Source organism: Streptomyces sp. NPDC044984, from assembly GCF_040646935.1.
Taxonomy (GTDB): Bacteria; Actinomycetota; Actinomycetes; order Streptomycetales; family Streptomycetaceae; genus Streptomyces.
The window spans coordinates 1-112,221 of record NZ_JBEZBE010000027.1 but is presented as its reverse complement, the minus strand read 5'-3'; the positions used below and the strand labels follow the sequence as shown (position 1 = coordinate 112,221).

101 protein-coding genes and 9 pseudogenes (1 of these 110 only partly in view) are annotated in these 112,221 nt (G+C 73.0%); 53 read left to right on the top strand and 57 right to left on the bottom strand.

The annotated features are described in order from the left end of the window. Positions 1-864, top strand: the 3' portion of a protein-coding gene (locus tag AB0A94_RS27045) for a SpoIIE family protein phosphatase (protein ID WP_361748454.1). It extends 1,200 nt beyond the left edge of the window; only the last 864 of its 2,064 coding nucleotides appear in the window; its start codon lies beyond the left edge, outside the window; the stop codon is at positions 862-864. Between the two features lie 91 nt (positions 865-955). Here the strand turns inward: AB0A94_RS27045 and AB0A94_RS27040 are convergent, their stop codons facing one another. The 7 genes from AB0A94_RS27040 to AB0A94_RS27010 form a co-directional block, all read right to left on the bottom strand. Beyond that, positions 956-2,059 carry a P1 family peptidase gene (locus AB0A94_RS27040; protein ID WP_361748452.1) on the bottom strand — a complete coding sequence of 368 codons (1,104 nt, stop codon included), beginning with the start codon at positions 2,057-2,059 and terminating at the stop codon, positions 956-958. A 79-nt stretch (positions 2,060-2,138) separates the two neighbouring features. Then, positions 2,139-2,504 (bottom strand): transglycosylase family protein, encoded by a 366-nt coding sequence (locus AB0A94_RS27035; protein ID WP_361748450.1) that lies wholly within the window; start codon positions 2,502-2,504, stop codon positions 2,139-2,141. A gap of 113 nt (positions 2,505-2,617) precedes the next feature. Further along, on the bottom strand, positions 2,618-3,073 hold the full coding sequence (locus AB0A94_RS27030) for a DoxX family protein (protein ID WP_361748490.1): 456 nt from the start codon (positions 3,071-3,073) through the stop codon (positions 2,618-2,620). A 192-nt stretch (positions 3,074-3,265) separates the two neighbouring features. Further along, on the bottom strand, positions 3,266-6,514 hold the full coding sequence (locus tag AB0A94_RS27025; RefSeq protein WP_361748448.1) for a family 78 glycoside hydrolase catalytic domain: 3,249 nt from the start codon (positions 6,512-6,514) through the stop codon (positions 3,266-3,268). Between the two features lie 89 nt (positions 6,515-6,603). Continuing rightward, positions 6,604-9,966 (bottom strand): glycosylhydrolase-like jelly roll fold domain-containing protein, encoded by a 3,363-nt coding sequence (locus tag AB0A94_RS27020; protein ID WP_361748446.1) that lies wholly within the window; start codon positions 9,964-9,966, stop codon positions 6,604-6,606. 133 nt (positions 9,967-10,099) lie between these two features. Next, a complete protein-coding gene (locus AB0A94_RS27015; RefSeq protein ID WP_361748443.1) occupies positions 10,100-12,691 on the bottom strand; it encodes a beta-L-arabinofuranosidase domain-containing protein in 2,592 nt (863 codons plus the stop codon). Positions 12,692-12,976: 285 nt separating this feature from the next. Continuing rightward, entirely contained in the window at positions 12,977-16,000 is a 3,024-nt protein-coding gene (locus AB0A94_RS27010) for a glycosyl hydrolase (RefSeq protein WP_361748441.1), read from the bottom strand. A gap of 574 nt (positions 16,001-16,574) precedes the next feature. On the opposite strand from AB0A94_RS27010, the gene AB0A94_RS27005 reads away from it, so the two are divergent. The 4 genes from AB0A94_RS27005 (at position 16,575) to AB0A94_RS26990 (ending at position 19,008) form a co-directional block, all read left to right on the top strand. Beyond that, positions 16,575-16,790 (top strand): hypothetical protein, encoded by a 216-nt coding sequence (locus AB0A94_RS27005; protein WP_361748439.1) that lies wholly within the window; start codon positions 16,575-16,577, stop codon positions 16,788-16,790. Positions 16,791-16,904: 114 nt separating this feature from the next. Beyond that, the gene (locus tag AB0A94_RS27000) at positions 16,905-17,531 is read left to right on the top strand and encodes a class I SAM-dependent methyltransferase (RefSeq protein ID WP_361748437.1); all 627 of its coding nucleotides are present in this window, start codon (positions 16,905-16,907) and stop codon (positions 17,529-17,531) included. 29 nt (positions 17,532-17,560) lie between these two features. Next, complete coding sequence (locus AB0A94_RS26995; RefSeq protein WP_361748435.1) at positions 17,561-18,049, top strand: DinB family protein; 489 nt, start codon at positions 17,561-17,563, stop codon at positions 18,047-18,049. Between the two features lie 59 nt (positions 18,050-18,108). Then, complete coding sequence (locus tag AB0A94_RS26990; RefSeq protein ID WP_361748433.1) at positions 18,109-19,008, top strand: NAD-dependent protein deacetylase; 900 nt, start codon at positions 18,109-18,111, stop codon at positions 19,006-19,008. A 48-nt stretch (positions 19,009-19,056) separates the two neighbouring features. Here the strand turns inward: AB0A94_RS26990 and AB0A94_RS26985 are convergent, their stop codons facing one another. The 10 genes from AB0A94_RS26985 to AB0A94_RS26940 all read right to left on the bottom strand — a co-directional run bounded on the left by AB0A94_RS26985 (position 19,057) and on the right by AB0A94_RS26940 (position 28,414). Beyond that, positions 19,057-22,008: a hypothetical protein gene (locus AB0A94_RS26985; protein WP_361748431.1), complete on the bottom strand. Its 2,952-nt coding sequence runs from the start codon at positions 22,006-22,008 to the stop codon at positions 19,057-19,059. 2 nt (positions 22,009-22,010) lie between these two features. Then, positions 22,011-23,858 (bottom strand): HSP90 family protein, encoded by a 1,848-nt coding sequence (locus tag AB0A94_RS26980; RefSeq protein ID WP_361748430.1) that lies wholly within the window; start codon positions 23,856-23,858, stop codon positions 22,011-22,013. Positions 23,859-23,944: 86 nt separating this feature from the next. After that, on the bottom strand, positions 23,945-24,928 hold the full coding sequence (locus tag AB0A94_RS26975; RefSeq protein ID WP_361748428.1) for a hypothetical protein: 984 nt from the start codon (positions 24,926-24,928) through the stop codon (positions 23,945-23,947). A 189-nt stretch (positions 24,929-25,117) separates the two neighbouring features. Continuing rightward, positions 25,118-25,408 (bottom strand): hypothetical protein, encoded by a 291-nt coding sequence (locus AB0A94_RS26970; protein WP_361748427.1) that lies wholly within the window; start codon positions 25,406-25,408, stop codon positions 25,118-25,120. Between the two features lie 11 nt (positions 25,409-25,419). Beyond that, positions 25,420-25,683 (bottom strand): hypothetical protein, encoded by a 264-nt coding sequence (locus tag AB0A94_RS26965; RefSeq protein WP_361748425.1) that lies wholly within the window; start codon positions 25,681-25,683, stop codon positions 25,420-25,422. 229 nt (positions 25,684-25,912) lie between these two features. Continuing rightward, a complete protein-coding gene (locus AB0A94_RS26960) occupies positions 25,913-26,308 on the bottom strand; it encodes a hypothetical protein (RefSeq protein ID WP_361748423.1) in 396 nt (131 codons plus the stop codon). Continuing rightward, entirely contained in the window at positions 26,292-26,783 is a 492-nt protein-coding gene (locus AB0A94_RS26955) for an RNA polymerase sigma factor (protein ID WP_217132289.1), read from the bottom strand. Before AB0A94_RS26955 ends, AB0A94_RS26960 begins: the two co-directional genes overlap by 17 nt. A 96-nt stretch (positions 26,784-26,879) precedes the next feature. Next, positions 26,880-27,497 (bottom strand): class F sortase, encoded by a 618-nt coding sequence (locus AB0A94_RS26950; RefSeq protein WP_361748421.1) that lies wholly within the window; start codon positions 27,495-27,497, stop codon positions 26,880-26,882. Continuing rightward, entirely contained in the window at positions 27,494-27,859 is a 366-nt protein-coding gene (locus tag AB0A94_RS26945) for a sortase-dependent protein (protein ID WP_361748419.1), read from the bottom strand. The genes AB0A94_RS26950 and AB0A94_RS26945 overlap by 4 nt, the downstream gene beginning before the upstream one ends. A 114-nt stretch (positions 27,860-27,973) precedes the next feature. After that, positions 27,974-28,414, bottom strand: coding sequence for an OsmC family protein (locus tag AB0A94_RS26940; protein ID WP_361748417.1), 441 nt, complete (start codon positions 28,412-28,414; stop codon positions 27,974-27,976). A gap of 273 nt (positions 28,415-28,687) precedes the next feature. On the opposite strand from AB0A94_RS26940, the gene AB0A94_RS26935 reads away from it, so the two are divergent. After that, positions 28,688-28,930 (top strand): DUF6411 family protein, encoded by a 243-nt coding sequence (locus AB0A94_RS26935; protein WP_217132299.1) that lies wholly within the window; start codon positions 28,688-28,690, stop codon positions 28,928-28,930. Positions 28,931-29,022: 92 nt separating this feature from the next. On the opposite strand, the gene AB0A94_RS26930 is transcribed toward AB0A94_RS26935, so the two are convergent. Next, complete coding sequence (locus tag AB0A94_RS26930) at positions 29,023-29,634, bottom strand: TetR/AcrR family transcriptional regulator (RefSeq protein ID WP_361748415.1); 612 nt, start codon at positions 29,632-29,634, stop codon at positions 29,023-29,025. A gap of 161 nt (positions 29,635-29,795) precedes the next feature. Between AB0A94_RS26930 and AB0A94_RS26925 the strand changes: the two genes are divergently transcribed. Next, entirely contained in the window at positions 29,796-30,815 is a 1,020-nt protein-coding gene (locus AB0A94_RS26925) for an aldo/keto reductase (RefSeq protein WP_361748413.1), read from the top strand. Between the two features lie 127 nt (positions 30,816-30,942). Beyond that, entirely contained in the window at positions 30,943-31,392 is a 450-nt protein-coding gene (locus AB0A94_RS26920) for a spore-associated protein (protein ID WP_361748411.1), read from the top strand. Between the two features lie 79 nt (positions 31,393-31,471). Here AB0A94_RS26920 and AB0A94_RS26915 read toward each other — a convergent pair whose 3' ends face one another. Beyond that, entirely contained in the window at positions 31,472-32,503 is a 1,032-nt protein-coding gene (locus tag AB0A94_RS26915; RefSeq protein WP_361748488.1) for a saccharopine dehydrogenase NADP-binding domain-containing protein, read from the bottom strand. Between the two features lie 111 nt (positions 32,504-32,614). Between AB0A94_RS26915 and AB0A94_RS26910 the strand changes: the two genes are divergently transcribed. Next, the gene (locus tag AB0A94_RS26910) at positions 32,615-33,574 is read left to right on the top strand and encodes a helix-turn-helix domain-containing protein (RefSeq protein ID WP_361748409.1); all 960 of its coding nucleotides are present in this window, start codon (positions 32,615-32,617) and stop codon (positions 33,572-33,574) included. A gap of 290 nt (positions 33,575-33,864) precedes the next feature. Here the strand turns inward: AB0A94_RS26910 and AB0A94_RS26905 are convergent, their stop codons facing one another. The 3 genes from AB0A94_RS26905 to AB0A94_RS26895 form a co-directional block, all read right to left on the bottom strand. After that, positions 33,865-34,086, bottom strand: a complete 222-nt coding sequence (locus AB0A94_RS26905) for a hypothetical protein (protein WP_361748406.1) — start codon at positions 34,084-34,086, stop codon at positions 33,865-33,867. Positions 34,087-34,157: 71 nt separating this feature from the next. Then, positions 34,158-34,400 carry an acyl carrier protein gene (locus tag AB0A94_RS26900; RefSeq protein WP_361748404.1) on the bottom strand — a complete coding sequence of 81 codons (243 nt, stop codon included), beginning with the start codon at positions 34,398-34,400 and terminating at the stop codon, positions 34,158-34,160. A 75-nt stretch (positions 34,401-34,475) separates the two neighbouring features. Continuing rightward, positions 34,476-34,901, bottom strand: a complete 426-nt coding sequence (locus tag AB0A94_RS26895; RefSeq protein WP_361748402.1) for a DUF2809 domain-containing protein — start codon at positions 34,899-34,901, stop codon at positions 34,476-34,478. A 232-nt stretch (positions 34,902-35,133) separates the two neighbouring features. Here AB0A94_RS26895 and AB0A94_RS26890 point away from each other — a divergent pair, with 232 nt between their 5' ends. From AB0A94_RS26890 to AB0A94_RS26865, 6 genes are all read left to right on the top strand, one after another. Further along, complete coding sequence (locus AB0A94_RS26890; protein ID WP_361748400.1) at positions 35,134-36,783, top strand: ATP-binding cassette domain-containing protein; 1,650 nt, start codon at positions 35,134-35,136, stop codon at positions 36,781-36,783. Between the two features lie 418 nt (positions 36,784-37,201). Next, positions 37,202-37,645 (top strand): glutaredoxin domain-containing protein, encoded by a 444-nt coding sequence (locus tag AB0A94_RS26885; protein WP_361748398.1) that lies wholly within the window; start codon positions 37,202-37,204, stop codon positions 37,643-37,645. A 182-nt stretch (positions 37,646-37,827) separates the two neighbouring features. After that, the gene (locus AB0A94_RS26880; protein ID WP_361748396.1) at positions 37,828-38,850 is read left to right on the top strand and encodes a LacI family DNA-binding transcriptional regulator; all 1,023 of its coding nucleotides are present in this window, start codon (positions 37,828-37,830) and stop codon (positions 38,848-38,850) included. A 269-nt stretch (positions 38,851-39,119) separates the two neighbouring features. Further along, positions 39,120-40,250, top strand: a complete 1,131-nt coding sequence (locus tag AB0A94_RS26875) for a cellulose binding domain-containing protein (RefSeq protein ID WP_361748394.1) — start codon at positions 39,120-39,122, stop codon at positions 40,248-40,250. Between the two features lie 188 nt (positions 40,251-40,438). Then, positions 40,439-41,521 carry a lytic polysaccharide monooxygenase gene (locus tag AB0A94_RS26870; RefSeq protein ID WP_361748391.1) on the top strand — a complete coding sequence of 361 codons (1,083 nt, stop codon included), beginning with the start codon at positions 40,439-40,441 and terminating at the stop codon, positions 41,519-41,521. A 70-nt stretch (positions 41,522-41,591) separates the two neighbouring features. Continuing rightward, positions 41,592-42,209, top strand: coding sequence for a TOPRIM nucleotidyl transferase/hydrolase domain-containing protein (locus AB0A94_RS26865; protein ID WP_361748389.1), 618 nt, complete (start codon positions 41,592-41,594; stop codon positions 42,207-42,209). Here the strand turns inward: AB0A94_RS26865 and AB0A94_RS26860 are convergent. Beyond that, on the bottom strand, positions 42,131-43,360 hold the full coding sequence (locus tag AB0A94_RS26860) for an NAD(P)/FAD-dependent oxidoreductase (protein WP_361748387.1): 1,230 nt from the start codon (positions 43,358-43,360) through the stop codon (positions 42,131-42,133). The genes AB0A94_RS26865 and AB0A94_RS26860 overlap by 79 nt on opposite strands. A 258-nt stretch (positions 43,361-43,618) precedes the next feature. On the opposite strand from AB0A94_RS26860, the gene AB0A94_RS26855 reads away from it, so the two are divergent. Further along, the gene (locus tag AB0A94_RS26855) at positions 43,619-44,668 is read left to right on the top strand and encodes an LLM class flavin-dependent oxidoreductase (protein ID WP_361748384.1); all 1,050 of its coding nucleotides are present in this window, start codon (positions 43,619-43,621) and stop codon (positions 44,666-44,668) included. A 442-nt stretch (positions 44,669-45,110) separates the two neighbouring features. On the opposite strand, the gene AB0A94_RS26850 is transcribed toward AB0A94_RS26855, so the two are convergent. Beyond that, complete coding sequence (locus AB0A94_RS26850; protein ID WP_361748382.1) at positions 45,111-45,473, bottom strand: metalloregulator ArsR/SmtB family transcription factor; 363 nt, start codon at positions 45,471-45,473, stop codon at positions 45,111-45,113. Next, a complete protein-coding gene (locus AB0A94_RS26845; protein ID WP_361748380.1) occupies positions 45,470-45,916 on the bottom strand; it encodes an SRPBCC domain-containing protein in 447 nt (148 codons plus the stop codon). Before AB0A94_RS26845 ends, AB0A94_RS26850 begins: the two co-directional genes overlap by 4 nt. A 228-nt stretch (positions 45,917-46,144) precedes the next feature. On the opposite strand from AB0A94_RS26845, the gene AB0A94_RS26840 reads away from it, so the two are divergent. Continuing rightward, positions 46,145-47,683 carry an MFS transporter gene (locus AB0A94_RS26840; RefSeq protein WP_361748378.1) on the top strand — a complete coding sequence of 513 codons (1,539 nt, stop codon included), beginning with the start codon at positions 46,145-46,147 and terminating at the stop codon, positions 47,681-47,683. Positions 47,684-47,704: 21 nt separating this feature from the next. Here AB0A94_RS26840 and AB0A94_RS26835 read toward each other — a convergent pair whose 3' ends face one another. Beyond that, a complete protein-coding gene (locus AB0A94_RS26835) occupies positions 47,705-48,586 on the bottom strand; it encodes an endonuclease/exonuclease/phosphatase family protein (protein ID WP_361748376.1) in 882 nt (293 codons plus the stop codon). A 212-nt stretch (positions 48,587-48,798) separates the two neighbouring features. Here AB0A94_RS26835 and AB0A94_RS26830 point away from each other — a divergent pair, with 212 nt between their 5' ends. Continuing rightward, complete coding sequence (locus tag AB0A94_RS26830; RefSeq protein WP_361748374.1) at positions 48,799-49,236, top strand: hypothetical protein; 438 nt, start codon at positions 48,799-48,801, stop codon at positions 49,234-49,236. Between the two features lie 552 nt (positions 49,237-49,788). Further along, positions 49,789-50,685: an RNA polymerase sigma-70 factor gene (locus AB0A94_RS26825; RefSeq protein WP_361748372.1), complete on the top strand. Its 897-nt coding sequence runs from the start codon at positions 49,789-49,791 to the stop codon at positions 50,683-50,685. Between the two features lie 242 nt (positions 50,686-50,927). Here the strand turns inward: AB0A94_RS26825 and AB0A94_RS26820 are convergent, their stop codons facing one another. Further along, positions 50,928-51,548, bottom strand: coding sequence for a TetR/AcrR family transcriptional regulator (locus AB0A94_RS26820; RefSeq protein WP_361748369.1), 621 nt, complete (start codon positions 51,546-51,548; stop codon positions 50,928-50,930). 105 nt (positions 51,549-51,653) lie between these two features. Here AB0A94_RS26820 and AB0A94_RS26815 point away from each other — a divergent pair, with 105 nt between their 5' ends. Both AB0A94_RS26815 and AB0A94_RS26810 read left to right on the top strand, forming a co-directional pair. Next, entirely contained in the window at positions 51,654-52,547 is an 894-nt protein-coding gene (locus AB0A94_RS26815) for an SDR family NAD(P)-dependent oxidoreductase (RefSeq protein WP_361748367.1), read from the top strand. A 129-nt stretch (positions 52,548-52,676) separates the two neighbouring features. Then, a pseudogene (locus tag AB0A94_RS26810) lies at positions 52,677-53,096 on the top strand (integrase core domain-containing protein); the annotation flags it as partial. A gap of 14 nt (positions 53,097-53,110) precedes the next feature. Here AB0A94_RS26810 and AB0A94_RS26805 read toward each other — a convergent pair. Continuing rightward, a complete protein-coding gene (locus AB0A94_RS26805; RefSeq protein WP_361748486.1) occupies positions 53,111-54,271 on the bottom strand; it encodes a pentapeptide repeat-containing protein in 1,161 nt (386 codons plus the stop codon). A 98-nt stretch (positions 54,272-54,369) separates the two neighbouring features. On the opposite strand from AB0A94_RS26805, the pseudogene AB0A94_RS26800 reads away from it, so the two are divergent. Together AB0A94_RS26800 and AB0A94_RS26795 are read left to right on the top strand one after the other, a co-directional pair. Continuing rightward, positions 54,370-54,912: pseudogene (locus AB0A94_RS26800) on the top strand (FAD-binding protein); the annotation flags it as partial. A 105-nt stretch (positions 54,913-55,017) separates the two neighbouring features. Then, positions 55,018-55,764: an SDR family oxidoreductase gene (locus tag AB0A94_RS26795; protein WP_361748365.1), complete on the top strand. Its 747-nt coding sequence runs from the start codon at positions 55,018-55,020 to the stop codon at positions 55,762-55,764. Positions 55,765-56,009: 245 nt separating this feature from the next. Here AB0A94_RS26795 and AB0A94_RS26790 read toward each other — a convergent pair whose 3' ends face one another. Further along, entirely contained in the window at positions 56,010-57,518 is a 1,509-nt protein-coding gene (locus tag AB0A94_RS26790) for a PTS transporter subunit EIIC (RefSeq protein WP_361748363.1), read from the bottom strand. Positions 57,519-57,794: 276 nt separating this feature from the next. Between AB0A94_RS26790 and AB0A94_RS26785 the strand changes: the two genes are divergently transcribed. Next, positions 57,795-58,268, top strand: a complete 474-nt coding sequence (locus AB0A94_RS26785; RefSeq protein WP_361748361.1) for a carboxymuconolactone decarboxylase family protein — start codon at positions 57,795-57,797, stop codon at positions 58,266-58,268. 229 nt (positions 58,269-58,497) lie between these two features. On the opposite strand, the gene AB0A94_RS26780 is transcribed toward AB0A94_RS26785, so the two are convergent. Then, the gene (locus AB0A94_RS26780) at positions 58,498-58,947 is read right to left on the bottom strand and encodes a cupin domain-containing protein (protein ID WP_361748359.1); all 450 of its coding nucleotides are present in this window, start codon (positions 58,945-58,947) and stop codon (positions 58,498-58,500) included. Between the two features lie 134 nt (positions 58,948-59,081). Continuing rightward, a complete protein-coding gene (locus AB0A94_RS26775; protein ID WP_361748357.1) occupies positions 59,082-59,345 on the bottom strand; it encodes a WhiB family transcriptional regulator in 264 nt (87 codons plus the stop codon). 210 nt (positions 59,346-59,555) lie between these two features. On the opposite strand from AB0A94_RS26775, the gene AB0A94_RS26770 reads away from it, so the two are divergent. From AB0A94_RS26770 to AB0A94_RS26750, 5 genes are all read left to right on the top strand, one after another. Further along, positions 59,556-60,758, top strand: coding sequence for a globin domain-containing protein (locus AB0A94_RS26770; RefSeq protein ID WP_361748355.1), 1,203 nt, complete (start codon positions 59,556-59,558; stop codon positions 60,756-60,758). A gap of 146 nt (positions 60,759-60,904) precedes the next feature. Beyond that, positions 60,905-61,657 (top strand): NAD(P)H-binding protein, encoded by a 753-nt coding sequence (locus tag AB0A94_RS26765; RefSeq protein ID WP_361748353.1) that lies wholly within the window; start codon positions 60,905-60,907, stop codon positions 61,655-61,657. Between the two features lie 95 nt (positions 61,658-61,752). Beyond that, entirely contained in the window at positions 61,753-62,289 is a 537-nt protein-coding gene (locus AB0A94_RS26760; RefSeq protein ID WP_361748350.1) for a hypothetical protein, read from the top strand. 147 nt (positions 62,290-62,436) lie between these two features. Continuing rightward, positions 62,437-62,757, top strand: a complete 321-nt coding sequence (locus AB0A94_RS26755) for a hypothetical protein (protein WP_361748348.1) — start codon at positions 62,437-62,439, stop codon at positions 62,755-62,757. Between the two features lie 192 nt (positions 62,758-62,949). Then, entirely contained in the window at positions 62,950-64,161 is a 1,212-nt protein-coding gene (locus AB0A94_RS26750) for a serine hydrolase domain-containing protein (protein WP_361748346.1), read from the top strand. A gap of 201 nt (positions 64,162-64,362) precedes the next feature. On the opposite strand, the pseudogene AB0A94_RS26745 reads toward AB0A94_RS26750, so the two are convergent. Next, positions 64,363-64,686 (bottom strand): annotated as a pseudogene (locus tag AB0A94_RS26745) (MFS transporter); the annotation flags it as partial. Position 64,687: 1 nt separating this feature from the next. Here AB0A94_RS26745 and narI point away from each other — a divergent pair. The 9 genes and pseudogenes from narI to AB0A94_RS26700 all read left to right on the top strand — a co-directional run. Further along, positions 64,688-65,116 (top strand): annotated as a pseudogene (narI, locus tag AB0A94_RS26740) (respiratory nitrate reductase subunit gamma); the annotation flags it as partial. Positions 65,117-65,425: 309 nt separating this feature from the next. Further along, complete coding sequence (locus tag AB0A94_RS26735) at positions 65,426-66,706, top strand: low temperature requirement protein A (protein WP_361748344.1); 1,281 nt, start codon at positions 65,426-65,428, stop codon at positions 66,704-66,706. Between the two features lie 421 nt (positions 66,707-67,127). Then, complete coding sequence (locus AB0A94_RS26730; RefSeq protein WP_361748342.1) at positions 67,128-68,336, top strand: ATP-binding protein; 1,209 nt, start codon at positions 67,128-67,130, stop codon at positions 68,334-68,336. Then, positions 68,333-68,734 (top strand): roadblock/LC7 domain-containing protein, encoded by a 402-nt coding sequence (locus AB0A94_RS26725; RefSeq protein WP_030861626.1) that lies wholly within the window; start codon positions 68,333-68,335, stop codon positions 68,732-68,734. The genes AB0A94_RS26730 and AB0A94_RS26725 overlap by 4 nt, the downstream gene beginning before the upstream one ends. Then, a complete protein-coding gene (locus AB0A94_RS26720) occupies positions 68,731-69,105 on the top strand; it encodes a DUF742 domain-containing protein (RefSeq protein ID WP_030827099.1) in 375 nt (124 codons plus the stop codon). Before AB0A94_RS26725 ends, AB0A94_RS26720 begins: the two co-directional genes overlap by 4 nt. After that, the gene (locus AB0A94_RS26715) at positions 69,080-69,682 is read left to right on the top strand and encodes an ATP/GTP-binding protein (RefSeq protein WP_361748339.1); all 603 of its coding nucleotides are present in this window, start codon (positions 69,080-69,082) and stop codon (positions 69,680-69,682) included. The genes AB0A94_RS26720 and AB0A94_RS26715 overlap by 26 nt, the downstream gene beginning before the upstream one ends. A 103-nt stretch (positions 69,683-69,785) precedes the next feature. Next, on the top strand, positions 69,786-71,081 hold the full coding sequence (locus AB0A94_RS26710; protein ID WP_361748484.1) for a cytochrome P450: 1,296 nt from the start codon (positions 69,786-69,788) through the stop codon (positions 71,079-71,081). A 106-nt stretch (positions 71,082-71,187) separates the two neighbouring features. After that, positions 71,188-72,453, top strand: coding sequence for a cytochrome P450 (locus AB0A94_RS26705; RefSeq protein ID WP_361748337.1), 1,266 nt, complete (start codon positions 71,188-71,190; stop codon positions 72,451-72,453). Then, positions 72,450-73,232 carry an enoyl-CoA hydratase/isomerase family protein gene (locus tag AB0A94_RS26700; protein WP_361748335.1) on the top strand — a complete coding sequence of 261 codons (783 nt, stop codon included), beginning with the start codon at positions 72,450-72,452 and terminating at the stop codon, positions 73,230-73,232. The genes AB0A94_RS26705 and AB0A94_RS26700 overlap by 4 nt, the downstream gene beginning before the upstream one ends. A gap of 45 nt (positions 73,233-73,277) precedes the next feature. Here the strand turns inward: AB0A94_RS26700 and AB0A94_RS26695 are convergent. Continuing rightward, positions 73,278-73,502 (bottom strand): annotated as a pseudogene (locus AB0A94_RS26695) (DUF664 domain-containing protein); the annotation flags it as partial. A 69-nt stretch (positions 73,503-73,571) separates the two neighbouring features. Here AB0A94_RS26695 and AB0A94_RS26690 point away from each other — a divergent pair. Next, the gene (locus tag AB0A94_RS26690) at positions 73,572-74,555 is read left to right on the top strand and encodes a WYL domain-containing protein (RefSeq protein WP_361748333.1); all 984 of its coding nucleotides are present in this window, start codon (positions 73,572-73,574) and stop codon (positions 74,553-74,555) included. Positions 74,556-74,705: 150 nt separating this feature from the next. On the opposite strand, the gene AB0A94_RS26685 is transcribed toward AB0A94_RS26690, so the two are convergent. The 3 genes from AB0A94_RS26685 to AB0A94_RS26675 are packed head-to-tail and all read right to left on the bottom strand — an operon-like array spanning position 74,706 to position 76,734. Beyond that, positions 74,706-75,437: a DJ-1/PfpI family protein gene (locus AB0A94_RS26685; RefSeq protein ID WP_361748331.1), complete on the bottom strand. Its 732-nt coding sequence runs from the start codon at positions 75,435-75,437 to the stop codon at positions 74,706-74,708. Continuing rightward, positions 75,434-76,078 (bottom strand): DJ-1/PfpI family protein, encoded by a 645-nt coding sequence (locus AB0A94_RS26680; RefSeq protein WP_361748329.1) that lies wholly within the window; start codon positions 76,076-76,078, stop codon positions 75,434-75,436. The genes AB0A94_RS26685 and AB0A94_RS26680 overlap by 4 nt, the downstream gene beginning before the upstream one ends. Before the next feature lie 2 nt (positions 76,079-76,080). Continuing rightward, entirely contained in the window at positions 76,081-76,734 is a 654-nt protein-coding gene (locus AB0A94_RS26675; protein ID WP_361748327.1) for an HD domain-containing protein, read from the bottom strand. A gap of 53 nt (positions 76,735-76,787) precedes the next feature. Between AB0A94_RS26675 and AB0A94_RS26670 the strand changes: the two genes are divergently transcribed. Continuing rightward, the gene (locus AB0A94_RS26670) at positions 76,788-77,885 is read left to right on the top strand and encodes a helix-turn-helix domain-containing protein (protein WP_361748325.1); all 1,098 of its coding nucleotides are present in this window, start codon (positions 76,788-76,790) and stop codon (positions 77,883-77,885) included. A gap of 294 nt (positions 77,886-78,179) precedes the next feature. Here the strand turns inward: AB0A94_RS26670 and AB0A94_RS26665 are convergent, their stop codons facing one another. The 3 genes from AB0A94_RS26665 to AB0A94_RS26655 all read right to left on the bottom strand — a co-directional run bounded on the left by AB0A94_RS26665 (position 78,180) and on the right by AB0A94_RS26655 (position 81,743). Then, positions 78,180-79,376, bottom strand: a complete 1,197-nt coding sequence (locus AB0A94_RS26665) for an MFS transporter (RefSeq protein ID WP_361748482.1) — start codon at positions 79,374-79,376, stop codon at positions 78,180-78,182. Between the two features lie 815 nt (positions 79,377-80,191). Continuing rightward, the gene (locus AB0A94_RS26660) at positions 80,192-81,121 is read right to left on the bottom strand and encodes an alpha/beta hydrolase (RefSeq protein WP_361748323.1); all 930 of its coding nucleotides are present in this window, start codon (positions 81,119-81,121) and stop codon (positions 80,192-80,194) included. Between the two features lie 4 nt (positions 81,122-81,125). After that, the gene (locus tag AB0A94_RS26655; protein ID WP_361748321.1) at positions 81,126-81,743 is read right to left on the bottom strand and encodes a dihydrofolate reductase family protein; all 618 of its coding nucleotides are present in this window, start codon (positions 81,741-81,743) and stop codon (positions 81,126-81,128) included. A gap of 255 nt (positions 81,744-81,998) precedes the next feature. Here AB0A94_RS26655 and AB0A94_RS26650 point away from each other — a divergent pair. Together AB0A94_RS26650 and AB0A94_RS26645 are read left to right on the top strand one after the other, a co-directional pair. Then, positions 81,999-82,217, top strand: a pseudogene (locus AB0A94_RS26650) (EamA family transporter); the annotation flags it as partial. Between the two features lie 560 nt (positions 82,218-82,777). Beyond that, a complete protein-coding gene (locus AB0A94_RS26645; protein ID WP_361748318.1) occupies positions 82,778-83,983 on the top strand; it encodes a S8 family peptidase in 1,206 nt (401 codons plus the stop codon). A gap of 99 nt (positions 83,984-84,082) precedes the next feature. On the opposite strand, the pseudogene AB0A94_RS26640 reads toward AB0A94_RS26645, so the two are convergent. Then, positions 84,083-84,256 (bottom strand): annotated as a pseudogene (locus AB0A94_RS26640) (cupin); the annotation flags it as partial. Positions 84,257-84,402: 146 nt separating this feature from the next. Then, positions 84,403-85,083, bottom strand: coding sequence for an NAD(P)H oxidoreductase (locus tag AB0A94_RS26635; RefSeq protein WP_361748316.1), 681 nt, complete (start codon positions 85,081-85,083; stop codon positions 84,403-84,405). 104 nt (positions 85,084-85,187) lie between these two features. Between AB0A94_RS26635 and AB0A94_RS26630 the strand changes: the two genes are divergently transcribed. Further along, positions 85,188-86,126, top strand: coding sequence for an AraC family transcriptional regulator (locus AB0A94_RS26630; protein ID WP_361748314.1), 939 nt, complete (start codon positions 85,188-85,190; stop codon positions 86,124-86,126). A 258-nt stretch (positions 86,127-86,384) separates the two neighbouring features. On the opposite strand, the pseudogene AB0A94_RS26625 reads toward AB0A94_RS26630, so the two are convergent. Both AB0A94_RS26625 and AB0A94_RS26620 read right to left on the bottom strand, forming a co-directional pair. Next, positions 86,385-88,013, bottom strand: a pseudogene (locus tag AB0A94_RS26625) (glycoside hydrolase family 43 protein); the annotation flags it as partial. Between the two features lie 308 nt (positions 88,014-88,321). Further along, complete coding sequence (locus tag AB0A94_RS26620) at positions 88,322-88,525, bottom strand: hypothetical protein (protein WP_361748312.1); 204 nt, start codon at positions 88,523-88,525, stop codon at positions 88,322-88,324. A 146-nt stretch (positions 88,526-88,671) separates the two neighbouring features. On the opposite strand from AB0A94_RS26620, the gene AB0A94_RS26615 reads away from it, so the two are divergent. The 5 genes from AB0A94_RS26615 (at position 88,672) to AB0A94_RS26595 (ending at position 92,167) form a co-directional block, all read left to right on the top strand. Continuing rightward, positions 88,672-89,325, top strand: coding sequence for a YceI family protein (locus AB0A94_RS26615; RefSeq protein WP_361748310.1), 654 nt, complete (start codon positions 88,672-88,674; stop codon positions 89,323-89,325). A 451-nt stretch (positions 89,326-89,776) separates the two neighbouring features. Then, a complete protein-coding gene (locus tag AB0A94_RS26610) occupies positions 89,777-90,286 on the top strand; it encodes a DinB family protein (RefSeq protein WP_361748308.1) in 510 nt (169 codons plus the stop codon). 373 nt (positions 90,287-90,659) lie between these two features. Continuing rightward, positions 90,660-91,088 (top strand): phage holin family protein, encoded by a 429-nt coding sequence (locus tag AB0A94_RS26605; RefSeq protein WP_361748479.1) that lies wholly within the window; start codon positions 90,660-90,662, stop codon positions 91,086-91,088. Further along, positions 91,085-91,567, top strand: a complete 483-nt coding sequence (locus AB0A94_RS26600) for a DUF3618 domain-containing protein (RefSeq protein ID WP_361748306.1) — start codon at positions 91,085-91,087, stop codon at positions 91,565-91,567. Before AB0A94_RS26605 ends, AB0A94_RS26600 begins: the two co-directional genes overlap by 4 nt. Before the next feature lie 318 nt (positions 91,568-91,885). Then, on the top strand, positions 91,886-92,167 hold the full coding sequence (locus tag AB0A94_RS26595; protein ID WP_361748304.1) for a hypothetical protein: 282 nt from the start codon (positions 91,886-91,888) through the stop codon (positions 92,165-92,167). 548 nt (positions 92,168-92,715) lie between these two features. Here the strand turns inward: AB0A94_RS26595 and AB0A94_RS26590 are convergent. The 3 genes from AB0A94_RS26590 to AB0A94_RS26580 all read right to left on the bottom strand — a co-directional run bounded on the left by AB0A94_RS26590 (position 92,716) and on the right by AB0A94_RS26580 (position 95,495). Continuing rightward, positions 92,716-94,203, bottom strand: coding sequence for a protein kinase (locus tag AB0A94_RS26590; protein ID WP_361748301.1), 1,488 nt, complete (start codon positions 94,201-94,203; stop codon positions 92,716-92,718). A 256-nt stretch (positions 94,204-94,459) separates the two neighbouring features. Next, entirely contained in the window at positions 94,460-94,888 is a 429-nt protein-coding gene (locus AB0A94_RS26585) for a hypothetical protein (RefSeq protein WP_361748299.1), read from the bottom strand. A gap of 277 nt (positions 94,889-95,165) precedes the next feature. After that, positions 95,166-95,495, bottom strand: coding sequence for a substrate-binding domain-containing protein (locus AB0A94_RS26580; RefSeq protein ID WP_361748297.1), 330 nt, complete (start codon positions 95,493-95,495; stop codon positions 95,166-95,168). Between the two features lie 211 nt (positions 95,496-95,706). Here AB0A94_RS26580 and AB0A94_RS26575 point away from each other — a divergent pair, with 211 nt between their 5' ends. The 4 genes from AB0A94_RS26575 to AB0A94_RS26560 all read left to right on the top strand — a co-directional run bounded on the left by AB0A94_RS26575 (position 95,707) and on the right by AB0A94_RS26560 (position 99,926). Then, positions 95,707-97,077, top strand: coding sequence for a DUF3500 domain-containing protein (locus tag AB0A94_RS26575; protein WP_361748295.1), 1,371 nt, complete (start codon positions 95,707-95,709; stop codon positions 97,075-97,077). 571 nt (positions 97,078-97,648) lie between these two features. Beyond that, positions 97,649-98,518, top strand: a complete 870-nt coding sequence (locus AB0A94_RS26570) for a site-specific integrase (RefSeq protein ID WP_361748290.1) — start codon at positions 97,649-97,651, stop codon at positions 98,516-98,518. Positions 98,519-98,527: 9 nt separating this feature from the next. Beyond that, positions 98,528-98,713, top strand: a complete 186-nt coding sequence (locus tag AB0A94_RS26565) for a hypothetical protein (protein ID WP_361748288.1) — start codon at positions 98,528-98,530, stop codon at positions 98,711-98,713. A 565-nt stretch (positions 98,714-99,278) separates the two neighbouring features. Continuing rightward, on the top strand, positions 99,279-99,926 hold the full coding sequence (locus AB0A94_RS26560; protein WP_361748286.1) for a hypothetical protein: 648 nt from the start codon (positions 99,279-99,281) through the stop codon (positions 99,924-99,926). 113 nt (positions 99,927-100,039) lie between these two features. Here AB0A94_RS26560 and AB0A94_RS26555 read toward each other — a convergent pair whose 3' ends face one another. Continuing rightward, the gene (locus AB0A94_RS26555; RefSeq protein ID WP_361748284.1) at positions 100,040-100,174 is read right to left on the bottom strand and encodes a hypothetical protein; all 135 of its coding nucleotides are present in this window, start codon (positions 100,172-100,174) and stop codon (positions 100,040-100,042) included. Between the two features lie 498 nt (positions 100,175-100,672). Here AB0A94_RS26555 and AB0A94_RS26550 point away from each other — a divergent pair. After that, positions 100,673-101,021, top strand: a pseudogene (locus tag AB0A94_RS26550) (heavy metal translocating P-type ATPase); the annotation flags it as partial. A 31-nt stretch (positions 101,022-101,052) separates the two neighbouring features. On the opposite strand, the gene AB0A94_RS26545 reads toward AB0A94_RS26550, so the two are convergent. From AB0A94_RS26545 to AB0A94_RS26500, 10 genes are all read right to left on the bottom strand, one after another. After that, on the bottom strand, positions 101,053-101,934 hold the full coding sequence (locus AB0A94_RS26545; protein ID WP_361748281.1) for a universal stress protein: 882 nt from the start codon (positions 101,932-101,934) through the stop codon (positions 101,053-101,055). Between the two features lie 627 nt (positions 101,935-102,561). Beyond that, complete coding sequence (locus AB0A94_RS26540; protein ID WP_361748279.1) at positions 102,562-103,206, bottom strand: CBS domain-containing protein; 645 nt, start codon at positions 103,204-103,206, stop codon at positions 102,562-102,564. A 239-nt stretch (positions 103,207-103,445) separates the two neighbouring features. Beyond that, positions 103,446-103,868: a pyridoxamine 5'-phosphate oxidase family protein gene (locus AB0A94_RS26535; protein WP_361748277.1), complete on the bottom strand. Its 423-nt coding sequence runs from the start codon at positions 103,866-103,868 to the stop codon at positions 103,446-103,448. Between the two features lie 338 nt (positions 103,869-104,206). After that, entirely contained in the window at positions 104,207-104,647 is a 441-nt protein-coding gene (locus AB0A94_RS26530) for a pyridoxamine 5'-phosphate oxidase family protein (protein ID WP_161175215.1), read from the bottom strand. Between the two features lie 339 nt (positions 104,648-104,986). Then, a complete protein-coding gene (locus AB0A94_RS26525; RefSeq protein ID WP_361748275.1) occupies positions 104,987-105,493 on the bottom strand; it encodes a flavodoxin domain-containing protein in 507 nt (168 codons plus the stop codon). Between the two features lie 16 nt (positions 105,494-105,509). Then, positions 105,510-106,241 (bottom strand): CBS domain-containing protein, encoded by a 732-nt coding sequence (locus AB0A94_RS26520; protein WP_361748274.1) that lies wholly within the window; start codon positions 106,239-106,241, stop codon positions 105,510-105,512. Between the two features lie 12 nt (positions 106,242-106,253). Further along, positions 106,254-108,950 (bottom strand): GNAT family N-acetyltransferase, encoded by a 2,697-nt coding sequence (locus AB0A94_RS26515; protein WP_361748271.1) that lies wholly within the window; start codon positions 108,948-108,950, stop codon positions 106,254-106,256. A gap of 151 nt (positions 108,951-109,101) precedes the next feature. Then, on the bottom strand, positions 109,102-109,965 hold the full coding sequence (locus AB0A94_RS26510; RefSeq protein ID WP_361748269.1) for a universal stress protein: 864 nt from the start codon (positions 109,963-109,965) through the stop codon (positions 109,102-109,104). 5 nt (positions 109,966-109,970) lie between these two features. Continuing rightward, on the bottom strand, positions 109,971-110,993 hold the full coding sequence (gene adhP / locus AB0A94_RS26505; RefSeq protein ID WP_361748267.1) for an alcohol dehydrogenase AdhP: 1,023 nt from the start codon (positions 110,991-110,993) through the stop codon (positions 109,971-109,973). Positions 110,994-111,029: 36 nt separating this feature from the next. Next, on the bottom strand, positions 111,030-111,935 hold the full coding sequence (locus AB0A94_RS26500) for a universal stress protein (RefSeq protein ID WP_361748265.1): 906 nt from the start codon (positions 111,933-111,935) through the stop codon (positions 111,030-111,032). Positions 111,936-112,221 lie beyond the last annotated feature (286 nt).

The window sequence follows — 112,221 nt, the reverse complement described above, 5'->3', positions numbered from 1 at the left end:
TGGGCCTTCCTGCCGATGATCGCCTCCGGCCGCCCCATCGGCTCCGTCCTCCTCGCCTACCGGAGGCCCCGCGTCTTCCCGCCCGGCGAACGCTCCGTCCTCACCTCCCTGGCCGGCCTGGTCGGGCAGGCCCTGGACCGCGCCCGCCTCTACGACAGCAAACACGACCTCGCCCACCGCCTGCAGTCCGCCCTGCTGCCGCACACTCTTCCCCGCGTCCCCGGCCTGGAGGTCGCCGCACGCTACCTCCCGGCAGCCCGGGGCCTGGGCATCGGCGGCGACTTCTACGACCTCATCCGCCTCGACGAGCACACCGCCGGCGCCGCCATCGGTGACGTGCAGGGCCACAACGTGGACGCCGCGGCGCTCATGGGGCAGGTCCGCACCGCCGTCCACGCCCACGCCACCGTGGGCTCGGCCCCCGATCAGGTCCTGGCCGGCACCAACCGCCTGCTCACCGACCTCGAGCCGGGCCTGTTCACCAGCTGCCTCTACGTCCACCTCGGCCTCGCCACCCACCGCGCGTGCGTGGCCACCGCCGGCCACCCACCGCCCCTGCTCCGTCATGCCGACGGGCACACCGAACTCGTCCCGGTCCCGCCCGGCCTCCTCCTCGGCATCGAACCGGACTCCCGCTACCCGGCCCTGGAGGTCCCCCTGCCGCCCGGCTGCGTGCTCGCCCTCTACACCGACGGGCTCGTCGAAGCCCCCGGAGTGGACCCCGACGACGCCACCGCGGCCCTCGCCGGGCTCCTCGAACGCGCGGACCCGGCCGATCTCGACGCCATGGCCGACACCCTCATCCGCCACGCCCCCACTCCCGGCGACGACATCGCCCTGCTCCTCATCAGTCCCCGTGGCTGACGGGGCGGAGAGGTGGCCGGACTCACGCGGGTGGCGGGGTGCCCGGCCGGGCGTGACACGGCGACGGGCCGGGCCCGGCGACCCGGCGTCCTCAAGGACGTGGCGCCCCACGGGTTCCCGGCTCGTCGAGCCCGGACCGGCCGTCCGTGAGGACGGAGAGGAGCCGGTCCGCCGGCAGGGCCCGGGCCGTGTGGCCGTTGAAGCCGGTGGTCGTCCGCGCGGCGAGCAGGGAGTTGAGCACCGCCTCCTCGACGCCGTCGAGGACCGCCTCGAACAGCGGCCCCAGTTCGGCGTCGGCCACGGGCCCGCCGGATCCCGGTCGCGTGCCGAAGGCCACGGCGTAGTCGCCGCTGCCGTGGCTGTAGGCCGCGCCCGAGCGGGCGAGGGCGAACACCGCACGGCGGGCCACGCGGGTGAGCTGCCGGGCGTCGAGAGGGGCGTCCGTGGCCACCACGATCATGCAGGAGCCGGTCTCCCCTTCCGACGCCGGACCGTCGGCTCCGAGGCCCACGGACCCGGGTGTGACGGTGCGGCCCAGGACGCGCAGGGTGCCGCCGAAGTTCGTCTGCACCAGGACGCCCGCCGTGAAACGCCGTCCGCCCAGGTCCAACGTGCGTGAGGCGGTCCCGATGCCGGCCTTGAAACCCAGGGCGACCGTGCCGGTTCCCGCGCCGACGCAGCCCTCGGCGACCGGCCCGCCGGACGCCGCGTCGAGGGCGGCCCGGACGTGCTCCTCGTGGACGGGCCGTGCGCGGATGTCGGACAGGAGGCCGTCGTTGCACTCCCCCACGACGGGATTGAGGCTCCGCGCCTGCTCGCACCCGGGCCGTTCGAGCATCCAGCCGACGAGGGCGTCGGCGACGCGGAAGGCCGACAGTGTGGAGGTGAGCAGCACCGGCGTCTCCAGCGTGCCGAGTTCGGCGAGTTGGGTGGTGCCGACGAGTTTGCCGTAACCGTTGCCGGTGAACACCCCCGCGGGCAGCGGTGTGCGGGGGCCGACGGCATCGGGCACGACGGCGGTGACCCCGCTGTGCACGCCGGGGGGTTGACGGACGGTGGTGTGGCCCACGCGGACGCCCGGCACGTCGGTGATCGCGTTCAGGGGCCCGGTGGCGGCGCGTCCGATGACGATGCCGAGGTCGCGGGCCCGACGCCGGGCGCCCGGCGCGGACTGTGGATGAGCCAGGTGTTCCATGGGGGTGGACGTTACGCGGCCCGCCCCGCCCGGGGGACGTCCCCGGCCCGGTCGTCGCTCGCCGCCGCGGGGCGGGGAGTCAGGCGCAGGACCAGGCCGACATTCCCTGGAGCCGGGCCAGGCGTCTGGCCACGGCGATCTGTTCCTCACGGGTCGCCAGGTCCGCACGCGGGGCGTACCGGAGTCCGCCGGCCGCGACCCAGCTCGACTGCGCGAACTGCAGGCCGCCGTAGTGGCCGTTGCCGGTGTTCGCCTGCCAGTCGCCGCTGGACTCGCACGCGGCGATGGCGTCCCAGTCGGTCCCCCGGGGAGCCGACGGGGACGCCGTCGCCTCGGCGGTCGTACCGAGGGCGATCGCGGCGGTCATGACGAGCACGGCGGTCCTGATGTGGCTCGTACGCGCGTTCCGCACCGGGCCCGTGGGGGTGTTTCGTCTACAGATCATAAAGAACTGTTACACCGTGCCACCGCGCGGTGGCACGCCGACGATCCCCTCCTTGCCCCGGACGGGGTACGTGGTCGTCCGCCTCGACCACGTCGGTCCGGCCGGGTCGCGCACTACCTCGACGCGGGTTGCACCGCCGTGTCCCCGGGCGGGGCGGGTGTGGTGCCGCCGGGGCGGAGCAGGCCCGTCAGGGACAGGGCGCCCGGCCCGGAGAAGACCAGGAGCAGAAAGCCCCAGCAGAACAACGCCGGTGACAGGCCGCCGTTCTGGAGAGGGAGCAGACCGTCCCCCTGGTGTTCGGTGAAGTAGGCGAAGGCCATGGCTCCCGAGCTGAGGAACGCCGCGCTGCGGGTCGCGGCTCCGAGGAGGACGAGGGCACCGCAGACGAGCTCGATCACGCCCGCGTACCAGAACGGCCAGTCACCCGTCGGGGCGGCCTTCCTGTCCAGTACGCCGAACACCGTGGCGACGCCCTCGCTGGTGAACAGCAGGCCGAGGACGATGCGGAACAGGCCCAGCACGAGCGGTTGGTGACCGGCCAGCCGGTCGCTCAGGCGGGTGGTGCTCATCATCGCGTACTCCTTGCGTCGGCCGGTGGAACGTAGAGGGCCGGCGCCGGGGGTCACGCGCGCGAGGCCGTCTGCCCTTCTCCAACGTGCGCGCCGGTCCGCCCGTTCAGCCGAACCGCCGTGCGTGCGCGGCCGGCCGGCCCGCCGGGCGGCGACGACAGCGCGTCGCCGCCCGGCGGGAGGAGCCGTCGCTCAGGACCGCGGCGGGGCCGAGCGGAAGGTCCAGTGTCCCGAACCCACCTGGTACACGGCCTCCTCCCCGGACGTGCGCAGCAGGCGCGCTCCCTTCGGTGCCTCGGCCCGTCCGCCGGCCGCGGGGACGCGCACCTCGGCGGTGCTGCCGGCGGGGACGTCCACGGTCAGCCGGAAGCGGCCGTCCGTCCGCGCCCAGTCGCTGCGGGCGATGCCGTACGGCGTCCGGTAGGAGCCCGACGCCGAGGTCATGTCGCCCTCGACGGCCGGGTCGATCAGCAGCTCGGCGTAGCCGACGGAGTCGGCGGTCTGGGCGATGCCGGCGACCCGGGTGGTGAACCAGGAGTCGATGGCGCCGAGCATGAAGTGGTTCTGCGACTGGCCGGGGCCGCCGTCCCAGGACTCGCCCAGGGTGGTGTTGCCGGCGCGTACCTGGTAGCCGTAGCTGGGGCTGGTGGTCTGCGTGGCGACGGCGTGCACGATGTCGTCGCGCCCCGCCCCGCTGAGGACCCGGAAGGCGGCGGGCAGGGAGATCTCGCCCAGGACCAGGTGGTGGCCCGCGTCCTCGACCGCGGTGGTGAAGTGGGTGAGCAGGCGGTCCCGCTCCCCCGCCGGGTGGGCGCCCATGTCGAGGGCGAGCGCCTCGGCCCCGTGACCGCCGCCGCCGAAGGTGCCGGTGGTGGTGTCGTAGTACTTCGCGGACAGGGCCTTCGCGCTCGCGTCGGCCTTGGCGCGGTACTCGTCGGCGGCGTCCGCGTCGCCGAGGACGCCGGCGATGCGGCTGAGGGCGTCGGCGACCCGCCAGTAGCCGTAGGTGCCGGCCACGGCGCGCGGGAAGGTCCGGTCGGGGGTGAACCAGTCGCCGAGGCCGTAGTCGAGGATGCCGTCCTTGACCTGGGTCTCCAGGAAGGCCGCGTACTGCCGCATGCGCGGGTAGTACGTCTCGAGGGTCTGCTGGTCGCCGTAGGTGGTGTAGAGCTGCCAGGGGACGAGGACGAAGGCGCCGCCCCAGTTGGAGTCGTTGCGGTAGCCGCCGGGCAGGCTGGTGTACTCCGGCACGGTGCTCGGGATCAGGCCCTCGGTGGTCTGCGCGTCCGCCATGTCGCGGACGATCTTGCGCAGGTACGCCTGCATGTCGTAGTTGCCGGCGAGGGCGGGGAAGACCAGCTGGTTCTGTTCCAGCCAGCCCAGCTTCTCGCGGCTCGGGCAGTCGGTGAGGACGCTCATCATGTTGCCCTCGATGGAGCGGCGGATCAGCGCGTGGATGTCGTTGATCAGCGGGTCGGAGCTGGTGAAGTCACCGGCGGAGGTGTTGTCGGTGTGCAGGACGTGTCCGCGCACGCTCACCGTCGCGCCCTCGGGCACACCCCTCAGGTCGAGGTAGCGGAAGCCGTGGTAGCTGAAGCGCGGGTGCCAGGTCTCGTCGCCGCGGCCCCGGGCGGTGTAGGAGTCCCACAGCGGGGCGCCGACGTTGCTGAGGGACTGGAAGGCGCGGCCGTCCTTCAGGCTCTCCGCGGGGTAGACGCGGATCGCGGTGCCCTCGGGGGCGCTCACGGTGATCTCCGGCCAGCCGGCGATGTTGCGGCCGAGGTCGAAGACGCGGCTGCCGTCGGCGCCGTCGACCTCCCGGCCCTGGAGCGTCTCGATCACCCGGATGGGCTCGGTCTCGCGGGCGCTGAGCACGGCGGGCCGCTCGGCGGTGCCGGGACCCGGGACCTCGGTGGCGTGCCGCCAGCCGGCGCGGTCGCCGACGGGCTCGTCCCAGTGGGGGATCTCCCGGCGGGCGTCGTAGTCCTCGCCGCCGTACCAGTTCGAGGAGGTGGTGGGCCCCAGGGTGGTGCGCCAGTCGTCCCCGCTGGTCAGGGTGCGGACCCGGCCGTCGGCCAGGGTGACCTCCAGCCTGGCGATCAGCTTGGGGTCGCTGAGGTTGCCGTAGAGCTTGCGGTAGCGGTCGGCGGTGCTGACGACGTTGGACATGCCGTTGCCCAGGGCCACGCCGATGGTGTTGGCGCCGGGCCGCAGGCGTTCGGTGACGTCGTAGGTGGCGTACTGGACGCGCTCGGCGTAGTCGGTGTTGGCGGGTTCGAGGACCGCGTCGCCCACGGGCTCGCCGTTGATGCTCGCGTCGTGGATGCCGAGTCCGGCGATGTAGAGGCGGGCGCTGCGCACCGCCTCGGGGAGGGTGAAGTCGTCGGCGAGCAGGGGCAGTCCGGCCGGCAGGTACGGGGTGGGCGGCCGCTGCCCGGTGACCCGGGTGAGCTCGGTGAACGGGCCGGTCGCGCCGTCGGCGGAGGAGACCGCGTAGTCGACGGGGAAGTTGGGGACGCGTCCGTCGTCGGTGAGGACGTCGGCGCGCGGGTACAGGGCCAGCTCGTCGAAGGTCTTCACCGACTTCAGGTCGAGGGTGAGGGTGACCGGGGTGGCGGAGACGTCCGGGCCGGTGTGCGCGGCGCTGCGGTAGCCGGCCGCGGTCTGCAGGGCGCTGTTGGGCAGGCCGTCCACCGTCAGCGCGGGTTCCCAGGTCTTGCGCAGCGTTTCGGTCTCGGACGCGGTCACCGCGGCGCCGCGGGCGAGGCCGGTGGCGGAGGTGGTGGAGTCGCGGAGGTCGATCTCACCGAGCTGGAGCCGCCAGGTGCGGTCGGGGAAGGACTCGGCGAGCGGCAGGCCGAGCCGGGTGACGTCCAGGCGGACGTAACGGGCGGTGGTCCTGGGGAGCCGTACGACGACGGGTTCGGCCGTGCGCCTGCTCAACCGCCAGTCGGGGTGGGTGATCCAGTCGGCTCCCCAGTCGGATCGCTTCGTCAGGCCGGTCTCGAAGACGGCGGTGCGGCTCCAGCCGCCGTCCCGGTGCCCGGGCCCGGACCAGAGCATGACGCGCCAGTGGACGCGGGTGCGGGACCCCAGTTCCTTCCCGTCGTACGTGGTCGAGGGCACGGCCGAGTCGACGCGGCCGGAGTCCCACAGGTCGGGGCGGGAGGAGTGGAGCAGCCGGGGCGAGGTGGCGGCCTGCACCCGGTAGGCGGACTGCCGGGCGCCGGGGCGGTCGGCGTCGATCTCCCAGCTGAGTTCGGGGGTGGTGTCGTCGATGCCGAGGGCCTGGGTGAGGTGCTGGGTGCGCAGCCTGGTCGGGGAGACGTCGCCGGTGGCGGCGTCGGCGGTGACCGCGCCGGCCAGCACGGTCACGAAGGCGGTGGCCGCGGCCAGGGCGGCGGACCACCCGGGTCTGCGGTGCGGGTGCGGTGTGGACATGTGGCTTCCTGCCGGGTGTGGGAGGGACCGGGGGCGGGGGTCGGTACGCGGTGATGGGACCGGTGGACTTCGTAGTCCCGGAACGGTGTTCAGACGCGCCGGAGTTCGACCGTGGCGCGGCGCCGGAACCGGAGGGTCACGGGGCCGAGCAGGCCGGACGGCAGCGGCTTTTTGCGTTCGTTGGACAGCGTGTTGGAGACGCGCACGCTCAGGGTGTTGCGGCCGGGGCGCAGCCGCTCGGTGACGTCGGCGACGAACGGCGCCCACAGCAGCGGCGGCAGCACGGTGCCGTTGACGGTGACCTCCGCGACGTCGCGCACGTCGCCGAGGTCCAGCAGGACGCGGCGTCCGCGCAGCCGGTCGGTGTCGACGTCGACGGTGGTGGTGTAGGTGCCACTGCCGGAGAACAGCGGGTCGTGCGCGGTCCAGCTGCCCAGCGGAGCGGTGACCGGGGTGGCGCCGTCGCGGGCGAAGGCGAACGTCCAGTCGCCGGTCACCGGGACGGGGTCGAGCGGGTCGTCGACGCGTACGGTGCCGCGGTACGGGTGGTCGCCGTCGGTGCCGGTGAGGGTGTGGGTGCCGGGCGCGGCGGCCTCCACGGTGGCCCTGAGCACCGTTCCGCGGCGTTCCACGGCCAGGACCGGCAGGGGCGAGTCCGTGAGGTGGGGTGCGTGCCGGACGCCGGGGCGCACCACGACGACGAGGCTCTGGTAGGGCTCGAGGTCCAGCGGGAGCCGTACGCCGTCCTTGGTGCCGCGGTGCAGCGGCGCCGGGCCGCCGGTGCCGGTCTCCGGGTCCCAGACCTCGGGGACGCCGGCCGCGGGCAGGCCGGCGACGGTCGTGGTCCGCTCGCCGCTCTCGTTGTTGAACAGGAGGACGGTGTCCGCGCCCTGCCGCACGCGCAGCACCCGGACGGCGTCCCGGGGCGGGTCGAGGACGGCGGCGGCCGTGCCGGCGTCGATCGCGGCGGCCCCCAGCGCGCCGGTGTCCGCGACGCGTACGGCGTGTCCGCGCCCGAGGGTGCGGCTGCCGGGTACGCGGTCGCCGAAGAGGTCGGCGAGACCGTGCGCGAGGCTGCGGTCGCTGCCGTCCGCCTCGTCGGTGTCCAGGGCGCCCACCGCGATCACGGTGCCGCCCGCGCGGACGAACTCGCGCAGCACCCGCAGGCCGGCCACGTCCAGGGTCGGCGTCTCGGGAACGACCACCAGGTCGTAGGCGGCGTGACCGACCACGAGCCGGCCTCCCCGGACTCCGGCGTGGGCGCGCAGCGCCGGGTCGCCGGTGAGGGCTCCCTCGTGCAGCAGGTCGAAGTCGACCTGGGAGCGTTCCAGGGCGTAGGCGGCGTCGGCGAGCGGGCCGTCGACGTCGCCCTGCCGGTCGGTGCCCGTCGCCTGCTCGGCGGCGCGCTGCGGTTGCAGCAGCGCGGTGCGGGCGGCGGAGGTGCCGCGGCCGGCCTCCATGAGCCGTCCGATCCACTCGGCGAGCGGGCGCATCGCCCACCACCAGGGGGCGCGCGGGCCGAACGGCGGCGGGAAGTACACGCGGGTCTCGTCGGTCCACAGCGCGTGCAGCACCGTCAGGTTGACGCCGCGGGCCGCCTGCGCGCCCACGGTCGCGCGCACGAAGGCGGGGGTGACCTGCCAGCCCATGTTGCCGAACATCTCCAGCAGGGCCCGTTCGCGGCCCATCTGGTGGGCGACGGAGACCGGGTTGCGGGGGATCATGGTGGGCTCGCCGGCCACGTACTCGGCGGTGATGATGTCGCCGCCGGGCACCTGCGCCCACTGGTTGACCTTGTGCAGGTCGCCGGTGGTGACGATGCGCTTGGCGGGGGCGGTCTCGTCGTAGAGCGGGTTGGTGATGAGGGCGACGCCCCACTCGTCGTACAGCCGCGCCTGCTTCTCGAAGGCCTTGGCGAAGCGGTCGGAGACGGCCTGCCAGTAGCGGCCGCGGACGGTGCGGCCCGTGCGGCCGAGGTCGTCGAAGGCGGCGGCGTAGGCGGCGCCGGGGGTGACTCCGACGGCGCGCAGGGCCCCTTCGAGGGAGGGTGACCACGGCAGGCGCTTGAAGTGGGCCTCGGCGGAGGCGAAGAAGGGCTCGTCGTCCCAGAAGCCGGGGACGACCGTGCCGAAGTACCGTCCGAAGCGGCGGTGGTACTCGGCGGGGACGATGTCCAGGAACAGCTCGACCGGTTCGTCGTCGAGCAGGTCGACGTAACTGCGGCTGTATCCCTGGGAGTCGTCGACCAGGAGGACCCCGCCGAAGAGGTCCACCTGCCACTCCCCCGCCGGCACCTGCCAGGTGTGGTCGCCGGTCAGCCGGCCCGTGAGGTCGGTGACGTCGGCCGGGTCGGCCGCGCCCAGGGGGCGTGCCGCCGCGGCGGCGAGCGTGAAGTGCTCGGCGGACAGGTCCTTTTCGGGGAAGGCGCGGGCGGCGGAGGGCTCGTCGAAGGCCGAGTCGTACAGGACGGCGCCGTCGGCGTCCTCGACGGTGAGGTTCTCCCAGAGGGCGCGCTGGTCGTCGACGGCGCGCACGCCGGCGCCGCCCGTGGCGTGGGCGGAGTCCTGGACGGTGCCCTTGTCCCGGCCGTCGAGCGTGACGTGCACGCTGTCGGCGCGGACGGTGACCCGCAGGGTGTGGTACTTGGTCCTGTTGAAGCCGTCGGTGCGGGTGCTGCGCAGCAGTTCGGCCGGTTCGGCGCCGGGGGTGAGGCGGTGGACGGTGACCACGCCGGTCTGGTCGAAGGTGACGGCGTACCCGGCGCGCGCGTCGGCCGAGCCGCGCACGACGAGGCCGGCCGCGCCGTGTTCGGCCTTGGCGCTGCCGGTGACGGTGTAGTCGGCCCAGCCCGCGCTGTCGCGCAGGACGGTGGCGCCGTGGAGCACGGCGGCGTCGGCCACCAGGCGTCCCGCCTCGACGCCGACTCCGGTGCTGCGGCGCAGGTCGACGGCGGCCGGGCCGCGCACCACGGTGGTCGAGCGGGCCAGTGCCTTCAGGCGCAGGTCGGGCCGGGGGGAGTAGGTGCGGCCGCCGACCTGTCCGCCCTTGACGATGAACTCCCCGGCGCGTCCGCTGGGGAAGTGGTCGTCGTTGAACAACCACACGCGCATGCCGGTGCGTTCGGCGGTGCGCAGGACGTGGCTCACGATGTCGAACCACTCCTCGGTGAAGAACACCGGGCGCATCTCGGCGTTGTCGAAGGAGAAGAGGACGACCTCGTACATGCCCTTGTCCCGGAGGTCCGCCATCTGGCGGTCGACCAGGTCGGGGGTGACGGGGCCGTTCCAGTACCAGTAGACGGTGGGGCGGCTGTCGCGGCGCGGGTCGGCGAAGTGCCGGGGCGAGAAGGCGTGCCGGTCGGCTCCCGCGGAAGTGGTGGACGCCTCGGTGGCGTGGGCGGCCTCGGGCAGGCCCACGGCGACCAGGGCGCCGGCGGCACCGGCGGCGGCCACGAACCGGCGTCTGGAAAGGGCGCCTTCGGTGCTTTCGGTGCTTTCGGTGCTTTCGGTGGGTCGGGGTGTCGCCTCTTCGGGCATGGCGCGGCTCCAGGAGTGGGTGGTGGTGGGGCGGGCGGGCCGGCGTCGCTCAGCCCTGGGCGAGCTGGCGTACCTCGTCGGCGGTGAGGGCCCGGTTGCGCAGCCGGAAGTCGCGGAACGCCCCCCGCAGGTGGGGGTGGGTGCCGTTCTGCGAGCGGCCGAGGAAGTTGCGGCTGGTGCGGCCGAGGAGGAGGGGGCCGGCCACCATGGCCGGGTTGCGGCCCGCTTCGGCTCCGTCGACGTAGAGCACGCCGGTGCCGCCGCCGAGGGTGAGGGCCACGTGGACCCAGCGGCCGGTGGGCAGCGGGCCGGTGGCGTCGACGACGTCCTCCCGCTCCATGCCGGAGATCTTCAGGGCCGCGCGGGCGCGGCCGGCGCCCGTGGTCGCGGCGAGGAAGAGGTAGGTGTCCTTGTGGTAGCCGAGGTCGAAGACGCGCGCGGACGGGACGAGGGCGTCCACCCGGACGCGTACGGACACGGTCAGCTCGTCCAGTCCGCTGGGCAGTCCGGCGGGAAGCGCGATGTGGCCGTCGCGTCCGTCGAGGGCCACGGCGGTCACGCCGCCGTCGGTGCTCCAGGCGGCGCCGCCCGCGAGGGAGGCGTCGGCGAAGGTTCCGGTGCGGTCGGCGGCCGAGGTGCCGCTGCCCTCGTCGAGGGGGTAGCGGGCCACGTCCCGTGCGGGCGCGGGCCGCGGCGGGACGGCCCAGTACACGTTGTAGTGCTGGTGGTGGACCTCGTGGAAGGGGCGCAGGGAGACGCGGGCGCCGTCCGCGACCGCGCTGAACGCGGTGCGCTCGCCGGGCGTCCGGCGCAGGGTGCCCGGGTGGATGACGGGCAGGGTCGCCAGGCCGGTGCCGCCGTAGGTCCCGGCCAGCACCAGCGGACCGTATGACAACGATGCCACCTGCGGGTTGTCGGGCGCGGGGCGCCAGACCGGGACGCGTGGCAGGACGAGTTCCACGGTGTCCCCGGTGCGCCAGTGGCGGGTGACGGTGGCGTAGGTGCCCGGTTCGAGCGGTGCCCCGGCGGTGCGGCCGTTGACCTTCAGCACGGCCCGCCGCCCGTCGCCGTCGGCGACCCACGCGGGGACGCGGATCCGCAGGGTGAAACGCGCCTGTCCGGCGGTGACGGTGAGGCGGGTGCGGTCGCCGGCGGGGTACTCCGTCTCCTGACGCAGCGTCACCCCCGTCTGCGTCCAGCGCACTTCGGAGGGGATGAACAGGTTGACGTACAGCTCGGGCCGGCGGGTGCCGCGGGAGCGGAAGTAGACGGTGTCGGCGAACTTGGTGTGCGTCTCCAGGCCGGTGCCGTGGTCGCAGGAGAAGTTGTCGTAGTCCCCGCTGTAGCTGCCGGGGGCGGCGCCCAGTCCGCCCTTGGGCTCGCGCTGCGACCCGGCCCACAGCCCCGTGTAGTAGGTGACGAAGCCGTGCTCGGAGTCGGGGTCCTGCTCGGCGAGCATCTGGTTGTAGAGGGTCCACTCGTAGTGGTCCAGGTAGTCGGCGCGCTCGGGGCGGTGGCGGAAGAGGTGGCGGCCGAGCTTGAGCATGTTGTAGCTGTTGCAGTTCTCGCAGGTGACCGTCGAGAGCCGGCTGACGATCTCGCCGGGAGGACCGAAGAGTTCCTTGTCGGAGTTGCCTCCGATGGCGTACGAGTGGTCGCGTACGACGGTGGTCCAGAAGGTGTCGGCGATGTCCAGGTACCGCCGCTCGCCGGTGGCCTCGTAGCCCGGCACGGCGCCGACCACCTTGGCGATCTCCGTGTTGGCGTGGCGGCCGGCGAGTTCGTCGCGGCCGGCGGCCAGCGGCGCGTACAGCTCGTCGTGGTCGAAGCGCCGCGCGGTGCGCAGGTGCACCGGGTCGCCGGTCACCAGGTACAGCCGGGTGAGGACGTCGTTCATGCCGCCGAACTCGACCTTCAGCACGCTCTGCATCCGCTCGCGGGACAGCGGCGCGGTGCGGGCCTCGGCCCAGGCGGCCATCTCCAGCAGGACGTCCAGGGCCTGTGCGTCACCGGCCAGCCGGTACTGGTCCAGCAGGCCGGCCATGATCTTGTGCAGCGTGTAGTAGGGCGCCCACGGCTTCCCGCCGGCCTCCAGCTGGTCGAAGACCGTCTCCGGGAACGCGGAGAGGTAGCCCCGGTGGAAGCCGGCCGACGGTGCCGCCCGCTGGCACTCGGCCAGCGCCGAGACGAGCGTGCGGGCCTTGTCCGCGTAGGCGCGGTCGCCGGTGCCGGCGTGGGCCTGGGCCAGGGCGCTGAGCAGGTGCCCGGTGGTGTGGCCGCGCAGCTGGACGGTGGGGGCCTCCCAGCCGCCGCAGGGTTGTGCCGACGACGGCAGGCCGACGTTCAGCCGGAAGGTGTGCAGCAGCCGGTCGGTGTCGACGAAGAGCAGATAGGCGCAGGTGCGGCGCATGTTGGCGAGGAACGGGCCCTCGAGCAGCCGGACTTCGGAGAGCGCGAACTCGTCCAGCGCCGGCTCCGGGCCGGTCGCGCCGGACCGTCCGGCGGGCACGGACGCCGGTGCGGGTGCGGGTGCCGCGGCGGCCGGGGACGGGGGTGTCGTCACCGCCGCGGCGGCCGCGGCGGATGCGGTGAACAGGACCTGGCGTCTGGACGGGGCGGGCCTGCCGGAGAATGCGGGCATGGCACAGGGCTCCCTTCACTGGCAACGACGGCGGGTGGGTCAGGAACGGGGAGACCGACGGGAGTTGAATCGTTTTACTCGACTGGGCGCAGACGCTAAGCGCCGCCATGGCGAGCGTCAAGAGTTCTCACAGGATGCACGTGGGGCGACAATTACCCCTGTGACGTGCGGGAGTTGGACGCACGCGGGCATGCCGCCGCGCGGACGGGCGTGGGCACCGTCCGCGCGGCGGCTGTCTCACGGCCGGGTGACCCCGGCGGGAATCGAGAGGATTGAAACGTTCAATCAGAGGGTGGTCTGGGCGTACGGCACCAGGCGGACCGGGCCCACGAGTCCGTGGTCCTGGCGGGCGACTCCGCCGAAGACCTCCGGACGGGTCGTCCTCAGGCGGTTCACCAGCGGTGTCGCCACCTCGATCTCGAGGGTGTTCTCGCCCCGCCGCAGCAGCGGACCGACGTCGATGACGGGGCACAGGCGGTCGGCGGGGCCCGAGGACCGTCCGTTGACCGTCACCCGGAAGGTGTCGCTGACCTGTCCCAGGTCCAGCACGGCGCCGTGGGAGGAGGTCCAGTCGTCCGGGAGCACGACGGTGGTGCGGTACGTGCCGACGCCGGCCGAGTCCGCCAGTTCGGGGATGCGCGACCAGGGCAGCAGGGTGTCGAGGACGACGCTGCGGCGCACGGTCTCGGTCCGGGTCGCGTCGGCGCCGGGGAACCAGTCGTCCACGTCGAGGTGCCACCGGTCCGGCTCGATCGCGGCGGGCACGGCCGGGAGGGTGGTGGTGACCGTGCGGCCCTGCGACAGCCGGGTCCGGTACGTGCCCCCGGCGCCGGCCCGCACGGTGAGCCCGCCACGGGTGAACAGCACCTCGTCGGCGTCCGAGGAGACGGCGTGCGGACGGTCGCCGTTCCGGTCCCCGAAGAGCCCCGGCCGTCCCAGCGCCACGATCGTGGTCTGGCCGGGCCGCAGCGCGACGCGCAGGGTGACCTCGTCGCCCTGCCGCGTGTACCGCGCGGCGCGTTCGGCCCTGCCCGTCCAGGGGTCGAGGAGGTAGGGCACGAACGCGCGGCCGCGGGTGCAGCGCAGGGTGACGTCGTGGTCGATCGCGGCGACGGGCGGCTTGACTGTCTCGGCGTGCTTGCCGTTGCACAGGTAGTAGAAGTCCGCCCGGTCCGTCACCCGGTGGGCGTTGAGGAGCGTGGAGGCGGTGGAGTAGCGGGCGTCGGGGGTGACGCCGAGGGACGTGAGCGCGTCGCCGACCGCCGTCTTGTCGGTGACCCGGACCACGTTGGGCAGGGCGAGCAGGCGGGCCAGCACGTCCCGCAGCCGCTCCGTCTCGCCCGGCTCCGGCACGCCCGGCGTGAGCGCCTGGTCGAAGGCGCCGAGGAACACCGTGGGCAGCCCGGCCTCGGCGAAGCGGAGCAGCTTGCGGGCGTCGGCCAGGGCGAGGGTCGGGGTGGAGCCGTGGAAGAAGTCGCCCTCGACGAACAGGGCCTTGTAGGCCGGACCGTCCGGGGCGAGCCGGCCGCCGGACACCCTGGCGTTCGGCAGGTCGAGCAGCGGGCCGCTGAGGAACTGGTGGGTCCATCCGAGCGGGACGCCGGTCGAGGTGAACCAGGACGCGCCGATGCCGGTGGCGGAGTAGCCGGTCTGCCGGAAGACGGCGACGTCCGCGCGGACCGTGCCGGCCTGGAGGACCTGGTGGACGCGGCCGAGGTAGCCGGAGACGTCCTCGGCGTGCCGCCAGGTGGGCTGGCGGGGACCCCAGGACTCGCTGTAGCCGGCGGTGCCGTTGTAAGGGCTGAAGGCGGCGAAGCCCGGCCACTGCGACTCCGGGGCCTTCGCGTAGGAGAAGCCGTGCAGGACGGTCTGGTTGACGCCGGCCGCGTAGGCGCCGCCCATGGTGCGCAGCACGCGGTCCCAGGTGGTGCTGTAGGCGGAGCCGTTGTAGGCGCCCGACTCGCAGGAGAGCACGGTGTGCCCAGCCATGTCCCGGCCGCCGGCCAGGCAGCGGTAGTCGTCGAGGTTCTTGAAGCCCAGGGACTCGCCCTCGGCGATGTCGAGGATCGCGGCGGAGGCGATGGAGTCGGTCTGCAGGCCGTAGGGCTGGGCGCGCAGGGACATGCCGAAGCCGTGCGCCCAGTCCCTGAGGGCGCGCACGTGGTGGCGGTTGAACAGGTCGGACACGGTGGCCCAGAAGTCGTGCCGGATCTGCCGGGTCAGCTGGGCGTCGAAGGCGAACACCTGGTTGCTGTTGTCGAGGACGACGGCGGGCAGGTGGGGCAGCAGGGGGCGGCCCGTGCGCTTCTCGAACTCCTCCGGCAGCCGCCGCGTCCAGACCAGTCCGTCGGTCTCCAGTTCCACGGAGTCCTCGAAGAAGGCACCGCCCGCGGCTTCGAGCAGGCGCCGCAGGGAGCCGGTCAGGATGTGGCGGTCCCAGAAGTCGGTGACGGCGGCGGTGCCGGCCTCGCCGAGGTGGTCGACCACGTAGGCGGCGGGGGCGGTGTGGGGTCCGGATTCGGGCTGCTGTCCCGAGCCGCGCCGCCAGTACGAGATCAGCACCCAGTCGCCCTCGGCGGGCGCCGTCCACGTCAGGGTGCCGTCGGTGACGGTGCCGGTCAGGTCGCGGACGCTGTCGGGGGCGAGCCCGGTCTCCTTGCGGGTGGAGTTGGCGGTGTCCACCCGGGCCGCCTGGACGGCGACGAGGTGCTCACGGGTGACGCCGGGGGCGGCCTTGTGCGCGGGCGGGGGCACCGGTCCGCGGTAGGTGGCGCCGCCGGTCAGCGGGACCCGGCCGTGGACGAGTTCCTGGGTCGCGGCCTCGTCGTCGGGGGTGATACCGGGGACGGCCGCGGGCCAGCTCGGGCCGAGGGTGAGGTCCACGGTGAGGCCGCGTCTCGCCGCCCGGCGCAGGGCCGCCTCGACGCCGTCCCGCCAGGGTCTGCCGCCCCAGCCGTGACGGGCGGTGTCGAGCAGCGACTTGTCCTTGATGCTGTGGTGCACGGCAGCGATCTCGGCTCCGCCGAAGCCCGCGTCCGCGATCTGGTCGATCTCGCGGGCTATCTCGTCCGGGTCCACCAGACCGTCCGGCCACCACCACCGGAACTTCGGACGCACCGACCGGGCGGGGGCGGCGAACCAGTCGGCGGTCGGTCCGGCGCCTCCGGCGGCGGGAGTCGCGACGGCGCCGTCGGCGGAGGTCGCGGCGGCGGTGGAGGCGGGAGTCGCGGCGGCGCCGGGTGAGGCCGCGCCGAGGGCGGCCGCGGTCCCCGCGGTCACCGCCGCGGTCAGGACCGTGCGCCTGGACATCCCGCCACGCTGCGGGACGGATTCGTCGTACATGAGTGCACCCCAGAGAAGTTCACAAGCATTGAATCGTTTCAATCGCTACCGAACGCGGGAACGCTAAACCGCGCGGTTCGAAGGGGTCAAGGTGTGGGACGCGAGGTGTTCTCCGGAACCGGTGACGCACGCGGACGAGATCGACGGGGTCCGCGGCTCAGGAGCGTGACCGTCGGCGCCTCCTGCCGGCCGGACTCCACGCACCCCGTTCGCGGGTGCACAGGAGCGAGGGCGATTCCGGCGCGTCCGCGTCGGGGCGGAGGGTCTCGGCCCGGTCGGCGGCCGCCCCCACTGCGGGCTCCACGACCAGAAGTGGTCCGGCCCCACCGGCGGACCCCCCGTGACGATCGGCTCGAACGGGGGTGTCCCCTTCGCTTCCGCGATCAACTCCACACGGGAAAGGGGCGCGTTCACGCCACCGGCGGGACGGCGGCCCGGCGTCGGGCCGCCACCCGGGTGAGCACGCCCCTGGGGTTTCGGCCATGACATGGAGCGAGGCGGAGTACCTGGACCACTTGCACGCCGAACGGCGTGCCTACGCATGGGTGATGCGGCATTACGGCGGCCTGACGCCCGCACAAGCCACGGAGCGGCCCTGGAGTGCTACCCGTACGAGCCGGCGGACCGTGCCCACCGCGGCCTGGTCCTCCACGACGAGGCCTGGCACTGGGCGATGCCGGCGATCCACGGTGGCCGGTACCCGGTGGAGCACCCCGAACTCGTCCATCCGCCGTCCGCCTACCAGGCCCTCGAATGAGGGACTCCACCGGCGGACTCCACCGGTGTCTTGCCGGAACGGCAACATCTCTTGGCGGTCCGCCGTGGACCGGGCGAGGCTCGGACGCGTTCCCCCCAGCAGAAGGAGCCCTGCATGAGTACCGACGACGCGGTCAGGTTCTGGGACGACGTCTACGCGGCCCGGCCGGCGGCCACCGATCCGCGGCCGAACGCACGCCTCACCGAGACCCTCGCGGATCTGCCGCCCGGCGACGTGCTGGACCTCGGATGCGGTGCCGGTGGCGACGCACTGTGGCTGGCCCGCCAGGGGTGGCGCGTCACCGCCGTCGACGTCTCGGCCGTGGCGGTCGAGCGCCTCGCCTCGCTCGCCGTCTCGCACGGCCTGGCCGACCGGATCACCGCCCGGCGGCACGACCTGCGGGAGTCGTTCCCGGACGGTGCGTTCGACGTCGTCTGCGCCCACTATCTGCACACTCCCCTCGACCTGGACCGGGCGGCCGTGCTGCGGAGGGCCGCGCACGCCCTGCGGCCCGGCGGGCGGCTGTTGGTCGTCGACCACGGGTCGACCGCTCCGTGGTCGTGGAACCAGGACCCCGACGTCCGGTACCCGGCCCCGCGGGAGGTCGCCGCGGACATCGGCCTGGACCCGGCGGTCTGGACGGTCGAGCGGGCCGACTCGCCCCGCCGGGTCGCGACCGGACCGGACGGGCGGACCGCCGAGGTCACCGACCACGTCCTGATCGTCCGCCGCACGGCCTGACCGGGGCCCGCCCCGCACGAGGAGGAACCATGCGCCGCGGAAGCCGGGGCGCCACCCCGCCGCCCCGCGCCGGAAGCAGCGAGACCGAGGTGCTGCGCGGCTTCCTCGACCACCTGCGGAACTCCGTCGCAGCGAAGGTCGAGGACGCCCCCGAACCGCAGGTCCGGACCGCCTCGGTGCCCTCGGGCACCAACCTGCTCGGGCTGCTCCACCACCTCACGTCCGTCGAGCGGGCCACGTTCCTCGGGGACCGGGTCGGCGACCGGCAGGCCACCTTCCACGCCGCACCCACCGACAGCGTGGCCGATGTCGTCACCCGCTACCGGGAGGCGGTCGCCCGGGCGAACGACGTGCTCGACGCGTGCGCCGACCTCGGCGCACCCCTCCCCCGTCCCCGGTCGAACGGCCCCGCTCCGAGCGTCCGCTGGGCGCTCACCCACATGATCGAGGAGACCGGCCGCCACGCAGGCCACGCGGACATCCTCCGTGAACTGATCGACGGGGCGACCGGACGCTGACCCGCCCCCGGGTGCCGCCGCACCGGCACGGCGCGGGCCGTGTTCCGTACCCTGGCGGCATGCGCATGCGCCCCACTCTGAGCTGGACCCCCGAAGAAGACCTGCCGCCGGGCTCCACGGACCCGGGGCCGGTCGCCGCCGCGCTGGGCACCGGCGGTGTGGTGGTGCTCAGCGGGGCGGGCCTCTCCACCGAGTCGGGCATCCCCGACTACCGGGGCGAGGGCGGGAGTCTGAGCCGCCACACGCCGATGACCTACCAGGACTTCACCGGCAGCGAGCGGGCACGGCGCCGGTACTGGGCGCGCAGCCACCTCGGCTGGCGCACCTTCCGCCGCGCCCTGCCCAACGCCGGGCACCGGGCCGTGGCCGCGTTCGGGCGGCACGGCCTGCTCTCGGGTGTGATCACGCAGAACGTCGACGGCCTGCACCAGGCCTCCGGCAGCGAGGGCGTCGTGGAGCTCCACGGCGGCCTGGACCGGGTCGTCTGCCTCTCCTGCGGCGCCCGCAGCCCGCGCCGCGCACTCGCCCGGCGGCTGGAGGAGGCCAACCCGGGCTTCGCGCCGGTGGCCGCGGGGATCAACCCCGACGGTGACGCCGACCTCACCGACGAACAGGTCGGGGACTTCCGCGTGGTGCCCTGCGCGGTCTGCGGCGGCGTCCTCAAGCCGGACGTGGTGTTCTTCGGTGAGAACGTGCCGCCGCAGCGGGTCGAGCACTGCCGCGCGCTGGTCCGTGAGGCGGCCTCGCTGCTCGTCCTGGGATCGTCGCTGACGGTGATGTCCGGGCTGCGGTTCGTCCGCCAGGCCGCCCAGGCCGGCACACCGGTACTGATCGTCAACCGGGACCCGACCCGGGGCGACCGGCACGCCGTCACCCGGGTCGCGCTCCCCCTGGGAACGGTCCTCACCACCGTGGCCGACCGGCTGGGCATCCCGGTGGACGGGCGGACGGCGGCCTGAGCGGCTGCCTCCGTCTCCGTCCGCAGCCCCCAGGCCCCGCCCGTCGTGTCACTCCTCGTCGCGCAGCCGGGCCGCCAGGGAGGCCAGCGGCTCGGCCGCCTCGGTGTGCCCCAGTGCGGTGAGACGGGAGACCGCGGCGTCGAGGCGGGTGAGGGCCGGGGCGGGGCGTTCCAGGTAGATGCCCTCCATGGCACCCGCGAGGCGGACGCACTCGGCCCATTCGCCGGCGTGCTCCTGGTCCTGCCCCGGCTCGCCGAGCAGGGCGAGGGCCTTCTCCAGGGCGGTCAGGGCCTCCTCGTGCTCACCGGCGTACGCGTTGACGCGCCCGTGTTCGTAGGCCAGGGCGGCGTCCAGGGGGCGGCCGTGGGCCTCGTACCCGGCGGCGCGGGCCTCGTCGGCGATCCGGCCGGCGTCGGCGAGGAAGGCGCGGGCACCGGCCAGGCCGTCCGGTCCTTCCTGCTGGGCCTGGAGGCGGGCGAGTTCGCGCAGGCAGTTGCTGAGCTGCTCGTGGCGCGGTTCCCGGGCGTGGGCGGCGAGCGCCTGGTCCGCGGCCTCGCGGGCGCGGCCGAACTCGCCGGACTCGCCGAGGAGCACGGCGGTCTCGGCGGCGATCATGGCGTGGCTGCCCGGGTCGTCGTCCCAGCCGGCCGACTCGGCCGCGAGGGCGACGAACTCCGCCGTGGCGGCCTTGAGGTCGTCCCCCGCGTGCAGCGCGCGGGCGCGGGTCAGACGCAGTTGGGCGACGAGCCGGTCGTCCAGTTCCCCGGCGGTGACGTCCGGTTCGGCGAGCACGGAGTCGAGCAGTGCGATGCAGTCCTCGACGCGTCCGAGGTCGAGACTGAGCTGGGCGGCGTTGCTGTAGGTGCAGTACGCGTCGAACCGGCTGCCGTGGCGCAGGTCCAGCTCCGCGGAGCGGGTCAGGTGCCGCAGCGCCTCGTCGGGGCGGCCCAGGTGCAGGCAGGCCCCGGCCAGATCGCTGTGGAGGCGGGAGGTGTCGACCGTGTCGGCCGGCCAGTCGGCGGCCAGCCGCAGGCCCTCGGTCAGGTCCGTGTACGCGGCCTGCGCGTTCCGCAGGCCGAGCTGGAGCCGGCCGCGCAGGGCGAGGGCGCGGGGCAGGTGCCAGGCCGGGCCGTGCGCCCTGAGCCGGTCGAGGGCACCGTCGGTGCCGGCGAGCGCGGCGGGCAGGTCACCGGTCATGGCGTGCGTGGTGGCCCGCAGCAGCAGGGCCCCGGCGATCTGCGCGTCGACGCCGTGCCGGGTGGCGAAGGTGTGCAGCAGGTCCACCTCGGCGAGGAGCGGCGCGATGTGCTCCTCGCTTCCCGACGTCTGCAGGCGCATGCCGAGCACGGTGGCCCGCAGCCGCAGCAGGCGCGCCTCCTGGTGCGGGGTGAGGCCGGGCGTCTCCTCGTGCAGGCGGACCATGGACGCGTGGGCGGCGGTCAGCGCGGCGATCCGCGCCTCGCTTCCGCCTGCGTCCTCCGCGGGGGGCTCCGCGGGAGTCTCCGCGGCGGCGAGCAGGGCGCAGGCGCGGGCGAGGGCCGCGTGGCCCGGCTGTCCGGCGTCGTCGTACAGGCCGGCGGCCTCCTCGTGGAGGGCGGCGGCGTCGGCGAACTCGTCCTTCTCGCGGGCCCGGCCCGCCTCGTCGTCCAGCAGGTCCGCGTGCAGGTGGACGAGCGACCCCACGGCCGGGTCGTCCGGGTGGGTGTAGGCGCGGGCGGCGACGAGCGTGCGCAGCCGTGCCCAGCAGGCCCGCGCGTCCGGGTGCCCCTGCTCGTCCAGTTCCCGTGCCCGGAGGATGAGTTCGGGCAGCGACTCGGGGACGGCGGGGGCCGTACGGGTGGTGGGCGCGGCGGCCGGGGCCGCCGGGACCGCGTCGTCGAGGGTGCGGGTGCGCAGGGTCAGTTCCAGCGCGTCCAGGAGGGGGGCGCGTCCGAGGCGGGCCGCGCGGCGGTCGGTGTGGGCGGTGGTGCCGTTGCGGGCGTCGAAGCGGGCGGCGAGGTCGTCGGCGCGTTCGCGGACCTCGGCGCGCAGGCCGGTCACCGTCCAGGTGCGGCCCGCGAATCCGGCGGCGGGCAGTTCGCCGTGGCCGAGGTGCTCGACGCGCTGGAGGAGGACCTCCACGCCGGTGAGGAAGTCGAACTGCTCCCGCGGCGAGTCCACCTCGTCGAACAGGCTCCGGTTCTCGGCGAGGAGTTCCAGGCCGCGTGCCTCGTTGCCGGTCAGCGCGCAGAACTCCAGGTGCCGCCCGACCTCCCCGGACATCGAGGGGTTGCGGCGGCAGCCGCGGTAGCCGGCGAGGTGCAGTTCGCGGGCCTGGTCGGTGCGGCCGGACCGCAGCAGGGGGAGCAGCGCGTACGAGAAGGAGCGGGCCGGCTCCTCCTGGCAGGACTCCTTCCCGGCCAGGACGGGCTCCCAGGCGCGCAGTGCCCGTTCGTCGTCGCCCGCCGCCAGGTGGTACAGGGCGCGCTCGCAGATCTCGCAGGCCTCGCAGTCGCTGAGCCGGGTGCGGGTGCGGCCGGCCCACAGCTCGTAGGCGAGGGCGGTGTCCTCGCCGGTGTGGGCGGCGAGCTGGTACGCCTGTCCGTAGTAGGGCTGGAGGCCGAGGCCGGCCTTCTCGTACCGGTCGCGCATCTCCGTCAGCCACTGGCGCAGGCTGGCCAGCGGGATCTCGGGCAGCGCGCGCAGGGCGTTCGCCACCCACTTGAACCGCCAGAACAGCGTGTGGCGCAGGCGGTCGTCGAAGACGTCGGGCTGCTCGTCGAAGAGGGTGAGCAGACGGGCGAAGACGACGGGCGACTTCCGGGGTTCGGAGCCGTAGGTGTACGCCTCCTGGAGTTCGAGGAGCGCGCGGACGAGCGGGACGGGCTCCGCGAACCGCTCGGCGGCGTCGACGAGTTCCTCGGCGGTGACGGTGCGGGGGCGGCCGTAGGGGCGCCGGCGGTTCTCCTGGAGCGCCTGGTACAGCTCGTCGGTGCTCTGGGGGTGGGGTGCGGTGGGCATCGTCAGCTGTCCTTGCGGAGGGCGTGGGCGAGGAGGTCGAGGAAGGAGCGGTTGATGAGGCTCGACTCGGCGGGTCTGAGCGGTCGCCGGGACAGCAGCGCGGCCTGTCCGTAGAGGGCTTCGGCGCTGGTGCGGGCCAGCTCGGGCTCGTCGATGGCGACGGCGGTGCGCACCAGCGGGTTGAGCTGGTTGAGGATCAGCTGGGCCCGCGGTGCCTCCTGGCGCAGGGCGCCGAGGATGTCGCCCCACAGGCCGCCCTCCTGTTCGCGGGCGAGCTGGGAGCGGGTGCGTTCGTGCCGGGCCTCGCGGCTGTCGACGAGGAGGGCGGGGGCGGAAGCGGGCTGGAAGGTGCGCAGCGCGACGTCGCAGTCGAAGACGGCGAGGGCGTCGCGGGCCTGCGCGAGGTAGGCCGCGGCGGCGAGTTCCGTCTCCCGGTCGACGGGGTCGAGGTGGGCGGTGAGGGTCGCCGGGTCGAGGTCGGCGACGGTGGCCTCGGGCCTGATCTCGGGCAGCCGGTGGACCAGTTCGCGGTCGTAGGTGTAGCCGCCGTTGACGACGCCGAGCCCGGCGGCCGAGGCGATCGCCGCGACCTGCCGGAACTCCTCCACGCTCGAGGTCACGAGCACGGTGCGGTGGGTGCGCGCGAACTCGTCGAGGGTGGTGTGCCCGTCGGTGGTCTCGAACGGCAGCCAGGGCAGCAGCATCCGCAGGATCTCGTCGTCGTGCACCGCGAGCGACTTCACGGCCAGGTGGTGGGCCTGGAGGAAGCGGTCGAGCAGGTCCGGGTCGCCGGCGGCGGCCCGGGCGATCCACGCGCGCAGCCGCTCGGCGAGGGCGTCGCGGACGGCGGCGAGGGTGTCGTCCTCGTACAGGGACTCGCGGGACGCGGTCGGGCGCAGGCTCTCGGCGTCGACGACGCAGCGGACGAAGAACGCCCACTCGGGCAGGATCTCCTCGGCCTGCTCGGACAGGAGCATGCCCTTGACGTGCACGCGGTGGCCGTGGCTGCGGCCGGCCGGCACCGACTCGGGCAGCACGCACGCGATGCCCTTGAGACCCACGGCGGGCAGGTCCAGCTCGATGGTGTCCAGCGGCCGGAAGCCGAAGACCTCCTCGCCGTACGCGGCCAGCGCGCGGGAGCGGGCTCCCGGGGTGGGGTACGTGCGGGCCCAGGGCGCGGCCTCCGGGTTGACCGGCGCGCCCGGACCGCCGGTGCCGTCGTCGAAGGTGACCGGGTGGCGCAGCAGGGAGCCGAAGTGCCGGGCCAGCGCGTGCACCTGGGCCGGGCGGGTCCACTCGCCCGCGTCGGCGCGGGGCGTCAGGGTGACGGTGGTGCCGGGCCGGGGGCGGGCGGAGGCGGGCAGGACGTGGACGGTGTAGCTGCCGTCGCCGCGTCCGCGCCACTCCACGGCGGGCGCGTCGGGGGTGCGGGCGGAGCGGCTCAGGACGTGGATCTCGTCCGCGACCAGGAAGCAGGAGAGCAGTCCGATGCCGAACTGGCCGATGAAGTCGCCGCGTTGCTCGACGATCTTCTCGGCGCGCTTGCTGCTGCGGCCGATCGTGGCGAGGAAGGTGTGCACGTCGGCCTCGGTGAGGCCGACGCCGTCGTCCTCGACGCGCACCACCGCGCCGTCGGCGTACAGGCGGATGCCGAAGGCGCCGGCGGGGGCGGCCGGTTCGAGGGCGTGCCGGGCGGTCAGCGCGTCCACCGCGTTCTGCAGGAGTTCGCGCAGGTAGACGCGGGGGCTGGAGTAGAGGTGGTGGGAGAGGAGGTCGACGAGGCCGCGCAGGTCCACCTGGAAGGTGCGGTCGGCGCCGGCCGGGTTCGCGGCGGGGTCGGGCAGAGTCATCGGGCAGTCCGGGGTGGGAGGGGGACGACGGATGGCGGGCGGTCCGGAAGCGGCGGGCGCCCGGGCGCGGCGGTGGCGGCGGGCGCTCAGGCGCGGCGGTGGCGGCGGGCGAACTCCTTCTCGGGGTCCGCGAAGAAGGTCCAGGGCCACTCGGTGTAGGCGCCGTCGAGCGTCCGGAAGACGCGCCGGACCGTGTGGCGCTCATCGGCCAGTGACAGGGCCATGGCGAACATGTTGAAGTCGTGCTGCCAGCCCGGGCGCCACACGTAGGCGGGATGGAGGATGCTGTGGTCGGCCGCCTCCCGCAACTCCGCCTGGATCTCGGGGGTTTCGAGGCAGTCCCCGCGGTCCGACTCGACCCATTCCTCGATGTGCGCCATGGCGATCACGCAGCCCAGGCTGTGCCCCTGCGGGGCGCGGGCGAGGGCGTCCCGGGCGAACGCCAGGGCCTGACCGGGCTCGCCGCCCCAACGGGGCTGCAGCTGCGCCAGCCGCTCGGTGTGGATCTCCAGGTCCAGCGGGTCACGGCGCAGGCCGGCGTCGAACCGGGTCTCGTTGACGGCGGGGCCCAGCGACATGCCACGGCCGGAGGTGAGGAGCTGACGCCACGGTGTCACCCATTCCGGCCGCAGTTCGGCGGCCTCCAGCAACTGCTCCTCGGCGATGTGGAGCCGCTCGTGGAAGACCCGCCACTGCTCCTGCGTGACGTGCACGGCGCGGGCGGCGGTGCGCGCCTCCCAGCCCCAGCTGATGTGGCGCGCCCCGGATATCAGCAGGGCCGTCGCCCGGTGCTCCTCGTCCTCCTCGACGGCCCGGCCGATCCAGTCCTGCACACCGTCCAGGACGGCCAGTTCGCCGAGGACCTGGTGGTCGCGGCCGAGGTCGAAGGGGGCCAGCGCCGCCTTGACCGCCTCCCACTCACCCGCGTCGGCCGCCTCCACCAGCGCGAGCACCCGGGTGTCCCCGAGCGCGCGCAGCGGGTACACCCCGTTCTTCCTGCGCGGGACGGCAAGCGCGTGCGGATCCGCCGCCGGTCTCTCCGCGTCCCTGCCGAACAACTTGCCGAACATCCCGCGCCCTCCCCTGGTCCCGCATGATCATCCGGTGCAGCATAAGCGACCCCGCGGACACCGCTTCCACAGGGTTTTTACCGGCGCTTCACGTTCCGGCCGACGCGGGCGCGTACCGCCGTCGCGGGCGGGCCGGCTGCCGGCGGAGCCCGGTGTCCGTTCCTCGTGGGAGCCGCACCGGGCGATGGATCAACGGACCCGGTGGGCCACCCGTTCGTCGGCCGGGACGCAGTCGGACGCGGTATCGGCGCAGGAGTTGGGCCTGCCGAACACCGCGCGTGTCAGAAGGACATCGCCCGCCCGCTGGGCGCGCGGCAGCATCCCCCGGTCCTCGGAGCTGATCTCGCCCTCGGGGGTGATGGAGATCGTCCTGCCGAGTCCTTCCAGATGTGCGCTGATCTCGCCGGCGAGTTCGGACGGCCTCCGCCCGATCAGCCGAATGCCGTCCAGTACCGCTTGGGGGCCCGTCCGGGCGTCCACGACGACACGGGTCAGACCGATGAATCGACGAAGTAGGCCACGACGTCCGCCTGGCGGCCGGATGCGTCCGCCTTGCGGAACCGAACGCGCGTCTGCTCGAACGGACCGAAGTCCTCGATCGGTGCGGCGTCGGAGGTGAAGGCCCGTGCGTCCATCACGGTGGTCGCCTCCCGCAGGCCTGCGCCGAACCGGAGAGGACCCACGCGTTCGAGCGGCTCGCAGTCCCACCGGTCCCGGTCCGATTCGGCGGTGACGGCCCACTGGCCCGGCCACATGTCCGACGCCTCCCCTCCGGCATCCTCTGATCGTCGAGGCGCCCGGCGGCCTCTACCGCCTCCGTCCGCCCGGCAGCCGGGCCGGTTCGGACGGGCCGGTGGCGTGTGGGGAGTTCGGGACTCCGGGCCGCGAAGGCCGCGGGATCGGCGCGGAACACCGCGTCGAGGAGGCCCGCTTCCTCTACACCCGGGGCGCGGACGGTCTCCCCCGGTTCCGGACCGTACGGGCTCACCGCGGGCCGGGGGCGGGGGCGACCTCGCTCACCGGGGTTTCGGGGCCGTCGGTCGGGGCCAGCGGGGTGGGACGGGCTTCGGTGGGCTCCGGTGACGCCGACGGAGCGGGCGTGACGGAAGGGCTGCTCACGGGAGGCGGGGCGAGAGGGACCGTCGGGGACACCGGGCGGTCGGGGGCCGACGACTGCAGCGGCAGTACGACGAGGGCGGCGACGGCGCACGTCAGTCCGGCCCCGACGGCGGTGCGGACCAGCCGGCGCCGCGCCGCGCCGCGGCGGATCTCCTCGAACCGGCCGGGGGGCGGGCCGAGGTGGTCGGAGACGGGCCGCAGGATGACGGCGAGGGGGTCGTCGGGTTCGAACTCCGGACCGTCGTCAGAGTGTGTGATCAAGGCTTCTCCTCAGATGGGCGCGGAGCAGTTCGCGGGCCGCGTGGAGGTCGGCCTTGATGGTTCCTTCCTTGCGTCCGGTCACCGCGGACACCTCCCGGATCGGCATGTCAGCGTAGTAGTGCAGCAGGATCGGGACGCGCAGCCGTTCCGGCAGCGACTGCACGAGCAGACGTACGGACGGGTCGGACTGTTCGGTGTGCGGGCGGACGGCGGTCTCGGTGGTGACGCGGTGCACGGCCTTGCGCTCGCGTTCGAGCGTGCGCCAGTGGTCCCGGACGAGGTTGGCCGCGGTGACGTAGAGGAAGCCCCGGGGCTCCGCCACCGACGTCCAGCGGGCCCACAGCCGGGTGAACGCCTCCGAGGCGATCTCGTGGGCCGTCCCGTCGTCGTCGACCAGCCGGCGGCACCAGCCGGCGAGGCGTGGGTAGAGGGCGGCGAAGAGCTCGGACGCTGCCTGCTCTCGGGACCGTTTCAACGCTCTCCATGGTCGTGGCGGTACTGGTGTCGTGGGGCCCGCCGCGTTCCCGGGCCGCGGGCGCACGGCCCGCCGGCCCGGGAACGCGGCGGCGGATCAAGGGCCGGCGGAGGTCAGGGCGGCGAACACGATCACGTTGTCGCGGTACTCGTCGCCGGTGCGCGGGCCGCCGCAGGTGATGAGCCGCAGCTCCGGCCGGCCGACGTCGCCGTAGACCGCGTCCGTCGGGAAGTCCGCCTTGGCGACCGTGCGGACCGAGTCGACGGCGAACACCGCCGCCGTGCCGTTCTCCAGGCGTGCCACGATCCCGTCCCCCCGGCGCAGGCGCGCGAGGTGGCGGAAGACGCCGTCCCCGTGGGCGCCGACCGTGACGTGGCCGAGGATCACCGACGGGCCGGTCTGGCCCGGCGTCGGCGAGTGCCGGTACCAGCCCGCGCGGTCGTCGGCGGTGACCGGAGGCACCTGGACGGTGTGGTCCGGGGCCAGCCCCAGCCGGATGACCGGGGTGTCGACCCCGATGGCCGGTATCTCCAGTCCGACCGGGACCGAACGCCCGAGGGGGCGCGCCGGTTCCGCGGAGGGCCGCGCGGACGGTGTCGTCCGCGCGGGGTGCCCGGCCGTGGACCGGCCGGTCCGGTGACCGCCGCCGGCGCAGCCGCCGAGGAGCGCGGCCGTCGCCGCGGTGGCGAAGGCACGCCTGGAGAGCGGCGTCATGCCGTGGTCGCCCGCCGGCGGCGTACGAGGAGGACCGCCGCGCCGCCGGTGGCGAGCACCGCGGCGGCGCTCCCGCCGATCAGCGCGCCGTCGGTCCCGGACTCCGCGGACGCGGACCCGACGCCGGTGTCGGGCGCACCGCTCGGTACGACGGCGACCCCGCCGGGGGCCGCCGACCGGTCCGGTGCGTCGCTCTCGGCCGGTACGGGGCTCGGGTCCGTGGCGTCGGCCGGGGCCGGCGACTCGCTGGGGGTCACGGTGGCCGCGGGGACCGGGGACGGCCCGTCGGCGAACGCGGGTACCGGGCTCGCCAGCACGGCGGTGCAGGCGAGTGCCGCGGCACTGAGGGCAGTTCGGCGCATGGATCGCTCTCTTTCGTCGCTCCGCCCGCACGATGGTCCGGCGGGCTGGGTCATGGATCGTGCGGAGAGACGGGACAGCGGCGGCACGGGTTGTAAAGAGAAGGCAAAGTCCCGTCAGGTGTGCTCGACGGCGGTGGTGACGGGCGTGCCGGTCTCGATGGTGCGGCTGACCGTGCAGAGACGGTCGTGCGACGTTCTGACCGCGCGGGGAAGGATCGCTCGGGCGCGATCGGCGCCCGCGCCGTCCGGGAAGGCGACCCGGAAGGTGACCACGAGGTCGGTCATGCGGTTGCCCAGCTCGTCGCTGATCTTGTCACCTGTCACCGTGACCGAGAACTCGTCGGGCTCGGCGTGGCGGCTGGTGGCGACGTCGACGTCCGCGGCCGTGCAGCCCCCGATCGCGGCGAGCAGCAGTTCGACCGGGGTGAAATCGGTGTTCCGGCGGTCATCGGAGGCGGTGCCGAACCGGATCGTGCCGCCACGGGAGTTGGTGGCCACGAAGTGGCCCGTGCCGGTCCGCTCGACGACGACGGAACGCGTGGAGTCTTCGCTCATGCGTCGACGGTAAGGCCACGGAGCGGCGTGCTCGCGGATCCGGCGGCACCGCGCTCCGCCACGCCACGGCCACGCCGCCCGGGGGTCGCGGCGCGCCGCCCTCCGCCGTGTCGTCCGACCTCAGCGGCGGCTCGGTGCCGGGACGCCTCCCCCGCTCGGACGCCACGACGGCGGACCGTGCCGGTTCCGGGGCGTGTTCGCGCGGGAACGGGGCACGCGGTCCTCGCGGACCGACCGGTCCGGCGTCCACGTTCCCGACTCCGGAGGCCTCCCATGATGGTCGTCGGCATCGTTGCCGTTTGCGTGGTGATCGCCGTCCTCGCCTTCCTCGTCCCGCGTCTCTCCCGGCACCCGCAGAACGGAGCCCAACGCGCCCTCGGCGTCGGCTCCCGGGCCGGGGCCAAGGCTCCGGGCCGGCTCGGGCGCCTCCTCGGCAAGCCCTTCCGTTCGAGCTCCCGCGCGGTCGGCCGCAGCGGTTCCGCGGGGCGGCGTGCCCGCGGGCGGCTGCCGTTCTGACGAGGGCCGGTTCCCTTCGGCGGCCACCGTGCGCCGCCCTCCCGCCCGTACGACAGGAAACCGGTCAACGGTGTGACACGGTGTGCCCCATGTCACTCACCGTCCGGGAGGGCGGGCCGAGGTGACCGCAGTCCCGCGACGAGGAACCCGACCAGCCGGCGCGCGTCGTAGCGGGGGTCGCTCTCCGCGCCGATGCACAGGTTCCCGACGCCGCGCATGAGCGTGTAGGCGTCGACGCCGGAGCGGATCTCCCCGGCCGCCGCGGCGGCCTCGAGCAACCGGGTGCAGGCCGGCACGAGACGGTCGAGGAAGTAGGCGTGCAGGGCGTCGAAACCGGCCTCGTCGGAGTGCAGCACGGCGGCGAGACCGTGCTTGGTGACCAGGAAGTCGACGAAGAGGCCGATCCACTCCCCCAGGGCCGCGTGCGGAGTCGCAGAGGTGGCCAGCAGGGCCGGGGCGGCCTCGGCGCAGGCGTCGACCTGGTGCCGGTAGACGGCGATGATGAGGTCCGCCCGCGTCGGGAAGTGGCGGTAGATCGTACCCACCCCGACTCCGGCCCTGGCCGCGATGTCGCGGACCGGAGCGTCCACGCCCGACGCGACGAAGGCCGCGGCGGCGGCGTCGAGCAGGGCCTCCTTGTTGCGCCGGGCGTCCTTGCGCCGGGACTCGGCCGCGCGCCCGGCGCCCCCGTCACTGTCGCTCACCGCGCCGCTCCTTCCGCTCATCACCGCTTGCCAAAACGGAACAGCGTTCCGTATCGTTCCGGAACACGGTTCCGTTTACTCATGATGCCAGAGCGGCGCCCGGCCACCAAGCCGTGCCCCGTCATGCCCTCACACACTTCCCGCACCGAGGAGACACCACCATGCAGTACCGCACCCTGGGCCGCACCGGCGTCCAGGTCAGCACCCTCGCGCTCGGCGCGATGAACTTCGGCAGGATCGGACGCACCACCCAGGAGGAGGCCACCGCCATCGTCGACGCCGCCCTGGAGGCCGGCGTCAACCTCATCGACACCGCCGACATGTACGGCAACGGCGAGTCGGAGGAGATGGTCGGCAAGGCCGTCGCCGGCCGCCGCGACGACATCGTGCTGGCCACCAAGGCCGCCATGCCCATGGGCGACGAGCGGAACCACCGGGGGAGCTCGCGCCGCTGGCTGGTCACCGCGCTGGACGACAGCCTGCGCCGGCTCGGCGTCGACCATGTCGATCTCTACCAGATCCACCGGTGGGACCCGGCCACCAGCGACGAGGAGACCCTGTCCGCCCTGACCGATCTGCAACGCGCGGGGAAGATCCGCTACTTCGGCTCCTCGACGTTCCCCGCGTACCGCGTCGTGCAGGCGCAGTGGGCCGCCCGCGAGCACCGGCTGGGCCGCTACGTCACCGAACAGCCCAGCTACTCCGTGCTGCAGCGCGGGATCGAGTCCGACGTCCTGCCCGTGGCGGAGGAGTACGGGATGGGGGTGCTGGTGTGGAGCCCGCTGGCCTCGGGCTGGCTGTCCGGCGCCGTCCGCAGGGGCCAGGACGTCACCACCCACCGCTCGGCGTTCATGCCGGAACGCTTCGACACCGCCCTCCCCGCCAACCGGGCCCGGCTCGACGCCGTCGAGCAACTGGCCGGGATCGCCGACGCGGCCGGCCTGACGATGATCCAGCTCGCGCTCGGCTTCGCCACCGCGCACCCGGCCGTGACCAGTGCCCTCGTCGGACCGCGCACCCTGGACCACCTGCACTCCCAGCTCGCCGCCGCCGACACCGTCCTCCCCGCCGACGTGCTCGACGCGATCGACTCCGTCGTCGCCCCGGGCACCGACCTGGCCGCACACGAGAAGTTCGACACCCCGCCCGCGCTGCTCGACGCGTCGCTGCGGCGCCGCTGACGGATCCCCCGCCGTGAACCCGGGGACAGAGCGCCGGAGTTCGCCGTCGAACACGGCACAACCCTTCGCCCGGTCCGCGGGTCACACCAGACAGGAGCAACCGCTCCAAGAGCCGCAAGGGGGAAATATGAGATTCACCCGTTCCGTCCTGGCCGCCTCCGCGGTGGCCGCCCTGTCGGCGGGAGCCACGACCGCCCTGGCGTCACCGGCCTCGGCCGCACCCGACACCACACCGCAGAAGGTCTGCGGAAGCGGCTACAAGACCGTGAACTCGGCAGCCGTCGGCTCACTGGGCACCGTCTATCTGACGTACAACTCGGCCAACGGCCGGAACTGCGTCGCGACCATCCGCACCAACCCCGGGACCGCCCTGGACATGTCCGCGTGGATCTACGTCCCCGACACCGAGGAGGGTGACCAGGACGACGGGCGGTTCACGTCGTACGCGGGGCCGACCTACGTCTACGGCAAGGGCCACTGCGTGGACTGGGGCGGCGGCATCAACAACGTGTACGTGCAGGTGTACGGCTCCAACTGCGGCGCCCTGAAGGAGCACCGGGTCACCTTCACCCGCTGACCCCCGCCCGTCGGCGGACCGCTTCGCCCTGCCGGGGCCGCAAGGCCCCGGCAGGGCTCCGGCGCGTCACCCGGCGTCTTCAGCGGCGCAGTTCCAGGGACAGGTGCGAGGACAGGGCCCCGAGGAAGCCGGGCGCGTCGAAGATCGCGCCGGCGGAGGCGACACCGGTCGTCCTGGTCCGTCCCGTGAGGATGCGGTCCACCGCTTCCACCACGAGGGGTGCGGTGACGGCGTAGATGTCCCGGCCCCGGGCCACGGCGCGGCGTTCGACGCCGCCGGAGCGCACGACGACGTCGACGAGGAAGGTCTGCGCGGACCGCCCCTGTTCGTCGGCCGCGGCCGGTGCCGGGGTGTCCGGGTCCGACAGGTCCCTGGCCGCCTCGACCGTCATGTAGGTGCGCACCTCCGGGACGGACAGGTGGCTGGGCACGGTGACGGCGTCCGCCATCGTGAACTCCCCGATGACGGTCCGGGGGCCCATCGGGTGGGGGAAGGGCCACTCCAGCGTCGACGCGTCCTCACGGTGGTACTCCAGCCGTCCGCCGGTGTACCGGACGCGCCGGCCGTCCCGCCTCTGCTGGGACACCGCGCCCGCCGCACGTGTTCCGGCGGTGGGGTGCCAGTCGCTGAGCCCGTAGGCGACGTGCACCTCGTCGGCCGCCGTCCAGTCGCCCATGGCGGCGGTGGCCAGCAGGTCACCGAGACCGCCGTAGAAGGCCATCGCGGGGACGATCACCGCTCCCGCCGCGCGGGCGCGGTCGCCGAAGTGCGTGAACGTGTCGGCGTTGGCCTCGATCTCGGCCGCCACGTCCACGTACGGGATTCCGGCGCGCAGCGCCGCCTCGATCACCGGTGCCGCCGTCGTGGCGAAGGGCCCGGCACAGTTGACCACGGCCGCCGCGCCGGCCAGTGCGCGGTCGAGCGAGACCGGGTCGTCGACCGACGCCGGGCGGACGTCCGTGCCGGGGTGGGACACCGCCAGCGCCTTCAGCTTTCCGGCGTCGCGGCCGGAGAGGACCGGGACGAACCCGCGCTCCCGCAACCGCGCCACCACGAACCGCCCGGTGTGCCCGTACGCGCCGAACACCACCACCGTGCGCTGCGACTCCATGAACTCTTCCCCGCCCTCGAACGATCCGTCGTGCTCCGTCGTGGACATCCTGTCGGGCGCGGGCACTCCCGCACGAGTGTCCGGAACGCCACGGCCCGTACAATTCCGGACGTGACCACTGTCGCGCTGGCCGTCACCGACGGGATGCTGCACTTCGAACTGTCCATCGCCCACGAGGTGTTCGGCACCGCCCCGGCGGGGGTGCCGGGCCCCTGGTACGACCTCGCCGTCTGCGGGCCGGGCGCGGTGCGGGCCGGACGGTTCCTGCTGGAGCCCGACCACGGCCTCGACCGGCTCCCGCACGCCGACACCGTGATCGTCCCCGGTTGGGCCGACGTCGACGAGGCCCCGCCCGCCGACCTGCTCGACGCGGTGCGCGCCGCCCACGCGGCCGGGGCCCGCGTGGCCTCCCTCTGCACGGGCGCGTTCGTGCTGGCCGCGGCGGGCCTGCTCGACGGGCGGCGCGCGACCACGCACTGGGCGCACACCCGGGTCCTGGCCGAGCGCCATCCCCGGGTGACGGTGGACCCGGACGTCCTGTACGTGGACGACGGCAGCGTGCTGACCTCCGCCGGGAAGGCCGCCGCGCTGGACCTGTGCCTGCACCTCGTACGCCTCGACCACGGCGCGTCGGTCACCAACACCCTCGCGCGCCGCCTGGTCGTGCCGCCGCACCGCCACGGCGGCCAGGCGCAGTTCGTCGCGACCCCGGTGCCGGCTCCGGGCAACCACCCCCTCGCCGAGTTGCTGCCCTGGGTGCTCGAAAGGCTGGACCAGCCCCTCACCGTCCAGGATCTGGCCCGCCGGGCGCGCATGAGCTCGCGCAACCTGGGCCGCCACTTCCGGTCGGTCACCGGCACCACCCCGCTGCAGTGGCTGCTGACCCAACGGATCCGCCACGCGCAGGAGTTGCTGGAGACCACCGACGACGGCATCGACAGCATCGCGGCGGCCACCGGCATGGGCACCGCCACGACGCTGCGCCGGCACTTCAACCGCACCGTCGGCGTGCCTCCCGACACCTACCGCCGCACCTTCCGCTCACGGACCCACCGGCACGCCCCGGCCTGACGGGCGAACTCACCCGGCTGTGCCGTCGGCCCGGAGGACGAGGGCTGCCGGAGGCACCCGTGCGATCAGCCGGACCGTGGAGCCGAGCGGGGCCGTCCTGTCGCCGGTGGACCGAAGCGGCGACGCCTCGGGCGGGCGCGGCGAGCCCCGCGGTGCGCGACGGCCTCCTCCGCCGGGGCGGTGTCGCCCCGGCGGGGACGGCCGTACGGGCGAGGCCGACGGACTCGGGGCCGACTCGGACCGCGTCGTCGCGACGCCCGTTCCGGACCGCGCCGTCCCCGGCCCGCCGGTCAGCCGTGAGCACTCCACACGTCCGGACCGCCGCCGCGCCACTCCACCGTCGCGGACCGGCGCAGCCAGTCGTCGTCGACGCCCTCCAGCCCCGCGAGGCGCAGGAACTCCACCACGTCCAGCAGCCCGTACGCCATCCCGAGGAACCGCGCGCCACCGCGGACACGGCGGCCGCCGTCCTCGCCGGGCGGATAGATCACGATGGGTCGGTCGCTCGCCATGGCACCAGCGTGCGGTGCGCGGCGTCCGCCCGCATGCCGGGCCGAGCCGCGACGTGGCCGTCCCCGTGCGGTCAGTCGACGGCGGGGCCGGCCTGCTCGGTGCCGGACAGCCGGACGAGGTACCGGTGGCAGCGGGCCGCGCGCTCCGAGTCCTGTGCCATGACCTCCCTGAAGAAGTCGGCGATCTCCTCCTGGCCCGCGTTCTCCGCGTCGCGGACGTACTGGCCGTAGTCGTGGCCCGCCTTCAGCGAGTGGTACTGCACGGAGATCAGGTCGTACACGACATCGCTGAAGCCCGTCTCGCCGGTCGCCATGAGTCCTCCCGCGTTGTGGGAACAGGTCGGAGGGCCGGGTTTCACCGTGCCGCCCGGTGAAACCGGTACCGCGTGCTACGGCTTCCCGGCCGGCGCCGCACGCCCCCGTGCGACGAGCAGGCCCGCGCTCGCGCCGACCGCGTACCAGAACAGGTCCGGCGCGTTGAAGGTGGACCCGAGGACCAGACGGGCCACGGTGCTGTGCCGGGAGAGTTCCGCAGGCACCCCGGTGAGCTGCAGGAACTCGACCCCCCAGCTGACGGCGAGCGCGACCGCGGCGGCCCTCGGCGGTGCCAGCCGCGGCGCCGCCAGGACCACCAGGGCGAAGATCAGGAGGGTGTAGAGGGCGTCCCCGCCGTACTTGGCCACGTCCCCCGTCGCCAGGGCCCGCAGGCCCAGTCCGGCGCCGACGGTCACCAGCGCGGCCACGGCCGCCGCGATACGGGTCCGTGCTGTGTCACCGCCGGGGCGGGTTCCGAGGAAGAGTGCCACGGTCGTCATGATCCCTCAGCCGCGGTCCGGGCACGGCCCGGCCCCGCTCGTCGAAAACCGGAGGAACCGGGGGCGCCGCCCTTGTTAGGCTGCCGGGTATGGCACGAGGCATCTGGTCGCAGAAGGTTCGATCCGCCCACTGACGGCGGCGCCTTCTCCCTGAATCAGCGCACGCCGTTCCGGTCCCCGCCGGGCGGCTGTTTCGTGCTGCCCGGCTCCACTGCGAGCTGCGGAGCATCCGTTGAACCCCACCCCGACCCCCGAAGCCATGTCCCTGCCCGTCGAGGCGGGCGGCAGTGCCCATGTCCGCGCCGACGGCGTCACCGTCACCCGTGGGTCCCGGCGCGTCCTGTACGACGTCTCGGTCACCGTCTCCGCCCGGTCGCGGATCGCCGTCGTCGGCGAGAACGGCCGTGGCAAGACGACCCTGCTGCACGTCCTCGCCGGACTGGTCGCGCCCGACGAGGGCGCCGTGCACCGGACGGGCACGCTCGGTCTGGCCCGCCAGGAGCTGTCCGCGCGTGACGGTGAGACCGTCGGCACCCTCACGTCCGCGGCGCTGGCCCCGTCCCTGGCGGCCCTCGCCGCGCTGGACGAGGCGTCCCTCGCCATGGCCGGGGGCGAGCCCGCCGCCGGCGACCGCTACGCCACCGCGCTCGACGCCGCCACCCGCCTCGACGCCTGGGACGCCGAGCGCCGCGTCGACGTCGCCCTGGAGGCCCTCGGTGCCTGCGCCGACCGGGAGCGGCCGCTGTCGGCCCTGTCGGTCGGGCAGCGCTACCGCGTCCGGCTGGCATGCCTGCTCGGTGCGCGGCACGACGTCCTGCTGCTCGACGAGCCGACCAACCACCTCGACGCCGACGGCCTGGACTTCCTGACCCGCAGGCTCCGCGAACACGACGGCGGTCTCGCCGTCGTCAGCCACGACCGGGCGCTGCTGCGGGACGTCGCGGACCGGTTCCTCGACCTCGACCCGGCCCGCGACGGGAAGCCGCGCCTGTACGCCGGCGGCTACGACGCATGGGAGGAGGCCCGGCGCCGTGAGCGCGAACGCTGGGAGCAGGACTACGAGCAGCAGCGGAGCGAGCACCGGCGGCTGCAGGACGCGGTGTCGCGGGCCCGCGACCGGCTCTCCACCGGCTGGCGGCCGGAGAAGGGGACCGGCAAGCACCGGCGCCAGTCCCGTGCGCCGGGCGTCGTACAGGCCCTGAACCGGCAGCAGGAGGCACTGGACGCGCACCGGATCGACCTGCCGGAGCCGCCGTCCGCCCTGCGGTGGCCCCGGCTGGGTGTCCGGCCGGGCGCTCCGCAGCTGCGGGCGCACGGTGTCGCCGTCGACGGGCGGCTGGCCGGTCCGGTCGACCTCGTCCTCGACGGCGGCGAACGGCTGCTCGTCACCGGGCCCAACGGCGCCGGCAAGTCCACGCTGCTCGCGGTGCTGGCCGGCGCCCTCCGGCCCACCGAAGGGCACGTGTGGACGGCGAGCGGGGCGCGGGTGGTCCGGGTCACCCAGGAGACCGCCGGACAGGATCCCCGGCTCACCGCCCGCGAGGTGTACGACCGGCACGTCGGACGGCTGGTGGCAGGCGGGGTGCTCCGGGACGGCGACGCCGTCGCGCTGGAGTCCCTCGGGCTGCTGGACTCCGGCACGACGGGGACGCCGGTCGGGCGGATGTCCCTCGGGCAGCAGCGGCGTCTCGACCTGGCGCTGGCGCTGTCCGGGCGGCCCACGCTGATCCTGCTCGACGAGCCGACCAACCACCTGTCGGCGCCGCTGGTCGACGAGCTGACCGGGGCGCTCCGCGGCACCGGTGCCGGCGTCGTCGTCGCGACCCACGACCGCCAGCTCCTGCGGGACCTCGCGGACTGGCCGCTCCTGCGGGTGGGCTGACCGCCGGCGCCGGACGCCCGGCCCGGCGTGCCGCGCCCGGCCGCACGGGAGGAACCGGCGCCGGGGACGCGCCGTACGCCTTCCTGACGTACCGCCTCCGCGGGCGAGGGCTGCTCCGGGCCGGGCCCGGGGCGGCCCGCCCGTGCCGGCGCCGTGGTGGGCGGCCGGCCGGGGAGCGCGATGCGCGGCTGCCGGCGGGAGGCGATGCCGGGCCCGGCGGGCACCGTCCGCGGGTGCCGTCCCACCGTGTGCGGGCTGACGCGGCCGGGCCGGCTCCGGCCTCGTCCGGGTCCGGCCGGACCGGCGCGGCGACGGCCCGGCAGGCGGTTCCGTGACCGGCGCACGGGGCGCGGCCGGGACTCGGCGGTGGTGTCCGCGGACGCCTCGGTAAGCGGACACCTCGGTAACCTGCGTCCTCATGATGCGTGTCTGGATCCTGCCGATGCTGTTGCTGCTCTGCGGCTCGGCCGTCGCGACCGGGCTGGTCCTCACCGGCAGCCCCGGTGCGGCCGCGGCACTTCTGTCGGCGCTGCTGCTGTTCGCGGGCACGAACTCGCCTCTTGTCTTCCCGCGATCCATCGGCGCGCTGGAGGCACGACGCCGCAGCGCGGCCGACGGCCGGCCGGTCGTCTTCTGGCGGCCCGGCTGCGCGTACTGTCTGCGCCTGCGCGTCCGACTGGGCCGCGACGCCGGGCGGTTGCACTGGGTCGACATCCGGCGTGACCCGGACGGGGCGGCGGTGGTGAGGGCGGCCAACGACGGCGACGAGACCGTGCCGACGGTCGTCGTCGGGGGCCGGCCACACGTCAACCCGGATCCCGCATGGGTCCGCGCACAGCTCTCCCCTCCACCCGCGCCGTAGGGAGGACGGAGCGGCACCGGGAACACCGGGCCCGGTGGCGCCCGTTCCTCTTCCCCGGCCGGTCGGGAGGCAGCTGCCGCCGTCCGGAGCCGGTCGGCCGTCCAGGTGCGAAGCGTGTGCCGAGAACGGCCGTTCCGGCCCTCCCGGTGGCCGTAGGATCTAGTGATCTCGTGGGGGTGGTCATGGGCAGGCAGCGTCCCGGCACACCGACGCTGGAGGAGGTGGCCGCGCTCGCCGGTGTGGGGCGGGGCACCGTCTCCCGCGTCATCAACGACGCGGCGGGCGTGAAGGACTCGACGCGCCGCGCCGTGCAGCGCGCCATCGCCGAGCTGGGGTACGTCCCCAATCTGGCGGCCCGTTCGCTGGCGGGCCGGCGTGCCGACGCCGTCGCGCTGGTCATGACGGAGCCGGACTGGCGGCAGTTCGGTGAACCGTTCTTCTCGGAGATCGTCCGGTCCGTCGGCGACGCGCTGACCGACACCAAGGTGCAGCTGCTGCTCACCCTGGTGCGCACGGATGCCGAACGGCAGCGCCTCGTGGAGTACGCGCGCGGCGGCCGGGTCGACGGCGTGATGCTGATGTCCGTGCACGCCGAGGACACGCTGCCCGACATGCTGGCCGAAGTGGGGCTGCCCACCGTCCTGCTGGGGCGGCGCTCGGGCGAGGAGAGCGTGACCTACGTCGACGCGGACAACGCCGGCGGTGCCCGCGGCGCGGTGGCGCACCTGCTGGGCCTCGGACGCCGCTCGATCACGACCATCACCGGGCCGCTCGACATGTACGTGGCCCAGTGCCGGTTGCGCGGTTACCGCGAGGCGCTGGAACGGGCGGGCGCCGAGAGCAGGCCGACCTGGACGGTCGAGGGGGACTTCTCGGCCGACAGCGGTCGCCGGGCGATGGCCGAACTCCTCGAGCGGGCCCCGGAGACCGACGCCGTGTTCGCCGCGTCGGACACCATGGCCGCGGGCGCGCTCGACGCCCTGCGCGCGGCGGGACGCCGGGTGCCGGAGGACGTCGCGGTGATCGGGTTCGACGACTTCCCGCTCGCCCAGCACACCGACCCGAAGCTGACGACGGTGCGCCAGCCGCTGGAGGAGATCGGCCGGACGATGGTGCGGCTGCTCCTGGAGGAGATGGAGGAGCCGGAGGTGGCCTGGCGGCACGTCATCCTCCGTACGGAACTGGTGCTGCGCGGCTCCGCCTGACCCGTCTTCCCCGCCTCCTCGACCGTCTCACGAGCCACAGCCGCATCGAATGTTTCGGGAGCGCTCCCGAGGCGGACGGCCCTTCAGGACCACCTCGCTGAGCTGCGACTTCGAAATGAATTCGACAGTTTCCCGCGCACAGTCTTGTCAGGGACATGTGTAGCTCCTACAGTCCCGTCCCGAAACACCAATGGGAGCGCTCCCATCAATGGGGAGGCGGGAGCGCTCCCGCCCGGTCGTCCCCCGCACCCTCTTGGAGAGGTCCCCGCATGCGACGGTTACCGCACCACACCCGGGCCCTGCGCGGCCTGTTCGCGACGCTCCTCACCGCTCTCGCCGTGGTCGCGGCGCTGGTGACCGGGACGGCGCCGGCCCAGGCCGACACCACGATCTGCGAACAGTACGGATCGACCACCATCCAGGGGCGCTACGTCGTCCAGAACAACCGCTGGGGCACCAGCGCCACCCAGTGCGTCACCGCCACGGACACCGGTTTCCGCGTCACCCAGGCCGACGGCTCGGTGCCGACCAACGGGGCCCCGAAGTCGTACCCGTCGGTCTTCAACGGCTGCCACTACACCAACTGCTCGCCGGGGACCGCCCTCCCCGCGCGGATCAGCGGCATCTCCAGCGCGCCGAGCAGCATCTCGTACAGCTACGTCAGCAATGCCGTGTACAACGCCTCGTACGACATCTGGCTGGACCCGACGCCCCGGACCGACGGCGTGAACCGGACCGAGATCATGATCTGGTTCAACCGGGTGGGCCCGATCCAGCCGATCGGATCGCAGGTCGGCACGGCCGGCGTCGGCGGGCGCACCTGGGAGGTGTGGTCGGGCAGCAACGGCTCCAACGACGTGCTGTCGTTCGTCGCACCGTCGGCGATCAGCAGCTGGAGCTTCGACGTCATGGACTTCGTCCGGGCGACCGTCGCGCGCGGCATGGCGCAGAACGACTGGTACCTGACGAGCGTTCAGGCGGGCTTCGAGCCCTGGCAGAACGGGGCGGGGCTCGCGGTGAACTCCTTCTCCTCCACGGTCCACACCGGCTCGGGGGGTCCCGGGGAGGAGCCCGGTGGCCCGGCGGCGTGCACGGTGTCGTACGCCACGAACGTCTGGCCGGGCGGCTTCACCGCGAACGTCACCGTGAAGAACACCGGTACGTCCGCCGTCGAGGGCTGGAGGCTCGCCTTCACCCTGCCCTCCGGGCAGCGCGTCACCAACGCCTGGAACGCGTCCGTCACTCCCTCCTCGGGCGCGGTCACGGCGAGCGGGCTCGACGGCAACACGCGGATCGCGCCCGGCGGCAGCCAGAGCTTCGGCTTCCAGGGAACCTACGACGGCACCTTCGCCCAGCCGAACGGCTTCAGTCTGAACGGCACCGCCTGCGCGGCCGCCTGACGCGACCGGCGGACCGCGCACCCGCCGTGTCCCCCGACCCGGGGCCCGTTCTTCCTCCCTGCCCGACAGGGCGGGCCCCGGGTCCCTCCGAGCCCCCCGCCCGTCCGGTCGACGCCCCTCCCGGGACGGGCGGGGTCTCCACTCCCCCGCACCTGTCCGCCCCATCCACCACCGGCACAGGAGATCCCATGGCCCTACGACGGAGATTCGTCTCCTTGGCAGCAGTACTGGCCACCCTCCTCGGAGGGCTCGGCCTGAGCTTCCTCTGGCAGAACGACGCACAGGCGCACGGCGTGGCGATGATGCCCGGATCACGCACCTACCTCTGCCAGCTGGACGCCGTCACCGGCACCGGCGGGCTGGACCCGACCAACCCGGCGTGCCGGAACGCGCTGAACCAGAGCGGCGCGTCGGCGCTGTACAACTGGTTCGCCGTCCTCGACTCCAAGGCGGCGGGACGGGGCGCCGGCTACGTCCCGGACGGCACGCTCTGCAGCGCCGGTGACCGCTCCCCGTACGACTTCTCCGCCTACAACGCGGCCCGCGCGGACTGGCCCCGGACGCATCTGACGTCCGGAGCGACGGTCAAGGTGAAGTACAGCAACTGGGCCGCGCACCCCGGTGACTTCCGGGTCTACCTCACCAAGCCCGGCTGGTCGCCCACCTCGCAGCTGGGCTGGGACGACCTGGATCTCATCCAGACCGTCACCAATCCGCCCCAGCAGGGCTCACCGGGCACCAACGGCGGCCACTACCACTGGGACCTGAAGCTTCCCTCCGGGCGCTCCGGCGACGCGCTGATCTTCATGCAGTGGGTGCGTTCGGACAGCCAGGAGAACTTCTTCTCCTGCTCCGACGTCGTCTTCGACGGCGGCAACGGCGAGGTGACCGGCATCCGGGGCTCGGGCGGCACGCCGACCCCGGACCCGACCCCGGACCCGACGGACCCCCCGACGCACACCGGCTCCTGCATGGCCGTCTACAACGTGGTGAACTCCTGGGACGGCGGCTTCCAGGGCTCGGTCCAGGTGATGAACCACGGGACGTCGCCGCTCAACGGCTGGGCCGTGCAGTGGAAGCCCGGTTCCGGGACCACGATCGGCAGTGCGTGGAACGGCTCCCTGACCAGAGGTTCCGACGGCACGGTGACGGTGCGGAACGTCGATCACAACCGTGTGATCAACCCCGACGGGAGTGTGACGTTCGGCTTCACCGCCACGTCGTCGGGCAACGACTTCCCGGTGGGAACGATCGGCTGCGTGGCACCGTAGCCGGCCCCGACGGGCGGCACCGGCGGAAAATCCCTACCGGTGCCGCCCGGAAAGGGCCGAGACTTCCCCCATGACTGACATGGAGTCGTTCCGGGACGCGGTCACCACGTGGGCGGCCGGTGGTCCCGGCGACCCCGCGCGCGAGCTGGCCGCGCGGCTCGGCGTCCGGACGGTGGTGCTGCTCGAAGGACTGAGCGACGCCGCGGCGGTGGGCGCGCTGGCCGCGGGCCGCGGCCGGGACCTGGCGGCCGAGGGTGTCTGCGTGCTGCCGATGGGCGGCGCGATGAACGTCGGGCGCTTCGCCCGCCTTCTCGGACCGCCCGGCCTGGGTCTGCGCCTCACGGGACTGTGCGACGAGGGCGAACGCGGCTACTACGCCCGCGGGTGGGAGCGGGCCGGTGCGGCACGGCAGGAGTTCTTCGTCTGCGCCGCGGACCTGGAGGACGAACTCATCCGCGCGCTGGGGGTGACGCGGGTGGAAGAGCTCATACGGGCGGAGGGCGATCTGCGCCCCCTGCGGACCTTCCTGAGCCAGCCCGCCCAGCGGGAACGCACCGCACAGCAGCGGTTGCGGCGCTTCCTCGGCACGAAGAAGGGCCGCAAGATCCACTACGGTCGCGTCCTCGTCGAGGCGCTCCACCCCGAGCGTGTGCCCGCCCCGCTCGACGACCTGCTCACCAGCCTCTGACCGACGGGCGACGGGTCGGGGAAGGACCGGTCGCCGAACAGGACGCGGGCGGCCGCGGCCCGGCCGAGCGGCGTGCGCAGCACGGCGAACGCCGCTGTGGCCGCGGCCGGTGTCCGGAGGTGCGCCAGGCCTCTGCGCAGGGTGAGGCGGCCCCGGAACTGTGCGCGCAGGGTGGCTCCGCTGTAGTGGGCGAGGGGGTCCGCCCCGCCCGACCGCAGTGCGGCGTCGAGGACGGAGGCGGCCAGCTCCGACAGTCGCAGGCACGGGTCCAGACCGCCGGCGGTGAGCGGGGAGACCGCGCCGGCCGCGTCGCCCACGAGCAGCCCGTCGGCACAGGCGATGCGGCGCAGGACTCCGCCGACGGGTATCGGGCCCCCGCGCCGCTCCACCGACTCGGGCCGGTCCACGCCGGCCAGTCCGGGGGCCGAGGTGCCGAACTCCTCCATGGCGCGGCGCAGTCCCCGGGGGAAGCGGTCGGCGTAGCCCGCGACCCCGACATGGGCGTGCCGCCCGTCGTTGACCACCCAGGCCAGGTACCCGGGGGCGAGCGAGGGGTCGAGGACGCAGTGGAAGGTCGGCGGTTCGCCGTTCGCGGGCACCTCGAAGACCTCTTCGGCACCGACCAGCAGCCGGCGGTTGCGGTCGAGGCCGAGGTCGCGGGCGACGCTCGAGCGGGCCCCGTCCGCTCCGACGACGAAGCGCGCCCGGACCGCGGCCGGGCCGTCGCGGCCCACCAGGCGGAAGGTGCCGCCTTCCCGGCCGGCGTAGCGCGTGCCCAGCGCCAGCCGCACGCCGGCCTCGACCGCCGCCGTGGCCGCCGCCTCGTACAGCGGCGCCATGTCGCCCACCCGGAACTCGTCGCGGTCACTGACCAGGCTGACGGGGAGGCGCAGGCCGGGAGGGTAGAGCACCACGCGCCGGATCGGCGGCCCGAGGTGTTCGTCAGGCAGCGGGAAGTCGTCCAGCGTCTTCCGTACGAAGATTCCCGTGGTGCGGATCGCACCGGCGAGGTTGGTCCGCCGCTCGGCCAGGAGCACGTCGTGACCCCGCCGGGCGAGAAGTGTGGCGACGTGGAGGCCGGCCAGTCCCGCACCGACCACCAGCACATCCGTTTCGGCCGTGTCTTCGCGGGTGCGGGCTGCTGTGGGCATGGCTGTGCTCCTTCGGGCCGTCGAAGGCGGACGCTTCGATCGAATCACGATGGAAAATTATCGAAATTCGATAGGTGCGGCAAGCGGGGGAACACGTCTCGCTCCTGCGTGGCACCTCACCGGCACCGGGTGTGAAGCGGGTGTGGACCTTGTTCGCCGGAAGAACGCAAGGGCGCGCGCACCCTGGCCAGGTACCGGACCGGCCTGGACACTGGGCGGGTCGGTGACCGATCGGCCGAGGCCGGAGAGGACGCGCCCATGAGGTTCAGCTACGCCCTGTTACCCGACTACCCGCTGCAGGACTCGCTGGCGTCCATCAGACTCGCCGACGAGCTGGGCTTCTACGCCTGTTACGCCGCGGACGAGACCTGGCACAAGGACCTGTGGCTGCTGTTCGCCGCGGCCGCCGGCCAGACCCGCACCATCCGCCTGGGGCCCAGCGTCTCCCCCGTCACCCTGCGCGAGCCGACGCTGATCGCACAGGCCCTGGCCACGCTCGACGAACTCTCCGGCGGTCGCGCCGAGGCCGTGCTGTCCAGCGGCAACTTCGGCCTCCTGGCGCAGTACGGCATCGACTGGACCCGGACCCGGCCCCTGTCCCGCGTCAAGGAGGCGCTGCACGTGGTGCGGACGCTGCTGGACGAGGGCACCATCACCCACCGGGGCGAGTTCTACTCCTACGACGGGCTGTTCACCTTCGCCCGCCCGGTCCAGCGGCGCGTGCCCCTGAAGCTCGGGGCGATGCGGGGGCCCAGGTCCTTCGAGGCGGCCGGCGAACTGTCCGACGGATGCCACCACGCACTGAGCTACACCGCGGAGGCCTACGCGTACGCGGTCCGTCACATCAAGGCCGGCGCGGAACGGGCAGGCAAGGACTGGCGCTCCCTCGACATCGGCGCCTGGGTGGTGTTCGCCACCGGGCCCGACTCCCGGGCGGCGAAGGAGGCGGCCCGCAGCATGGTGGGCATCTACGCCTCCTCCATGCCCGAGGAGCAACTGCGCCGCAACGGTGTGGAACCCGCCGAGCTGAAACCGGTGATCGAGGCGATCGGCGCCGGCGATCTGGCACGGGGCATCGAACTCACCACGCCGGAGGTCGCCGAGCGGCTGTCCGTCGCGGGCACGCCGGCCGAGTGCGCGGAGAAGATCCGCACCCAGATCGCGCCCAGCGGCGTGAACCACGTCATCTGCGCCCTCACCGACCGGCGGCTGGTGCGGGCCTTCACCGGCCGGGAGCTGGCCGGCGTGGCGGACGCCGACGACCAACTGCGCCTGATACACGACGAGATCATGCCGGTGCTGGCTTGAGGTGGGCACCGGGACCGCACCCCGACAGTGAGCCGCACCACCGCCGGGGTTCCCCGATCGGCCCCGACGTGGAACGCCCCGGCCGAGCCGGCCACCCGGGCCGTGGCGCGCTCGATGGTCCCACGGTGCCGTCCAAGTCGCCCCGAGGTCTCGACGTCCTTGCGGAGTGACGGCACGGGCACGAGCGCGCCCCTTCCTACTCGTCGTGCTGCCGGCGCACCATCTCGGTGATCCAGACGGGCGCGAACGGAGAGGGTTGCGCGGTTGCGCGCAGGCGGCGTGAACGGCCGGTGCCGGCCGGGTGGGTCGGCCGGCACCGTGCCCGGCAGGTGATCGCGCACCTGGGTCCGGGTGGCAGGAGTACGCCGCTGCGACCCGATGCGCCTCGTCATCGCCGCGTCCGCGCACCGGGGCGCGGACGCGGCGGTCCGGTGTGCGCGTGCTAACGCGGATCCCGCTCCGCCGCCTCGGCCGCCTCGGCGACGCGCTTGATGTCCGCCAGCCGACGGTCCCAGTCGGCGGCGAGCGCGCCCATCCACCGCGCCGTCGCGTCCAGCGCCGCGGAGCGCACGGTGTAGCGCACCTCACGACCGGTCCGGCGGCCGGTGACCAGCCCGGCGGCGTCCAGTACCGAGAGGTGCTTGACCACCGCCTGTCGTGACACGGGCAGCCGCTCGGCCAGCCGTGTCGCGGTGGCTTCGCCCTGTGCGGCGAGCACGTCCAGCAGCTGCCGTCGCGTGGGGTCGGACAGCGCGCCGAGGACGCTGTCGACGTCCGCGACGCCGCCGCGGTCCTCGCCCGTCACATCGACGGCTCTTCGGCGCGCGACTTGAGCGCGTCGAGCTCCAAGGGCCAGCCCTCGCTGTGGTCCTTGTGGTTGCGGCTGCGCAGTTCCTCGGACCCGGCCAGCACCGTGAAGCCGCTCTCGACGACGCGCAGACGGGTCCGGTCGCCCTCCCGCGTCAGCGTGAACTCCACCAGGGTGCTGTTGTCCTCGCGCAGTTCCTCTCCCGGGAAGGCGCTGGTCCAGCGGTACGCCAGATACGTCGGCGGCTCGACCTTCTCCACCCGCACGGGGAAATCGCCGTGCTCGGGGTTCTTCGCCACCAGCACCTCGCCCTCCCTGGCCACGGTGCCCGGCAGGCTCGCCTTGTCCGCCACCCAGAATCCGGGCTGGGCCACCAGCGACCAGACCCTCTCCATCGAGGCCTCGATCAGGGTTTCGCGTTCGATCCGGTCCTCACTCATCGGAAACTCCTTCAGTGCGCCATTGAGTGCAACTCCACGGTTGCACATCGACCCCTCAGGCGCAACCCGAGGGTTGCGCCACGGTGGGCGGGCCGAGTGGTCCCGCCCGTCGTCCACGGCACCCGGCGAACCGGCCGGACCGGGTCCTGACCCTTGGTGTGATCGAGTGGTAGGCGTCCGGACGCGCGCGTACGGTCGAACGGTGGACTCCCGAAAGGGCGACCCGGCATGACCAGAAGCAATCCGCGAACGGTCTCCGCAGCGCAGCGCGCCGCCCGGGACACCGGCGGCGGGGGAAACGCGATGGCGCTGCTGGTCATCGCGTCGTGTCAGCTGATGGTGGTGCTGGACATCACCATCGTGAACATCGCGCTGCCGCAGATCCAGCGCTCCCTGGACTTCTCCACCACCAGCCTGTCGTGGGTGGTCAACGCCTACACCCTCACCTTCGGCGGTCTACTGCTGCTCGGCGGCCGGGCCGGCGACATCCTCGGCAGACGGCGTGTCTTCATCGCCGGCGTGCTGCTCTTCGTGCTGGCCTCGCTGCTCGGCGGACTGGCCCAGAACTCCGGTCAACTCCTCGGCGCCCGCGCCCTCCAGGGCGTCGGAGGGGCCATCGCGTCACCGACGTCCCTCGCCCTGATCAGCACGACCTTCCGCGAAGGACCGGAACGCAACCGGGCGTTCGGGGTCTTCGCCGCGGTGTCGGCGGGCGGCGGCGCCATCGGGCTGCTCGCCGGCGGGGTGCTCGTCGAGTGGCTGAACTGGCGGTGGGTGCTCTTCGTCAACGTCCCGATCGGCCTGCTCATCGCCCTCGCCGCACCGCGCTGGATCAGGGAGTCCGAGCGCCACCCGGGCCGCTTCGACGTCACCGGCGCGCTGACCTCCACGGCGGGCATGGTGCTGCTGGTCTACGGGTTCATCAGGGCCGCGCAGGACGGCTGGCGGGACGCGCTCACGCTGGCGTCGTTCGCCGCGGCCGTCGTCGTCCTCGCGGGGTTCGTCCTGGTCGAGCGGAGATCCCGGCAGCCGATCACCCCGCTGCACATGTTCGCCGACCGCAACCGCGCGGGCACGTACGGCATCATGCTGTGCCTGGCCGCGGCGATGTTCGGCATGTTCTTCTTCCTGACGCTCTTCGTGCAGAACGTGCTGGACTTCAGCCCCCTCCAGGCCGGACTCGCCTTCCTGCCGGTCAGCGCGGTCATCGCGATCGGTGCCGGGGCGGCCTCGCGGTTCCTGCCCGTGTACGGCCCCAAACCCTTCATGGTCGTGGGCGGTGTGCTGGCGGCGGCCGGCCTGGCCTGGCTGACCCTGACCGACGTCCACTCCACCTACGCGGGCAGCGTCCTCGGTCCGATGCTGGTCTTCAGCCTCGGCATGGGCATGGAGTTCGTGTCGTTGACGCTCATGGCGCTGTCCGACGTGCCCGTCCAGGAGACCGGCGCGGCCTCCGGCCTGCTCAACGCCACCCAGCAGGTCGGCGGTTCGCTCGGTCTGTCCATCCTGGTCACGGTGTTCGGTACGGCGAGCGCCGACGAGGCGGCGAAGCAGATCCCGCGCTTCCTGCGGCAGGCGGCCCCCGCCGAGCGCGTGCGCTTCCGGCGCACCGGGGAACTGCCGCCGCCCTGGGCCGACGAGGTCCTCACCTCCGGTGTCTCGGCGGCCTTCGTCACGGCGGCGGTCTTCGCCGTGCTCGCCGCGCTGATCGCCGCCGTGGCCGTCCAGGTCCGCCCCTCCGACCTGCGGCGCCTCCAGGGCGGATGAGCGAGTCCGCCGGTGGCCGGTTCAGTGGCCGCGTCGGGGGACCCTCAGGTCCGCGACCACGGGCCGGTGGTCGGACGCCTCCGTCGCCACCGTGCGGGCGCCGGTCACCCGGATGTCCGGGGAGACGGTCACCAGATCGATGCGCTTGACCGGGACGGCCGCCGGGTACGTCCCGCCGCCGTCGGGGGCGGCGTCCCGCAACCGCTCCCACAGCGGCGCCAATTCGGGGGCCGTCGCCTCGGCGTTGAAGTCGCCGACGAGGATCTTCGGTCCGCGGTCGGCGGCCAGTACGCCGAGCATGTCCGCCACCTGGGCCGCACGGACGGAGGGGTCCGCCCGGTAGTCCAGGTGCGTAGTGTAGACGTGCACGCGCGCGCCCCGCACACCGACCACGACTTCGGCGAAGCCGGGAGCCGGGACCGGCACCGGATCGGGTGTCTGCGTGGAGAGCCGGGTGATCTCGTGGTTCTCGGCGTCGAGCACCGGGTGGCGGCTGAGCACGGCGACGCCGTACTGCCGGCGCTCGCCGCCCTCGCCGGCCGGGTCCAGGTCGTAGATCGGTGCGAAGAACACCCGCATGTCCAGCTTCTCGGCCAGTGCGCGCGCCTCGTCGGTGAAGTCGCTGCGGGCGCCCCAGTGGACGTCGACCTCCTGGAGGCCGATGACGTCTGCGCGCAGGTCCCGTATGGCCGCCGCGGTGCGGTCGAGGTCGAAGACCTGGTCCTCGCCGGCCCCGGCGTGGATGTTGTACGTCGCCACCCGCAGCGGCACCGCGGGGGCGTCCGGCCCGGGGGCGCCGGCGGCCGTGGCCGGTGCGGCCGTGGCCAGCAGGGCGGCGGCGAGCACGGCGGCGGCACGGACGGGGCGGACTGGGCGGACTGAACACCGGAATCCGGGCTTCATGCCTTCTCCAGGTCGGGTGGGAGGGGAGGACCGGCACAGTGCGTTCCGCCGGGGCTCCCGCCGGTCGCCGCAGCACCGTACCGCCGCCGTCGGTGACGGGGTGACGGAACCGGCGGACACGTCGGGAACCGGGTGCTCGCCGGCGCCGCCGGACCGACGGTCTGTCAGAATCCCTCCGTGCACCGCCGTGAAACGCCCGCCCGCGTACGTCTGTGTCGGGCTGGAACGGCTGGGACTGCTACGACACCGCGGTGACCGAGGAGGAGGTCCTCGCCCTGATGACGGGCGGCGACCTGCCCACCAGCCCGCGGGAGACGGTCGAACCGCTCACCGGCGACGAGGCGTCGGACGTCCTGTGGCACAGCCGGGACGACCGCGAGGTCCTGCGGGAGGACGACCTCGTCCTGTGGACCGCCCGGGACACCGACGGACGCACCCGCTACGCCACCGTGTTCTCCCTGGCCGACGTCCCCCGGCGGACCGCCGTCCCGCTCGGCTCCGTCGGCGTCCGCCCGGACGACCGCGTGCGGGAACTGCGGACCCGTACCGGCGTCCCGCACGACGGCCGTCACCTGTGCGTCGAACTGCCCACCCACGGCGCGGCCCTGTACCGGCTCAACGGGGCCCGGCCGGGTACGTCGCGCGGATGAGCGCGAGCACGGTGACGGTGCTCATCGGCGGGCCCCGATACCGGAACGGTCCGGGGAAGTCCCCGCAGGTCCGAGCCGCTCATCGTCCGCCCTCTCTCCTCACGGTGCCGAGTCGTTGTGCGTTGCCTCCCTATGGACCGGACGGGCACGCCGTCTGTGACACGGCACGCCAGAGGCGTACGGCGGCGCCCCGTCGTACGTCACGTGCGCTGCGGTCGGTGCGGTCGGTGTGACCGGTGCGTTCGTGCCGTCTCACGCAGGCTCGGCATGCAGCGCGTCAATGACGGAGCTCCCGCGGACGGCCGCGGCCGCAGCCGCGAACAGGGCTGTCAGCAGGCCGTACACGACATCGGCGGCGTTCACGACCGCTCTCTGCGGATCCCGGAACCGTTCACCGGTGAGGGACCGGGTGCGGCACGCATGTGTGACATGGGTGCCGGGACACGGTGTGTCGTCGCGGGCCCGTGGCGGTGCGCGGGCTCACACGTTCCCCGGGCGCACCCCGCTGAACCGGCTTGTAGCATGGCCGCGCAGGAGCCGGAAGGGGCGACCATGCACACTGGGGACGGCACCGATTCCCTCGAGCGGGCCACGAGGGATTTCATCGCGGCGCGTCCGCGACTGTTCGGGATCGCGTACCGCGTGCTCGGCAGCTCCGCGGAAGCCGAGGACGTCCTCCAGGAGACATGGGTGCGGTGGCAGAACACCGACCGCGCCGGCATCCACGAGCCCACGGCCTTCCTGACCACGATCACCACGCGACTGGCCGTCAACGTCGCGCAGTCCGCGCGGGTGCGGCGGGAGTCCTACGTCGGGCCGTGGCTCCCCGAGCCGGTCGACACCAGCCAGGACCCGCAGATGGGTGCGGAGCGCGCCGAGGCGCTGGAACTGGCGGTCCTCCTCCTGCTCGAGAGGCTGAACCCGCTGGAGCGGGGCGCCTACGTACTGCGGGAAGCCTTCGGCTACCCGTACAAGCAGGTCGCGGACATCCTGGAGACCAGCGAGGCCAACACCCGGCAGCTGGTGAGCCGTGCGCGCAAGCACCTCGCCGCCGAACGCAAGGAACCCGTCAGCCCCGCCGATCACCGGCGCCTGCTGGAGGTGTTCCTCGCCGCCGCGCAGACGGGCGATCTGGCGGTGCTGGAGAAGCTCCTCGCCGCCGACGTCGTCAGCTACACGGACGGCGGAGGCATCCGGGGCGCCTCGAGGATCCCGGTCGTGGGACGTGACCACGTGTCCAAGTACCTCACCGCCTTCGCGCCGCGGTTCTGGCCGCCGGCGCGGACGCGCTGGGTCGAGGCCAACGGACGGCCGGCCGTGCTCGTCTCCGTCGGTGAGGACGCCGTGGCCCTGCTGTCCGTCGACGTGTCGGCGGACGGCATCGACCGGATCATGTGGGTGATGAACCCGGAGAAGTTGTCTCCCTATGTGGCATCCCTGAGCGGCTGAACCGCTCCCCGGTACGGGCTCCGGGCGACGGCTTCATCGACCACAAGCGTTGCCGACAAGGGCGACGAGGCCTGCGGTCAAGGCGCTGCTCCTCCCCTGTCGTCCCTGCGCCTGGGGATGGATCGTGCCGTCCCTCCTGCGGCGGACGCTCAGCGTCCTGTCTGCGCGCCGGCCTGGTGGACGACACCGTCACACGCGCGTCATGGCCGGCCCGATGGCGCGGGAGTGGTGGCCGACAGACTTCACTGACAGTCGGGGAGGGGACGGGCGCCTCGCAGGAACTGGGACACCGCGGTGTCGACGAGTCCGTCGAGCTGCTCCGTGCTGATCGCGCCGCTGTTGACCATGGCGGTGATGCCTTGAACGGTGGCGTAGAGGATGAGCCCGACCTGTTCGGGATCGCCCTGTTCGAGTTCACCGCGCGCTTGCCCCTCTTCGATCAGGTTGATCATCTGCCCGAACGCGGTCGCGGCAGCCTGGGTGACCGCAGTCGCTCCCGGATGGTGCTTGCTGGTGTTCATCAGCTCGCAGAGCGCGGCGTTCTCGGTCGCGAAGTGGGCATAGGCCGATACGGCGTCCCGCACACGTGTGGGGAAGTCGTGCGCGCTTTCACTCGCGGTCAGTGCGGCGCGCAGGGCAGCGCCCAGGCGAACGAATCCGGCCTCCGCGAGGGCGTCGAGCACCGCCTGGCGATCCGCGAAGTGCCGGCGCGGCGCAGCGTGACTGACGCCGACTTCCCTGGCCAGGTCCCGGAGTGAGAGGTGGTCGGCTCCGTGTGCTCTCAGGCTGCGTTCGGCCGCGTCAAGGAGTGCAACCCGGAGGTTTCCGTGATGGTAGGACCGATGTCCAGCAGGTTCAGGCATGGAGCCAGCATATCGAGCCAATGTTGCCGTTGACAGCATTGTTGCCAGTGTCTACATTGAGGCCGTGCCTGATTCCTCCCTCCCTTCCCGAAGAGGCCTCCTGTCATGACGCAGTCGCACAACAAAGAGCTCATGGTCGTCTCCGGGGCCGCAACGGGCATCGGGGCCGCGACAGCGCACGAACTCGCCTCGATGGGATTCCACGTCCTCGCCGGTGTGCGCACCGGCGAGGAGGCCGACGCCATCCGCGCCGACGGCGTGGAGCCCGTCACGCTGGACATCACCGTTCCCCAGCACATCGAAGCCCTCGCGCAGCGCATCGCCGACGACCCCGAGCAGCGCCCGCTGCGCACCCTCGTCAACAACGCCGGGATCGAGATCAACGCACCCGTCGAGGTACTGCCGCTCGAGCTGTGGCGTGAACAGTTCGAGGTCAACCTGTTCGGACACATCGCCGTCATCAAGCAGCTCCTGCCGTTCCTGCGGCACAGCCGAGGCAGGATCGTGAACATCAGCTCAGTGGGCGGGATCGCCGCACTCCCGATCTTCGGCGCCTACGCGGGAACGAAGTTCGCACTCGAAGCGGCCAGCGACGCCCTGCGCCGCGAGGTCAAAGCGCAGGGCATCCAGGTAGTCGTGGTCCAACCGGGCGGCGTCAAGACCGAGATGGCAGCCCACAGCGGCGACATCTCCCTGGAATTCGTCGACAGGATGAGCCCCGAGCACCAGCGCCTGTACGGCAACCTCGTCAGGTCGACCGTTGCCTCGAACGCCGCCTTCCTCAAGCGGGCGGTGCCCGCCGAGAAAGCCGGAGCCAAGATCGCCAAAGTGGCGACGAAAACCCGGCCGCGCACGCGGTACACGCTCGGCCTGGACGCCGCCTTCATCATCCCCCTCGCCCGCCACCTGCCCGACCGCCTGATGGACAGGACACTCTCGGCGAGTCAACGTTCTCGGCGAAACACGCCCGCTCCCCAGCGCGGGACGGGCAGAAGCTGAGCCCGTGCCCCACCTCAACGCGCGGTTGACCGTCCACGGCGGACGCCTCCTCGTCGACCGGGTCCGCGCCGGCAGACCCGTGGCAATCGGCAGGCCGCCGCCTGCGCCCGCACGGGCGGCAATCCCGTGATCGGCTACAGCCTCGTCCACACGGCCGTCGCCGATCACTCCCGACTCGCCCGCGACGAGATCCTGACCGACGAACGCAGGGAAACCGCGGCCTCGTTCCGGGAGCGTGCGAACGCCTTCTTCGCCGCGCACGGCTTCACCGTCGAGCGCGTCCTGACCGACGACGGCTCCTGCTACCGATCACGGCTGTTCGCCCAGACGCTCAGTGCCTCCGGCATCATTCGCAGACGCCCCCGGCCCCACCGCCCGCAGACCAACGGCGAGGTCGAACGCTTCGACCGCACCCTGCTCGGCGAGTGGGCCTACGCCCGCCCCTACCCGTCGGAAGCCGGGCGCCGCGAAGCGTTCCCGCAGTGGCTGCACACCTACGATCACCACCGCGGACACACCGCGCTGAAGGGCCAGCCACCCGACAGCCGCCCGGCGCGTCCTGGTCAGGGAGTGGACCGCAGCGGCGGTGCCTGCCACGTCATCCCGGGCGGCTGGAGCAGGGGCGAGGGTTCGGGCCCGGGGTCCTCGGTGTCGACGACCCCGGCGGCCGTGTGGTCGAAGCCGGCGGGCCAGCGGGTGTGCTCACTGGCCAGGGCGCCGGTCAGGCGTGCTTCGGCGAGGTCGGCGGTGCTCAAGTCGGTGCCGCGCAAGTCGGCCATGCGGAGGTCGGCGCGGTGGAAGACCGCGCCGTGGGCGTCGGCCTTGCGCAGGTTCGCCTCGCGCAGGTCGGTCTCGGTGAAGTCGGCGTCACGCAAGTCGGTTTCGACCAGCTTCGCGGCCCGTAGGTCGGCCAGGACGCAGCGAGCCCGGCGGAGAATCGCAGTCGTGAGGTCGGCGTGCCGCAGGTTGACCGAGACCAGGGACGCCTGGGTCAGATTGGCGTGGTACAGGCCCGCCGCCTCCATGCAGGCGCGGTCGAAGTTGACCTCGGGGAACCACAGTCCGTCGCAGTCGGCCCGGCGCAAGTCGGTGATGCTGAGATTGACCCAGGACTGCTCCCGGTGCCGGCACAGCACGCCGAGCGCGGTCAGCGCCACCTGGGCGTCGGCGGCGCGAGTCTCCAGGGGCGCGATGTCGTTGATGGGCACGTCCGCCGCCGGTGCTTCCGGCCCGGCGGGCGGCCAGGGCAGGTGTGTGCGCAGGTACGCGGCCTGGATGGAGATGATGGCCTCCCGGTCGCGGGCGGACTGCTCCGCGATCCGCCACAGCGCGTGCAATCCGCCGATGCGCACATCCAGCTTGTCGCTGCCGAGCTGGTCGACGGCCCGGCTGAATCGGTCGGTGACGTAGCCCTCCTGGGTGGCGCGCAACCCGTCCTGGCTCACCCGCAGTTGCCGCCAGGTGGCGTACGCGCCGAAAAGCACGACCAGGCCGCCGACCACCTGCAGAAGCGTCGTACGGACATCGTTCACCGCCTTCAGCCGATCCTGCGCGGCGACGTTCGCCCCGGCGAGATCGTGGTCGACCACCACCCCCGGCAGTACGGCGAACACCGTGCCCAGGACGACCAGCCCCGCCCCGACCAGCAGACCTGCGGCTATCCGACGTCCGACCAGCCCCTCGTGCCGTGTGCGCCGCCCGCGGTCCGGTTCCCCCGTCTCCATGGGCATGGGAGCCTAGGCTCCGCTCAGAAGACGATCAAGAGTGCTGTGCCACCGGCCCGTGACATGGGAAGAGCCGTACGGGTTGGACGAGTCTCGTCGTCTCCCACCTGCCCCGGCGGACGATCATGAACCGGCTGCCCCGGGTCCACCGGACGCTGCTGGACCCGCAGATGCTGGACATCACCCGGGACCCCATCGAGGTCGCCCCCACGGCGCACTGCTCGATGGGCGGCGTCTGGGTCCGGCCGGAGGAGCACAGCACCGACGTCCACGGCCTGTACGCCATCGGTGAGGCGGCGAGCGGGCTGCACGGCGCCAACCGTCTGGGCGGCAACAGTCTCGTCGAGCTGCTGGTGTACGGCCGTATCACCGGGCAGGCGGCCACCGCCCGCTCGGAGTCGCCGACGGCGCAGCCGCGGTCGGCGGCGGCGGTGGCACAGGCCCGCGCGGAGGTCGACGGGCTCCTCGCCGCCGACGGTCCGGAGAACATCCGGGCGCTGCAGCGCGCCCTCCGCAACGCCATGACCGAGCATGCGGGCGTCGTGCGGGACGAGGAGGGTCTGCGGACCGGACTGGCGGACCTCGCCTCCATCGAGAAGCGGATGGAGGACGTCTCGACCGACGGCAAGCTCGCCGAGTGACGCGGGGAAAGAAATTCCGGGATTCGCACGGGATCCCGTCACAGAAAGAGCACCCACCCGGTCCTTCCAAGTGCAGACAGCAGAACTTCCGAGAGGATCCCCCTCATGAAGGTCGTAGTCATCGGCGGTACCGGGCTCATCGGCTCGAAGCTGGTGGAGAAGCTCAACGCACATGGGCACGAGGCGGTGCCGGCCGCGCCGAGCACCGGCGTCGACACGCTGACCGGTGAGGGTCTGGCCGAGGTCCTGCGGGGTGCCTCCGTCGTGGTCGACGTGTCGAACTCGCCGTCGTTCGCGGACGACGCCGTCATGGAGTTCTTCCGCACCTCGACCACCAACCTCCTCAAGGCGGAGTCGGAGGCCGGTGTGACCCACCACGTCGCGCTCTCCGTGGTCGGCACCGAGCGGCTCCAGGAGAGCGGCTACTTCCGTGCCAAGCAGGCGCAGGAGGAGCTGATCAAGGAGTCCGGGATTCCCTACTCCATCGTTCACGCCACGCAGTTCTTCGAGTTCGTGAAGGGCATCGCGGAGGCGGCGACCGAGGGTGACACGGTGCGTCTCGCCCCGGTCGGGATCCGGCCCGTCCACTCCGACGACGTGGCCGCCGCCGTGGGCCGTACAGCCGTCGGCACGCCCGTCGACGGCGTGGTGGAGGTCGCCGGCCCCGACACGTTCCAGCTGGACGAGCTCATCCGCGAGGGCCTCGCCGCCAGGAACGACCCGCGCACGGTCGTGACGGACCCGCACGCGAGGTACTTCGGCGCCGAACTGCGGGAGACCACCCTCCTGCCCGGCCCCGACGCGCACATCGCCGAGACCGGTTTCTCCGACTGGCTCGCGCGACAGAAGTGAGTCCTCCGGGGGGGCGGCTCCCGGCCCTCCCGGTCCGAGGCCCACGTGAGCGTCCGGACCCGGAGTCCGGACCCGGAGTCCGGACACGGGAATCCGAGAACGGGACGCCCACGGGCAGCACCGGGTCGGTTTCGAGGGTCCGGTGGCCCTGCGGCGCCGGGCACCGGCCCGGCCGCCGGGGAAGGGAACTCCCCCGCCGTGCCGGCCCTGACCGGGCGGCGTTTCCGGCCTTCGCGGCCGTCGGGTCAGACCTTCTCGGCGGCGCGCTCCGCGGGAACGGTCCGGCCCTCCGGCGGAGCGGCGGGCGCCGCGTCGAGTTCCGCGAGCATGGTCTTCGTGAAGCCGAAGCAGTAGGTGGCGAGGAAGCCCGTCGCATAACCGACGAGCAGACCTGCGGCGTAGACGGCGACCGTCCGCGCCGGACCGTGGCCGCCGTCGAGGAGGGGGAACAGCGCCCACCCGGAGGGACCGATCGCGGTCGAACCGACGTCCGTGCCCAGCTGGTTGAAGAGACCGACGAACGCGCCGCCGAAGGCTCCGCCCGCGCAGGCGGTGACGAACGGACGTCCCAGGGGGAGGGACACGCCGTAGATGAGGGGCTCGCCGACGCCGAGGAGGCCGGGCCAGAGCGCGGACTTGACGGTCGTCCGGATCGAGGTGTTGTGCGGCAGCCGGTAGTAGACCGCGATCGCCGCACCGACCTGTCCCGCGCCCGCCATCGCGAGGATCGGCAGCAGGACGGTGAAGCCGGCGCCCTCGATGAGGGTCGTGTGGATGGGGATCAGGGCCTGGTGCAGGCCCAGCATGACCAGCGGCAGGAAGAGGCCCCCGAGGAGGAACCCGGCGCCCGCGCCACCGTGGGACAGCAGCCAGTCGGCGGCGTCGCCGATCCAGGCGGACACCGCACCGGCGAGGAACATCAGTCCGAACAGGGTCGCCAGTCCGGCCACGAGCACGGTGACGGTCGGCGTCACCAGGACGTCGACCGCCTCGGGCACCCGGCGCCGGCACCACTTCTCCACGTACACGCCGAGCCACGCGGCACCCAGGGCACCGAGCACGCCACCCTGCCCCGGTGCGAGGTGCCGTCCGAACGCCTCGACGTCCGCCACTCCCGCGTAGACGACGACCGACGCGACGGCACCGCCCAGGATCGGCGTACCGCCGAACTCCTTGGCCGTGTTGTGGCCGACGAAGACAGCGATCAGCGCCATGAACCCGGACGCGATGGCGGCCAGGGCCGGGGTGACTCCCGGCAGCCAGTGCAGGTTGACCAGCAGGCCGTTCAGACCGGCGATGATGCCGCAGCCGATGAGCGCGGGGATCAGCGGCACGAAAATGTTCGCGATCCGGCGCAGGAACAGCTTGAACGGCGTCGCGTTCCTCGCCTTCCGTTCCGTCCTGAGCGCCGCTCCCCGTGCGGCGAGCGCCTCGGCCGTCACGGGGCCGTCCCCGCGGTCCGGGGCGGAGGACGCCGTCGCGGTCCCGGTCCTCTCCGCCTCGACCAGAGCCTCGAACTCCGGGGTGACACGCGCCACCGCTCCCGGCCCCAGCACGATCTGGTAGGTGTCGTCCTCGACGACGCCCATGACCGCGGGAAGTGCCTTGAGCCGCTCGTCCTGCACGAGGGAGCGGTCGTGCAGCCCCAACCTGAGACGGGTCATGCAGTGGGCCACCGACGTCACGTTCTGCGCGCCTCCGACCAGGGGGAGGAGGGCGGCGGCGATGGCGTGGTGCTTGTTCTCTTCGCTCATGGTGCGGTCATGCCTTGCTGTGAGGGGGCCGGCACGTCTTCGAAATTTTCTTTCTCGCGTCCCGCTGGAAGCTGAAAGATATTTTCAGCACCCCGGGGCGTCAAGCGTCCGAAAGCGGCGGGCCGCACAGAGGCCGTCCACGCACCGTGTGCCACCGTGTCGATCGGACCACATGGACGCCGACGGCGTGACGTACGTCACGTCGGACTGCTGTCACGGGTGCCGCGCCGTCCCGGTCATGAGGGTGTAACCGCACTACGGAGGACGGATTCCCTCATGGACGCTCGCATCAACCTCTTCGGCAACGCGCTCGCCGGCAAGGTGCTCAAGCACATCAACTCGGCGAACAAGGTGGTGCACGACTCGATCCTGCTGGTCACGACCCAGGAACTGGTGAAGATCCGCGCCAGCCAGATCAACGGCTGCGGCTTCTGCACCGACATGCACACCAAGGACGCCACCGCCGCGGGCGAGACCCAGCAGCGCCTCAACCTGGTCGCCACGTGGCGCGAGGCCAAGGTCTTCACCGAGGCCGAGCGCGCGGCCCTGGAGCTGGCCGAGCAGGGCACCCGCATCGCGGACGCCGCCGGTGGCGTCACGGACGAGGCCTGGGCGAACGCCGCGAAGCACTTCGACGAGGACGGGCTCGCCGCGCTGGTCTCCCTGATCGCGATCATCAACGCCTACAACCGCATCAATGTCATCGTCCAGCAGCCCGCCGGCGACTACCAGCCGGGCCAGTTCGGCTGAGGCACCCGCCTCAGCCGCCGGCGCATCCCGCCGAGCCAGGACAGCGGCGGCCGCCCCACCCACTGGCGGCGCCGGGTGTGCCGCACGACGGCTTCCTGCCGGACTCCCTGATGCGCGGCGCGGCCGCCGTCGGCGCGGTGCGCGCGCTGCGGACCGCCGTCCGGCCCCCGTCCCCTCCGCTGCCGGAGGGGACGGGGGCCGGACGTTTCCCGGGTGGGCGGGCGGCGGCTCAGGCGGCGGGCCGCGGGGCGCGCAGGTGGGCCCGCCGTGCCAGTTCCTCCTCGTCGACCAGCTCGAGCATGGGCCTGCCCGGCGCGCACATCATGGTCACCACGAACCGGGTGCGCGCGTCGGTCAGCGCGTTGCCGTCCTGATAGTGGATGACGTCGCCGCCGGGCTCCCAGAACGTCCCGCCGGCCTCGACGACGCGCTCGGGCTCACCCTCGAGTTCGAAACGGACGGCGCCCTCGACGACGTAACCGAACGCCGGGCCCGAGTGACGGTGGGGAGGGGTTCCGGGGTCGCCGGGCTCCCACTCGACCTCGACGGTCATCGCCGACGCACCCTCCGGGACGGTGATCGGCGAGGCGTCCTGGATCATCCGGGCCGCCTTCGTCCAGCTCGCCCCCTCGCCGTGCCCGTCGGCCCCGTGCACGTGTCCTGCGTGGTTGTCCGACACCGTGTCGCACCTTTCGTGGGTGTTCCGTGTCGGGGAGCGGGAACACCGCCCGCGCCCCACGACTGTTCCCCGGTGTTGACCGAGCGGGGTGCCCGTCTGTGACACGGGTGGCCCCGCGGGCCGCGGTGCGCCGGTCACACGGGGGCGGCCGCGGTCCCCCCGGAAGGGCCGGCCGGGCGGCGTCCCATCGCACGGCGCTCGCCCTCGGTGGTACCGCCCCATATCCCCTCCACGGGATCGGCCGTGAGGGCCTGGGCCAGGCATTCCCCCATGACGGGGCAGCGGTGGCAGACGGCCTTCGCCTCGTCGATCTGCAGCAGCGTCGGGCCGCTGTCGCCGATGGGGAAGAACAGGTCCGGGTCCACGTCCCGGCAACTCGCCTTCTCGCACCAGTCCATGGCCGGGCCTCCTCGTCCGCACGCGTCACGGTCCTCCTCAGGAGAGACCGGGCGCGCCGCGCGGATGTGACACGGGCGAGGTCGGAGCGGTGCGCGCGGGAGAGTCGCACAGATCACACCCCCGTAAATAGGAATCCCAGATACCAATTAACTAGCATGCCGTTGCGCGCGATCCACGAAGCACACCAGTGCCGACCAAGGAGCCAGAAGATGCTCTCCACCCAGTCGATCCCGGTCGTCCGGGCCACGCTGCCCGCCGTCGGGGCCTCCCTCGGCAGCATCACCGAGCTGTTCTACCGCCGGCTGTTCGAGGAGCGCCCGGATCTGCCGCGCAGCCTGTTCAACCGCGCGAACCAGGCCAACGGCGCCCAGCGCGAGGCCCTCGCCGGCGCCGTCGCGGCCTTCGCCACCACGCTGGTGGAGCGGCCCGGCGAACGTCCCGACGCCGTCCTCGGGCGCATCGCCCACAAGCACGCCTCGCTCGGCATCACCTCCGACCAGTACACGCTCGTGGGACGGCATCTGATGGGGGCCGTCGGCGAGGTCCTCGGGGACGCCGTGACCCCCGAGGTCGCGGCCGCCTGGGACGAGGTGTACTGGCTCATGGCCAACGCGCTGATCGCCGCGGAGGCACGGCTGTACGCCGGCGCGGGGATCGAGAACGGCGCCGTCTGGCAGGACCTGGAGATCGCCGGACGCACCGAGGAGTCGGTCGACGCGGCCTCCTTCGAGCTGCGCCGCCCCGACGGCGCTCCCACCGGGCCGTTCACCCCCGGCCAGTACGTCAGTGTCCAGGTCGGACTCCCCGACGGGGCGAAGCAGATACGCCAGTACAGCCTCTCCACCGCCCCCGGCCGCAAGACCTGGCGGATCACCGTGAAGCGCGAGCGCTCCGCCGACGGCCGGGCCCCCGAGGGAGAGGTGTCCTCCTGGCTCCACGCCCACGCCCGCCCGGGCGACATCGTGAAGGTCTCCCTGCCCTTCGGCGACCTCGTGCTCCCCGAGGGCGACAGCCCGCTGCTGCTCGCCTCCGCCGGCATCGGTATCACGCCCATGCTGTCGATGCTCGACCACCTGGCCGACACCTCGGCCGAGCGCCACGTCACCGTCCTGCACGCCGACCGCTCTCCCGCCCACCACGCACACCGTCTGGAGATGGAGGAACTCGTCGGCCGGCTCCCGAACGCCGCGCTGCACGTGTGGTACGAGACGCCCGGGGAGCCGGTGGCGCCCCACGTGCACGAGGGCCGGGCCGACGTGACCCGGCTGTCGCTGCGGGAGGGCGTCAGCGCGTTCCTGTGCGGCCCGCTGCCCTTCATGCAGGCCCTCCGCGGTGACCTGCTCGCCCGGGGGATCGGCCCGAAGGACGTCCACTACGAGGTGTTCGGTCCCGACCTCTGGCTCAGCAAGTAGCACCGGACGGGAGGCGGACCGCCGCTCGGGCGGTCCGCCTGCCGTCGTCACGTTCACACGCTTCGTCTTGCCGACCGCAACAGTGGCACTAACATGTTGCCGGACAAGCCGTGAACACCATGTCGCTCCTTCGTGAAGGGCACGTCATGAAGATCGCAGTCCTCGGCGGTACCGGCCTGATCGGGTCGAAGGTCGTCGAGAAGCTGAACGCCGCCGGTCACGAAGCGGTGCCCCACGCGCGGTCGACCGGGGTGGACGTGCTCACCGGTGAAGGGCTGGAGAAGGCGGTCGAGGGCGCCGAGGTGATCGTCGACCTGACGAACTCCCCCACCTTCGACGAGGCCTCGCCTTCTTTCTTCCGGACCTCGACGGAGAAGCTGCTGGCCGCCGCGGAGAAGGCCGGAGCGGGTCACTTCGTCATCCTCTCCATCGTCGGTGTGGACCGGGTGCCGGAGCTGGACTACTACCGGGCGAAGGCCCTCCAGGAGGAGCTCCTGACCGCCGGACCGGTCCCGTACTCCATCGTGCGTGCCACCCAGTTCATGGAGTTCGTGGACGCGATCCTGTCCTGGACCACCGAAGGGGACACCATCCGTCTGCCCGGGACCCCGGTGCAGGTCATCGCCGCCGAGGACGTGGCCGACGCCGTCGCCTCGGTGGCCGCGGGGGCCCCGCTGGGGGGAATCCGCAACGTCGCCGGCCCCGAGGTCCTCCCCCTCGACGAGCTGGGCCGGGTCACCCTGGCGGCCCGTGCCGACACCCGTCACACCGTCGTCAGGGACGACGACGCGGGAATGTTCGGTGTCGTCCGCGGGGACGTCCTCACCGCCGAGGAGGACGCCCGTCTCGCCCCCACCCGTTACACCGACTGGATGGCCGCCCACCGGGGCACGCGCTGACCACACGGTCCCCGGGGCCGTTCCGTCCGTGCCACAACGGTGCCGATGCCGTCGGCGATACGATGTGGTGGGAAGGTTGAGGACGAGGGGAACACGTGGTCTCTGGAACCGACGCGGCGCACAACATCGAGGTCACCGCCGAGAGCCTCCAGGAGGACCTGGCCCGCCTGGAGTTGCAGAAGCAGGCCCTGGAGAGGGAACTGGCCGCCGTCGTGGCACACCTGGGCTCCGTCCGGCGGGCCCTCGGCGCCCTCCAGGTCCTGATGCGTGAACCCGCCCCGGCGGACCCGGCCCGGGCCGGCGCGGCGGAGCCTCGGCAGGCGCCGGCGCCCAGGGGGGACGTGCCCTCCGCGGACGTCGCGGCGAAGACCCCGGCGCAGGTCCGCCGCACCTCCGGCCCCTCCGCCGACGCGGACGGGCGGAAGAAGTACGGCCGGCTCACCGAGCAGATCCTCGACTACTTCGCCACGGTGGGGGACGTGGACGTACGGGCCCGCGACGTGGCGGCGGCCCTCGGCCGGGACACCGACAGCGGCACCATCAACGCGGTCCGCAGCACCCTCGACCGCCTCGTCGGCACGTCCCGCATCCGGCGCAGCGGCCGGGGCCTGTACCGGGCCAAGTGCCCCTGACGTCTCTCCCCGCGGTTCCGGGCTCGGCCTGACGAGAATCAGGACAGGGGCCCGGAACCACCCCGTTCCGGGCGCCCTTCACGGGGGACCGTGTCGCAGGGTTCCGGAACGTTGTGTTCAACGTAGCAAGGCCTCTTTCCACAACGTGTGACGGCACCGGTGGCGGGCACCGCCCTACGGTCGGCCGCGGTCGCCCTCATGGAGCGCTTCGTGCAGCGGCACATCGCCGGGCACCCCGGGACGGCCGGCTGCACGACCGCGCCGCACCGGGGCGGGGGATCTCCCTTCGACGTCCGCGGTCCGCTGTCCTCCCGCACCGCTCCCCCACCGGTTCCGGCCGGTGCGGACGACTTCGTCCGCACCGGCCGGAACCGGGCGCGGACGCTCCATGACGGCATCCCCGGCGCACGGCTGGTGAGCCTCGACGGGGCGGGCCACTCCGGGCGTCCGTGTGTCCGAGGCGTCTGAGGCGTCCGGCGGGATTCCACGCCGCGGCGACCGGGCTCCGGGTGCCCGGCGGGCGACCGGCGGTGCACTACGATGCCCCCGGTACCGCCCCGGCCGCCGGTGACCTCTCCGACTTCCCGACGGCAAAGGGAAGTTGAGCCGATCCGTAGCCGCGGGCGTCCTCCGATTCCCCCACCATCAAGAAAGATGCGGATGCGGATCAAAGACGTGAGTCTGGTACTCGCCGGCTCCACCCTGATCGTCACTCTGGGGGCCTCTCCGGCCCTCGCGGACAGTTCCTCCCTGCCCGCCCCCGACCTCACCGCCGTGCGCACCGTGCACGACACGGCCCTCTCGCAGGGCGCTCCGGGAGCGCTCACCCGGATCGACGAGGGCTTCACCACCTACCGCGTCGCCACCGGGGAGGCCGACACCGGCGCCCACACGGCGATGGACACCGACCGCCGGTTCCGCGTGGGCAGCGTCAGCAAGACCTTCACCGCGGTGGTGCTGCTGCAACTCGCCGCCGAGGGGCGCGTCGAACTCGACGCCCCGGCCAACGACTACCTGCCCGAACCGCTGCCCGACGACCGCATCACCGTGCGGCACCTGCTCAGCCACCGCAGCGGCCTGTACGACTACACCAACGACATGTTCTACAACACCGTCCCGGGTTTCGAGGCGGTCCGGAACAAGGTCTTCAGCTACCAGGAGCTCATCGGCCTGTCCACCGCGCGCCCCCTGAACAACACGCCGGGCGCCGCCTACAGTTACTCCAACACCAACTTCGTGGTGCTGGGGCAGATGATCGAGCACCTCACCGGCACCCCGGTCGCCACCCAGTACCAGCGGCGCATCTTCGCTCCCCTGCGGCTGCGGAACACCTCGTACGTCCATCCGAGGACGACCCTCTCCGGCTCCTACGCCCGCGGTTACCTCCGCCAGGACGACACCACGCTGCCGCTGGTCGACTCCACCGAACAGACCGTCTCCTGGGCCCAGTCCGCGGGCGCGGTCATCTCCAACGGGAAGGACCTCAACCGCTTCTTCTCCGCGCTGCTGTCCGGCCGGCTCCTGCCCGCCGAGCAGCTGGAGGAGATGACCGCCACGGTCCCGGTCACCGCGGACGGGAAGCAGTCCTACGGACTGGGCCTCAGGGCACGGAAGCTCTCCTGCGGCACCACCGTCTACGGCCACACCGGAACCGTCCAGGGCTACTACACCTACGCCTTCACCACCAGTGACGGCGCCCGCAGCATGACCTCCCTGGCGAACACCTCCAACAACGGGACCGTGAACGCCACCCTCGGCGCCACGCTGGACGCCTCCTTCTGCGGCTCCGGTACGGCCGCCGCCACGGCCAAGTCCGCCGCCCCGGCCCGCGGTTACACCGAGGACATCGCTCCCCAGGTCGCCCGCGACTGACCCGGCCGCCGGCCCCCGCACCCGTGCCCCGGCCGGACGACCGTCCGGCCGGGGCACGGGCCCGTCCCGGCCCGCCGGCTGTTCCACGCGCGAACCGACGCGGGCGCGCACCGCGTCGTGTTCGCGGGTGAGGTCGCCGATCGCCGTCAGGGACCGGCAGCCGCGGTACTCGCACATGGTGTGGTTCCTCGGAGGTGCCGGTCAGTTCGGCCGGCCGGCGGGGACGCGGGCGGTGACCCCGCCGCGTACACCGGTCGCGGTGTGGGCCAGGGCCGCCGCGGCCACCAGGGCCAGCAGCACCAGGCCCACGGCGTAGGAGCCGTACGCGCCGTACAGGGCGCCCATGACCAGCGGCGGCAGGAAACCGCCGAGGCCGCCGGCCGCACCGACGACACCGGTGACCGAGCCGACCTTGCCCGCCGGGGCCAGCAGCGCCACGAGGGCGAAGACGGCGCCGCTTCCGGCGCCGGGCGCCGCGGCCAGGGAGAGGAACGCGACGGTGCCGACGGGCGCCAGGGCGGGGGTGAACACGTACCACACCACCGCCGTGTGGGCGGGTTCGGCCGCCGGGGTCGCCATGGTCGCCGGCCTCGGCATACTGTGCGCCCGCCGGCTGCCGAGCCGCCGGGTCCGGCTCGGCACCGACCGCAGCGACAAGGTCCTCTTCCCGCTGCTGTCGGCCACCGCGCTGCTCGGCATCGCCGCCACCGCCGCCCACAACGTCCTCGGCGCCGGCTACGACTACCGCTCCACCGTCTCGGTGTGGTTCCGCGGGCTGGTCGCCCTCTCCCCCGAGCCGGGGTCGATCGCCGGGGCCCCGCTGCTGTTCCGGCTCCACGCCCTCACCGCCTGTCTGCTCTTCGCGGCCCGGCCGTTCACCCGGCTCGTCCACGTGTGGAGCGCGCCGGTCGGCTACCTCGTACGCCCCTACGTGGTCTACCGGCGGCGCGCGGCCGCGGGGGCGCCCCGGCAGCGGGGCGCCGGCACCGCGCCGGGCGGGCGGGCGGCGGGCCGTATGAGCGGACCGGCCGGCACGGCGACGGCACCGGGCAGGCGCATCGGCCGGCTCATGACGCCGACCGGGGACGTCGGCCGGCTCGCCTCCCTGCGCCTCGCGCTCGACGACCGGCTGCTGCCGACCGGCTGGTACGGCGTGGTCGCGCTGCTCGTCCTGACCCGCTTCCGGACGTACTGGAGCGGCCTGCCGTAGCCGGGTCCGCCGATGGCGGCGGCGCTCCCGTGCGCATGCGTCATCATGCTGCTCATGAGTGACCCCGAGCACATCAGTCCGGCCGGCGGTGGCAGGCTGGCGCACAGCCGGAGGCCGATGACCGGCCGTGACCCGGCGGAACCGGGCCGGTCCGCCACGCCCCTGGAGCTGCTGTTCGACCTGACGTTCGTGGTGGCGGTGGGCACCGCGGCCTCCCACTTCGCCGAGATGCTCGCCGAGGACCACGCCCTGGAGGCCGTCGGCGCCTTCACCCTGGCGATGTTCGCGATCAGCGTCGCCTGGATCAGCTTCAGCTGGTTCTCCTCCGCGTTCGCCACCGACGACTGGCACTACCGGGTCCTGACCATGGTGCAGATGGTCGGTGTCGTGGTGTTCTCCCTCGGCCTGCCGGCGATGTTCCACTCGGTCGAGGAGGGCGAGCACCTGGAGCTGCGCGCCATGGTGATCGGGTACGTCGTGATAAGGATCGCCATGGTGCTGCAGTGGTGGCGCGCGGCCCGTGAGTCCCCGCCGTTCCACGACGTGGGGATGCGGAACCTCCGCGGGACCGTGCTGGTCCAGATCGCCTGGGTCGTGGTCGGGTTCACGCATCCGACGCTCGCGGTGGCGTTCGTCGCCTTCGCCGTGCTGGGGGTCGCGGAGCTGCTGCTGCCGCTGCTCGCCCAGGGCCGGGCCGACGGCACTCCGTGGCACCCGCACCACGTCGCGGAACGGTACGGCCTGTTCGCGATCATCACGCTCGGCGAGGGGGTGGTCGGCACCGTCGCCTCGTCCGGTGACCTCCTGGGCGGCGCGGCCGGGACGGGCTGGAGCGCCGACGCGGTCGCCGTGGTCGTCGCCGGTGTGGGGCTGACCTTCGGCATGTGGTGGGTGTACTTCACCACCCCGTTCGGTGCCGTCCTGGTCCACCGGCGGCGCCGCGGGTACCTCTTCGGCTACGGCCACATCCCGCTGTTCGTCGGCATCGCCGGCGCGGGCGCGGGGCTGCACGTGGCGGGGCTGCACCTGGAGCACCACGCGAGGATCGGCGACGTCGCCGTGGTGCTGTCGCTGGCCGTGCCGGTCGGCCTCTTCCTCCTGATGGTCTATCTGCTGCACACCCTGCTGCTGTCCGCGGGAGACAGGTTCCACCTGCTGCTGATCTCGCTGACCCTCGCGGTGCTGGCCGCCGCGGTGCTCCTCGCCGCCGCCGGGGCGGGGACGGCGGTGTGCCTGCTGGTGGTGATGCTCGCCCCGTTCGTCACCGTGGTCGGCTACGAGACGATCGGTCACCGTCACCAGCGGCGGATGCTGCGCGACCTCGGTACGGGGTGAGGTCCCGCGCGACGCCCCGTTTCCGTGGTGTCCACGCGGCCGTCGGACGCCGTTGGCACTGCGCGGATTCCGCCGCCGCCGGAGCCCGTTCCACCGGTTCACCGGGGCACGCACGGGACATCTCGCAACGGCGGCACCGGCTTCCCGGGGCCGTGCGGCGGTGTGGTGTGCGGGTCTCGTGAGGGTTGTCAAGTGACCCCCCGGTAAGGTGGGTTGCCACCGTCCGCCTGATACGATCATCGAACTTTCAGCAGGCTGGCGGCGCGTCGTGAACGCGTACGGGGGACAGTCTCTAAGGCCCCATCGCTGAGGAGTTGAGGCTTGGTCCGCCGCAGGCCCGTGCCGTCCGACGGCCCGGACCCGTACCACGCATGCGCGGATCTGCCGAACTCCCGGCGCGATGCGACTTGAAGAGAGTCTCATGACGTCATTGACCGGGGATCCGCTGCTATGGATCCTGCTTGTGGTGCTCGTCGCTGCGGTGTTCGCAGTGCAGCGGGCCCGGAGAACCAATCTGGCGCTCCGAAAAACGAAAAAGGACCTGGAGGACGGACTGGGCCAGGCCCAGGGCCGGATCGACCAGCTCCAGGGACACATCGCCGCCCTGGACACCCAGCACCGCGGTGACCTCGCGGACGTCCGGGCGGACGCGGAGTCGTCGACCAAGGCGGTGCTGAAGTCGGCGATGGGCACGCTCCAGTCGCTCGCCGAGGAGCAGCAACTGCTGCTGGACGGGCTGCTGCAGAAGTACGGCAACGACACCGAGGTGCTGGCGGACCTGATGTCGGTGGACCACACCGGCAGTCAGTTCAGCCGCCGGGCCAAGGGCATCTCGGTGCTGTGCGGCGGATGGCTGGGCCGGCGCGAGGGTGTGGCGACCGTCTACGACGTGGCCCGCAGCGCGCAGGGCCGCATCAAGGACTTCAACCGGGTGAGCATCCACGCGCAGGCCAGCGTCGCCGTCACCAGCAAGGCCGTCGAGCCGGTGGCGGTGGTCCTCGCCGAGCTGCTGGACAACGCGACCACGTACAGCGCTCCGGGCACACCGGTCGAGGTCAACATCCAGGCCGTGCCGACGGGTGTGTGCTTCATCGTCGACGACGCCGGTCTGGGCATGGACCAGGAGACCAAGGACCGGGCGGCGGCGCTGCTGTCCGCCGACGGCCCCGTCGACATCACCGGTCTCGGCGACCCGCCCCGGTTCGGGTTCGCGGTGTGCGGCATGCTCGCCGCGCGCTACGGCTTCGCCGTCTCCGTCGGTTCGGTGTCCCCCTACGGCGGAGTGCGCGCAGTGATCCGAGTGCCGGAAAGCCTTCTGGCGGCCGAGGCCGTCACCCCCGCCGAACCCGTCCGTGAGCCCTCGGACCAGGGCGGGGAGAGCGCCCCGCAGCGGCTGGCGCCCGTCCCGGTCGGCCCCTCCCATGTGGTGGGCACGACGACCGGCGGACTGCCCAAGCGCCGCCGGCGCCAGGGGCCCATCTCGGTGGTGCCGGCGCCGGAGGACACGGCCGCCATCGACCAGCAGACGTCCGAGTCGGCCGGCGAGGTGACCGCGTCACGCCTGGGGGCGTTCGCGCGCGGTACCCAGCTCGGGCGGACCAACACCACGGAAGGACCTGACCACCAGTGAACACCGACCTGTCGTGGGTGCTGAACGACGTGCTCGAGGTGCGTGGAGCCCGCCACGCGGTCCTCGTCTCGGGTGACGGCCTGCTGCTGCAGCGTTCGGACGAGATCTCACGCGACGACGCCGAGACGAACGCCGCCGCGATGAGCTCCATGCAGTCCCTGAGCCGGGCGGTCGCCGGTTTCGTCGGAGCGGGGCACGGCATCTGGAAGCAGACGCTGCTGGAGTACGACGGCGGCTGGATCTTCCTCATCGCGGCCGGGCAGGGCGCCTACCTGGCCGTCTCGGCGGCGCTGGACGTCGACATGGAGGCCATGTCGTTCCGCATGCAGAAGACGGTGGCGGCGCTGAGCAAGGCGATGAGCGTGGCCCCGCGCTCGGACAACGGTGTCGGCGTATGACGACGCCCGGCGAGGAAGCACCCGTCACCAGTGACTTCGTCCGCTCGTACGTCATCACAGGCGGCCGGAGCCTGCCGTCCTCGGACGAACTGGCGCTGCACACCTTGGTCACCCTGGCTCCCGAGCGGACGCTTCCGCTGGGGGCCGGCCCCGAGGTCAGGGCGATCTGGGAACTGTGCGCGGGTGGCTACCTGTCGGTCGCCGAGGTGGCGGGCCACCTCGGCCTGCCCGTCGGGGTGGCCCGGCTGCTGCTCACCGATTTAGCGGAGCAGGGGCACCTGCTCCGCCGGGCCGAGCCGCCCCGGGCCCAGAACGTTGACAGAGCGACCCTCGAGAAGGTTCTGAATGGACTCCAATCCCTCATCGGCTGAGACGGCGCAGAGGTCCATCTACGTCTCCAGCGCGGTGACCAACGCCGCCAAGATCCTCGTCGTCGGGCACTTCGCCGTGGGCAAGACGACCTTCATCGGTTCGCTGTCGGAGATCACTCCGCTGCGCACCGAGGAGAAGATGACCCAGGCGTCCGTCCACGTCGACGACCTGCGGGGCGTGGCGGACAAGACCACCACCACGGTCGCCCTGGACTTCGGCCGTCTCACCCTGAGCGACGACCTGGTGCTGTACCTGTTCGGCACCCCGGGGCAGCAGCGCTTCATGCAGCTGTGGGAGGACATGGCCCGCGGCGCGCTCGGGGCGCTGCTCCTGGTCGACCCGGGACGTCTGGAGGAGACCTTCCCGGTCATCGACCTCATCGAGCGGTACGGCCTGGAGTACGCCATCGCCGTCAACTGCTTCGACCCCGGCACCACTTACGGCGAGGCCGAGGTGCGCGAGGCGCTCGACCTGCTCCCGGACACCCCTGTCGTCTACTGCGACGCCCGCGACCAGCAGTCGTCCGCCAAGGCGCTGATCGCCCTGGTGAGGCACCTGCTCGACCGCGCGGCCTGACCGCTCCGCGCCCGCCCGGACCGGGAACAGCGGTTCTCCGACCCCTAAGGAAGACTTCATGGACCCCCAAGCACCGCCTGCTGCCACCGTCAGCAGATGCCCCATGCACGACGCCGCGTTCGCCGCCGATCCCCAGCAGGTCTACGACCGGCTGCGCGCCCACGCCCCGGCCGGCCCCGTCGAGCTCGCCCCCGGCGTGGACGCCACGCTGGTCGTCGGCCACGAGACGGCGCTGCGCGTGCTGCAGAACACCGAGCTGTTCGCCCGCGACGCCCGCCGCTGGAAGGCACTCAACGAGGGTCGCATCGGCATGGACAGCCCGGTGCTGCCGATGATGGCGTACCGGCCCAACTGCCTGTTCACCGACGGGGCGGTGCACCTGCGGCTGCGCAAGGCCGTGGTGGACAGCCTGGCCCGGCTCAACATCACCCGGATCCGGCGTGACGTCGAGCCGATCGCCGACTACCTGCTCGACCGGTTCAGCGAACGGGGCCGGGCCGACCTGCTCAACGACTACGCCAAGCTGCTGCCGCTGCTGTTGTTCAACAAGCTGTTCGGCTGCCCCGCGGACATCGGTGACACCCTCACCACCGCCATGTCGGCGATCTTCGACGGCAAGGACGCGCTGCGCGCCAACGAGGACCTCACCGCCTGCCTGATGGAGCTGATCGCGCTCAAGCGGCGCCAGCCCGGTGACGACGTCACCTCCTGGCTGATCCAGCACCCGGCCGGGCTGACCGACGAGGAGCTCAAGGACCAGCTGGTGCTGCTGATGGGCGCCGGCATCGAACCCGAGCGCAACCTCATCGGCAACGCCCTGGTGCTGCTGCTGTCCGGGGCGGGCGGCCGGCAGAGCGGCATGCTGATCGAGGAGGCGCTCGACCACGTGCTGTGGAACCAGACGCCCATCGCCAACTACGCCACCCACTACCCGGTCCAGGACGTCGACCTCGGCGGCCATGTGGCGGAGGCGAACACGCCGGTCGTCATCTCCTTCGCGGGGGCCAACAGCGACCCCGCGCTGGACGAGGCCCGCCGCGCCCACAGCAAGGGCGCCCACCTGGCGTGGGGAGCCGGTCCGCACGCCTGCCCCGCCAAGGACCCGGCGCAGGTCATCGCGACCACCGCGATCGAACGGCTGCTCAACGCGCTGCCCGACCTCGCCCTGGCCGTGCCGGAGAAGGACCTGCAGTGGCGGCCGGGCCCGTTCCACCGGGCCCTGGTCGCGCTGCCGGTGACGTTCAGCCCCACGCCGGCCACCCGGATGGCGGCCGCGCTCCAGAACCGGGCCGCGGCGCCGGGTGCGCAGCAACCGCTCCTGTCGTCCGCTTCGGTACGGCAGGAACCGGCGCGGAAGAAGGGATTCTGGAGCAGCTTCCTGGACATCTTCCGTGTCTGATGCGCGGCATGTGACCGGAGCAACTCACAGGGGCGCATGACAGGGGAAGGAGGAAGGGTAGGTTCCGGCGGTAGTGATCAACAGCGCCCAGCAAAAGGAGCTCTGCGTGACCGCCGTTGGCGACATACGCGGCACCACCACCCACCGCCGAGCCGTCATCTCCCTCCTCCGGCACCTGCGTTCGGCCGAAGGACAGGCCAATCCCCTCCCTGTCTGGGAAAAGTTGCGCGCCCTCGGGGACGTCGTGCCTTCTCCCTGGGGCGGCTACTTCGTCACCGGTTTCGAGGCATGCAGCCAGGTCCTGCGCAGCAGGGACTGGCTCGTGCCGGACTTCGCCTGGCAGGAGCGGCAACCCGACCCGAGCCGCTGGCAGGAGTTGGCCACCCAGGAGCTGACCGGGACCCTGTCCCGTATCAACCCCCCGACGCACACCTGCCAGCGACGGGCCCTGGGCAACCCGTTCGACCGCGCCACCCTGGAGGGCCTGCGTCCCCGGATCGCCACGCTCGCCTCCGGCCTCCTGGACGACCTGGAGGACCGTCTGCGCGCTGACGGGGAGGCGGACTTCGTCCGCACCGTCGCCGAACTGCTCCCGGTTCGCACGGTCTGCGAGTGGCTCGGCATCCCCGAAGAGCACTTCGCGCGCATCCTGGACTTCACCCACCGGCAGGCCTACGCCCAGGAGTTGTTCCCCACCAAGGAAGAACTCGCGGAGGCGGGCCGTGCCACGCTGGAGATGCGGGCCTTCTTCACCGAACTGATCCGCGAGCGGCGGGCCCGCCCTGGCAACGATGTCCTCACCGGCTGGATCCACTACTGGGACACGCAGTACCCGGACGATCGCGCCGCCGCGGACCGGGTGATCTACCACCTCACGATGTTCATCACCATCGCCTCCCTGGAGACCAGCGCGGTCCTGCTGACCAACGCGGTGCGGTTCGCCACCGAGGACCCCGCCCGGGCCGAGTGGCTGCGCGCGCACCCGGAGCACATCGAGGACCTGGTGGAGGAATCCCTGCGCTACGACCCCCCGGTGTGGCTCAACTCCCATGTCGCCGCCGACGACATCGTCCTCGCCGGCACCCCCATGCCCAAGGACACCACCGTCCACATCCTGTACGGTTCGGCGGCCCACGACCCCCGGCGCAACCCGGATCCGCACGTCTTCGACATCCTGCGTGGCGGCGGCCACATCACTTTCGGCAGCGGCGCCCACTACTGCCTCGGCGCGGCCCTCGCGCGTACCGAAGCGCGGGAGCTGATCGCCCAGGTGCTGGAACGCTTCCCGACCCTGCGGCCCGCCGCACCCCCCGCCTACGACGTCTCCCGGCTCGTCTTCCGCCGCATCACTTCACTGAAAGTAACGACATGAGCACCCGGCCCCTCACCGATCTCCCCGCCGACCGGATACTCAAGACCCTCCGCACCTACCGGCAAGGTCCTCTCCTCACCGTCGAACTGAACGTCCCCGAAGAGGGCAACGCCGTCACCGACGCCATGCTGGAGGACCTCCTCACCGTCCTCGACGACCAGGACCCGGCGGTACGGGTCCTGGTGCTGGCCGCCGCCGGAGACGAGTTCTGTCTCGGCGGTGACCGGCGCGAGTTCCCCCAGCACCTGGCCGACGACCCCACCGGCGGCGGCGTCCGTGTCAACGGGACGAAGGCCCTGCGTGTGTGCGAGGCCCTCACCGCCAACCCCGCCGTCACCATCGCCCGCGTCCAGGGCAGGGCCGTCGGCGCCGGCGTCGGGCTCGCGCTCGCCTGCGATCTGCGCGTGGGTGCGGACACCGCGTCCTTCCGCCTGCCCGAACTCGCCCTCGGACTGCCCCCCGCCTGGGGCGGGCTGCTGTCCCGCCTGATCAGCGAGGTGGGGGCCGCCCGTGTGCGGGAGCTGATCCTCACCGCACGTGTCTTCGACGCCCAGGAGGCCCTCGCCCTGTCGGTCCTCCATCGGGCCGTGCCGCGGGACGCGCTCGACGACGCCGTCATGGCCTGGGCCAAACCCGTCCTGCGGCGGTCGGCCTCCGCCCTGCGGGTCACCAAGGCCATGTTCAACTCGCTCACCGCCACCACCCGACTCGCCGACACCTCAGTGTTCGATCCCGAACTCCTGACGGCGGTCCTCACCCAGCAGCACCGGCCCGGCTGACCGCGGACGTGCCGCTCGGCGGGCGGACGCGGCGATCCGCGCCGGTCAGGTGGTCGTCCGTCCGTCGAGCGTCTCGCGCAGGGTGCCGGCGTGTCCCGCGCGCTGCGCGGTCTCGGCGATGAGGTGCATCGGCGACCCGCGCACGCTGCGCACGGCTCCCGGCACGTGCCGGGGGGCCTCGGGCAGCGGGCGGGTCGCCGACCGGTCGGGCACGGAGGCGACGATCTCCTCGCTGCGGGCGGCGCCCCGCTCGTAGCGCGCGAGACCGGCCTGTTCGTCGTTCGGTCCGCGCGCCGTGGCGGTCAGGTCGTGTCCTCTTCCCGGGGGAGTATCGACGGCATGCCGAAGACCTCAGCCCGACTGCTGTCCCTGCTCTCCCTGCTCCAGGCCCGCCGTGACTGGCCGGGTGCGCTGCTGGCCGAGCGGCTGGGGGTGAGCCCGCGGACCGTGCGCCGTGACGTGGACCGGCTGCGCGAACTCGGTTATCCCGTCGCGGCCTCCAAGGGGCCCGACGGGGGATACCGGCTGGACGCCGGCACCCGGCTGCCGCCGCTGCTGTTCGACGACGGGCAGGCCGTCGCCCTCGCCGTCGCGCTGCGGGCCGCCGCCACCACGGGGGCCGCGATCCGGGAGGACGCGGTTCGCGCCCTGGCCACCGTCCGGCAGGTCATGCCCGCACGGCTGCGCCACCGCGTCGACACCCTCCGGGTGACCACCGTGGAGCCGTCCGCGGCCCGGCCGCACCCGTCCGTCGACGGCGCGCTGCTCATGGCCCTGAGCGCCGCCGTCCACGCCGGCGAAGTGCTGCGCTTCGACTACGCCTCCCCGCCGGAGGGCACCGCCCGTCCGCCGCGCCGGGCGGAGCCGCACCGTCTCGTCAGCCGGGGCGGGCGCTGGTACCTCGTCGCCTTCGACCTCGACCGCGCCGACTGGCGCGTCTTCCGCGCCGACCGGATCACCCCGCGCAGTCCCACGGGGCCCCGCTTCGCACCGCGCGAGGTCCCCGGAGGCGACGTGGCCGCGTTCGTCACCGGCAGGTTCCGGGGGGCGGACGGCTCCGGCGAGTGGCCCTGCCGCGGCGAGGTGATCCTGGACCTGCCCGCCGCCACCGTGTCCCGCCACGCCCACGACGCCGTCGTCGAGGAACTGGGCCCCGGCCGCTGCCGGCTCCTCCTGGGCTCCTGGTCGTGGACCGCCCTCGCCGCCGGCGTCGGACGGTTCGACGCCGCCGTCGAAGTGGTCGGCCCGCAGGAACTCAAGGACGCCTTCGCGGTCCTGGCACGCCGTTACGCCCGTGCGGCGGCCGGTGCGCCCGGCGGGTGATCCACGGTCCCGAAAAGCCGTCGCGCCCCCGGGCCGGGCCGCCGGATTCCCGGGCCCCCTGTCCTGCGCACCGCGTTCGGGGCCGGGTACCAGGTGCCGGGTACCAGGTGCCGGGTGCCGGGCGCCGGGACGGCGACCGCCGAAAGCCGCTCACCGGCTGCTTCGCGCCGTCCACACCGTTCCGCGGGCCTCGTACTCGAGCATCTCCTCCAGGCCGACCGCGGCGTCCGCGCCGAGTTCCCGGCGCACCAGCCACAGGGCGAGGTCCAGTCCGGAGGTGACCCCGCCGGCGGTGACCAGGTCGCCGTCGTCGACCACGCGGGCGTTCTTCAGCACGCCGCCCTGCCGCTCCAGGTCGGCCCGCGCCCGGTGGTGGGTGGTGCAGGGGCGCCCCGAGGTCAGCCCGGCGGCGGAGAGCAGCATCACGCCCGTGCACAGCGCGCTGACGGTCAGCCCCGGGCGGGCCGCGGCGGCCAGGGCCCGGGGCAGGGTGCCCCGCCGGATCTCGGCCCACACTCCGGGGTCCTCGCGGCGCGCGTACCCGCCGCCGGGGACGACGAGGAGGTCCGCCTCCTCGGGGGCCCACCCGTGGCCGACGCGCAGGCGGGTGCCGTAGGCGGCCTTGACGGTACGCGGGCCGTCGACCGTCACGTAGCGGGTCTCCACTTCCCGGTCCGCGAAGTGGCCCGAGGCGGAGAACACCTCGTACGGGGCGGAGAAGTCGAGTTCCTCCACACCGTCGAACATGACCACGTGGACGCGCAGGGGCCGATCACGTCCGGGGGCTTCGGAGGGGGCGGCGTCGGCCCGGGTGGCGGCGCCGGCCGTCAGCGTCGCGGCCCCGAGCGCGGTGGTGGCGTGCAGGAGGGTACGGCGGTTCATCTCGGTCGGTACTCCGTTTCCCGGTCGGTCATGGGCAGGGGGACGGGCTCGTCCGCCAGGTACGGCGGTGCCGGGTCGTACTGGAGGGCACGGCGCACGGCGCGGGCGTGCTCGCGCCCGTGCAGGTGGCCGACGAGCCACAGGGCACTGTCGATGCCGGCGGAGACTCCCTGGCTGGTGAGCAGGTTGCCGTCGACGACATAGCGGGCGTCCCGGACGACGGTGACGTCACCGCGTTCCTCGAGCGCCTCCTCGTACTGCCAGTGGGTGGCGACCCGGCGGGACCGGGCCGGGCCGGCGGCGTGCAGCAGGAAGGCCCCGGTGCAGACGCCGACCACCCAGGTGGCGCGCGCGGCGGTGTCGGTGAGCCAGCCGGTGACCCGCTCGTTGCGGGTCTCGGCCTCCCGGGCGCCGTGACCGCCCGGTACAAGGACGACGTCCAGGGGCGGGTGGTCGCCGAGTGTGCGGTCCGGCAGTACCCGCATGCCCTGGGAGCACCGGACGGGCCCGGCGCGTTCGGCGAGGAGCAGGACGTCGTCCGCGCCGTCGCGCAGTCCGGAGGAGGTGGTGAACACCTCCCACGGGCCGGTGAAGTCGAGTTCCTGCGCCGAGTCGAACAGCAGGATTCCGTACGTGGTCATGGTCAGTTGCCCCAGCGCGCGGCGTCGGCCATGGTCTCCATACGGGTCCTGTGCGGCGGCACGGACCGCTCCCTCAGCAGTTCGGACGCGATGGAGAAGAGCGGGGCCTTCTCCGGGCGGTGCCGTGCCTGGGCGACGATCTCGTCGGTGAGGGTGGTGGCCATGGACAGCCGCGGATAGGCGGCGTGGATCGCGGCCCCGGTGGCGTCGTCGACGCAGCCCGTGTCCCAGCCGAAGTCCATGCCGGTCCCCTGGTGCACCAGGGCGCACAGGGTGCCGCGGCGCTCGGCGATGCCCGGCGTCGTGTGCAGGGCTACGGCCTCCCAGACGGCGTCGACGTCGGCGGCGGGCAGGCCCTGCTCGGTGAGGAACTCCGCGGCCGTGTCGGCGCCGTCCACCTCGAACCGCTGGTGGCGGTCGCCCGCCCGGGTCAGGCCGATGTCGTGCAGGACGCAGGCCAGGAACAGCAGCTCCGGATCGTAGTCGCGCCCCGGCTCCGCGCCCTGGTGGTCGGCGCGGATCCGGGCGAACAGCGCGCTGCGGACGCTGTGGTTGGCGGTCGCGGTGGGCTCCGTCCCGCGCACCAGGTCCAGCGCGCGGCGGGCGACGGGGGTGTCGGGGAGCGGCGGGACGCCGGCGGTCATCACGTCATTCATGAAATCGATGATCGGCTGTGTCAACCAGCCGCGACAGAGGCAGACTTGCCTCCATGCGAGAGGAAACTGCCACCCCCGCCGCACCGCACCGAGTGGCGGTGCTGGTCCTGGACGACGTGCTGCCCCTGGACCTGGGCATCCCGGCCCAGGTCTTCATCGCCGTGCCCGGTGATCCCTATGAACTGACCCTGTGCGGACGGACCGCGGGGTCGGTCCCGACCGCCGCGGGGTTCGCCGTGACGGTGACGGCCGGGCTGGAAGCGGTGCACGACGCGGACACCGTGGTGGTCCCGGGGTACGCACCGCACCTGCGGGAGCTCCCGGCGGACGTGCTCGCCGCACTGGCCGGGGCCCACGCCCGGGGCCGGCGGCTGGTGTCCATCTGCACCGGGGCGTTCGCGCTGGCCGCGGCCGGGATCCTGGACGGCCGCGAGGCCACCACCCACTGGAAGTACGCCGACGAACTGGCGGCACGCCACCCGAGGGTGTCGGTGGACCCGCGCGTGCTCTACGTGGACGAGGGACAGGTGCTGACCTCGGCGGGCGTCGCCGCCGGCATCGACCTCTGCCTGCACCTGGTGCGCCGCGACCTCGGTGCGCGGACGGCGAACCAGGTGGCGCGCTCCCTGGTCTCCGCTCCCCACCGCGACGGCGGGCAGGCGCAGTACATCAGACGGCCGCTGGCCCCCGACACGTACGGCGTCACCCTCGCGCCCACCCGGGCGTGGGCCCTGGCCCACCTGCACGAACCGCTGACGGTCCCCCGGCTCGCCGCGCACGCGCACATGGCACCGCGGACCTTCGCCCGGCGGTTCGTCGCCGAGACCGGTACGACTCCCCTGCGGTGGCTGCTCGCCGCCCGGCTCGACCGTGCCCGGGAGCTCCTGGAGAGCACCGGACTCGCCGTCGACCACATAGCCGACCGATGCGGTCTGGGCAGTCCCTCGAACCTCCGGCTGCACTTCCGCCGCACCCTCGGGACGACACCCACCGCCTACCGTGCGGCGTTCACCCCCACGGCGGACCCCGACGAGGACCACCGGCCCGCCGGCCGCCCCGCCGGCCCGGAGCGCCCCGGAGCCGGCGGGCCCAAGACGCCCTGTGCCCCTGCCCGACGCAGCACAGCGGGCACCCGGTCGGCACCGGGGTGAGCACGCCACCGTCACGTCGCTCCGAGGCCTGCCCGCTCCTCATGGGCCCTCGGGCCGAAGGACGACCGCGGGCCGGGCACCCGCGGAACACGGGTCCCGAACGCCTACGTCTCCGACGTCGGCCGGGGAGAGCCGTGCGACTGCGGGCCCGTAAGCCGTTCGCCCCTTCACGTAATCGGCGGCGGCGATCCGCGGCGGTTCGCCACGTGCCCGGCAGCGTGACCGTGCCATCCCGTACACCGGCCGCTACGGCGGCATGCTCGCCCCGCTGCGTGCGAGGCCTCGCGTCGGATCTCATTTGCGGTGCTTGCCGCGGTGCGGCCGGGAACGGATGCCGTAGGTGAAGGCGCAGGCGAGTCCGAGGCCTTGCAGCACCGCGCAGACGGTGATCAGCGTCCGTATGGCTGCCGGGTCGACGAGGGCCATGAGGAGGCCGGCGAGGGGGTAGGGCAGGAGCAGGAGCAGCACGGTCACGGACAGCGTGCTGCCGAACACCTCGGCGGGGATGAGGCGGGACCGAAGCGTGCGCAGTACGACGGCCAGCACGCTGTCGCCGGCCATGAAGACGGCGATCAGTATCAGGTACGCCCGGTAGGAATCGGCGTGCGCGATGAGGAAGCACGGCACGCTCGTCACCAGGGCGGCGCAGCGGCCCACCCTCGGCAGTCCCCACCGGTCGATCATGACGCGGCAGATGACGACCGCCAGCAGTGACGCGGCGGCCGCGCAGGACCAGATCACACCGACCGAGGCGCTGGACCGGCCCAGGTGCTGGACCACGATCACCGGGGTCGCCGCCTCCAGAAGGCCGAGGGCGAGATTGGAGAACGCCAGCCCGGCCACCAGCCACGCGAGCGCCGGCAACGTGCGCAGGGTGGACCAGCCGGTGCGCCATCCCCGTGGCACGGGCACGGTCGCCTCCGGCGCTTGCGGGGGCGCCTGGCGCATGCGCGGGGACACGGCGGCCGTCAGGATCGACAGACCGCCGATCACGGTGAGCATGCCGCTGGGGCCGTCCCACTGGAGAAGGAGGCCGCCTGCCGCCGGGCCGACCAGAGCGGCCGTCTGGTCGATGCCCAGGAGGACCGACTGGACGCGGTGTCCCGTGTCGCCCGCGTCCCTGCTGGCGATCGCGCCGACGCTTTCGGCCGCGATGTAGCTGAACTGGGTCAGGCACCCCGCGCACGCCGCCAGGAACATCACCAGGCCCAAGGCCTTGTCGTCATCGGTCGCCGCCAGGGCGGACGCCACGAGCCCGACGACCAGGGCCCGAGTTGTGGCGGCCACCCGGAACACCCGTGCGGGTCCGTAGCGGTCGACGGCCATACCGGCCAGACCGAACGTGCACAACCGCGGTGCCCATGTCAGCACGAAGGCGACACCGGTCAGGGAGGACGAGTTCGTCGTGCCCAGCACCAGCAACGGAATGCCGTAGGTGGCCATCGAGGACGCGGTCGCGTCCGCCAGACGGGGCAGGTAGATGCCCCTGATCCGGCCGTGGGTGACGGTGCGGGCGTGCCGGGGCGTGGCGGCGGACCGGACTTCCGGAGATATCAAAGGCGACAGGCTCTTCTGTGGACTGTGGCGGCGGTCGACGGGCGACCTGGACGGGGAAGGTGCGGGGTTCGGGAAAGCGGGTTCAGTCAGGACCGGGCGGGACGTCCACAGCCCGCGACGGCTGTGGGGAGCTACGGAATGTTCACCGATCAACGACCGGCACATCTGGAACAGCGTGATCAACTCGTCAAGTGTCACGCGAGGTAAGCCATGGCCTTGCGCGCCGAGGCGCGGCTCTCGGAGTTCACAGCCCCCGGCCGATCGCACTCCGGACGATCACGTGCGGTATCCACCCGAACGCCTCGAGCCGCCACGGCTCACCACGAGCCGCCGCACGGCCCGTCACCGACTTCGGTTCGTCAGGACGACGTTGAGGCGCCAAGGGTCGGGCCGGCGCGGGCCCTGAAGCCGTCGAGAGGATGCCGGGCCGGTACCGAAGGCGTTTGAGCCGGTTTCATGCGCCTGCGGATGCACGGGGTCGGCGTCCCCGTGCACGCCCCCGGCCGGCTCGGCTGCCCGGTGCGGTGGCCCCGGTGGGAGAGCGACACCGGTAGCGACTTCGTGCACTGGGTCGACCACCACGACCCCCCCCCGCTCGAAACGGGCCGGCTACCGCGCCCGCATGTGTCCGTGAGCGTGCCGCGCCGCGGTCTGTCCTCTCGCGAGTTCCCGGACGGCAGGAGCCGCGGGCTCACGGGGCATGGGTCGACAGGAGCGTCCGGGACAGCCTCGGGTCGGGATCGTGCCGATCACGGGCGCGCGGTTGGATCGGGTGGATCGGGCCTCCGACGTCCACTGCCGCGTGGGGGCCGGCCCCGCGCGGCGCCCGCCGTGTCCTGTCCGAGCGTGAGCATCGCCTCGGTGACCTCGCCGACCGCCGCGTCGGGGATCGCGGTGGCGGCCTCCTCGAGGACGAGCAGCCGCGCCCCGGGGATCTCGCGCGCGATCGCCTCGCCGTTGCCGACGGGGAAGAACCGGTCGCGGCGGCCGTGGACGACGAGCGTGGGGACCTCGATCCCGGGCAGGCGCTCGCGCCAGCGGGGTGTGCAGTCGAGCCTGGAGAACACCATGCCCATCTGGTCGGCCATCCGGACCGCCGGTGCGGTGCCGGGCGTGCGGTCCCAGATGCGCGCGGCGACCGCTCGCGCGGCGACGGGGTCGTCGCCGCGGATCTCCGCGCCGGCGGCGGCGAACTCCGCGACCGCCTCGCGGTCGGTCCAATCGGGCATCGGACGCGCGAACAGCCGGCTCATCGTCGCCCGGTCATGATCGGGGAGGTCGTCGTCGGGCGGGCCGGGGGCGACCGCGCGGGTGCCGACCAGGGTGAGCGCCGAGAAGGCGCCCGGATGGTCGAGCACGGCCACCTGGGCGACCATCCCTCCGACGCCGATTCCCGCAAGGTGTGCGGGTCCCCCGCCGAGCGCGTCGGCAAGGGCCGCCGCGTCGGCGGCGAGGTCGCGCAGGGTGTAGGCGGGCGCCTGCGGATCCGTCGTCGTCGACTCCCCGCTGTCGCGCAGGTCGTAGCGCACCGCACGGCGCCCGCCGGCGGCGAGGCGCTCGCACAGCGCATCGGGCCAGGAGAGCATCGTCGTCCCGCCCGCGAGCAGGACGAGCGGTGCGTCGTCGTCACCGAACGACTCGATGCCCAGGGCGATTCCGTTGACGTTGACCGTGGTCATCGGATCACCTCGGGATGTCGTAGGTCAGGTGCGTCGCGGTCGATGTCGAGACCACGCCCCGCTGCACCAGCGTGCGCGGCGCTCCGCCGGTGAACAGTGGCGTCCCGGCGCCCAGCACGACGGGCGCGAGGTGCAGCGTCAGCGCGTCGACCAGCCCGGCCTCCAGCGCCGAGCCGATCGTGGCGCCGCCGCCCATGAGGACGACGTCGAGGTCCTTGCCGCTGTCCGACGCCGCCGCCTCGGCTCGCTCGCGAGCGACGGTGACGGCGTCGGGCAGACCGGTGGTGACGAACGTCCAGTCGAGGTCGGTCGTCCGCACCGAATCCGGCAGCGAGCTCGTGACGACGACGAACGCGGGCCTGCCGACCTCGCCGGCGCCGTAGCCGGACGTGTCGTCCCAGCCGTTCGGCCCGTCGACCACGTCGAAGAGCCGACGGCCGAGGACGACCGCGCCCGAGCGGGCGGTCCCCTCGCGCAGGACCCGGCGGTCGTCGGGGTCGTCCGAGAACGCCCAGGTGTGCAGGGCCTCACCGCCGGCGCCCAGACCGTTGTCCGGGCCGGGGTCGGGGCCGGTGACGAAGCCGTCCAGGGAGACCGAGATGTCGGCGATGATGCGAGTCATACCAGGGCAGACCCGACCCGCCGCCCGAACTCATCGCTCACGCACGAAGCGTGTGGCCACGACGGTCCGCTCCGCACCGCTCATGTCCGGCGGGCATTTCGGTCGCCCGTACGGCCGGTCCCCGCCGTTCCCGAACGGTGAGCGAGACAGTCGCACGACACGGACGCCGGGGTGGACGGCATCCGCGCGGGCGGGCGGGTCGCCGTGTTCGGGACGGGCGTCCTGGGGCCCCTCGCCGTCCGGTTCGCGACCGGGCTCGGCTACGGGACCGTCGCCACCGCGCCGGCCCTCACCGCCTGGTTCACCGGTCTGCGGCACCTGCCCGCGGGGACCGTGGGCCTGATCGGACCGCTCGACCCCGCCACGGGCGTGCTGCTCGGCACGGCGGTCTCCGGAGAGGTCCCGACGATCCGGCAACCGTGCGGGCCGGTACTGGTCCTGGCCGGAGTCGTCCTCGTCCTGCCCGCCCGCGCGGGCCGACGCGACAGCGGTCAGGCGCCTCCCCGTGCTGTTCCGGGAGGTCCGCGCGGCCCACGCCCTGCCGGTCAGGCAGTTTCCCTCCGGCACCGGCGGCGTTCCCGACCAGGTGCCGCCGAGCCGCCCACGCGCCGGCCCGCACCCGGCCGGGACGCCCGGAGGACCTGCTCGGCGCCCGTCCCCCGCCGCGGCCGAGCGGCTCGCGGAGATCTGCGGACTGCGCCGGTCGCTCCAGGACGACCCCGCCGCCACGGGAGCCGACGGACGCGCAGCAGCACATCACCACCGTGCACGAGGGCCTGCGCCCGATGATCGGGGATCTTCCCCGACCCCCTTCTCAGCGCGCTCGCGGTCCGGCGCTCCGCTACATGTCGTGCCCATGGCGATTTTGTTACCAGGTGTTCAACTCCCTTGTCCTGAAAGGCAGTCAGCGACGAACCTTGCTTGCGGCCGGGAACGGAACACAACGCTCCCGGCAGCGGTGCGCGATCACGCGCGCCCGCCCCACAGACGCGCGCCCCACCAGGGCGCGCCACCCGGAGGAGGACTCCCCCGCCATGGCACGACTGCGCAGCAAGAGAACACGGTTCGCGGCGATCGCCGGTGTCGCGGCGGCCGCCCTGGCCGGCGGACTCACCGCGATCCCCGCCCAGGCCGCCCCCGTCGAGGGCACGGTGCTCGCCGCCGGCTCCCCCACCGCGGTCAAGGACAGTTACATCGTGACGCTGAAGAAGGCCGCCGGGTTCAAGGCGTCCTCGGACGCGGGCAGGGGCCTGGTCGAGCGGTACGGCGGCAGCGTGCGGAAGACGTTCGGCAGCGCGCTGAACGGCTACACCGCCACCCTCTCCGCCGCCGAGGCCGGCCGTCTGGCCGCCGACCCCGCGGTCGCCTCCGTCGAGCAGAACCAGCGGGTGAGCGTCGCCGCCACGCAGTCCAACGCACCGTGGGGCCTGGACCGCATCGACCAGGCCTCGCTCCCGCTGTCCGGCACCTACACCTACCCGGACAGCGCGGGCAGCGGTGTCACGGCCTATGTCATCGACACCGGCGTGCGCATAACCCACCAGCAGATCAGCGGTCGTGCCAGCTATGGTTACGACGCCGTGGACGGCGACACCACCGCCTCCGACGGCAACGGCCACGGCACCCATGTGGCCACCACCATCGCCGGATCCACCTACGGAGTGGCCAAGAAGGCGAAGATCGTCGCCGTCCGGGTGCTGGACAACAACGGGTCCGGGACCACCGCCGGGGTCATCGCCGGCATCGACTGGGTGACCAAGAACCACTCCGGCCCCTCGGTCGCCAACCTGTCGCTCGGCGGCGGCGCGTCCACCACCCTGGACACGGCGGTGCGCAACTCCATCGCGAGCGGCGTCACTTACGCGGTCGCCGCGGGCAACAGCAACGCCAACGCCTCCTCCTACTCCCCGGCCCGGGTCACCGAGGCCATCACCGTGGGCGCCACGACCAGTACGGACGCCAGGGCGAGCTACTCCAACTACGGCTCGGTGCTGGACATCTTCGCCCCGGGTTCCTCGATCACGGCCGGCTGGCACACCGGTGACACCGCGACCAGCACCATCTCCGGCACCTCGATGGCGACCCCGCACGTCGCCGGAGCTGCGGCGGTCTACCTGGCCGGCCACACCTCCGCCACCCCGGCCCAGGTCGCCTCGGCCCTGGTGAGCGGCGCGACCACCGGCAAGGTGACCGGCCCCGGCTCGGGGTCGCCGAACCGGCTGCTGAGGCTCGTGCCCTGACGGATCCCCGGCCGGGCGGTGACCGTGTCGTCCCCCGGACCCGAACCGCGGCGCCCCGGCGGCCGGCCTCCCGCCGGCCCCGGGGCGCACCGGTGCCGGTCAGCCCTCTTCGGCCGGAAGCACGTACGGCCGGGGCAGGTCCACCACGATCGCCTCCTGCGTGCCGCGGGCGACGACCACCGCCTCCTCGGCGTGGCCCGAGTCGTCCAGGAAGACGAACTCGGGTCGGCCACCGACCACATGGACCGCCGTCCCCGACTCCCCGGAATGGTGAACCGAGCCGTACGGATCGTCACCGTCGTCAAGGGCACGTCCTGCGCGTGGCCCCGGCATCCCGTCGACAAGGCGTCAAGTACCGGCCCGACCTTCGGTGTTCGCCGTCCGCAGGTCGCCCACGATCACATACGCCTCCCTGGCGGTCAGGCCGCCACGAGTCCCTCGGCGACGAACCTCTCCACGAACTCCCCCGCACGCCGGTCGAGATCGGCGTACTGCGCCTCTCGCTCGGCGCCCGTGACCGCTTCGCCGATCAGGAGGCTGCCCCCGGCGTCGACGCGCTGCGGGCGCTCCTCCGCGTCGGTGAGCAGGCCCACGGTGGAGCGGGAGAAGCCGCAGTAGTAGGCGATGCCTTCGCTCAGATTGGTCTCGAGGACGGTTTGCATCCCCTCCGCGACGGGATCGTCGGCGGTGGCGCCGGCGAGGCCCAGCCACAACACGCGCTTGCCGGCGAGGCGGGGCTTGCTGCGGCCGTAGGCGAACCCGTAGTTCCACACGCGGTCGATCCAGCCCTTGAGGATGGCGGGCACGCTCTGCCAGTACACCGGGAAGACGGCGACGAGGACATCGGCGTCGAGGATGCGCCGCATATGGGCGTGCGCTTCGTCCGAGTACGCCTTCTCCCTGTTGCCCCAGTCCGGCTGGTCCGACGTGTTCATCCGTGGGTCGAACCCCTCGGCGTGCAGGTCGAGCAGGTCGATGCGGTATCCGGCGGCTTCGAGCCGGGCGGCGGCACGGCGGGCCGTGTGCGCGGTGAGGGAATCGGTGCGGTGGTGTGCGACGACCACGAGGGCTGTCCCGGCATGGCTGTCGTGCTGTGTCACGGTGTCTCCCGGCTGGTCTCGGTCGATTCGGTGAATCCAGTACAGCCACAGCGGCGTGGATGATCCATGGGAGAAACGGTCCGATGCATAGGAGATCGTCTACGATGCGTCCCGTGGATCCTTTGAGTTCGCTGCTGAGCGGTATCCGGGCCGAGGGCTCGGTCGTCAGCCACGCCGTACTGACGAGGCCCTGGACCATCCGCTTCACCGACGACGCGCCACTCACCATGGTCAGCGTGCTGCGCGGCGGGGGCACCCTGCTGCTGCCCGACGGCACCGGGCGAACGGTCGGCGCGGGCGACACGGCCATCGTGCGCGGCCCCGCACCGTTCCGTCTCACGGACCGTCCCACCACTGTCCACGGTCCCGATGCCGCGTACGAGATCGCCTGCTTCGCCACGGACGCCGAGCGCGCCGCCCAGGAACTCGGCGGTATCCACTGGGGCGACGACTCGGAGGAGGCGACCGCGCTGATCGTGGGCGCCTACCGCGCCTCGGGTCGCCGCCACGAGCGGCTCCTGCGCGCCCTGCCGCCCGTCCTGGTGATCGAGGAGGACGCCGAGGTCTGTGCCTGGCTGGAGACGGCCGCCGCCGACGCCGCCCGGCTCTCGGCCGGTTCCCAGGCGCTGATGGACCGGCTCCTCGACTGGGCCCTGGTGTGCACGTTGCGCAGCTGGTTCGACCGAGCCGGCGCCGACGCGCCCAGCTGGTACCGGGGCCTCACCGACCCGGTCCTCGCCCCCGCCCTGCAGGCCTTCCACGACCGGCCCGCCGAGGCCTGGACGGTGGCGTCGCTGGCCGCTCGAGCCGGCGTCTCCCGGGCGCTGTTCGCCAAGCGCTTCACCAAGCTGATGGGCCGCCCGCCGTTCGCCTACCTCACGGAATGCCGCATGGACGAGGCCGAGGCGCTTCTGACCGACACCGACCTCAGCATCGCCCAGATCGGAAGGTCCGTCGGCTATGCCGACGCTTTCGGCTTCAGTGCCGCGTTCAAACGCCACACGGGCCTGAGCCCCAGCACGTTCCGCGCCGCGGCGGCCTGAGCCGCTGTCCGGCGACCGCGTGGTCACCGGTGGGCGCCGGCGTGCCGTCCGCGGTCGGCACGGCGTCCCGCGGGCACAGCCTCGCTCGGCTCCACGGCCCGGACATCGTCGGGCAGGGCCTGGTGAAACAGGACGGCGTAGTGACGACCTGCGTGCCCTGGCGGCTCCCACGGCATGTCAGCGGGCTGCCGCAGCTGCCGTGGGGGAAGGGCGGCCCTCCCCCTGACGGCCGCTCCCCGTGGTGCGGTGTCAACGGGCCGCGCGCCAGGCCGCCTCGTCGAAGTCGGCGGTCAGGCCGCCCCCGGTGAGGTCCCAGGCCCACATGCCGACGAACGCGCCGGTGAAGCCCAGGGCCCGGATCCGGCCGTCCTCGAATTCCTCGGCGTGCTCGTCGGACAGGACGGTGGCGTCGAGGGGCGGTCCGAGGGGGTGCCAGTCGTCTCCGGTGGCGTAGCGGAAACGCAGGACGGGCCCTCGCAGGTCGAGGCCGAGGCGCAGGCGGCGGACCTCACCGAGTGGTACTCCGCCGGCTTCGTCCACGCTCAGCGCGCCGCGGTCGCAGCCGGCCGCGCGCAGCACCGCCCGCCCTTCGTCGTCCGCCGTGACGTGCAGGAAGTACCAGTTGCGCGTGTTGTAGTACGCGGTGATCCCGGCCAGGTGCTGGAAGGACCGCGGCCGGTACTCCACCGTCGCCTCGAAGGAACCGTCCGCGGAGGTCACCCGGCGGCCCACCAGGCTGGGACCGGTCAGGCTCTGCGGGGAGCGGCCGCCGTGCAGCCGCAGATGGGACGGGCGGGCCGTGAGGGAGACCCAGTCGGGAGTCGCGGGGCGCCGCAGTGTGGACCACTGCGGCCCGAGCACCGGCCGGTCGAAACCGTCCGCCCCGTCCGCCCCGTCCGCGCTGTCGGCCTCGGTCCGCGTCGTCCCGCTGTCGTGGGCCGGCGGTCCGGGGGCGGGAACCTCCAGGGCGGGCAGGCCGGTGGGGACGCGCGGCCATCCGTCGTCGGTCCAGGTGACGGACGCCAGCGCGGTCTCACGGCCGAGCACGCAAGGGCCCCGGCGGCCGTGGGGCCGCGCGACGAGGTACGCCAGGTGCCAGCGGCCCCCGCCCGTCTCGACCAGGCTGCCGTGCCCGGCCTTCTGCAGGGCCAGGTCCGGGCGGTTCCGGGCGGTGATCAGCGGGCCGTGCGGGTCGCGTTCGTACGGGCCGGTCAGCCTGCGGGAGCGGGCGACGGTGACCTGGTGGTCGTAGCCCGTGCCGCCGTCCGCGGTCAGCAGGTAGTACCAGCCGGCTCGCCGGTAGAGGTTGGGACCCTCGATCCAGCCGGCCTGCGGCGGCAGCACGATCCGCACCGGGTCTCCGACCAGACGGCGCGCGGACCGGTCGTAACGGGTCGCCTCCAGACCGGCCGAGCCGCCGTGACCGGGCCGCCAGTCGTGCACCAGGTTCAGCAGCCAGCTCTCGGCGCCGTCGTGGAAGAGGGACGCGTCGAAGCCCCGCGCGTGCAGCGGCACGGGATCGGACCAGGGACCGTGGATCGACGGCGCCGTGGTGAGCTGGTTGGGACAGTCGGTGAAGCCTCCCGCATAGGTGGAGACGTTGCCGTAGACCAGGTGGAACAGCCCGTCCGCGTAGGAGAGGTTCGGTGCCCACACTCCCCCGGAGTCCGGGCAGCCGGTGAGATCGAGCAGACGCGTGGTGTCCAGGGCCCCGCCCAGCGGCCGCCAGTTCACGAGGTCGCGGGAGTGGTGCAGCCGTACGCCGGGGTGCCACTCGAACGTCGAGGTCGCCAGGTAGAAGTCGTCACCCACGCGCAGCGCGGACGGATCCGGGTGCGAACCCGGAAGGACCGGATTCCGGATGATCTGGGCAGCTGGTTGCCGCATGCGCCTCGTGTGCCTTTCGAACCCTGGACGACCGCACCGTAAAAGCACGAACCGTAATGTCGAACACGCTTGCGTGCAATGGGGCGTGGGCAGCGGCTCCGGCTCGTCCGCGCGGGTGGGGCGGCGCGCATCGTTCCGCCCGGCGGGCGACGGTGCCCCGGAACCACCGAAGGCCTCGTTCCCCTGCGGGACGAGGAGGTGACGCCGGCTGACGACCGGGCCCGGTCCCGTCGGTGGGACACGAGCCGGTCCCGGGGTCCGGCCGGCGGCCGGGGGCCTTGGCGGAGGCGGCGGTGCCGGCGCGGTGGTCACGGCCTCGACGTCCACCAGGAGTCGTGCTCCGGGATGAGCGCGGCCGGGGTGGTGGAGGGCCGGTTCACCGTGATGCCGGTCCGGGCGCAGGGGGTCGTGCCGGAAGTCCCGGCACCGGTGGCGGACTTCCGGGTGCGGCCGAACACCTCCCGCCGCTCCATGTCGCCGGACGTGCCGGTCGCGCGGAGGACCGGCTTCACCGCTCGTCCGGGGACCGCTCATGTCGATCTTGTGCAGCTTTGCAGTCGACGGCATGGAACCCGGACGAGGCCGCCCATCTCGCCACGCAGCACCTGTCGACTTCGTGATAGCACGGAGTGACCAGACAGAGAGGGCCTACGACGTCATGGGCATCTTCAGCCGCCGCCAGACAGACGTGATCGAGCCGACGCCGGCTGCCGGTGCCGGCGTGCCCGCAGCGAGGACCTCGTCCACCGGTGTCGCGCTGGATCCGAAGCTGCGGGCGCTGACCGGACGGTGGACCATCGACCGCCCGCACAGCCGCATCGGATTCTCCGTCCGGCACGCGATGGTGACGACGGTGCGGGGCGCTTTCAACGACTACGACAGCACTCTGTACTTCGACGGAGCGCGGCCCTCCGAGTCGCGTGCCGAGCTCGTCATCCGGGTCGCCAGCGTCGACACGGGCGTGGAACAGAGGGACGCGCACCTCACCGGCCCCGACTTCTTCGACGTGCGGCGCCACCCGGAAATGGTGTTCCGCAGCACCTCCACCGTCCACGAGGGCGGGGAGAGCTTCCGCATGACGGGAGAGCTGACCATCCGCGGCGTCACCCGGCCCGTCGACCTGCAACTCGACTACCTCGGCTCGGTCCTGGATCCGTTCGGGTACGAGCGGGCCGGCTTCGACGGCACCACCACCATCGACCGCACGGAATGGGGCCTGGCCTACAACCAGCGCCTCAAGAACGGCGGCGCCATGGTGAGCGAGAAGGTCCGGTTGCAGTTCGACATCTCCGCGATCCGGGTCACGACGTAACCGCCTGACGGACGTCTTCGCCTTCCGGGAAGCGCTCGCGTCTCTGTGGACGGCCACCGGCCGCGGTGGAACGCACGGTCCACGTCCCCGGCCGGCCCGGCGTACGGCCGCGCCGCCACCCGGAGATGCGCCGAACCGAGCCGCCCGGCGGTGGCGGCGGTCGAACCCCGGCACGTCTCGTCCGCCACCCGGTCGGTGACGTACCGGCAGCGGTGGCCGACCGAAGCGCAGCCGGGCGGACGACGTCCCGACCCCGGCCGCACCTCCCCTTCCGCCCCGTCCCCTCCTCTCGCTCCGGCCGGAGACGGGGGCGGAAGCGGCTGCGCCGGGGACGTCGGCGCCCCGAGCACGCCGGAACCGCTCGACCGCTCGGTGGCCTGCACACAGGCACGGGACCGGCGGAAGGAGAAGACTGTCCCTCAAACGCAGGCACCGATGAGAAGCTCGGACCATGACCAGTGACCATCGCGCAGGACCGCCCCGCTCGGGAAGCGAACGCGACATGCTGCGGGCCTTCCTCGACCACCACCGCGCGACCCTCGCCATGAAGTGCGAAGGGCTCACCGACGAGGAACTGCGGCAGCGGTCGATGCCGCCGTCGGCGCTTTCGCTGCTCGGTCTGGTGCGGCACATGGCGGAGGTGGAGCGTGCCTGGTTCCGCCGGGTGTTCGAAGACAACGACGCACCCATGGTCTGGTCCGACGAGATCGACTTCCAGGCGGCGTACGACGCGAGCGCGTCGACCAGGGACGAGGCGTTCGCGGCCTGGGAGGCCGAGGTGGAGGACTCACGCCGTATCGAGCGGGAGGCGGAGTCCCTGGACCGGACCGGATACCAGCCACGATGGGGCGAGGAGGTGTCGCTGCGCATGGTGATGATGCACGTGCTCCTGGAGTACGGCCGTCACAACGGGCACGCCGACTTCCTGCGTGAGGGTGTCGACGGGACCGTGGGCGCCTGAGTCCGCAGGAGTCACCTGTCCCCGCATGCTCGTCCGGTCCGGGAGAGCATCCGCTCGCCGCCCGGCTCGCCCGGGAGGTGCCGTTCGGATCCGCCGTGCTCGAGGGCTTCGGACAGCACGGCCCCGCCCGAGGCGTGTGGGCACCGCCGGCCGGCGGGCCTCGCCCGTGGACAGACCTGTGACGCCCCCGCTGCCGTGGCCGGGCCCGTGGGCGACGAGACCCCGACGTGAGCCCCGTGCGCTCGTGCGCCGCATCCCCCGCCCTGAACCCGCTCGTTCGGGGTACCCGCGCCGTCATCGGACAGCGCCGGGCGCATGACCGGGCCCGGCCTGCAGGAACCCGGAGAGAGGGGAGGTGACCTCCGTGTCGAGCATGCAGTCGCACCATGCCGGATCCGTTCCGGACACCGACCGCTCCGGCCAGGAGCCGGTGAGCGAGCTGGTGCAACGGGCCTCGCAACAGCTCACCGAGCTGGTGCGCGGTGAACTGCGCCTGGCCCAGGCGGAGATGAAGCAGAAGGGCAAGCGCTACGGCAAGGGTGGTGGCTTGTTCGGCGGTGCCGGCGTCGTCGGTTTCCTCATGGCGCAGGCACTGGTCGCCAGCGTGATCGCCGCACTGGCGGTGGCGCTGCCGGTGTGGGCGGCCGGACTGATCGTCACAGGGGTGCTGGGTGTGATCGCCGCGGTGCTGGTCATGAGTGGAAAGAAGCAGGTCGACCAAGCCGCGCCGCCCACGCCCGAGCAGACGGTCGAGAGCGTGAAGGCCGACGTGGCCGAGATCAAGGAGAGTGCGCACCGATGACCCAGCCGCCCCACGACGAGCCCACCGCCTCCAGTCCTCAGGAACTGCGCGAGCAGGTCGAGCGGACCCGCACCGAGCTCGGGAAGACGGTCGAGGCGCTCGCGGCGAAGACCGATGTCAAGGCGCGCGCCCAGGAGAAGGCCGCCGAGGTCAGGGAGCAGGCCGCGGCGAAGGCCGGCGAACTGAAGGGACAGGCCTCGCTCAAGGGCGGGGAGCTGAAGGAGAAGGCCGCCGGCCTGGCTCGACAGGCGCAGGACAGGCTGCCCGACCCGGTCAAGGACAGGGCTGCCCAGGCCGCCGGGCAGGCCCGGGCGAAGGCGGCCCGGGCCGGTCGGATGTGGCAGGACAAGGCGCCCGAGCCGGTGCGGCAGAGGACCGCCCAGGGGGCGCGACTGGCGCGTGACAACCGCAAGGCGCTGCTGACGGCAGCGGGCGCGGCGGTCGTGGTGTGGCTGGCTTGCCGCCGCCGGAAGGGATGAGCCGGGTGGAGGCACCGGAGATCGCCCACAGGCCGGCCCTGCGCTCGGTGCCGTCGGTGGCACGGCCGCGGGAACGTCCCGGCAGGCGTGGGGGACGTCCGGCCGTGCCGAGGGCGTCCCGGAGACCACCGGCGGAGCACGCTCCCGGCGCGAGGTCCTCCTCGCCGCCACGCTCCACGGCGCAGCCTTCGCCGGCTCCGACGCCTGACCGGAACCTGCCCGGCTGACGGGCGGGAGGAGGCGGGAGGGCCGGCGGAACACGAACACCGGCCCTCCCGTCTCCCGACCAGACACTCCTACGAAGGACCGTTCACCGTCATGTCCGATCAGCATGCGGCCGCCACGCTGACCGCTGCAGCAGTCATCGCCACGATCCTGGTCGCCCGGGCAGTCGTCCTCCGCCAGGACGGTCGAAGGCGTGACGCCCGCGAAGCGCACCTGGCGCGCGGTCGCACCGCACCGTGCGCCGACGAGAACGAGAGCGCGTCTTCTCCTGCGGCCGCCCTCCGGGACGCCGCCTCCTGCGCCGTGCGAGAGGCTGAACAGCACGTCCACGCCTGCTGGCAGCAGTTCCGAACACAGGCCAATCCGCCCGAGTGACCTGCGTGGGAGAGGCGAAGCGGGCCGCGGAACCGGCTTCGGCAACGCGCCGCCGTGATGTCCCGGGCGGTCACCGAGCGGTCGGCCCGCTTCGTCACCCTCGACGGCGTCGCACCCCGTGGAGACGGGCGGGGCCCGCCGTCGCACCACAAGCTCCGCACGCCGCAGCCGGAAATCCACCACTTCGGGATCACCGCAGGGCCGCACCCGCGCACGCGCACCTCCCGCGCGAACCGGCCGCGCACCAAGCCCTCGGCACGCCCTGACGGCGCCGCACGAGGAGCCGGGCATGGTGCGGTCGCACCACGGCGTCACGCTCGGGGATGACCCGGCGGCAGCGCACGGCCGGCCGCGTTCCTCAGCCTGCACGTCCTCGACCCGGGCACGCGCACTGACGTCGCGCTCTCCAGGCCGCCGTCAACCGCGCGCGTGAGCAGGGCGGTCCGGGGGTGCCGTTCACGCACCGCGTGCCCGGCCGGGAGGACCGTGAGGTGAAGGCCGGGGGGATCGGCCCCGCTCGCCGGGCCTCCGTCCCCGTGGTCGGAGTCTCAGTCGGATCCGGCCGGCTCTTCCCCGTTCTTCCGCGTCCGCCTTTCTTCCTTCTGCGCTTTCCCCTGGCCCCTCGCAGCCGTTTCGGACTTGCCGGGCCGTTCGCCGGAGACCTTCGCCCCGCTCAGCCCCTCCGTGCCGGAGGGGTGCGTGGTCAGGCCGCCCTCGGTACCGTCCGGCCGCGAGCGGGGCGTTGAGGCTCCGGTGCCGTGCGCGGCTGTGCCGGTGGCCGGGTCCCGGACCGGGTCGGCCGGGGCGGAGCGGGGGCTTCGCCCCGCAACGGCGTCACGGGACGGTTCGGCCGGGGTACCGGGGGCGGAGGACGACGGAGCCGCGGATGCCGCGTCGTCCCTTTCGGCGGCGGTGTGCGGTGGGCCGGCCGGCGCGGAGGGGCGGTCGGCGGCCCGTGTCCCCTTCTCGCCGCCTCCCTGGTGTGAGGGGCCGTCGGGGAGGGCGAGGGCGGTGGTCAACACGGCGGCGAGCGCGGCGGTTCCACCCACGACGAGGGTGCGGCGCCGCGCGGCACTGGCTTTCGGCCCGGTCGCGCCGCCGGTGGGCGACGGCCTCGGGTGCGTGGGCCCGGCGTCCCGCACCGGCCCCCGGCTCGGCGCGACGCTCGTGGCACGGGGCGCGGAGGGGACGACGGACACGGAATCCGCCGTGCCGGCGAGGGCGGCCAGCAGCCGGGCGCACTCGTGTGCCGTGGGGCGTTCCGACTCGTCCAGGGCGGTCATGCTCCGCAGCAGGGCCGCGAAGTCCTTCGGCAGGGAGTCGGGCAGTACGGGCAGGCGATGGAGCCGTGCGATCGCGGCCTCGAGGGGGCCTCCGTCGTATTCGAGCCTGCCGGTGAGGCACTCGAGGAGCACGAGACCGAGGGCGTAGATGTCGGCGGGCAGGCCGACGGACCGGCCGAGCACCTGCTCGGGGGACAGGTACGCGGCGGTGCCGATGAGTGTGCCGGTGGCGGTACGGGTGGTGGCGTCGAGCAGTCGGGAGATGCCGAAGTCGGTCAGGTGGGGGTGCCCGGATGCGTCCAGGATGATGTTGGACGGCTTCACATCGCGGTGAACGATCTCCGCCTCGTGCGCGTGGGCCAGGGCCTCGGCGAGGCCGGCGCCGAGTGCGGCTGTCTCTTCGGGGGGCAGGGGGCCTCCGGCGATGCGGCCTTTCAGCGTGGGGCCTTCGATCAGTTGCATGACCAGGTAGGCGCGGCCCTTGTGCCTTCCGGCGTCATAGGCGGTGACCAGCCCGGGATGCTGCAGCCTGGCCAGGATGACCGCTTCGCTCCCGAAACGTTCCTCCATGTCGGTGTCGGCACCGGACCGGAAGACCTTGACGGCTACCGATCGCCTCAGACGCAGGTCGAAGCCGCGGTGGACGTCGGCGGCACCGCCCGAGCCGATGAGTGCGTCCAGACGGTACCGTCCGGCCAGCACCTCGGCGGAATACCAGGAGGTCAGCGACGAAGCCGACTCACGGAGCCTCATTCCATCTCCCACTGCTTCGAAGAGGTGTCCGTACGGACGCTCACTGCTGACGGGATTTCGCACGCACGTACCCGTGAGGGGTCGAGCCGTCCCAACGGGTCGGAGCCCGCCGGTCCGTGCGCCCGGGCCCTGGACCGACCGGCCGATGAAGCTCTTGCGGCCGGCATCGCCACCGGCCGCGGTTGTGAAGGCCTCGCCCGGTGTCCGCCGTCGGGACGACCCCGCTGCCACGCGGGAGGAAACCGCGGGAGAACCTTCATCCGGTGCTCCTCGCAACGGCGGCGGGCCGGAGGTGGGAGCAGTGGTCGTCGGTGGCCGCCTGGGGAATGCGCATCCTGTGCAGCAGGTCACGCGTGAGGCGATGGCCGTCGGTGGCGCGCCAGGTGACGCCGGGGTACCGGGAACGCAGATGCGACAGCGCCCTGGTGCCCAGTCCGCTGTCGCGGAACGAACCGTCGATGACCACGTCGGTGATCACGCCCTTGGCGCACTCCTCGCACGTCCGGTAGGTCACCTGGCCGACCACCTTGCGGATGTGGACCAGCAGCAGGCACTCCTCACTTGCCGCACCGGGCGCGGGCGACCGCACCAGCCCGACCGCGCGGTAGGCCAGGAGCCTGCGCCGCCACCGGCCCCTGCGCCGTCCGGCGCGCCGGTGCTTGCCTGCGTTCCTCCGCGGCGACACGACGGACCGCGGCTCCGACGGCCGACCGTGCGCGACGCCCCCGGCGGGTGTGTGATCGTGATGCATGGAGTAGCTGGTTCCCCATTGTGTGGGAGCGATGTCCGCATCTCCCCCGGCTGATCGGAACCGATCGGCGCACCCGGGGGAATGGAACCCGCGCCCTCGACCGCGAAGATCCCCTGCGCCACACAGCGGGACGCCACCCGGAAGGGGAGCGGAGTGACGCGGACGAAGCGAGGACGTCACCGGGTCCTGGACCATCGGTCCGAGGTCGGTCTCAGGGGACGGCAAGCCGCTGAGACGAGTCGCGTACGACGAGTTCGCACGCGACGGTCACACTTCCGTGGTCCTCGCCCGCGCGGCTGCCGAACAGCCGGTGAGCGGCTTGCCTGCCCAGTTCCTCGAGGCGCATGCTGACGCTGCTGAGGGGTGGGCGGGAGCCCAGGGTGAGAGCGTCCCAGTCGTCGAAGCCGACGATGCCGAGGTCGTCGGGGACCCTGCGGCCCAGTTCCCGGGCCGCTTCGACGGCACCGCGGTCATGCCCAGCACCGTCGACGGACGGCAGGCCCACAAGGACGACCCACTCGCCAACGACCAGGACTGGCACCTGGTCACCTGGTCACCTGGTCACCTGGCTCGGACTCGCCCGCGACGAGGACATGCCGCTGTCCTGACGCCGGACGACGACATGAGCCGGCGGGGCGGTGGCAGCCGAACGGTTCACGCCGACGGGCCTCCAGGCGCGGCCTCGCGGTCTCATCGCCGGTTCACAGGAAGGTCTTACGGAAAAGCAAGGATCATGGGCGAGTGTCGCGATCATGAACGCACACCGTCCCCGTACCCCCGCCGCCGAGCGCACCCGCCGCTGGTTCATGAACCGGTCGCTGCTGCTCGGCGGTGCCGCCGCCGTGGCGACCATGACCGGCTGTTCCGCCGGGTCGTCGGACGCGACCGGCTCCACGTCCGGTGCCGCTCGGAGCGGGATGCCGTCCGGTGGGCCCGGTGGCGCCGGGGGCATGGGCCCCGGCGCCACCGAGGTCGAGTACGCCGACTTCAAGGGCGTCACCACCGACGGGAAGGTCGTCGACGACCTCTTCTCGATCCACTCCACCGGTGTCTCGACGGACGCCGTGGTGAAGGCCGCGCAGGCGTTCCTGGACGGACTCAGCGCCAAGGTGCGCCGAGCGTCCGTGTTCGACGTGGACGACGACGAGTGGCTGGCCTGGAGCAACGTCGACGGCTACACACGCGAGGGCGCCCGCATGGGCGATCTGACCGAGAAGCAGCAGAGCCTCGGCTACGCCCTGCTCGGCGCGGCGCTGTCCGCCGACGGGCTGACCCGGACCCGCAACATCATGAAGCTCAACGCGTTCCTGGGCGACTACAACGGCGGCGGGAAGGAGACGCTGACCGAGGGGCACTACTACTTCACCTTCATGGGCACCCCCTCCACGACCAAGCCCTGGGGCTTCCAGTACGAGGGCCACCACCTGGCCGTCAACTACTTCGTCCTCGGCGACCAGGTCGTCATGTCCCCCACCTTCATGGGCTCGGAGCCGACCTCGGCCACCTACGACGGTGAGAAGATCACCCTCTTCAAGCCGGAGACCAAGGCCGGTCTGGCACTGCTGCGGTCCCTGACCTCGGCGCAGCGCAAGAAGGTGATGTCCGCCGACGAGAAGGGCGGCACCGACATGGTGGCCGGCGCCGGCCAGGACAACCTGGAGCTGGCCTACCAGGGCCTCGCCGCCAGGGAGTTCACCTCCGCCCAGCGCCGGAAACTGCTCGATCTGGTCGGCGTCTACGTCGGCTGCATGGACGACGGTCACGCCGCGGTGAAGATGAAGGAGGTGCAGGAGCACCTCGACGACACGTACTTCTACTGGATCGGCGAGACCGAGGACTCCTCCGCGTTCTACTACCGGGTGCACAGCCCGGTCGTGCTCATCGAGTACGACGCCCAGTCCCCGCTGGCCTACGGCGAGAACGCCCGGATGGGCGGCGGTGCCCCCAGCGGCCAGCCGTCCGGCATGCCGAGCGGCCAGCCCACCGGTATGCCCAGCGGCGGTCCGGGAGGCGGCATGGGCGGTACCCCCACCCAGCAGCACATCCACACCATCATCCGCACCCCCAACGGCGGTGACTACGGAGTGGACCTGCTCAAGCTCCACCTGGAGACCGACCACTGACGCGCGGCTCCCCCCTGCCTCACGTCCGGCCCGCGCTCTCCGTGGCGTAACGCCGCACCTGAGGGACGCGTGGTGACCGTGCCGGGGCACACACCGACGTGCAGGTCCCACAACTGGCCCACGAAGGTGGTGACCGGGGTCTTCGTCTCCACCCGAGAAGTAACGCACTCCCGCTTCCTGATGCTCCGACAGGTCCTGGAAAAAGCCCGGCTCGATGGACGCGGGCGCCCCGCGGTCCCGCTGGAAGGCGACCGCCCGGTCCCCCTCCACCACGCCGATGACCCGGCCGATGACGGCCTTGGCGGTGTCCTCGTCCGGGGTGCCGTGCACGACGACCACGAACCGGGCCTCGGAGGGGCCGAGGCCGAGGGAGAGGACGGTGCGGCCGCGTTCCGTCCGGAAGGTCGCCGGGGCGACACCGCCGGTGACCGGGTCCCGCAGTTCGACCGCCTTGCCGGTGGGCCGCAGCTTCACGTCGAGCGTGGTGCGTACGGCCCGCCGGTTGACGGCGTAGTACACGTCCGCGCCGTCGGTCGTGCGGTGGATCCGGCCGAGCGGGTCGTCGGCGTCGGTGCGACACCTGGACTCCCTGCTGGAGCATCACATGCTGCCGCTGCTGGGCAGCCGGCGGATGAGCACCTTCGATTCCGGGGTCGTCGAGGGCTTCATCCGGGCGATGGAAAGCGCCGGCGTCGGGCTGGCCGCCCAGGCCAACGCCTTCGACAAGCTCAAGGCCATCCTGCTGGACGCCCACCGCCTCGGCCTCTACGACGACCACCCCCTGACCGGCGTGAAACCGCCCCAGTACGACCCCAAGCGCGCGGTCATCCCCTCACCGCAGCAACTGCGGCAGATACGCGAGGCCGGCGACGACCGCTTCCGGCTGATCACCGACCTGATGAGCGGCTGCGGCATGCGCAACGGCGAGGCCGCCGCCGTCAACCTGCGCAACATCGTCGCCGACGACGTCTACCGCATCACCGAACAGGTCAACCAGACCACCGGCACGTATGCCCGCCTCAAACACAGCAAAACCGGCGAATACCGCGACGTCCCCCTGCCCGCCCGCGTCAAGCAGACCATCGAGCGGTACGCCGACACACACGGCACCACCGACGGCTACCTGCTACGCCACCCCCTCGACGCCTCAAAGCCGTTCCCGCACTACTACCTCAACAACCAATGGCAGCGGATCAAGAAAGCCCGCGAGACAGACATGCCCGAAGGAATGGTGCTCTACAGCTTCCGGCACTTCTTCGCCTCCAACTGCCTCACCCACAACATCCCCATCACCGACGTCGCCGAATGGATGGGCCACAAGAACATCGACGTCACCTTCAAGACCTACCGACACCTCATGCCCGGCGCCATCAGCACCGCCGCCACCCTCCTCAACCACGACTTGACTTCGCCCGACACTGCGGGCGTCGCGAACCAGTAGCGTCGACGCTTGATCGCGGGTGACGATGCCGACAAGCCGGTCCTCTTCGTCGAGTGCCGACAGCCGTTCCACGCGTCGCTCGGTCATCGCCCGGGCCGCTCGGAAGCACAGGCCCGGTCGGCGGCCATCCGGGCGGATCGACGGCTCACCGCGAAGAACCTCATGCGCAGGTTCTCCGGTGACATCTCCTCGTAGAGTCCCTCGAGTTGATCGTGGTCACCGGGCCGCACGGGGCGAATGCACACCGTCGTGCCGTCCGTGAGCAGTGCGTGAACGGGCGGTCGGCTGATCACGTCGTCCATCACGGGTCACCTCCGAGCCTCGCGACGCTTCAAGCGTCCAGCACTTCTCCATCGGGTGCCAGGGCTGTCCGGGACCGTCTGAGGGCCGATCGGCCCCAAGCCCCGCTTTGCCCGGATCGCGGGGCCTTCTCGACCAATACTGAGGTTCCCCCGCCACGCGGGAGGGATCGACCATGGTCTGGCTGTTCATCGTATTGAGGGTCATGACGGCCTTCACGTCGGGAAAGGCGCGCCGGATCCACCACAGCGTGCGGACCGGGCACCAGGCCGGTCGGACCTCACGAAGGGCCGGCCAGCCCTCGCGCGGCCGCCGCGCACCGGCTATGCCGGAATGAGGCGAGGGGGCACTTCCTCCTCGGCCTCGGGCCCGATCAACCCGGGCCAGGTAGGTGACCAGGGAGTACAGAATGTCCGAGAAGCAACCATGCCGACGAACGGGAACCGCTCTGCTCCCCTTCGTGACAGCTTCCGCAACGCTGGCGTTCTACACGCTGCAGTGCCGGCCGAGGCTGCTCACCTGGGGTGCGACGCAGGACGAAACCGCTCGCGCGTACCCCGGCGACGAACTGGTGCCCGACCCCGACGGCAGCTCGACGATGGCCACCGACCTTCCGGCACCACCCGAGCAGGTCTGGCCCTGGCTGGCGCAGATGGGGTACGACCGCGGAGGCTGGTACAGCTGGGACTGGCTGGACCGCTATGGGCACCCCAGCGCGGACCGCGTCGCGCCCGAGTGGCGGAAGCTGGAGGAAGGTCAACGCCTCAAGGCATCGCGGGACGGAAGGTTCTGGTTCACCGTGGCGCTGCTGGAGCCGAACCGGACTCTGGTGCTTCGCTCGGACCTGAACCTCTCCGGAGGGCGGTCCTTCGACCCGCGGACCAAGCCCCTGCCACAGGCGCGGCTGGACGGAATCTGGGCCTTCCACCTGCGACCGGCCCCCTTCGGTGAGACACGTCTGGTGGTCCGCACGCGCGGTCAAGGCCACCCCCGATGGCTCACCCGGCCTTTCGACCTGGTGTTCGGTGAACCCGCGCACTTCATCATGCAGACCCGCCAGTTCCACAATCTGCGCGCCCGGGTCGGCGCGGAAGGCATGACCCCGTAGTGCCACGGCCTCGTCCCGGTCCACCAGCACGGCCGGTCGGCCGTTAGTTGATCCACGGCGTCACCGAACCGCGAGAGGACCGAGGACAACTGCCGCACCGCCACAGGTCCCTGTTACTCGAAGGAGTCCGCCCGCAAGTTCTCCAGATGCCGCAGCAGCGTGCCGTCGACGCTGACGCGCCGCTCCGGACGCACAGCCGCGGACACCGGCTCGGGCAGCAGGACCCGCAGATAACCGACGCGGCTCATGCCGACGAGCACCCCGTCACGAGGGCACCGGGATCGCCCTCCAGGCCGGAGGAAAGCACGATCGTGTCCACGCACGACTGGACCAGGGCAATGGAGTCGTACGCCTTTCCCCTTGCGCACTCGACGGGCCGGAGCGCTGTTCAGCACTCGATCCACCCGGCGCCGGCCCGCTCCGGAGCAAGGACGAGCGCGACCTCTCCGAAGGATCCGCCTACGCTCCACTGCACGGCCGCGCAGCGACAAGGAGGTGCTCGCGGCACTTCGTACGCTGATCACCGATGCACTCGCCGGCACGGCCGAGGACATGCCGGAGGAGGGCTGTCCACTTCCCGAGGACCTGGGGGCCACGGTCGCTATCGGCTACGACGACCAAGGAGTGCTGCACTCTCTGTACGGGTCACAGGTCCGAGACAGTCGGCGTCGCACGGACCACCACGATCACCACCAGGGAGGCCGCGTCACCCCTCCGTCCCAAGGTCTGCGACACCGGCGTCACGCTCCGACGGCCGCCCGCGCGTGGTCGACGTGACCGCGGCCCCCGGCTGGAAACCCGCCGAGGTGCTGCGGCTGGCGGCCACGGTGGACCAGTACTCGCCGCACGTCCCTGGCCCACTCCATCGTCGACGCGGCCCGTGAGCGCGGACTGGAGCCGTCGATGGCGACAGGGGTGTGGGAGGAGGCCGGCCGGGGCGCGTACGGCGTGGTCGAGGGCCGCAGGACGACCGTGGGCCGTCCGGAGCCCGCAGCGGTGGTCCCGGACTGGGCGCGGGCCGCGGAGAACCGGGCGCTGCTGGACGGCGCCGCCGTCGCCTGGCTCACCGTCGGCGGTGTTCCCACGGGAGCCGTCAGGTTTCGGCACGGGGATCACCCCCGGTGGTTCAGTAGTGGGGTACGACGGCCACGGGGCAGACCGCCTGCTGGATCACGGCGTGGGTCACCGGGCCGGTACGCGCAATCCTCGGGCGGTCGGTGAGCCGGTGTCCGACGACCAGCAATTCCGCGCCGGACGCCGCCTTCAGCAAGGCCCCGGAGGGCTTGCCCTCCACCACCGTCTCGAGAACATCGACGTCGGAGTACTTGTCGCCCCACGGCTGGAGCACGGCGGCGAGGAACCGCAGCCACTCCTCGGCCCGCTCCCGATCGCTCACCAGACCGATCTCGCCGGGACCCAGGGTGAGCAGGTCGGGGGCACGCCAGGCGTGCAGAACCCTCAGCCGCGCGTGGCGCACGCGGGCCGCCTCGAAGGCGAACTCGATCACCTCGTCGCACGGTTCCGTGACGTCGACACCGACAACCACGTCCCGTCGGCCGCCGCCGGCCACTTCCTGCGTCTCACCAGCCGTGCCGTCGGCCCGCACGAGGACGACGGCCCCGGTGGCCCTCGCCACGACCTCGAGAGCGACCGACCCCACGAGCAGTCCGGTGATACCGCCCAGCCCGCGCGAGCCCAGCACCAGCAGCTCGGCGCCAGCCGACGCCTTCACCAGGGCGGCGGACGCCGGCCCCTCGACCTGCTCGTCGTACACCCGCACGTCGGGGCACGCCGTGCGAACGCGTTCCTCCGCCTGTCGCAGGACACACCGGGCCCGGTGCCGCTCAGCCGCGTAGGAGGTCTCCGCCCCACCCTGGCGCGGGTGCCAGTTCCGCACATGCAGCAGTCGAAGTGGCCGTCCGCGGCGGACGGCCTCACAAGCCGCCCACTCGGCGGCGGCGAGACTCTCGGGTGAACCGTCGACCCCGACGGCAACAGGTGAAAGCATGACGCGCACCTCCAGAAGACCTCCCCATTCATCAGTGTCACGCGGGGGCGGTGTCCGGGACAGGGCCACCGGGTCCATCCGGAGGGCCATCAGGCCCATGTCTCCGACCGGCTGACGGGACAGCCATTCGGACCGTGCGGTACGACTGCCACCGGGCCCTGTGCGCGGTTCGGCAGGGCGTGGCTCGTCCGGCCGGGTTGAAGGCTGAAGCAGCCCCGGTGTTGTCGGGCGCCGACGATCACGAGATCGCCGGCGGCCGACCGGAGCGTGAGCACCTTGCTACCGGGCCTTCGACCATCACGCGACGGACCCGGACAGCCCTCGGGGCGGCGGTCTCGGGTCGACCGCTGCCCCGAGGGCTGTCCGATGGCGGTCGAGCAGTTCGCCGAGGATCCCGGCCGATGGCCTGCGGCATCGGCTCGCCGATGAAGTCACCGTCACGGTCGGCGAACAGGCCGTAGTCCCACAGGGCGGAGACGTCCTCAGCGTGTCGGTTCCGGGGGTGCCGGACAGCTCCTCGACGCGGTGCGGCAGCAGCGAACTGCGCATGGTGGGGTGAAGGACTCCCCCTGCACCTCCACCCCCGTTGCCGTTGACGACGGTGGAGCGGCCGGCTGTCCGCGCATGCTAGCCAGCCCGGCCGGCGGAAAGGCGGGCATCCACTGCGACGACACCGTCGACACCCTGGCACAGGCCCACGATCACCGGGATGAGACGCGGTTCCGGGACGTGTCCCCGAAGGGTGACGACCCCGTCTCGGGCCTCGATGGCGACGGTGCCCTCATCCAGGCCGAGGATGCGCCCCAGGACCTCCTGCTCGACCTCGCCGCGGATCTCGGCGTCCGAGCGGATGAAGGCGTCGAGCAGGTCGCTGCGGGTGACGATGCCGGTGAGGAGCCCGTCGTCGCCGACCACCGGCAGCTGCTTGACGTGCCTCCTGCGGAGTTCCCGCGCGGCCTGGGGGATCGTCCAGTCGGCGCGGGCGGTGAAGACGGGGCTGCTCATGAGCTCGCCTGCGGTCCGTGCCCGGGCCTTGCTCCAGGCGTGCTCGTCGGTCCCGTCCTGCCCCTGCGGATCAGGCGTGCCGGTCTCGTGCCGCAGCACGTCGGACGCGGACACGACGCCGACAGGGGCGCCGTCGTCGTCGACGACCGGTGCCGCGACGATGTCGTTCGCGTCCAGCAGGGTGGCGGCCTCCTGGAGTGGTGTGGTGGGGCGGAGGGCGACGACCTCCTCGGTCATCACGTCTCCGACCGTGCGGCGGTGCAGCATGACGTCGGTCTCCTCCGCATCACGACGGGGCGTCCGCGGTCGGACCGCCCGGGCGGACCACGTGCGGTGCGTCGACTCGTGCACGCCGTCTTCCCTACCCATGACAACACCGCGCTGCTCAGGCGACCAGTGACGTTCGGCCTGGCAGGGAGGGCCGACGGTCCCGCGGCCAGGGGTGCGACATTGTGCGCGAGACGCTGCCGACGTCGGGCAGTCGCGAACGCCGCACCGGATGCGGCTCATCGCGTGGTGCGTGCGCCCGTGATCTCGCGTCCGGTGACCAGCTCGGCCTCGATGCGTACGAAGACCCCGTCACGTACGGGCATCCAGGAATGCGGGCCGGTCTGCGAGAGCCGTTCGTGCTCCGCGACGTCGGTCACCACGGAGGCCCGGCCGGTGACGATCACGCTCCAGCCGGATCGGGTCGCCGCGGTGAACTCGTCCGCCTCGAAGGCGACCACGACACCGTCGACGGCGCGTACGAGATCGGAGCCGGCCGAGGTGCAGAGCAGAACGGAGGCATCCTCGCCCAGGGAGAAACTGACCGGGAGGACTGCGGGCAGCGCCTGCCGGGTGTACACGACCCGGCCGACCGGCACCTTGGCCAGCAGGCGAAGGCACTCCTGCCGGTCGAGAATGCGAAAGGCGTCGTTCTCGAGCATCAGGCCATCATCAGTGTGGCCGCCCTGTGGCGAGTAGGGCCGGTCGGCCCCACTTCCGTCCACCGCCCGGCGGCAGACGCCCGCAGCCGCCGTTCTGCTGGCCAGTCACGACGAGGGCTGTCCGGGCGGAGGTGGCTTTCATCAGCGCCTGCGCGGACGCACGCCCTACCCCGCGGGCATCGACAGCCACCCGCGGGGACGACTCCCGTGTCGCTGCGGTGTCCGCACGTCCGTGCAGCCGGCCATCGGCTGGTCGATCCGAGCAGCAGGCCGGCAGCCCGGTCCAGGCCCAAGAAAGTAGTTGAGGCCTCCGCCGTCCCAGCGGCGCACACGGCGGCTCACGACGGCACGTTGACTCCGTAAAGGGTGCGCCCGCCGACCAGCTCCCGACCGGTGACCAGTTCCGGCTCGATGCGCACGAAGACCTCCACGGGCCAGGGCACCCAGGACCGGGGCCCGGTGCGGACCAAGTGCTCGTGCTCGTCGGGGTCGGTCACCACCGAGGCGGAGCCGGTGACGACGACGCTCCAGCCGGAACGCGCCGCGACGTCGACCTCGTCGGCCTCGAAGGCGACCACGGCGCCGTCGACGGCGCGGACAAGCTCCGAGGAGGCCGATGTGCGCAGCAGCACGGCACCGCTCTCCTCCAGGAGGAAGTTGACCGGCAGGACGGCGGGCAGCGCGTCGCGCGTGTGCACGATGCGGCCCACGGTCGCCTCGGTCAGCCGGCGCAGGCTCTCCTGCCGGTTCAGTTCGCGGAATCCGTCATTGCGGTACATCAGCCGGTCGTCTTCCCGTGTGTCGTCCGGTGCTGCCTTCCATCTTTCACGCGTGTGGCGGCCGGCAATGAGGGCCGACCGTCCCCGGTCGGCCGCGGAACGGCCCTCGCCCCGACGGGACTTGGTGCCGTCTTCGGATCGCACCGACCTCGCGCCGTGGTCCGTCCGGCACGGTCTTCATCGCGCCGGTTCCTGCGGCTGACGGCCGACTGGTCCACCGGCCATGTCGCCGAGCGCGCCCCGGCGCCCACGCCCTCGGCTCGTACGCGGTCGTGACCGTGCCCCCGACACCCGGTCTCCCGGTGTCGGGGGCACGGCGAACCGTACCGCGGCACCTGTTCACCGGTGCGACATGGCGCCGAGTTCCCTCGCCACGCCCGCCGCCCAGTTCTCGATCGCGGCGAAGTCGCGGAAGTCACCGCCCTTGCCGTTGCGAAGGATCATGCGGGCGATGCGGCCTTGCGCGCCTTCGGTGAGGCAACCGCCGAAGGTGACATGCGCACGGGCGTCGAGCTTGGCCATGGCCCTCTTGACGCCCGGAACGGGAGAAATGTCCCGCTGCGAGGCCGTCGAGTCGAGCGGTCCGGAGCTGAAGAACCACACCGGCCGGTGCGCCAGTGCGCCGCGGTGCCGCCGTACGAAGCGCCTGGCGTCCTTGTGCCAGCGCCCGGCGTACAGGGCACCGCCGACCACCACAGCCTCATAGCGGTCCAGATCCGTCACCGACCGGGCGGACAGCGCCTCGGCCGTGATCCCCGTCGTCCGCAGCACCTCCGCTATGGTCTCGGCGATCTTCTGCGTCGATCCGTTGGCCGACCCGTAGGCGACCAGCACCGTCTGCTCCATGGTGCTCCGCCTCCTCTCACAGGCGCCGCAGCCAGTCGTCCGCGACGCCGCCCGGCACGCGCGTGTCGTCCCGGAACTCGGAGTCGTCGAAGCGGTGGGTGAGCCTGTCCACGACGTCGACGACTCCGTCGGTCCTGCGGGTCATGGCCACCGCGATCTCGCTTTCGCTCTTCCGCTCCAGCTGCCCTTCCAGCGTGACGACTCCCTCCGTGACGGTGACGTCGACGCTGCCGTTGACCAGCCACAGTCCGCGTTGCAGCACCTCGCGGATCACTTCCTCGCGGATCTCCGCGTCGGGTCGCAGGAAGGTCTGCAGCAGGTCGTGCCGGGTGACGATGCCGACCAGGCGGTCGTCCTCGTCGAGTACCGGGAGCCGGTTCACCCGGTGCTCGACCATGGTGCGGGCGGCCTCCACGACGGTGTCCTCGGCGTGCACGCTGACGGCGGGCGCGGTCATCAGGCGGCCAGCCGTGCGCGCCCGGGCCTTGGCCGCCCGCCGGCGGGCGCGCGGTGTCAGCCGTGCGAGGCGGAACCGCGGGGGCGGCTCGTAGGCGAGGGGGGTCGCGGCCTGGTGGAGCATCAGGTCCGTCTCGGAGACGACGCCGATGACGTGCTGGTCGCCGTCCACCACGGGCAGTCCGCTGACGCGGTGTTCCGCGAGCAGCCTGGCGACGGCCTTGAAGGGGGTGCCGTACTCGGCGCGGACCACCTCGGTGGTCATCACGGAGCCGACTTTCTGGTTCCTCATGTCTGTTCCTCCTCAGCGCAGTCGGCGCAGATAGGGGTCCTGCGGCCGGCGTGGCAGCAGGCGTATCCGCGCGTCGAGGACGGTGACCTCGCCGGGTGTGGCGAGGATCGGGTTGAAGTCGGCTTCGGCGAGCTGCGGCAGGTCCATGGCCATCCGGGACAGCCGGTGGAGTACCTGCTCCAGCCCTTCCAGGTCGACGGGGCCGCCCCCTTGCGTGCCGAAGAGCAGGGGGGCACAGCGCGGGGCGGTGATCAGGTCGTGCACGTCCTGACCGGTGAGCGGGGCGAGGCGGGCGGCGTGGTCGGCGAGCACCTCCGTCGCCGTGCCGCCCAGTCCGAAGACGACGAGGGGGCCGAAGACGCCGTCCTGGACGACGCCGGCGAACAGCTCGGTGCCGCGGGGTGCGAGTGGCTGGACGACGACTCCGGTCATGAGTCCTTCGAAGCGGGCCCGCAGGTCCTGGAAGGCCGTGCGTACCTGGGCCTCGTCGCGCAGGTCGAGGTGGACGGCGTGCTGGAGGCTCTTGTGCACGAGTCCGGGCCAGTGTGCCTTGAGGACCACTCGGCCGTCGGTGCCGCGCAGGCGTTCGGCGGCGCGTACGGCGTCGTCCTCGGCCTCGGCCCAGGCCCAGGGCTGCTGGGGGATGCCGTAGCAGGACAGGAGCTCGGCGCAGGCACGCGGGTCCAGCCAGCCTCCGTCCGGTCGCTGGGCGAGGAAGTCGTCCGCCAGGGCCTGCGCGCGGGAGGTGTCGATGTCGTCCGGGTCCGGCACGGTGCCGACGGGCCGGGCGAGCCAGGCGGCCCGTCGGGCGGCGTGGGCCAGCGCCCGTGCCGCCGCCTGCGGTTCGGCGTACGAGGGGATCGCCTCGCCGTCGGTGACGGGCAGCAGGGTGACCGGCAGGTCCTGTTCCAGGCGTACGACGATGACGGGCTTGGCCCGGCGGCCGGGCCCCCGGGTGACGGCCCGGACCAGGTCGTCGCCCGTCGCGGCGGCGACCGCGGTGGGGACGAGGGCCACCAGGACCGCGTCGACGGCCGGGTGACCCGCGAGCCGCTCGAGGCAGGTGTGCAACGCGTCCTCGGTCACGGCGGCGGTGGCGTCCACGGGGTTGCCGACGCTCGCTCCGGCGGGCAGCGCGGCGAGCAGGTCGTCGGCCAGTTCGGGGCTGGGCGGGTTCAGGACCAGTCCGGCTTCGGCGCAGGCGTCGGCGGCCAGGACTCCCGCTCCGCCGGCGTTGGTGATCACGGCGACGCGGGTGCCGGCCGGCAGGGGCTGTGCGTGCAGCAGGGCCGCCGCTTCCAGCAGTTCGCCGACGGAGCGGGTCGCGGTGATGCCGGCCTGGGTGAACAGTGCCTGGCGGGTCATCGTGCCGGTGGCCGCGGCGGCGGTGTGCGAGGCTGCGGCGCGGCGGCCGGCGTCGGTGCGTCCGGCGTCGACGGTCAGTACCGGCATGCGCCGGGTGACGCGCCGGGCGGTGCGGGAGAAGGCCCGCGGATTGCCGAAGGACTCCAGGTGCAGCAGAGCGAGGTCGGTGCGGCCGTCGCTCTCCCACCACTGGAGCAGGTCGTTGCCGCTGACGTCGTACTTGTCGCCGAGCGAGGCGAACGTGGAGACGCCGATGCCCAGCCGGGACAGTCCCTCCAGCAGGGCGACGCCGATGCCGCCGGACTGTACGGCGACCCCCGCGGTTCCGGCGCGGGGGTGTGCGGCGGCGAAGGTGGCGTCGAAACGGTACCCGGGGGCGGTGTTGGCCACGCCGAGGCAGTTGGGGCCGACCAGGCGCATCCCGTGGGTCCGGCAGGCGGTGAGCAGGGCCTCGGACTGCTCCGTGTCCAGTCCGGCGGAGACCACGACGAGGGCGCGTACGCCCGCCTTGCCGCACTCCTCGGCGACGGCCGGCACGGTCCCGGCCGGGCTCGCCACGACGACCAGGTCAGGGATGACGGGAAGGGCGCCGACGCAGGGGTAGGACGGTACGCCGAGGATGGCGGTGGTGGCGGGATTGACCGCGAACAGGCGGCCGGTGAAGCCGTCCTCGTGAAGGTGGTGCAGCAGGGCGCGTCCCACCGAGCCGGGACGGCGGCCGGCCCCGACGACGGCGATGGAGCGCGGCTTCAGCAGCGGCTCCAGGCTGGCCACGTCAGCGGTCCGTCCCCGGGCCTCCGAGGCCGTGAGGTAGGTCTCGTCGACGTGCAGGTCGATGGCGCAGTGCACCTCGGGGCCGTCGAACCGCCGGGTCGCGGCGAGGCCGAGGTCGGCGAAGAGCCGCAGTACCTCGTGGTTGTCGCTGAGGGCGTCGGCGGTGAAGGCGGTGATGCCGTCGGCACGGGCGGCCGAGACGAGGTGCTCGACGAGCAGGGTCCCCACGCCCCGGTGGTGCAGGCCGTCGGCGACCGCGACGGCGAGTTCGGCGGTCTGCGGCGCGTCGTCGGCGGCGTGGTACTCGACGAGGCCGATGACCTGTCCGGCGCGTTCGGCGAGCAGGGCCCGGTGCCCGCGCCGGGCCGGCGCGCACACGGTGTCCGCGGCCAGGCCGGCGGAGCGGGAACCGGCTGAGAAGAAGCGCAGGCGGCGGTTGTCCGGTGACATCTCCGCGTAGAGCCCCTCCAGTTGGTCGTGGTCCCCGGGTTCGACGGCGCGGATACGGACGGTGGTGCCGTCCGTGAGCAGCGCGTGGACTGCGGGGCGGTGTGGCGTGTCGTCCTTCATGGCGGTTCTCCTTCGAGCCGCTCGGGTCCTTTGGCCTGTCGAGCGTCTGTCACAACGTCGGTCGCGCCCAGGGACCGACCGGGGGTGCCCGCAGGGCCGGTCGGCCCCCGGTCTCCCGCCGGTCGTCCCGCACGACGGTGGCTCCGGACCGTCACGCCGTGTCGGGTACGACCGCGACCGGGCAGGCGGAGTGGTGCAGGAGCGTGTGGGCGATCCGGCCGAGGCGGTGCCCGAACTGCCCGGGGCACCGTCGGCCGACGACCAGCAGGTCCGCCTCGTGCGAGGCGGTCAGCAGCACTCGGCGGGCGGGTCCCTCGACCGTGTGCCGGCGCAGGCGCACGTCCGGCGGAGCGTCGGCGAGCGCGGCTTCCAGTTCCTTGGCCGCCCGTTCCTCGTGCAGCCGCTCGGGGGTGCCGGTGAGCAGCGGGTGGTCGGCCGTGTCGTGCGCGGGGCACCGCCACGCCCGTACCGCGTCCAGGGCGGCGCCGCGTCGCCGGGCTTCCTCGTAGGCGAAGCGCACCGCTGCCGTCGGCGCGTCGGCCATGCCGACGACGATGCGGCCGTGCCGGCCTTCGGTGGTCCGGTTGTCGTGGGCGCCTCGGATCACGACGACCGGGCATTCGGCCTCGGTGGCCACGGTCAGGCTGACGGAGCCGAGCAGGAGGTCGGCGAGTTCGCCGCGCCCGCGGGTGCCCATGATCACGGCCGCAGCGTTGCGCGCCTCGTGCAGGAGGACGTACTCCGGTTCTTCGGCCACCGCTTCGGTGGTGACGGAGAGGTCCGGGTGGTGACGACGGGCGCGGCGGGTGGCGACGACGAGGATGTCGTCGGGGGTGACGTGACCGGACGGCCTGCCGAGCTCTCGGGCGAACGCGGTGCCCTCATAGCGGTCCCAGCGGTAGGCGTGGACGATCCGCAGGGGTGCTCCGTGCCGGGCGGCCTCGTCGGCCGCCCAGTCGACGGCCCGCAGGCTCGACTCGGATCCGTCGACGCCGACGACCAGGTGAAGACTCACCGTTCTCAGCCTTCCGCGTCGAGGTCGAACACGATGCGGGCCTTGACGTGACCGCTCAGGACCTCGTCGATGCAGTCGTTGACGGCGGCCAGCGGGCGGGTCTCCCGGATGACCTGCGTGCGGCCCTCGGCGTGGAGCTGGAAGACCTCGGCGAGGTCCTGGCGGGTGCCGACGATGGAGCCGATCACCGAGGTGCCGTTGAGCACGGTGTCGAAGATCGGGACCGGGAGGGTGCCGTGCGCCGGCAGGGCCACCATCACGAGCTTCCCGCCGCGCCGCAGCCCGGAGTTGACGGCTGCGAAGGCCGCCGGGTTCACGGCGAGGGCGAGGGCCGCGTGGGCGCCGCCGTGCCGTTTCAGCTCGGCGCCGACGTCCTGGGTGCGGGCGTCGATGAGGATGTCCGCGCCGAGTTCCCGGGCGAGTGCGAGCTTGTCGTCGGTGACGTCGATCGCGGCGACCCGCGCCCCGGCGATCTTCGCGTACTGCACCGCCAGGTGGCCCAGTCCGCCCACGCCGGAGATGGCGACGAGCTGGGCGGGCCGGACGTCCGCGACCTTCAGCGCCTTGTAGGTGGTGACGCCCGCGCAGGTCAGCGGTGCGGCGTCGAGGGCGCTGACGCCCTCGGGCACCGGCTGGGCGAAGTCGGCCCAGGCGAGCATCTTCTCGGCGTACCCGCCGTCGCAGCCGTACCCGGTGTTGACCTGGCTCTCGCAGAGGGTCTCCCAGCCGGACAGGCAGTGCTCGCACCGCCCGCACGCCCTGCCGAGCCACGGCACGGCGACCCGTTGGCCGACGGCGAGGTGGGTCACGCCCTCGCCGAGCTTCTCGACCAGGCCGACGCCCTCGTGGCCGGGCACGAACGGCGGAGTGGGCCTGACCGGCCAGTCGCCGTGCGCCGCGTGGATGTCGGTGTGGCACAGCCCGGACGCCTCGACGCGCACGCGGACCTGCCCGGGGCCGGGCTCGGGGTCGGGACGCTCCTCGATGACCAGGGGCTCGCCGAATTCCCGTACGACCGCTGCCTTCATGGTGCCTGCTCCTTCGGTGTTTTCCGGTCAGTCGCGTCAGTCGTGCGCGACGACGGCGACGGGGGCGGTGGCGTGGTGCATGACCGCGTGGGCGACGGCACCGATGTGCACACCGAACGGGCTGCGGCGGATGCGGCGGCCGACGACGACGAGGGAGGCGTCGTGGGACGCGTCGACGAGGTGGCCCGCAGGGCTCCCGAGCCGGGACGCTTCGGTCACCTCGACGTCCGGGTACTTCTCCCGCCACGGCAGCAGCGCCTCGGTGAGGGCGGCGGCCTGCTCGCGGACGATGTCCTCGCGGGGGTCGACGCCGGCGGCCAGGCTGTAGACGTAGTAGGGCGGCAGATTCCAGCCCTGGACGACGGTCAGCGTGGCCTCGCGGCGCCGTGCCTCCTCGAACGCGAAGGTGATCACCGTCTCGTCCGGGCTGTCGGTGTCCAGGCCCAGGACCACGGGACGGAAGCCGGTGGCGGCGGACGGGATGCCGGCGGGGTCCTTGACGTGTTCGTCGGCGGCCTGTTCGCCCGCTCGGACCAGGATCACGGGCACCTCGGTGCGGGCGACCACCGACTGGCCGACGGACCCGATCAGGAAGCCCGCGAGGCCGCTGAGGGCGCGCGAGCCCAGCACCAGCAGTTCCGCGTCGCGAGTGGCGTCGAGCAGGGCCTCCGCCGGGGTTCCGGCCCGCTGCTCGGTGGTCACCTCGACCCCGGGGTGCCGCAGCCTCAGCCCCTCGGCGGCTTCCCGGGGGATCCGCTCGGTCCAGTGCTGGTGCGTCTCGGCGCCGAGGAGCGGGGCCTGGGCCATGGGCTCCGGGACCGGCTGCCACACGTGAAGCAGTCGTACCGGCATCTGGCGCAGCGCGGCTTCGCGGGCCGCCCACTCTGCGGCTGCCCGGCTCTCGGGCGAGCCGTCGAGTCCTACGGTGATCGTGCGGGCCATGCCGGCCACCTCCTGTGTCATCGGTTCTGGTCTCAGCGTCTCTTCGGGCGGTTCCGGGGGGCAGGGGCCTGTGGTCCCGGGGTGGGGCCGACGGTCCCTGCCGGCAGGCTGGTGGGGCGGGTCCTTGGGCGGTCCCGCCCGACCTGTCGTGTTCAGCGCAGCCACGCGTGGTCGCGGACGATCGGGAGCCGGGCCCACCACCGGCCCAGACCCAGCGCGTCACCGGCCGAGACCGCGGCCAGCGCGATCAGCACCACCGCGTACACCACGTGGTAGTCGGCGAACG

What these genes read in the sequence shown, in the direction of transcription:
- AB0A94_RS26965 (WP_361748425.1), bottom strand. Translation starts at nt 25,683, where the DNA reads ATGTGGCCGGGCCAGTGGGCCGTCACCGCCGAATCGGACCGGGACCGG.
- AB0A94_RS26820 (WP_361748369.1), bottom strand. Translation starts at nt 51,548, where the DNA reads ATGCCTGAACCTGCTGGACATCGGTCCTACCATCACGGAAACCTCCGG.
- AB0A94_RS26575 (WP_361748295.1), top strand. Translation starts at nt 95,707, where the DNA reads ATGAACGCACACCGTCCCCGTACCCCCGCCGCCGAGCGCACCCGCCGC.
- AB0A94_RS27010 (WP_361748441.1), bottom strand. Translation starts at nt 16,000, where the DNA reads ATGTCCAGGCGCACGGTCCTGACCGCGGCGGTGACCGCGGGGACCGCG.
- AB0A94_RS26660 (WP_361748323.1), bottom strand. Translation starts at nt 81,121, where the DNA reads ATGACCACGGTCAACGTCAACGGAATCGCCCTGGGCATCGAGTCGTTC.
- AB0A94_RS26690 (WP_361748333.1), top strand. Translation starts at nt 73,572, where the DNA reads ATGCCGAAGACCTCAGCCCGACTGCTGTCCCTGCTCTCCCTGCTCCAG.
- AB0A94_RS27040 (WP_361748452.1), bottom strand. Translation starts at nt 2,059, where the DNA reads ATGGAACACCTGGCTCATCCACAGTCCGCGCCGGGCGCCCGGCGTCGG.
- AB0A94_RS26840 (WP_361748378.1), top strand. Translation starts at nt 46,145, where the DNA reads ATGACCAGAAGCAATCCGCGAACGGTCTCCGCAGCGCAGCGCGCCGCC.
- AB0A94_RS26975 (WP_361748428.1), bottom strand. Translation starts at nt 24,928, where the DNA reads ATGTTCGGCAAGTTGTTCGGCAGGGACGCGGAGAGACCGGCGGCGGAT.
- AB0A94_RS26720 (WP_030827099.1), top strand. Translation starts at nt 68,731, where the DNA reads ATGACGACGCCCGGCGAGGAAGCACCCGTCACCAGTGACTTCGTCCGC.
- AB0A94_RS26950 (WP_361748421.1), bottom strand. Translation starts at nt 27,497, where the DNA reads ATGACGCCGCTCTCCAGGCGTGCCTTCGCCACCGCGGCGACGGCCGCG.
- AB0A94_RS26915 (WP_361748488.1), bottom strand. Translation starts at nt 32,503, where the DNA reads ATGGAGTCGCAGCGCACGGTGGTGGTGTTCGGCGCGTACGGGCACACC.
- AB0A94_RS26610 (WP_361748308.1), top strand. Translation starts at nt 89,777, where the DNA reads ATGACCAGTGACCATCGCGCAGGACCGCCCCGCTCGGGAAGCGAACGC.
- AB0A94_RS26535 (WP_361748277.1), bottom strand. Translation starts at nt 103,868, where the DNA reads ATGCTCGAGAACGACGCCTTTCGCATTCTCGACCGGCAGGAGTGCCTT.
- AB0A94_RS26590 (WP_361748301.1), bottom strand. Translation starts at nt 94,203, where the DNA reads ATGAGGCTCCGTGAGTCGGCTTCGTCGCTGACCTCCTGGTATTCCGCC.
- AB0A94_RS26980 (WP_361748430.1), bottom strand. Translation starts at nt 23,858, where the DNA reads ATGACTCTGCCCGACCCCGCCGCGAACCCGGCCGGCGCCGACCGCACC.
- AB0A94_RS26785 (WP_361748361.1), top strand. Translation starts at nt 57,795, where the DNA reads ATGGACGCTCGCATCAACCTCTTCGGCAACGCGCTCGCCGGCAAGGTG.
- AB0A94_RS26795 (WP_361748365.1), top strand. Translation starts at nt 55,018, where the DNA reads ATGAAGGTCGTAGTCATCGGCGGTACCGGGCTCATCGGCTCGAAGCTG.
- AB0A94_RS26935 (WP_217132299.1), top strand. Translation starts at nt 28,688, where the DNA reads ATGATGGTCGTCGGCATCGTTGCCGTTTGCGTGGTGATCGCCGTCCTC.
- AB0A94_RS26645 (WP_361748318.1), top strand. Translation starts at nt 82,778, where the DNA reads ATGGCACGACTGCGCAGCAAGAGAACACGGTTCGCGGCGATCGCCGGT.
- adhP (WP_361748267.1), bottom strand. Translation starts at nt 110,993, where the DNA reads ATGAAGGCAGCGGTCGTACGGGAATTCGGCGAGCCCCTGGTCATCGAG.
- AB0A94_RS26500 (WP_361748265.1), bottom strand. Translation starts at nt 111,935, where the DNA reads ATGGCCCGCACGATCACCGTAGGACTCGACGGCTCGCCCGAGAGCCGG.
- AB0A94_RS26905 (WP_361748406.1), bottom strand. Translation starts at nt 34,086, where the DNA reads ATGGCGAGCGACCGACCCATCGTGATCTATCCGCCCGGCGAGGACGGC.
- AB0A94_RS26770 (WP_361748355.1), top strand. Translation starts at nt 59,556, where the DNA reads ATGCTCTCCACCCAGTCGATCCCGGTCGTCCGGGCCACGCTGCCCGCC.
- AB0A94_RS26675 (WP_361748327.1), bottom strand. Translation starts at nt 76,734, where the DNA reads ATGAATGACGTGATGACCGCCGGCGTCCCGCCGCTCCCCGACACCCCC.
- AB0A94_RS26885 (WP_361748398.1), top strand. Translation starts at nt 37,202, where the DNA reads ATGATGCGTGTCTGGATCCTGCCGATGCTGTTGCTGCTCTGCGGCTCG.
- AB0A94_RS26790 (WP_361748363.1), bottom strand. Translation starts at nt 57,518, where the DNA reads ATGAGCGAAGAGAACAAGCACCACGCCATCGCCGCCGCCCTCCTCCCC.
- AB0A94_RS26595 (WP_361748304.1), top strand. Translation starts at nt 91,886, where the DNA reads ATGTCCGATCAGCATGCGGCCGCCACGCTGACCGCTGCAGCAGTCATC.
- AB0A94_RS26900 (WP_361748404.1), bottom strand. Translation starts at nt 34,400, where the DNA reads ATGGCGACCGGCGAGACGGGCTTCAGCGATGTCGTGTACGACCTGATC.
- AB0A94_RS26515 (WP_361748271.1), bottom strand. Translation starts at nt 108,950, where the DNA reads ATGAAGGACGACACGCCACACCGCCCCGCAGTCCACGCGCTGCTCACG.
- AB0A94_RS27025 (WP_361748448.1), bottom strand. Translation starts at nt 6,514, where the DNA reads ATGTCCACACCGCACCCGCACCGCAGACCCGGGTGGTCCGCCGCCCTG.
- AB0A94_RS26880 (WP_361748396.1), top strand. Translation starts at nt 37,828, where the DNA reads ATGGGCAGGCAGCGTCCCGGCACACCGACGCTGGAGGAGGTGGCCGCG.
- AB0A94_RS26630 (WP_361748314.1), top strand. Translation starts at nt 85,188, where the DNA reads ATGCGTCCCGTGGATCCTTTGAGTTCGCTGCTGAGCGGTATCCGGGCC.
- AB0A94_RS26825 (WP_361748372.1), top strand. Translation starts at nt 49,789, where the DNA reads ATGCACACTGGGGACGGCACCGATTCCCTCGAGCGGGCCACGAGGGAT.
- AB0A94_RS26520 (WP_361748274.1), bottom strand. Translation starts at nt 106,241, where the DNA reads ATGAGGAACCAGAAAGTCGGCTCCGTGATGACCACCGAGGTGGTCCGC.
- AB0A94_RS26835 (WP_361748376.1), bottom strand. Translation starts at nt 48,586, where the DNA reads ATGAAGCCCGGATTCCGGTGTTCAGTCCGCCCAGTCCGCCCCGTCCGT.
- AB0A94_RS26895 (WP_361748402.1), bottom strand. Translation starts at nt 34,901, where the DNA reads ATGACGACCGTGGCACTCTTCCTCGGAACCCGCCCCGGCGGTGACACA.
- AB0A94_RS26615 (WP_361748310.1), top strand. Translation starts at nt 88,672, where the DNA reads ATGGGCATCTTCAGCCGCCGCCAGACAGACGTGATCGAGCCGACGCCG.
- AB0A94_RS26540 (WP_361748279.1), bottom strand. Translation starts at nt 103,206, where the DNA reads ATGCTGCACCGCCGCACGGTCGGAGACGTGATGACCGAGGAGGTCGTC.
- AB0A94_RS26710 (WP_361748484.1), top strand. Translation starts at nt 69,786, where the DNA reads ATGCACGACGCCGCGTTCGCCGCCGATCCCCAGCAGGTCTACGACCGG.
- AB0A94_RS26750 (WP_361748346.1), top strand. Translation starts at nt 62,950, where the DNA reads ATGCGGATCAAAGACGTGAGTCTGGTACTCGCCGGCTCCACCCTGATC.
- AB0A94_RS26530 (WP_161175215.1), bottom strand. Translation starts at nt 104,647, where the DNA reads ATGTACCGCAATGACGGATTCCGCGAACTGAACCGGCAGGAGAGCCTG.
- AB0A94_RS26985 (WP_361748431.1), bottom strand. Translation starts at nt 22,008, where the DNA reads ATGCCCACCGCACCCCACCCCCAGAGCACCGACGAGCTGTACCAGGCG.
- AB0A94_RS26870 (WP_361748391.1), top strand. Translation starts at nt 40,439, where the DNA reads ATGGCCCTACGACGGAGATTCGTCTCCTTGGCAGCAGTACTGGCCACC.
- AB0A94_RS26995 (WP_361748435.1), top strand. Translation starts at nt 17,561, where the DNA reads ATGCGCCGCGGAAGCCGGGGCGCCACCCCGCCGCCCCGCGCCGGAAGC.
- AB0A94_RS26555 (WP_361748284.1), bottom strand. Translation starts at nt 100,174, where the DNA reads ATGAGCCGCGTCGGTTATCTGCGGGTCCTGCTGCCCGAGCCGGTGTCC.
- AB0A94_RS26940 (WP_361748417.1), bottom strand. Translation starts at nt 28,414, where the DNA reads ATGAGCGAAGACTCCACGCGTTCCGTCGTCGTCGAGCGGACCGGCACG.
- AB0A94_RS27000 (WP_361748437.1), top strand. Translation starts at nt 16,905, where the DNA reads ATGAGTACCGACGACGCGGTCAGGTTCTGGGACGACGTCTACGCGGCC.
- AB0A94_RS27035 (WP_361748450.1), bottom strand. Translation starts at nt 2,504, where the DNA reads ATGATCTGTAGACGAAACACCCCCACGGGCCCGGTGCGGAACGCGCGT.
- AB0A94_RS27015 (WP_361748443.1), bottom strand. Translation starts at nt 12,691, where the DNA reads ATGCCCGCATTCTCCGGCAGGCCCGCCCCGTCCAGACGCCAGGTCCTG.
- AB0A94_RS26670 (WP_361748325.1), top strand. Translation starts at nt 76,788, where the DNA reads ATGCGAGAGGAAACTGCCACCCCCGCCGCACCGCACCGAGTGGCGGTG.
- AB0A94_RS26735 (WP_361748344.1), top strand. Translation starts at nt 65,426, where the DNA reads ATGAGTGACCCCGAGCACATCAGTCCGGCCGGCGGTGGCAGGCTGGCG.
- AB0A94_RS26815 (WP_361748367.1), top strand. Translation starts at nt 51,654, where the DNA reads ATGACGCAGTCGCACAACAAAGAGCTCATGGTCGTCTCCGGGGCCGCA.
- AB0A94_RS27005 (WP_361748439.1), top strand. Translation starts at nt 16,575, where the DNA reads ATGGGTGATGCGGCATTACGGCGGCCTGACGCCCGCACAAGCCACGGA.
- AB0A94_RS26715 (WP_361748339.1), top strand. Translation starts at nt 69,080, where the DNA reads ATGGACTCCAATCCCTCATCGGCTGAGACGGCGCAGAGGTCCATCTAC.
- AB0A94_RS26945 (WP_361748419.1), bottom strand. Translation starts at nt 27,859, where the DNA reads ATGCGCCGAACTGCCCTCAGTGCCGCGGCACTCGCCTGCACCGCCGTG.
- AB0A94_RS26855 (WP_361748384.1), top strand. Translation starts at nt 43,619, where the DNA reads ATGAGGTTCAGCTACGCCCTGTTACCCGACTACCCGCTGCAGGACTCG.
- AB0A94_RS26655 (WP_361748321.1), bottom strand. Translation starts at nt 81,743, where the DNA reads ATGACTCGCATCATCGCCGACATCTCGGTCTCCCTGGACGGCTTCGTC.
- AB0A94_RS26680 (WP_361748329.1), bottom strand. Translation starts at nt 76,078, where the DNA reads ATGACCACGTACGGAATCCTGCTGTTCGACTCGGCGCAGGAACTCGAC.
- AB0A94_RS26920 (WP_361748411.1), top strand. Translation starts at nt 30,943, where the DNA reads ATGAGATTCACCCGTTCCGTCCTGGCCGCCTCCGCGGTGGCCGCCCTG.
- AB0A94_RS26730 (WP_361748342.1), top strand. Translation starts at nt 67,128, where the DNA reads ATGACGTCATTGACCGGGGATCCGCTGCTATGGATCCTGCTTGTGGTG.
- AB0A94_RS26600 (WP_361748306.1), top strand. Translation starts at nt 91,085, where the DNA reads ATGACCCAGCCGCCCCACGACGAGCCCACCGCCTCCAGTCCTCAGGAA.
- AB0A94_RS26865 (WP_361748389.1), top strand. Translation starts at nt 41,592, where the DNA reads ATGACTGACATGGAGTCGTTCCGGGACGCGGTCACCACGTGGGCGGCC.
- AB0A94_RS26875 (WP_361748394.1), top strand. Translation starts at nt 39,120, where the DNA reads ATGCGACGGTTACCGCACCACACCCGGGCCCTGCGCGGCCTGTTCGCG.
- AB0A94_RS26685 (WP_361748331.1), bottom strand. Translation starts at nt 75,437, where the DNA reads ATGAACCGCCGTACCCTCCTGCACGCCACCACCGCGCTCGGGGCCGCG.
- AB0A94_RS26700 (WP_361748335.1), top strand. Translation starts at nt 72,450, where the DNA reads ATGAGCACCCGGCCCCTCACCGATCTCCCCGCCGACCGGATACTCAAG.
- AB0A94_RS26990 (WP_361748433.1), top strand. Translation starts at nt 18,109, where the DNA reads ATGCGCATGCGCCCCACTCTGAGCTGGACCCCCGAAGAAGACCTGCCG.
- AB0A94_RS26545 (WP_361748281.1), bottom strand. Translation starts at nt 101,934, where the DNA reads ATGCTTTCACCTGTTGCCGTCGGGGTCGACGGTTCACCCGAGAGTCTC.
- AB0A94_RS26925 (WP_361748413.1), top strand. Translation starts at nt 29,796, where the DNA reads ATGCAGTACCGCACCCTGGGCCGCACCGGCGTCCAGGTCAGCACCCTC.
- AB0A94_RS26860 (WP_361748387.1), bottom strand. Translation starts at nt 43,360, where the DNA reads ATGCCCACAGCAGCCCGCACCCGCGAAGACACGGCCGAAACGGATGTG.
- AB0A94_RS26765 (WP_361748353.1), top strand. Translation starts at nt 60,905, where the DNA reads ATGAAGATCGCAGTCCTCGGCGGTACCGGCCTGATCGGGTCGAAGGTC.
- AB0A94_RS26525 (WP_361748275.1), bottom strand. Translation starts at nt 105,493, where the DNA reads ATGGAGCAGACGGTGCTGGTCGCCTACGGGTCGGCCAACGGATCGACG.
- AB0A94_RS27030 (WP_361748490.1), bottom strand. Translation starts at nt 3,073, where the DNA reads ATGAGCACCACCCGCCTGAGCGACCGGCTGGCCGGTCACCAACCGCTC.
- AB0A94_RS26775 (WP_361748357.1), bottom strand. Translation starts at nt 59,345, where the DNA reads ATGGACTGGTGCGAGAAGGCGAGTTGCCGGGACGTGGACCCGGACCTG.
- AB0A94_RS26845 (WP_361748380.1), bottom strand. Translation starts at nt 45,916, where the DNA reads ATGAGTGAGGACCGGATCGAACGCGAAACCCTGATCGAGGCCTCGATG.
- AB0A94_RS26805 (WP_361748486.1), bottom strand. Translation starts at nt 54,271, where the DNA reads ATGGAGACGGGGGAACCGGACCGCGGGCGGCGCACACGGCACGAGGGG.
- AB0A94_RS26605 (WP_361748479.1), top strand. Translation starts at nt 90,660, where the DNA reads ATGCAGTCGCACCATGCCGGATCCGTTCCGGACACCGACCGCTCCGGC.